Source organism: Streptococcus sp. HMSC034B03 (assembly GCF_001838575.1).
GTDB classification, from domain to species: domain Bacteria; phylum Bacillota; class Bacilli; order Lactobacillales; family Streptococcaceae; genus Streptococcus; species Streptococcus anginosus.
Genome location: NZ_KV837632.1, coordinates 114,566 through 229,908 on the forward strand (window position 1 = coordinate 114,566; position 115,343 = coordinate 229,908).

A 115,343-nucleotide genomic window follows, 5' to 3' on the forward strand; every position below is an offset into this window, starting at 1 on the left:
TCCTCACTCAACCACAATGATATCGGTTTAGAGTATGTAAAAGACACATCAGGTAAGTTCGTTCCTATCAATGGCTCAACCATTCAAGTGACTAACGAAGGTCTAGCTCGTTCACTTGGGTCAAACCGTGCCAGTGATTTGCAGCTTCCTGAAGAATGGGATACGTCATATAGTAAGTATGCCTATAAGGGAGCGATTGTCTCAACGGTTACATCAGGCAACACCTATACAGTGACCTTTGGTCAAGGGGATATGCCCCAAAATGTTGGTCTCTCTTATTGGTTTGCCTTAAATACCCTTCCAGTTGCACGGACGGTCAAACCTTATAGTCTAAAACCTCATGTGACACCAAAGTTAGAGCCAATTCCAGAACCGATTAAGGTTGTGCCAAAAACCTTTACCCCAAAGACCTTTACGCCAGAGCCACCTGTGAGCTTTAAGGAAAAACCACTAGAGAAAGTTACTCAGCCTAGTCTAACACTTACCAAGGTCACCTTGCCTAAATACCCTACGCCAGAGCCGTTACCAAAAGCACCACACGTGCCAACGGTTCATTACCACGACTATCGTCTGACAACGACTCCTGAAATTGTTAAGGAAGTTATCAATACCGACCAAGTGAACCTTCATGACAAAACGGTCGCAAAAGATTCAACGGTCATTTACCCTTTAACCGTAGACGCTTTTTCTCCAAATCGAGCCCAAATCACTAGCCTCACCTTTGAAGATTACCTTCCAGCAGGCTATGCTTTTGACAAGGAAAAAACGCAGGCAGAAAACGGAAATTATACCCTCAGCTTTGATGCTGCTAAGAACTTTGTGACCTTGACCGCCAAGGAAGCCTTGCTCCAAGAGGTCAACAAAGACCTCACCAAGTCTTACCAACTGGTGGCTCCGAAACTTTACGGTAGCCTTCAAAATGATGGAGCAACCTATTCCAACAGTTATAAGCTCCTCATCAATAAGGGAACCCCAAATGCCTATACAGTGACTTCTAATGTTGTGACAGTGCGTACGCCTGGTGATGGAACGACCACTAGCCGTATTAATCCGCAGAAGAAAAATGAAAATGAAGATGGTATGGTCATTAACGATACAGTAGTGGCTTTAGGAACAACTAATCATTACCGTTTGACCTGGGATTTAGATCAATATAAAGGCGATAGGTCTTCTAAAGAGACAATTGCTCGTGGTTTTTTCTTTGTAGATGACTACCCAGAAGAAGTGTTGGACTTAGTAGACCAGGGAACAAGTATCACCACTCCTGATGGCAAAGCCGTATCAGGGATTACTGTCAAGGATTATGCGTCGCTGTCAGAAGCTCCAAAAGACCTTCAAGATAAACTCGCTCATGCTAAGATTTCTCCTAAAGGGGCTTTCCAAGTCTTTATGCCTAATGACAATCAGGCTTTTTATGACCAGTATGTCAAAACAGGCACTTCCTTGAACCTTGTCACTAAAATGACAGTGAAAGATGACTTCTATGGGAAAACGGCAACCTATCGAAACAAGGCTTACCAAGTGGATTTTGGGAATGGCTATGAAACCGATGAGGTGACGAATACCCTTGTTAGCCCAACACCTAAAAAACAAAACCTTAATAAGGATAAGGTGGATATCAATGGCAAACCGATGGTAGTCGGTTCACAAAACCACTATACCCTGTCATGGGACTTGGACCAATACCGTGGCATTAAGGCTGATAAGGCTCAGATTACACAAGGGTTCTACTTTGTGGATGATTATCCCGAAGAAGCTCTATTACCAGATGACACAGCTATTCAACTTGTGACAACTGATGGCAAAGCTGTCACAGGCGTGACGGTAAAAACTTATACGAGCTTATCAGAAGCTCCTAAAAAACTACAAGTAGCTCTTTCAAAACGCAAGATTGCGCCTAAAGGAGCCTTCCAAGTCTTTATGGCAGAAAATCCACAAGCCTTCTATGATTCTTATGTAACGAAAGGTCAAAACATCACCATCATCACCCCTATGACTGTCCGTGAGGAGATGGCAAATACAGGCAAGTCTTATGCCAATGTGGCTTATCAAGTAGACTTTGGGCAAGCCTATGAAACCAATACGGTAACGAATCACGTGCCAAAAGTAACACCACATAAAACTAATACCAATAAAGAAGGCGTGTCTATTGATGGCAAGACCGTTCTTCCAAATACCGTCAATTATTATAAGATTGTTCTTGATTACAGTCAGTACAAGGACTTGGTCGTAACCGATGATGTTCTTGCCAAAGGTTTTTACATGGTGGATGATTACCCTGAAGAAGCGCTTATCCTAAACGCAGATGGTGTTCAAGTGATGGATAAGGCAGGAAATCTTGTCAAAGGGATTTCGGTGAAAGCCTATGCCTCATTGTCAGAAGCGCCTAAAGTGGTTCAAGATGCTATGGCCAAACGTCAGTTCACACCAAAAGGAGCCATTCAAGTTTTAAGTGCTGAAGATCCCAAAGCGTTCTACGAGGCTTATGTTAAAACTGGTCAAACCTTAGTGGTGACCCTTCCAATGACCATTAAGAATGAGCTGACAAAGACTGGTGGGAAGTATGAAAACACCGCTTATCAGATTGACTTTGGTTTGGCTTATGTGACAGAGACAGTGGTCAATAATGTGCCAAAACTAGACCCACAAAAAGATGTGGTGATTGATTTATCACAAAAGGAGAAAAGCCTTGATGGAAAAGAAGTTGCCTTGAATCAGGTCTTTAACTACCGTTTGGTGGGAGCACTCATTCCAGGCAATCGTGCGACACCACTCATCGAATACCGCTTTGACGATGATTACGATGAAATCCATGACGACTATAATGGTGTTTACAAGGCTTACACTGTGGTGGATGTCACTCTTAAAGATGGAACGGTTTTACCAAAAGGGACAGAAGTGACCAAGTACACGCTACAACAGGTCGACACGTCAAAAGGAACGGTTACCATCAGTTTTGATCAGGAATTCCTTGAAAAACTAGCAGAAGAATCCGAGTTTCAGGCAGATGTTTACGTGCAAATGAAACGAATCGCTTCAGGTGTAGTAGAAAATACCGTATTACATACTGTCAATGGCTACACCATCAGTTCAAACACGGTTAAAACAACTACTCCTGAACCAGGGCCACCAACTCCGAATCAACCAACACCACCTCAACCACCTATTCCAACACAAGAAGCACCAGTTCCAGCAAGTGTCTTACCAAATACAGGAGAGAGTCAATCACTCTTAGCGCTTGTCGGTGGAGGACTTCTTTTTGGCCTAGCTTACGGACTTTCTAAACGCAAAATGGAGGACAACTAGATGGAACCTAAAAGCATTTACACAATGGATTCAGACCAAGATGGCCTAACGGATGCTCAAGAGTTAGCTTTAGGGACTAATCCTTTTAGCAGTGATACGGATAGTGACGGACTGACAGACCTTGAAGAAGTCCAACAAGGCTTGAATCCAATTCAACAGCGTAAGGAGAGAAGCTATGGCTTGGAATTATGACACAATTTCTAGAACTCTTTCTGAGATGGCACGAGAAAACTATAAAGACATGGTTAAAGCCTTTTTAGCCATGGAATTGAGTATCAAAAACAAGTCACTTCTTGATACGCTCTATCAAGACTTTATGGGCATTGATGACTTGTCTTTAGTTAGTGATGACCTGCGCCTAAGAGCAGACGGTTATCAGGAACAGCTTCAAGAAGAAGTGACGGACCTCTTGGATAAACTCTATCGAACAGGTGAGGGAGCTAGTTTCATTATGGAAGTGATTGTGTCCAACAATATTTCTGAGTCCCTTGCTCAGTATGAGGTTTTGAATGAGGAGGATTATTCGCCTCTCACCTTAGAGACCTTGCAGGACATTATCCAAAAGGAGTTGTCTTTAACGAGTCAAGATTATTTTGGAGATGTGACCTATCTCGCCCTGCAGAAAGATTTGTTAGACCAGAAAAGCCATTTCTTACAACAGTATGTGACAACTTTAATGGATAAGTTACCACAAGAAAAAGACCAAAGCGCCTTGGTCCTAGACTAAAGCAATGGGCTGAGAATACCTCTCAGCCCCTTTTTAATTGGAGGAACATATGACTCAAGAACAATTACTTGAAATGTTGCGGGCAAGATTGCCACGTGACCAGATTCTTTTGGAATCCTTTTTACGCTATCAAGCAGTCCATTTTGATGAGGATTGGGATAGCCTTATCCAAAATTTTACAACCCAAAGAGGAGTAGTCACCTCACCTGTTCAAGTGGTTCGCTTTGAAACAGAAGTTTCTGCTTTTGTAGAGGCGAGCCCCTTTGACGAGGCAACAGACCTAAGCAGCTACACACAGACCTTTGGTCAGGCTGGCTTAAAGAAGTTACCTCAGTTAAACAGTGATGAGAAAGCCTTGGTGATTGAGGTAGCCCTCTTTAACCTAGCCACTCGCTTTCATCTCTTAGATCAAGAAGGCGCCTATCAGTCCATTTCGGTAGCTTCTCTTTTGGATAAAGGCAAAGCTGCTAATTTGGTCAATGTCTATCGAGTGGCCAATAATTTGTCTGACCGTATTAGCCGTGATATTGAACAGTTTCTTCTCACTTATGAACCTGAACTAATAAGCACCCAGGAAACGGTAAAGGAAAGAGAAGAGGTAGTTGAAGAAAAAGTAGTTCCAGAACCTTCTCAGGACATCACCTTTCGTGAAGAAGGACTTGTCATAATCGCAAGTCTTGATGAGGAAGAGTTATCACAACTAGATTTACGAACAGGGCAAACAGAACATTTACCAGCTTATGAACATCTAAACTTGTCTCAAAAATTTGAGATATTAAGTCACTTTGACCAAGTGCGAAATAGCCGTCCAAAGCTACCAAACCTGAGACGTGGGGAGTTTGACCATGAAATGGAAATGACGCCAATCTATGAGGACAATGAGCTATTAACCTATTTAGAAGCAGATGGGACAGCCTATGACTTACAACGTCCTCTAACACCTCAAGAAGAAGTAATCTTAGCTGAAATGGGTCAAACCATTTTGGCTGAAAATACCGAAAAACTGACTCGTTTAGGGATAGACTTAGCTGACGTTGATGAGCAGCAACGTGGGATACTGATAGATGCTGCAGGGCGTTTTCATTTGATTAATGCCGACCTAGCCATATTAGGGGGCTATCCTAAGGCAACCGTCACTCAATTAGCCCTTGTGACAGAATTGCTTCAGATGGGATTAACGCATGACAAGGCAGAATTTTTCTTGACCAGTCAGCTAGACTTAGAAGAAGCAAGACCCATTGCCTACGCCTTCTTGCATGAAGACCTTACTCTTGAAGAAGCTAGAACCTTTGAAAGGGACAAACTGTCCCAACCTGACCTATCCTTTAGGGAATGGCGAGAACACATCTCACAAACAAAACCTGAAATCATGACTCAATCACTCCCTCAAAATCCTATCGTAGAGGAAGCCCTTAAACGCTATCCGATTGCTTCGATTGTGACTTATAAGGGGCAAGAGTTTCAGGTAATGGCCATTGAGGACTCAGGCGTTAATAACCTGATTCGGATTGAATTACAAAATGATTTCACAGATATGATTGAACAAAATCCAGTTCTTTTCTTACGGACATTAGAAGACATCACTCAAGCTCTTCATGTTCCTTCTGTCGAAGAAAAAGAGGAAGTGGAAGAACCTAGCCTAGAATTAGACCTCTTTTCTTTTATGGATATGGAAGAATCTCAAGAGCCGGTTTCTCAAGTGACAACATCTCTATCATCAAATAAGAAAGAGGCTAAACAAGAAGAAGCATTGTCAGAAGATGAGTTGGAACCAGAAGTCACTGAGACGCTCCCAGTCACAGATTTTCACTTCCCAGAAGATCTGACAGACTTCTACCCTAAGACAACAAGGGATAAGGTTGAAATGAATGTGGCTGCTATTCGTTTGGTGAAAAGGCTTGAATCTGAATACCGTCAAGCCACACCAAGTGAACAAGAACTGCTTGCCAAATACGTGGGCTGGGGAGGCTTAGCTAACGAGTTCTTTGACGAGTATAATCCCAAATTTTCTAAGGAACGTGAGGCATTAAAAACGTTAGTCACCGATAAAGAGTATACAGACATGAAACAGTCCTCTCTGACCGCTTACTACACAGACCCTCACTTGATTCGTCAGATGTGGGAGAAGTTAGAACGTGATGGCTTTACTGGTGGTAAAATCCTAGACCCGTCTATGGGAACGGGAAATTTCTTTGCGGCAATGCCTAAACATCTGAGAGAAAATAGTGAGTTGTATGGTGTAGAGCTAGACACGATTACAGGGGTTATTGCCAAATACCTTCATCCGAATAGTCACATTGAAGTAAAGGGCTTTGAGACCATTGCCTTTAATGACAATAGCTTTGATTTGATTCTCTCAAATGTGCCGTTTGCTAATATCAGGATTGTGGATAGTCGCTATGACAAGCCCTATATGATTCATGATTACTTTGTTAAAAAATCTCTTGACTTGGTGCATGACGGTGGGCAAGTAGCCATTATTTCCTCCACAGGAACCATGGATAAACGGACAGAAAACATTCTCCAGGATATTCGTGAGACGACTGATTTTCTAGGTGGTGTGCGTTTACCAGATAGCGCCTTTAAGGCCATTGCAGGTACCAATGTCACAACAGATATGTTGTTCTTCCAAAAACATATGGATAAGGGATATGTGGCAGATGATTTAGCTTTTTCAGGTTCTATTCGCTATGACAAGGATGACCGTATTTGGCTCAATCCATATTTTGACGGGGATTACAACAGTCAGGTTCTTGGGACCTATGAGGTTAGAAACTTTAACGGTGGGACACTTTCTGTGAAAGGCACTTCTGATAACCTAATAGAAGCTGTACAGACAGCTATTAAACAGGTTAAAGCGCCTAGAAGTGTTGACCCTTCTGACATTCTTATCACTCCTGATGTGATGAGAAGACAAGTCATTGATACCTCGATTCCTTCTGACATCAGAGAAAGCTTAGACCAGTATAGCTTTGGCTATAAAGATTCTACGGTTTACTACCGTGATCATAAGGGCATTCGTGTAGGGACAAAAACTGAGGAGATTAGCTACTATGTGGACGAAGAGGGTAACTTTAAGGATTGGGATACCAAGCATTCTCAAAAACAGATTGACCGTTTTAATGCTTTAGAAGTGACCGATAGCACCGCTCTTGATGTGTATGTGACAGAAGAAGCCGCTAAACGTGGGCAATTTAAGGGCTATTTCAAAAAGACGGTTTTCTATGAAGCACCTTTGTCTGAGAAAGAAGTTGCACGGATTAAAGGGATGGTCGATATTCGTAATGCTTACCAAGAGGTGATTGCCATTCAACGCTACTATGATTACGACAGAGATGAGTTTAATCACTTGTTAGGACATCTCAATCGGACCTATGATAGTTTTGTGAAACGCTTTGGCTATGTCAATAGTGCTGTGAACCGTAACCTCTTTGATAGTGATGATAAGTATTCGCTCCTTGCGAGTTTGGAAGATGAAAGTCTTGACTCAAGTGGTAAGACTGTTAGTTATACCAAGTCGCTTGCCTTTGAAAAAGCCTTGGTTCGTCCTGAAAAGGAAGTGACGGCAGTTTCTTCTGCCCTTGACGCTCTCAATTCTAGTCTAGCAGATGGTCGTGGTGTAGATTTGGATTACATGATGTCTATTTATCAGACGGATTCTAAAGCGACTTTGATTGAGGAATTAGGAGACGCTATTATTCCAGACCCAGAACGCTATCTAAACGATAGGGAAGTGGTCTATGTGTCTCGGCAGGACTTCTTATCAGGAGATGTGGTGACTAAGTTAGAGGTTGTGGACTTACTCATTAAAGCAGACAACTCTGATTTTCCTTGGGTCTATTATCAAGGTCTCTTAGAAGACGTGAAACCACCACGTGTGACCTTAGCTGATATTGATTATCGGATTGGCTCACGTTGGATTCCTCTAGCCGTTTATGGGAAATTTGCCCAAGAAACCTTTATGGGACAAACCTTTGATCTCACAGACCAAGAAGTAGCAACTGTCCTTGAAGTCAGTCCGATTGATGGGACGATGTCCTACCAATCCAAGTTTGCCTTTAGGTATTCTACCGCAACGGATAGAAGTCTAGGTGTGTCTGGTTCACGCTATGATAGTGGCCGAAAAATCTTTGAAAACCTGCTTAATTCCAATCAACCAACCATTACCAAACAAGTGGAAGATGGGGATAAGAAAAAGCATGTGACAGACGTTGAGAAGACAACGGTTCTTCGTGCTAAGGAAACTGAGCTTCAAGAACTCTTCCAAGACTTTGTGGCAAGTTACCCTGAGGTGCAACAGATGATTGAAGAGACTTATAATAGTCTCTATAATCGTACGGTCTCCAAAGTCTATGATGGTAGCCATTTAACCATTGATGGGCTTGCCCAGAATATTTCCTTACGTCCTCATCAGAAGAATGCTATTCAACGGATTGTGGAAGAAAAACGAGCGCTTCTAGCTCATGAAGTCGGTTCAGGTAAGACCTTAACCATGCTTGGAGCAGGTTTCAAACTGAAAGAACTGGGAATGGTTCATAAACCTCTTTATGTGGTGCCATCAAGTCTGACCGCTCAGTTTGGACAAGAAATCATGAAGTTCTTCCCAACCAAGAATGTCTACGTGACGACCAAGAAAGATTTTGCGAAAGCCAAACGTAAACAGTTTGTGTCACGGATCATCACAGGGGACTACGATGCCATTGTCATTGGGGATTCCCAGTTTGAGAAAATTCCCATGAGTCAGGAAAAGCAAGTGACCTATATTCAAGATAAGTTACAACAACTTCGTGACATCAAGCAAGGCAGTGATAGTGATTATACCGTTAAAGAAGCAGAGCGTTCCATCAAAGGTTTGGAACACCAATTAGAAGAACTCCAAAAACTGGAACGTGATACCTTTATTGAATTTGAAAATCTTGGGATTGACTTTCTCTTTGTGGACGAGGCTCACCATTTTAAGAATATCAGACCCATTACAGGACTTGGTAATGTCGCAGGAATTACCAACACGACTTCTAAGAAGAACGTAGATATGGAGATGAAAGTGAGACAGGTTCAAGGAGAACATGACTATCGTAATGTGGTCTTTGCGACAGGAACACCAGTCTCTAACTCTATTAGTGAACTCTATACCATGATGAGTTATATCCAACCAGATGTCTTAGAACGATACCAGGTATCTAATTTTGATTCATGGGTAGGGGCTTTTGGGAATATCGAAAATTCTATGGAACTAGCACCGACAGGGGATAAATACCAACCCAAGAAACGCTTTAAGAAATTTGTGAACCTGCCTGAACTCATGCGGATTTATAAGGAAACAGCTGATATTCAGACCTCAGATATGCTTGATTTACCTGTTCCTGAAGCTAAAGTCATTGCGGTAGAGAGTGAACTCACAGAAGCTCAGAAATACTACCTTGAAGAGTTGGTTGACCGTTCAGACGCTATCAAGTCAGGCAGTGTTGACCCTAGTGATGATAACATGTTAAAAATCACTGGGGAAGCTAGAAAATTAGCCATTGACATGCGCCTCATTGACTCAGCCTATACCCTATCGGACAATCAGAAGATTATGCAAGTGGTGGATAATGTGGAACGTATTTACCGTGAGGGAGAAAATTTGAAAGCTACCCAGATGATTTTCTCTGATATTGGAACACCTAAAAGTAAGGAAGTGGGCTTTGATGTTTACAATGAACTTAAAGATCTACTTGTTGATCGAGGGATTCCCAAAGAAGAAATAGCCTTTGTCCATGACGCTAATACGGATGAGAAAAAGAACTCTCTGTCACGCAAGGTCAATAGTGGAGAAGTACGGATTCTCATGGCTTCTACGGAAAAAGGTGGAACAGGTCTAAACGTCCAGTCACGTATGAAAGCAGTCCACCATTTGGACGTTCCCTGGAGACCAAGTGATATTGTCCAACGTAATGGCAGGTTAATTCGTCAAGGCAATATGCACCAAGAGGTAGATATTTACCATTACATTACGAAAGGGAGCTTCGATAACTACCTCTGGCAAACACAGGAGAATAAACTCAAATACATCACGCAAATCATGACCTCTAAAGACCCAGTACGATCGGCAGAAGACATTGATGAACAAACCATGACTGCTTCAGACTTTAAGGCTTTAGCGACAGGTAATCCTTATCTCAAACTAAAAATGGAACTAGAGAATGAGTTGACGGTATTGGACAATCAAAAGCGTGCCTTTAATCGCTCCAAAGATGAGTATCGCCATACCATTTCTTACTGTGAGCAGAACCTCCCTGTCTTAGAGAAACGCCTTAGCCAATATGACCGTGATATTGCCCAATCTTTGGCAACTAAGTCACAAGATTTTATCATGCGGTTTGACAATCAAATGATGGATAACCGTGCAGAAGCTGGAGACTATCTACGAAAACTCATTACCTACAACCGTTCGGAAACCAAAGAAGTAAGAACGCTTGCGACCTTTAGAGGGTTTGAGCTTAAAATGGCAACCAGAAGTCTTAGTGAGCCCTTGCCAGATATGGTGTCTTTAACCATTTCAGGCAGCAACCAGTATTCTGTCTCTTTAGACTTGAAATCAGACGTGGGAACGATTCAACGCATTACCAATGCCATTGACCATATCTTAGAAGACCAAGAAAAGACAGAAGAAATGGCTAACAATTTGAAAGATAAGCTATCTGTCGCAAGGGTTGAAGTGGAAAAGGTCTTTCCTAAAGAAGAGGATTATCAGCTGTTTAAAGCTAAGTATGACCTTCTTGCCCCCTTGGTTGAACAAGAAGCAGAGGTTGAGGAAATTGATGCAGCCCTAGCTAAGTTCAATGAAACGATCCAACCACAACAGGACCAACAACTTTCGCTTGATTTTTAAGAAAAAGGCTGACAAAAAATAATGAACGCGGTAAAATGACATTAAGAAATCATCAAAGGAGAATTGATTATGACCCAGACAGTAGAAGATATACGTTACCAATTAGAAGAATGGTTAGCACAAGGTTTTACAAGCTCCGAAGATAGAGCTAACTATCAAGCCTTAAAGGAACAATATGAAGATGAAACCCTTGATTACAGCTTTTCAAAGCGAGAAATCATTGGTCAATTAGAGGTGATTATCACGACTCGTGAGAATGACTTTCCAGACTTAGATGAAGTGACTAAAGGAGAGTATCTAGACCTGGTTGAACAACTTGATAATCTGGACAAGGGACAGGCAGATTATTATCGTAAGCAATTAGCGTAGAAAGATGTACAGATATGATTGAACAAATTATTCAAAGTCTTTTCATTATCGCAGCAACAGGACTAATTTTACTTGTCCTTTACCAGATTGCGAAGATGCTTGGAAGCTTATTTATCATTGGATTAATCGGATTTTTAGCTTTCACAGAAGTCTATGGGATTTACCTCTTTTTTACAGAACGATACCTCTATTTGGAAGATTTAGCCACCAATGGTATTTTGAGCTTTACCACTTTCTATATTATTTTTAATCTTTTACTTGTCTTTGGACTTGTTAGAAAAGTTGTTAGAAGTCGGATGGCATGACGTAATGGGATTACCTAAGTTTGGTAGTCCTTTTCTTTATTGTGATAACTTTTTCAAGTTCATCTTGTTATCATAGTGCTATCTTATGGAAAAAGGAGATGGCACTAGTGATGTTAAATAAAATGAAGGCTAGATTTTTGATTGGTTTTGGTGGTCTAGCAGTCACCAGCTTTATGGTGATGATGGGTTATACCATTGGTTCTCAGTCTGTGACCAGTCACACGCAGAAACAAATCCAATCTGAAGCTCATAAATTATTGACAAAAGTGAAAGAAAAGGAAAAGGCGAGTGTTCTCTCTGATGAGTTGGTTAAAGAATTTCTCACGCAATACTACACCAAGGAAAAGCTGGGCGAGAACAACAACCGTATCAAGCCCTATATGACAGATTCTGCCTTTAAGGAAGAAGTAGCTCGTCAAGAAGATTCTATCAACCAAGTCTATAAAGACTATATGTTGGATTATCGCTTTGAGTCTGCCAATATCTATGTCAATTCAGAAGCAAATGAAGCCCTTGCGGAAGTGTCTTATCAAGTTATCTATGTGTCTGATGTCAGTGATAAGGCTCAGAAAAGTACACAGACAGAAACGACCTCTCTTAAACTATCTTATGCCAAATTGTCAGATAAACTCCTTGTCAATCAGGTAACCATTTGGAATGGGAAGCTAGGGGACTTGAAAGAGTCTTCTGATGGAGTAAATTCAAGCATTCCAAAGATTCAAGGCACTACTACAAGTGAGACCAACTAGCAGGAGTATATCTTCTGCTTTTTTTGATAAGGAGATGGCATGACAAGAATTGAAAAAGTGAAACAAAAGGCGATTTTAGAGGTGGCAGAAAGTCTAGGTTATTCTTTTAAACGACTATCAGGGCAAGTCTATGAACATCCAGAACACGATTCCTTTAGGATTTTTGCGGACACCAATACCTTTAAATGGTTTTCACGTGACGTACAGGGAGATGTGATTGATTTTGTTCAGTTAATGACGGGAGTGTCTTTTAAAAAAGCCCTGTCTTACCTTGAAACTGGAGACTTTGAACAAGCTAAAATCGTCGAAGAGACTTACCAACCCTTTCGTTATTATCTAAGAGAAGAACCATTTGACCAAGCACGGATATATCTGAATGACATTCGTGGTTTAAGTGATGACACTATCAATGCTTTTGGCAGACAAGGTCTATTAGCACAGGCTCATTACCAGACAAAGACCTTTCAGGAATCAGTTCTTGTCTTTAAGAGTTACAATCATCTTGGCCAACTAGAGGGAGCAAGTCTTCAAGGGCTTGTCAAAGATAATCAGAGACATGATCGAGGTTACCTCAAGAAAATCATGAAAGACTCTCATGGCTATATAGGGATGAGCTTTGATATTGGAAAACCGAAACGCCTTATCTTTTGTGAATCGGTGATTGATATGATGAGTTATTATCAACTCCATCAGAAGCAGTTATCAGATGTGCGTTTAGTTTCTATGGAAGGCTTAAAACTCTCTGTGATTGCGTATCAGACTTTACGATTAGCAGCTGAGGAACAAGGCAAACTTGAGTTTTTAGATACTGTCAAACCAAGTCGATTAACGCATTACCTTCATGCTATACAAGAGACGACTACCTTCTTTCAGACGCACCCAGGCTTATTAACCTTGGCTGTTGACAATGATGAAGCAGGGAGAGATTTTTGTCAGAAATTATCTGAGAAAGGACTTCCCACTGAAACAGACTGTCCACCATTACAGGAACTGGAAACTAAAGCAGATTGGAATGATATTGTAAAATATCAAAATAATTATTCTCTAAAAGATGTGATACAATCGGCCAAGTTACAAGTTATCCGAAGCAATCCTCCGCCTAGAAAAAATACCGCTTTAGAGTTGTGATAACAAAATCAAGTTTCTTAGTTTAATCTAGAAAGTGATAAGGAGGACACCCTATGAGTGTGATTGAACGCCTAGCTGAAAGAGTGGCTAGGCAAGAGGAAAAAGTTGCGAAAGAAACGGAAAAACTAGAAACTTATCGCAGTCAATTACAAACAGCGATGTATCAAGCCTTTATCAAACGCCAACAAAACAGTCCTTGGACATTTGATGAAGCATTGACGCAAGCCTTTGGCCAAGATGAACAAAAACCAATACCATCAGATAATTGAAATGAGGAATAACATATGACAAAAGATTGGACCTTTGACCAACCACTAGATGATAACACACAGACATCTTCCACAGAAGAACGTGCGAAGATTGCGGCACTATTTCATAAAGAAAACCAAGAGGGCGCTGAAGACGTTGATTATGTGGCAGCCTTTGAAATGGAACAACAAAAAGCTAAGGAGAAATCCGTTTCACAACCAAAAACTCAAGAGCAATCCACACCAAAAGTGGTGTCCTCCTCTAACATTACAAACGACTACAAGCAACATCTAGCTGATGTGATGGCTCAGAATAATGAAGACATTCTTCAAAGTCAGAAGAAAATCGAAGAGTTGCACCAGTTGATTGATGACAAAAATAAGCAAAATAAGAAATTACAAGCCATTTCAGCAGCTATTGATGACTTGTAAGTGAGGCAGTCCTTACAAGGGCTGCTTTTTATAAGGAGATAAGATGAGGTTATTCAAAAAACAAAGACACAACCAAGATAGTTTTAAACAACTCATTCATCGCTTATCAGGAATGACTGAAGCTGACTTACATAAGGTCAACCAATTATTAGATGTCGTTTTTGACGCTACACGTCAAACTATCGAAGATGAAAAAAAGTCTCCTGAAATATTGCTAAAGGAGCCTATATTAGATGAGACCATAACTGAAGCTAAGAATAAATTGAAGACTGAGCAACTTGAAAAGCGGATAGAGCAATTTAGGCAGGCAAAGAAACCTAAAAATGAGTAAAAAAGATTAGGCATTGTGATGAAGGCCTAATCTTTTTGTCTGATGCTTGTTGTTCGCTGATACACATATTTTTTTGTCAATTTACTATCATTTAGGTTTTCTATGTCAAAAATGAAATAATGATCGCGATTATCTTTAGCATTTTCTTTATTGAGCTTGAAATAGTTTTTAGCAGATTTCGCCATTGCCAACATGATATCATCTGTTAGAAAAGTCAGTGGTGTATCAAGTGCTGAGTAGCGATAGAAGTCACTTTCAAATTTACGGTAATTTTCACTGAAGTAGTCCATCTGTAATTCGTTTTTATAAAAGTCAAGCTGATTCATGGTAGACCTCCTCAACTAATGTGATAGTTATAATATCTTCTAAAGCGATCGCGATATGTCCGTCATTGGTTTTTAGAATGACCTCATTTGTTGATAGGGTCGGAATGGTTCCGATAATATTTTGTAAATCATTTTTCTGTTTTCTAGTCACCTGTATGGTCAATTGATTAGCGTAACTCTGACTGAGTAACATTAATTTTTGATTCAGCGATAGGTCAGAAAGGTAGCTGACTTGCTTAACATCATCTGATAAGGCGGAGGTGTGTTCCGATAAAAAGAACCCCATCCACTTTTGCATGTTAACGTCTTGATAGTCTCTTGCGGATTGAAATGGTAAGTATGATCGGTCAATCATTGTAATCCCTCCAAGCCACCTGCTGAGTGGCCTCCTATTAGTTTACTTCTTGCAATATTCCTGGAACTGTCTAGGAGGGCAGTTCCTTTTTGAACCGCTAAAAAACCGAATTGGTCTCTAATATGGTCAATAGTTTGTTGTAACTTTTCTTCTTTTTCGGTTGCTTCGATATCATCAAATAATGAGATTAAGGTATAGCTTTCATCGACAAATCCTGAGTAATTGACTGCAATACCCCGAACGGCTCCTGACGTGTATTTTTTACGAAAAAGCGTTAATACGGTATCGGTAAGCAGTCGTGTATGATTAGTGGGTTCTATCTTCATTTGAGCGTTAATTGGCTGTTTCATTTCTGTTTTAGAGTAGGTCACAAAGATGGAAACAATAGTAGCTTTCTGATGTTCTCTCCTCATTCGGATGGCAACTTGTTCAGCCATTTCACTAAGGACAATCTCAATATCACGCTGCTTGACATAGTCACGAGGTAGCACCTGAGAGTTGCCAAGCCCGTGTGACTTTGGTTTATAGGGTTGATGAACATTACTCTCGTCAACACCATTGGCATGAAACCACAACTGGACTCCAACCTTCCCAAATTCTTTTTTCAATAGGTCTGGATTGCTATTGGCTAGTTCCTTGATAGAGGCAATTCCTAGTTTGTGAAGGCGTTTTTCTGTTCTAGAACCAATACCCCAAAAATCAGTTAGATGAGGGATTGACCAGACTTTGGTTTCTACATCTTCGTAGGACCAATTGGCACGCATAGTAGGTGTTCGTTTGGCTTCATTGTCTAGAGCAAGTTTGGCCAATAATGGGTTAGCGTTACTCATACCAATGGTAGAATAGATACCAGTCTTTTGCCAGATGTCATGTTGTAGTTTGGCAGAGACTACATCTAATTTTGCCTTTCTATCCATCTGTTTATCACTTACAAAGTAATTGAGCGAGGAGGTTAAATCAATAAACCCTTCATCGATGGAGTAGGGGAGAATATCTTCAGGGGCAGCATAATCTTGGAAAATGTGCTGAATATCAATATTCTTTTCAATATATCTATCCATTCGAGGAGGGACAATAAGCGTTCGCTTAGCCCAATGTTCAATATAGGAAATATAGCGTGGTGATATGTCTAAGCATTGACGTTTGGCATTATAGTGGTCAAATTTTCTTGTGCTGATGTCAAAAGGTAAATCGTAGGCACGTCCAACATTATTTTTACCAAAGACCTTTTTGAACATGGGAGAAGAGGCTAAAATTAAGCCTCCAGCGTTATCAGCACGACTCATGACACAGAGAGAGGTATGGAGGGGATTCAATCCTCTATCCACACATTCAACCGAAGCATAGAATGATTTCATATCAACGAAAGCTATATCAGACTGAGGTTCTCTTGAGTAATCGATATAGCCCATCATCTTATCCTCTTTTAAGCATTTCTAATTCTTCCATCAGTTCCTGAATATGATCAGTAATGTCATACTCTTTGAGATAGGGTGTAAAATAGATACGGTTGTCTCTGAGATAAATCATTTCTTTAATATTGACTGACATATTTAAGCTCCTATAACAGGCATAAAGTGACTTACGACAAGTCCCACGATACGAGGATTGTCTTCATAAGGAATCCATTTATCAGGGTAGTTATCGTTGAGGGATACCATTCTAAAGCCATGTTCTTCTCGATAAAGTTTTTTGATATAGACAGAATCATTCCAAGATAGGGCGTAGACTGCACCATCGTAATCAAAACCACTAGCACGAATAAGGGCTACTTCACCATCAAGATAGATGGGTTCCATAGAGTCTCCTTTAATCCAAGCAGCAATATCATAACCATACTGTTCTTCCTCAGCATAGACGGTCTCTGTATCGTATTCGTCAAAGAGCGATTCTCCAAGACCAGCAGAAAGAGCGATATCAGATAACACTTCTACAGCAAATAGTGGAACAACCTTATCATGTGATTGTTGTGCCTGAAGTAGTCCTTCCGCATACTCATCAACCTTTCCTTGATTTTCCGTAGATAGTTGGAGATAGGTATTCACAATCTTGTATTCCGATTCAAAATAGGTTGTTGGAACATCAAGTATTCTTGCAAGGGCAGAAAGATTTTTTTGATTAGGAACAGATTTACCAGTCTCCCATTTGTTGTATGACGCCCTATTGATTTTTAATAGATTAGCTAGCTCAGATTGGGAATAGTGCTTTTCCATTCTACATTCTTTAAGACGGCTACCAGAAAACATAAGCTAAAACTCCTGTTGCTTTATTATGCAACAATTATATCAAAAATTTTTTAAGATGCAAGAAAAATAGTTAAGAATATTTTGGGTAATATCTGATACAGATTTTTGAAGTTATCAGTAATTCGTGCGAAGTTGATTTAGAATGATAACTAAAATAATAAATTGTTTATGTTATAATGAAAAATAAAGTGAGAAGGTGCAGGTTATCCAATAATGGTAAAGAAATTTAATAAAAAAATTGAAACTGTATATAGAGTATTCTCGGAAGAGAAAGTCTCTTTTGGAGTGTTTCATAAAACATTAATTCATTTACATACTCCAGCTTCGCATGACTATAAGCTTTTTTCTAATTGGACTGAGGATGAATATAAAGCTGCAACAAATGAGCAGTTATATGAACTTTTTTTTAATAACAAAATTGAATTAAAGAAAAGATTTCCTATGGATGAATTAGCTAGTTCTGTAGATGATTCTTTCTTTGTAGATTTTAAAGAATACATAAGTTATTTGTTTTTAGCTGAAAGCATTCTACAGAATGAGTTAGAAATAGTAGTTGTGACAGATCATAATACTACTAAAGGCGTAGAAAAACTGCAGAAAGCAGTATCAATACTTAAGGCAAATAATAGAAATTATAAATATCACCCCCATATTTTGTATGGTGTTGAGATTAGCGCTGCTGATAAGCTCCATATAGTTGGAATATTTGATGATAATAAAAAAGAGGTAGTTAATAAATGGTTGGATGAAAACTTACTCAGTACAGAGGAAGGAAGCTATCAACATTCTTTAATTATAATGAATTTTTTTAATGAAAATAAAATCTTAAATTATATCGCTCATTTTAATACTTCTAATATTTTTACTAAAAAGGCTCAATTGTCAGGTGCTTATAAAAAGTCTTTATTTTCTCCAACACAAATTAAATTTATGGGTGTAAATAAAGCTGAAGTAATTCCTGGCTTATTTAATAAACTATTACGAGACTTTTCTTGTAGACCAAATTTTATATTAGATAATGATTCACATGATATTGACGGATTAGATAAAAATATTATGTGGTTCAAAGGTGGGAAACTATCTTTTCAAATGTTTGAGGAAGCATTACTAGATTATGAAGTATCTGTTAGTTTAGAACAGCCAAAAATTGAGGGAAACTCTTATATTAAAGGAGTCTATGTAGAAAAAAGAAGAGGGAACAGAAGTTTCTTACTAGATAAATCAAAGGAAAAAGATTTTTATATTTCCTTTTCTCCGTCATTGAATTGTTTGATTGGAGGTAGAGGTACAGGTAAGAGCACATTAATTGATATACTTCAATTTGCTTTATCTCAATATTGTGATAAACAAAGTAAGTTGGAATTTATGTGTAACCATGCAAATATTTTTATCTTATACGTTTTGGATAATGTGGAATATATTATCGAGGTAAGTTTACCAGATGTACTTCAAGAGAATAAGGATAATATTTTACAATATTATGGTCAAAATCTCGAAGATAAATTTTCGTATCATTATATTTATAATTCTCTCTCAATCAGAGAGTGGACAAGATCGCAATATACTAATGTTTATAAAGTAGAAAGTGGGAAATTCAAATCAATCGATAAAAACAAAGTTTTAGATAAAATGTTTGATAGAAGGTATTCAGTTAATGAATTAGTTCGAACAGCGGATGGAGAGAAAATTACAGAATTTATTTCTGATTTGATGCTGAAAAATAAAAATTTACCAAATCCTAATTATGGGCTACGAACTCAGAAACTAGAATCATTTGTAGCCAAATTGAATGAACTTGATGAATATAGAAAACAACGAAAAGAATCGATACTTGAAATAATAGATGATTTTAATAAGACTCAAGTTGGAAAGCTAAGAATTTGTTATGAACAAGTTGATAGTTGGGAAGAGCTACGCTTGGAGAGTGTGTTATTTGATAGTGATTCTCTTCTAAGTTCTTCATTTGATATGACGTTAAGTCAAGTTTTTAGAGTAACTAACGTAGAATTTTAATCTATTTATTTTAAGCACTTACCTTTTCAAATTGATTAGGTGTAAGATACCCTAAACTTTGATGGATTCGTTTTGAATTATAAAAGGCTTCGATGTACCAGAAAATACTCTGATAGGCTTCTTCAAAGTTCTTATATTTAAATTGATACACCCACTCTCTTTTTAAATGTCCATGCCAAGATTCAAGACTGGCATTATGATAAGGGTATCCCCTTCGACTGAAAGAGTGAGTCATCCCATAATACTTAAGCAACTCTTCATACTCTAGACTCGTATACTGGGTTCCTTGGTCAGAATGAAGAATAACAGCTTCTGGATAGTCTTGTGATTTAATGGCCTTATTTAAAGTTCTTTGCACTAATTCTACAGTCATTCGCTTGCCCAAATCCCAAGCAATGACTTTTTTAGTATAACGATCCATAATGGTTGAGAGATAAGCCCATCCTTGTTGAGTAGGAATATAAGTAATGTCGGTTGACCAAACCTTATTTTTCTTTGTAGGTTCAGTCTGTATGAGATTTTTTCGATTGATGTGATCACTTAGTGAGTATCCAGGCTTAAATTTCTTAATGACTGCAGACTTGAGTTGAAGTTGCTTCATTAGCTTCTGTACCAGTTTTAACCCGACTTTTTCCCCTTGTTTAAGTAGAAGATGATGAATTTTAGGAGCACCATAGATTCCTCGGTTAGCATTGAAGAGTTGAGAAATTTTGAGTGACAGGTATTGTCTCCTTAATTGAGTTTTAGATGGATGTCGGTTAATCCGTTCATAATAACTTGATTCAGGAACATCAAGGAGTTGACAGCTTAGTCTGACATTGAGTGCTAAAGTTTGTATGGTTTGAGCCATATCCGCAGCACTCACTTCTTTTTCTCGGCGAATATGGTCAATACTTTTTTTAAGATGTCTCGTTCTTCCTTAACTTTAGCCAGTTGTCTTTTTAATTCTAGAAAATCAGCTTTAGAGACGGAGCTTTCATTAGATGTAGAGTAGAGGTCTATCCATTTATAAATTGTTGCAGGGGCCACGTCGTATTCTTTAGACAGCTGGGTGACGGATTGACCAGAATGATAGAAGGCGATAAGGGTTTCTTTAAATTCTTTTGAGTAGCGTTTTTGCATGTTTTTGTCCTTTGTCTAAATTATACAATAGTGACTCTAAGATTTAAGGATAACATCAATAATTTTAGAATAAGTAAACAAGATGTAGTTGATATTTTCTATCTTGCTTATAAAGAATTAGGAATAAAGAATTTTGTTGAATGTATAATAAAAGAAAGCCTTGGTCAAAAATATTTTAATCTTTTAAAAACGATATCAAACGATAATTTCTTGCAAAGAACTAATCAATGGGAAAATTTTAAAGAAATTAATGATAGCAATATCAAATATTTAAAATCAAGTATGTATTCTTTGATTAAGAATAATCGTTTATTATCTGAGTTAAAAAGAGTTTTACACGAACATGTAGCAAATGAAAAATTATTTTTAGAGTTTAACATTAATTCAAAGGAAAGCTCAAAACAACTTAATATTCTTTACAAAGAAGTCAGTGTACTAAGTTTAGGGCAAAAAGTAGTAGCGATGCTTGATTTTATATTAGCATATAGTGATTATTCTAAAGATTTCAGACCATTAATTATTGATCAGCCTGAGGATAACTTAGATAACCGTTATATATACAGTCACCTAGTTCAACAATTTAGAAAAGCTAAAATTCAAAGGCAAATTATTTTAGCAACGCATAATGCTACAATTGTGACAAATTCTATGACAGATCAAGTAGTAATTATGGAGTCAGATGGAACACATGCTTGGATTGAAGCGAGAGGATACGTAAGCGAAAGATTTATAAAGAATCACATCATCAATCAGCTAGAGGGAGGAAAAGAATCATTTAAACATAAGATGTCTATATACGAGACTGTACTTTCTGAATAGACATAACGGAGGAATTAGGAAATGGCTTAGAGTTACGTTGTTAAGAAATGTTGCTTCTAAGTCATTTTATATTATTCAATTTTGTTAGAGAAATTTTAACAATCGAGTTTTTACCATTCTTTTTGTAATGTGATAACTTTTCCAAATTATCCTTGTTATCCTTATATCAATCCTAAGAAAATCAAACTTTGATTTTCTACTGGGGGTTTGGGGGGCGAAGCCACCAAGTTATCTTATCGTTGGCTGTCAAAACAGAAAGGTTTTGGTCGGCTGGCGATATGATTTTTTGGGTATTGTGACCACAATGCCTGAGCTCGCAAAGACCGAACAAGAAGAGAGTGAGGTCTTTAGGAAGCGTACTGACAATGTGAGGCAGCCTGACACTGTCAGACAAGTATAATGTTGAAAGGATAGTAGGATGGGACAAGAAATTAAGTTAATCCGTAAGCAATTTAGGATCACGAGACAAGAAGAAAAACAGATAAAAGAAATGATGAGGGAACAAAAACTGGATAGTTTCTCAGAATTTCTTCGTCAAAATTTGTTGAAAAAGAATTATCAGGATAGAATTTTTGAAAGTTGGTTTTCCCTTTGGCAATCTCAAAAGTTTGAACAAATTAGTCGAGATGTGCATGAAGTTCTAGTTGTCGCAAGAGAAAATCACCAAGTGACTCAAGAACACGTTTCAATCTTACTGACATGCGTTCAAGAATTGATTGCGGAAGTCAATCAAGTACAGCCGCTCAGTCGTGGATTTCGTGAAAAATACATGAGATAGGAGGCTACTATGGTTTATCGTTATCGTACCAATCTCAAAAAAGTATTTCTAACAGATTCAGAGTTACATCAATTGAATGAGCGAATCGACAAGAGTCACTGTCAAAATTTTTCAGTCTATGCCAGAAAAGTGTTGTTGAATCCCAATATGTCATTTGTCACCATTAACACGGATACCTATGACCAGTTAGTATTTGAATTGAGACGGATTGGAAATAACATTAATCAAATTGCGCGTGCAATCAATCAAAGCCATTTGATTTCTCAGGAACAGTTACAAGAATTGAGTAAGGGAGTTAGTGAGTTAATTACTGGCGTAGAGAAAGAATTTCAAGTGGAAGTGAAAAGATTGAAGGAGCTCTATGGTAGTCACTAAACACTTTGCGACACACGGAAAAAAATATCGTAGGCGTTTAATTAAGTATATTCTCAATCCTGATAAAACGGACAATTTGAAATTGGTATCTGATTTTGGCATGAGCAATTATTTAGACTTCCCTAGCTATGAAGAAATGGTAGAAATGTACAATGTCAACTTTACCAATAACGACAAGTTGTACGAATCCAGAAATGACCGACAAGAAAAACATCAACAAAATATCCATGCCCATCACCTCATTCAATCATTTTCTCCTGAAGATAATCTGACACCTGAAGAAATTAACCGCATTGGTTATGAGACCATGATGGAATTAACAGGGGGCCGTTTTCGTTTCATCGTGGCAACTCATACAGACAATGATCATGTTCATAATCACATCCTAATCAACGCCATTGACCGTAATTCAGATAAAAAGTTGATATGGAATTATGCCTTGGAACGAAACCTTCGTATGATTTCAGATCGTATTTCTAAAGTGGCTGGAGCGAAAATTATTGAAAAACGTTTCTCCTACCGTGACTATCAAAAATATAGGCCGTCTAGTCATAAATTTGAATTGAAGCAACGCCTTTATTTTTTGATGCAGCACTCAAAGTCCTTTGATGATTTTTTAGAAAAAGCGGTGCAGTTACATGTTCATATTGATTTTAGTCAGAAGCATAGTCGATTCATGATGACGGATAGAGCAATGACAAAACCAATTCGAGGACGCCAACTCAGCAAACGAGATTTATATGATGAAGAATTTTTTCGTACACATTTTGCCAAGCAAGAGATTGAAAGTCGTTTAGAATTTTTGTTGAACCGTGTCAATTCTTTAGAAGAGTTACTAACAAAAGCAAAAGAATTGAATCTAACCATTGACTTAAAACAAAAAAATGTAATCTTTATACTTGAAGAAAATGGAAAGCAATTCAGTCTGAGTCATAAAAAAATAAGTGATAAGAAATTATATGATGTCAATTTTTTTCAAGATTATTTTAAAAATAAGGAAGTCGGTGATTCAGAAGGCTTAGAGAATTTACAGGAGCAGTACCATGCTTTTCAAGAAGAACGTGATAAGGAGAAGGTAGCCACTGAAGAAATTGAGGAAGCCTTTGAGGAATTTAAGAAGAAGCGAGATGCCGTTCACGAATTTGAAGTGGAACTTGCAGGACACCAAATAGAGAAGTTAGTTGATGAGGGCGTTTATATCAAGGTGTCTTTTGGTGTAAAGCAGAGCGGTTTTATTTTCATTCCTAACTATCAATTAGATATTCTTGAAGAAGAGAATCAGACAAAATATAAAGTCTATATCCGTGAGACAACCTCATACTTTATCTATAACAAAGAACATTCGGATAAGAATCAGTATATAAAAGGACGAACCTTGATTAGACAGCTAACCAACGATAGTCGAGCAATACCATACAGACGACCGACTGTTGAAAGACTTCAAGAAAAGATTTCTGAGATTAACCTCTTGATTGAGTTAACAGAGACAGACAAAAAATACCAGGTCATCAAAGACGAACTGGTCGCAGAAATAGCAGAGATAGACATCAAACTGACTCAAATAAATGAAAAAATCGCCACCTTAAACAAGATGGCGGAAGTGTTTATTAATCATAAAAGTATAGATAAGAGTAGTAGGAAGTTAGTAAGATATGAATTATCAAAACTAAATATTCCCGAGAATGTAACTTTAAAGAATATAGAATATGAGGTTGCAAAATTAAATAAACAACTAATTCAGCAAATTGATCTATATGAAAAATCAGTTAGAAAACTGGAAATTTATTTAAAACAATTTGATATAAATAAACATCGAATTTCTAGAGATAAAATTGAAATTGAATTTTAAAGGATTTGAGTACATATTACGACTAATAGAAAAACTTGATATATAAGGGATTTATTGATGCAAAGATACTAATTACTGATACAGTTATTAAAACGACTAAAGTAATTGGAGTGAAATCGGGTGAAGTTGTGTTAGAAACGAAAGAAGAAGTAGAAGAAATACCTCAACCATTTGACACAATACCGTTATTTTTTTAGATGAGATTAATTCTTTGTTTTCCAAAGACACATCATGTTGAGGCGGTAAGTTTGCTAGTCAAGGAGTAAAACGACGAAGATTAGCATTTACTTCCGCCCATGCGATAGCTGTCCGTGATTGACAAGTGCTAGCACGCAGACAGAACGGAGATAGCGAACCGCTGAGTGTGTCGCTCTGCTCGTAAAAGCTTAGAAACCTTTGAACGAAAGGGATAATGAAAGCCTTGATTGCAAGGCTTTTTGCTTTATGGTGGGTAAGTATCAGAGTGAGAAAATTTTTGGAATGAGTAGAAGTGATAGCTAGAAATTATCAGTTTCTATTTCCATTTACCCTGTGGGTACGTGTTTGTTTCCATTGACAAGGAGTTTGTGGGAATAGAAATGTACCCACCTTGTTTGAATCAAGTGAAGTGTAGTTGAAGGAAATCTGTTGAAAGCAATACTTCATTTTACCGAATAAGTAATAATTTAGGCAACTTCAAATCGATTAAAAAAAACTATTTTAAAGGTTAAGAGTAGACAAAAATTGTCCACTCTTTTTTGCAAACTCAATTTATCAATAAATGAAATGAGGGAATGTAAAATGAAATATTTTGAGGTTGAGTTAGAAAATCCTGATGAATTTTTAAAACTACAAACAGAAGATTTTGTGAAAGCTAATCGCTTGCTACTAAGGAAGATAATCCAGAGCGTTACAGTCTATGAAGAAAACTTCGTCATATCCTTTAAATCTGGCATCGAATTGGAAGTATGAGTCTCATTCCATAACTTTTATATTGAACATATCATCTTGTTGTGTTATACTATAAATTGATATAAACAAAGATGTAGGAGGAACCGAAACTATGACAGCCTCAATGCGTTTAAGATAAGCTGGCAATAAAAAAAGCAGAATCTATACCCGATGATAGGCTTTTTTGTTGTGCTTATTTATACGATATTGAGCATTCATTAGTTACGGTGAGGATATTGGTTATTTAACTATACCTTTATTTAACTATGTCTTTAATATGAATGTTTCCAAATTGTATGTATGCAGACCAAAAGCCACATTGTGGGGTTTGGCCTGCATTTTTTATTGCCTAGAATGCTATTCAAAATAGAAATTCAAGCAAAATAATATGCAGGAGATAATATAAATGGAAAAATACAACAATTGGAAACGAAAATTTTATGCAATATGGGCAGGGCAAGCAGTATCATTAATCACTAGTGCCATCCTGCAAATGGCGATTATTTTTTACCTTACAGAAAAAACAGGATCTGCGATGGTCTTGTCTATGGCTTCATTAGTAGGTTTTTTACCCTATGCGATTTTGGGACCTGCCATTGGTGTGCTAGTGGATCGTCATGATAGGAAGAAGATAATGATTGGTGCCGATTTAATTATCGCAGCAGCTGGTGCAGTGCTTGCTATTGTTGCATTCTGTATGGAGCTACCTGTCTGGATGATTATGATAGTATTGTTTATCCGTAGCATTGGAACAGCTTTTCATACCCCAGCACTCAATGCGGTTACACCACTTTTAGTACCAGAAGAACAGCTAACGAAATGCGCAGGCTATAGTCAGTCTTTGCAGTCTATAAGCTATATTGTTAGTCCGGCAGTTGCAGCACTCTTATACTCCGTTTGGGATTTAAATGCTATTATTGCCATCGACGTATTGGGTGCTGTGATTGCATCTATTACGGTAGCAATTGTACGTATACCTAAGCTGGGTAATCAAGTGCAAAGTTTAGAACCAAATTTCATAAGGGAGATGAAAGAAGGAGTTGTGGTTCTGAGACAAAACAAAGGATTGTTTGCCTTATTACTCTTAGGAACACTATATACTTTTGTTTATATGCCAATCAATGCACTATTTCCTTTAATAAGCATGGAACACTTTAATGGAACGCCTGTGCATATTTCTATTACGGAAATTTCCTTTGCATTTGGGATGCTAGCAGGAGGCTTATTATTAGGAAGATTAGGGGGCTTCGAAAAGCATGTATTACTAATAACAAGTTCATTTTTTATAATGGGGACCAGTTTAGCCGTTTCGGGAATACTTCCTCCAAATGGATTTGTAATATTCGTAGTTTGCTGTGCAATAATGGGGCTTTCGGTGCCATTTTATAGCGGTGTGCAAACAGCTCTTTTTCAGGAGAAAATTAAGCCTGAATATTTAGGACGTGTATTTTCTTTGATCGGAAGTATCATGTCACTTGCTATGCCAATTGGGTTAATTCTTTCTGGATTCTTTGCTGATAAAATCGGTGTAAATCATTGGTTTTTACTATCAGGTATTTTAATTATTGGCATTGCTATAGTTTGCCAAATGATAACTGAGGTTAGAAAATTAGATTTAAAATAAACAATATTGGAGGAATATTTATGTATCTTATTTTCATGTAACTCTTCCTGCTAAAATCGCAGGGTTTTCCCTGCATACAAGCAAATGAAAGCATGCGATTATAGACAGGAGGAAATGTTATGGAATTAATATTAAAAGCAAAAGACATTCGTGTGGAATTCAAAGGACGCGATGTTTTAGATATAAATGAATTAGAAGTATATGATTATGACCGTATTGGTTTAGTAGGAGCAAATGGTGCTGGAAAAAGCACTTTACTCAGGGTACTTTTAGGAGAATTAACTCCCCCAGGATGTAAAATGAATCGTCTGGGTGAACTTGCCTATATTCCCCAGTTGGACGAAGTAACTCTGCAGGAGGAAAAAGATTTTGCACTTGTAGGCAAGCTAGGTGTTGAGCAATTAAATATACAGACTATGAGCGGTGGTGAAGAAACAAGGCTTAAAATAGCACAGGCCTTATCGGCACAGGTTCATGGTATTTTAGCGGATGAACCTACGAGCCATTTAGACCGTGAAGGAATTGATTTTCTAATAGGACAGCTAAAATATTTTACAGGTGCACTGTTAGTTATTAGCCATGACCGCTATTTTCTTGATGAAATAGTAGATAAAATATGGGAACTGAAAGATGGCAAAATCACTGAGTATTGGGGAAACTATTCTGATTATCTTCGTCAGAAAGAGGAAGAACGTAAGAGCCAAGCTGCAGAATACGAACAATTTATTGCGGAACGTGCCCGATTGGAAAGGGCTGCGGAGGAAAAGCGAAAACAGGCTCGTAAAATAGAACAGAAGGCAAAAGGTTCTTCAAAGAAAAAAAGTACTGAAGACGGAGGGCGTTTAGCTCATCAAAAATCAATAGGAAGTAAGGAAAAAAAGATGTATAATGCTGCTAAAACCCTAGAGCACAGGATTGCGGCCTTAGGAAAAGTAGAAGCTCCGGAAGGCATTCGCAGAATTCGTTTCAGGCAAAGTAAAGCATTGGAGCTCCATAATCCATACCCTATAGTCGGTGCAGAAATTAATAAAGTATTTGGGGATAAGGCTCTGTTTGAAAATGCATCTTTTCAAATTCCGTTAGGAGCAAAAGTGGCGTTAACTGGTGGTAATGGAATCGGAAAAACAACTTTAATCCAAATGATCTTAAACCATGAAGAAGGAATTTCTATTTCGCCTAAGGCAAAAATAGGTTACTTTGCACAGAATGGTTACAAGTACAACAGTAATCAGAATGTTATGGAGTTTATGCAGAAGGATTGTGACTACAATATATCAGAAATTCGTTCAGTGCTAGCATCTATGGGGTTCAAACAGAACGATATTGGAAAAAGTTTATCTGTTTTAAGCGGTGGAGAAATTATAAAATTGTTGCTTGCTAAAATGCTCATGGGTAGATATAACATCCTAATAATGGATGAACCCAGTAACTTCCTTGACATACCAAGTTTAGAGGCTTTGGAAATACTAATGAAGGAGTACACCGGAACTATCGTGTTTATCACCCACGATAAACGATTACTCGAAAATGTAGCAGATGTAGTTTATGAAATTAGAGATAAGAAAATAAATCTGAAACATTAAATTTAAGGTAGTCGCTGGTCAGTATAGTCTGTTCTGGTTGGCGACTCCATTGTTAAAGAGTATAAAGACTTTAGATTTTATGAATATTAAAAATAGGAACAGTCAATTGAACTGCTCCTATTTTTCTGCTAAATATATTGTAGTTTTCTTATATGTATAATGATAGATTAGCGGATTCTCATCTACGGTACTTACTTCAAATATGAAGAAGTGATCGCGGTTATCTCTGGACTTTTCCTTATTGAGGACAAAGTAATTCTTACGTGAAGTCGCCATTGTTTTTAGGATATCATCAGTTAGGAAGGTCAATGGAATATTCATGTTAGAGTAGCGGTAGAAGTCACGTTCAAAATCTTGGTAGCTCTCGCTATAATAGTCCATTTGTAGGTGATTACGCTGAAACTCAAGCTGATTCATAGAGCACCTCCTCGACAAGTTCAATACTAATAATGTCTTTTAATTTCAAATTGATGTGACCTGTTGTAGTTTTTATCAAAATGAAATCTTTGGTCAGACTTGGTATTGTTCCAGTGTAGGAAACACGCTTGTTTTTTTCAATCACTTGAATGCGTGTGCGTAGCTGCCCGGCGTATACTTGACTGAGGAGTAATAATTTCTTCTCTAGTGATAAGTCAGACATGTACGTTACTTTGTTTGTATCATCAGAGAGTGCTGATGCATGTTCAGATAGGAAAAAGCCCATCCATTTTTGCATCTTTGTATCCTGGTACTCTCTTGCTGATTGAAATGGTAAATATGAACGGTCAATCATATCAAATCCTTTCTATGCAGAGGCAAGGGTATTTTTATCAAATTGAATCGTAAAACCTTGAATTCCCCCACCTGTGTAACATTCTTTAAAGCGATTGATTACCTCAGTATAGATTATCACAGATGAGCTTGTTGGCTTAATGCTAAATGTAAATTCCAATGGTAATCGGTTTTCAGATTTAGCATGTACTAGTCGTATCGATATTTCAGTTGTTTTGAGTTTTCTCTGACGAAGTTTTGAAGTTGCTGTTTCAACGATTCCATGTAAAAATCTTTCAAGCATTTCAATATCATTACATCCTTTGCTACGGATTTCTGAAAATTGTACTGTATTTTTTTCTTGTTTCATTTTAATCCCTCCAATCCACCCGCGGAATGACCACCGATAAGTTTACTGCGTTCAATATTTCTGGAACCTTCAGTTAGGACGGTTCCTTTTTGTATGGCTAAAAAACCAAACTGTTCTCTGACAACATCAATAGCTGTCTGAAGTCTATTATCTTTTTCAATTTGTTCTACATCATCAAAGAGTGATAGTAGAGTATAGCTTTCATCTACGAAGCCACTATAAGATACACCAATTTGTCTCACTGCACCAGAGGTGTATTTTTTCGGAATAATACAAGTACATGACTCACCATTGTTTTGGGGAGATTTGCGGGTTCAATTTTATTCTGAGCATTTATAGATTTTTTCATCTCAGTCCTAGAATAGCCAATATGAATAGAAACGACAGTAGTCAATACTAGGGCTACTGTTCCGTTCCACAGTATCATTTAAAAATCATTTTCACACCCTTTCGTCTATTAGTATAGAAGAAAGCTCTCAGCACATGTGGAGGTTGTAGGACTGCTGGTGAAAGAGGGATAAACCCAACCGTTTCAGGGTTTACAAAAGACTTGAAATCAAACCTTTCTTGCTTTTTGGGGAGAAGTATCAGTTTGATAGTCTGAAGTGAGCTAGTAGCACTGCTAGTGATTATCTTAGAAATCTAATCCCACATACGCAGTGGGGGTGCAAAATCTATTTACAGAAAAGTGTCTCTGGGAATAGATTTGCACCCCTTTTTTTGCGTGCGGATTATCCTGTGGGGACTCATGGGTGTTAACTAGCGTAGTAACAATGGACCATTAGAAGTCAGTCGAAGACATAGTAGTGATGACGTTTCTGTAATGGAAGTGTAGCTAAGGGCTGAATAATTAAGTTAGTATCTATCCATGCAGTTTTGTCTGCCCTAACACATGGTCTGAAACAGCAGTACTCGCCTAACGTATGATGAAAGAGGCTATTTACAAATATAGGACGACACAAACAGAACGAAATCGAAAAAGATAGATGTGGAGGAAATTTTTACATGCCAAAGTTTAATTGAACCACCGTATACCTAACAGCACGTACGGTGGTGAGAGAGGTTAGAAACTATCTTCTACTCGATTGTACTGATGTCTGATAAATAATTTGGATCGCTGTAAATCTTTTCTCTTGACTAAAATCCTAAATCGTACTATAATGCTTTTAATGTCCGAAATCGAATTTTGAAAAAGAGGTATCCAATATGACATTTAAAGAAGAAAGCTACCAATTAATCAATGCCTTAGTTGCTATAGGCGAAACTTATTTTAAGATTGCCAAGTTATCTGATGTGCCTGAAAATCTTTTCTGGTTACTGGCTGGTTTGAGTGATAAGGGGTTTCACACCCAGAAAGAAATTCATGAGACTTGGGGTCTGCCCAAGACAACTGTTAACAGCTTGGTGAAGAAATTAGAAGGTCAAGGCTACTTGGAACTGATAGCCATTTCAGGTCGTAAACGAGAATTGCAGATTAGTCTGACAGAGGCTGGTCAAACTTACACCGATGAAGTCCTCTCCTTGATGTCAGAGGTGGAGAGAGAGGTGTTGAAGCGAGTAAAGGCTGAATTGCCAGCTCATTTTATCCGAGACATGATGACCTACAGTCGTATTGTTCAAGAGACAGTAGCCAGCCATAAAGAAAGGAGAGGAGTTGCCCATGAAGACAGCCACTAAAAATAATTTTTCAGACCAGACCATCAGGTGTCTAGTCAAGTCTCACTTTCCCCAAGCCATATTGAGCAAGATTGAACGGATTGTTGGTGGGACCTTTAATACGGTTTACTTGCTAGAAGGTAGTGGTTTGCCTGATGCCAGTATCATGCTAAAGACCGGACCTCATCGTGATGTTGAAGTACCCAAGCATGAGGCGGATAATCTCAAGACAGAAATTTATACCTATCAACTACTAGAAAATCAGAATATACAAGTACCTAGAATTTATGCCCATGATTTTAGTCATAGCATTATCCCCCACGATTTTTTCTTCATGGAAAAAATATCAGGAAAGACCTGGTATGAGATTAGCCCTAAGAAGACGCCCCAGCTCATGTATGAACTAGGACGGCAAACGGCTGAGATGCACAAGACCAAAGGTAGCTGGTTTGGAACCATCAATGATGAGACAGATGAGCGGTTTGACACTTGGTCACAGGCCTTTCAGCATAAAATTGAAACCTTGTTGAAAGAGGTGGAGGCAAGAGGAAGTACGCTTCCTATTGCAGAAATCCGTCATCAGATTGCGCTTAGAAAAGACCTTCTTGATGAGGTCAAGACACCTCGACTGGTCAATTTTGACCTCTGGGCAGGTAATGTCTTTCTGGAAAAAGGCTCAGATTGGCAGATTTCAGGCTTGATTGATTTTGAACGCAGCTTTTTCGGTGACCCCATGGCTTCCTTTGTCTCAGCTCTCTTTCTATATGATAATGTTGAAAAGGAGCCCCACTTTATTCAGGGCTATAACCAAGTGAGTCAAGAACTCCTAGTTATTACCGAAGATGACAGAGAACGCATGTGGCTCTATACCTTACTTTTTTATCTAAGAGCCTATGTCGAAACAGAGCGTTATCAGGGGTTGATGAAGTGGGGGCAAAAGAGTTTTCTAAGTGCAACCCTCACATTCATGACTAGAGCTTTAAACCGTCGTTGGAAAAAACGCTTAAAAGCTAGAAAGGACGAAAAATGAACCAAATATTTTCAAGGGTTAAATTCAAGAAAAAATACTTTGTTTGGCTATTTACTTTTCTCATTATTGCTATCGCTGGTGAGACAGCCCTACCTACCCTTATGGCTGAGATGATTGAGCAGGGCGTTGTCAACCAAGCAACCAACAGTATTTGGCTCTTAGCAGGGGGAATGGTACTGGTCGTGCTCATGGCCTTTGTGGGCAATATGCTAGTCGCAAAGATTTCCTCACGGATTGCGACACTCTTTGCTCGTGATGTGCGCAAGGCACTCTTTGACAAGGTTCAGTCATTTTCTGGACAGGAGTTGGATAAGTTTGGGACAGCCAGTCTCATTACGCGGACCACTTCAGATGTGACCAATCTTCAGTCATTCTTATCGGCAGGCTTGCAGATTGGTATGCTGGCGCCACTTATGATGGCAGCAGGTGTAGTCCTAGTTGCTGTTACTGGTGGTGAGACCAGTAGTGTACTTGTTTTCACTCTGCCTATCCTCTTGATTGCGATGACTGTGGTTTTGGTTTTAGCTACTCGCTATTCCAAAGCCCTGCGTTTGACCTTGGACAAGATTAACCGTATTTTCCTAGAAATATTACAAGGTGTCCGTGTTATCCGTGCCTTTAATAAACAGGAAACAGAGAAAGCCCGTTTTGGTCAAACCAATAGCCAATATGCTGATATTTCTCTTAAAAACAACCGTCTCATGGGTGGGATGATGCCTTTTATCCAAGTGATTTTTGGTCTGACTACGATTGGTGTCATGGCTGTCGGCGCTGAGGCTGTGGCTAAGGGGAAAATCACGGTTAGTGCCCTTGTCGCTAATAGTCAGTATGTTGCTCTCATCCTTGGTGCCATCGTCATGGCAGCCTTTATCATCAGTTTCTTCCCGACGGCTTTTGCCAGTATGTCACGTATCGGTGAGGTTTTGGGGATCGAGGTCAAAATTACTGACGGTGATGATGAGCAAGCTATGACGGAAGCTCAGGGAACAGTGACCTTTAAGGATGTGACCTTCTCCTATGCTGACGCAGCAGAACCAGTCCTAAAAGACATCAGTTTCACCTCAAAACCTGGTCAAGTGACCGCCATTATCGGTGCTACTGGGGCAGGTAAAACCACCCTCATCAACCTCCTCATGCGTTTCTATGAAATCAATGACGGTCAAATTTTAGTGGACGGTGTAGACACACGTCAGATGAGTCGTGAACAGCTCCGTAGCCAGTTTGGCATGGTGCTCCAAGATACTTGGCTCTTTGAAGGCTCTATCATGGAAAATCTCCAGTATGGTCGAGAGAATATCTCCCATGACCAAGCTATCTCTGCTGCCAAAATGGCATCAGCACACAGCTTTATCAAAACCCAGCCAGGCAGTTACGATATGGTTTTGGAAAATAACGGAGAGAACATCTCTCAAGGTGAGCGTCAGCTTTTGACAATTGCCCGTGCCATTGCTGCCAATCCTAAAATGCTGATTTTGGACGAGGCGACATCTAACGTTGATACCTATACTGAGCAGCTCATTCAAAAAGCCATGGCCAAACTCATGGAAGGGCGCACCAGCTTTGTCATCGCCCACCGTTTGTCGACCATTAAGGATGCTCACGTCATTCTCTACATGGAAAAAGGTGATATCAAGGAGGTCGGCAACCATGATGAGCTCATGGCTCTAGATGGCAAATATGCTAGTCTCTATAATAGCCAGTTTGTCTAAACTAAAAAGCGATAATCTAAACTGCACTCCAAAAGTTAGACAAACGTAAGCGCCCAATAACGAGGTATATTGAAAAAATCCAAAGTCTTACGATGACTCTGGATTTTTTTATTACTTGCAATTCTTCTGTATCTGCTCTGCCCATGGCAAATAAGCCTCTAGAACCTCCTTATTTGTGAGGGTTTCCTCATTAGGAAGCTTTTCTAGTAGGTAGGTCATATATTTTTCGCTGTCTAAGTCATGTCTCCTAGCCGTTTCTAAAAGAGACATAATAATAGCTGTCGCCTTAGCACCCTCAAAACTTTGGAAGAACAGCCAATTTTTGCGTCCCATAACTAAGCTCTTGATCGCTCGCTCAGCCATGTTATTGGATAAGACAAACCGACTACTCCACCAATGTTCAACTTGCCAGAGATAGAGATAGAAACAAAAGTACCAGAAGACTATCCAACATTCGACCTACCGAAACTAGAAATACCAACACCGGTAACAGATATACCAAATAATCCGCCAATGCTTCCGCCAAAACCAGAACTGAACATAGGTGTACCGAACCTACCAGGAGAATTCCCTCCAACAGTTCCAGAAAAGCCAAGATTGGAGATTGGTATCGTACCAAACGAAGCACCGAAAAATGAGAAACCGGAATTAGAATTACCAATTCCACCGGCAAGTGAAGTGCCTAATACGCCAGAAGCACCAACACCAGAGACACCTGAAAATGAAACACCGGAAGAAACAATGCCACCGACTTACAGTCGAGTAGCGCGTAATTCAGAAGTATTACCTAATACAGGTGATTCTGAATCTGCATTTGCTGCGGTTACAGGAATAGCAACAATCTTAGGAGCGTTTGGTTTAGTATCAAAACGTCGTCGTAAAGAAGATTAATTAAACCCTATTGATTTTTAGGCATTATTTCCATACCTTAATACCTAAATTTAAAACTTATGTTAGAAAATGTTAATTTATTTTTACGATTGCATATTCCCTTTAAAATAAAAATATTTACGATTAGTTAATGTTTTCTAAAAAGTTTTACCCCGATTAATGCTGTTGTAATCGGGGGTTTTTATTGATTTACTACATTGATAGTCTTTTTCATTTGTCATTTAGGATATATAATTTCAAATTGATAAAACAGTACTATGATAAATATATTTTTTGATTTTCATTAATTGTTTCAATGGTGAAAAAAATATAATGAGCTTGTCCATCTTTGGCTTTTTCTCGATTAAGTTTGAAATAACATTTATGAGATGTTGCCACTGATAGGAGTATATCATCTGTGATAAATGTTAAAGGGATGGACATCTCGGAAAAGCGGTAGAAGTCAGATTCAAACTGCCGATAACTATCTGAAAAGTAGTCCTTTTGTAATTAATTCTTATTAACTTCCAATTGATTCATTAGTTACCTCCGATGTTATTTCTAGATGGATTGAGAGAATTGAAAAGATAGATATTTTAATATGTCCATTGTCGATTTTTAGTATGATGCTGTCATCTTGAAGAGACGTAATAAGTCCAGTTTCTTTCGTTGTAACTTTATTCTCTCTGTAAGTGATGATTATAGGAAGTTGCTGAGAATAGGATTAACTTAATAGGAGGTCGATTTGTTCCTGTGAAAATCCGTCATCAATAGATTGTGTATCTTTCGCTTCATTTATTAAAGAAGTGTGTTCTGAGAGATAGAAGCCCATCCATTTTTTCCATTCCCTTATCCTGATAATATTGCACAATGGGAAAGGGTAAGTATGATCTATCTATAATTGTAATCCGTCTAAACCTCCTGCTGAGTGTCCGCCTATGAGTTTGCTGCGGGCAATATTACGTGATCCCTCTAAGAGAACAGTTGCTTTTGAATGGCAATAAAATCAAATTTGTCACGTATCTGATCAAGCACTTCATGAATACTATCATCTTTAGTTTACATTTGGTCAAAGTCATCGAAGAGTGAAGACAGATCATAGCTCTCGTCAATCAAACCACCATATCGAACCCCAATTTGTCTCACAGATCCAGACTTGTAATGTTGTCGAATGAGTCCTAAGACATTAAATAGTGTGTATCTGAAGTTAGACCAGTGTTCATCACGCACTTTGATGAGCTTGAAAAAGGTGTTAAAGCTACTGTTCGTTGTCATAGTGTGGATACATTTATTCACGTATACAAAGAGAAATATCCAACATAAACTATTCCTTCAACAACGACATTCAATCGCTAAATTGGCGCTGGTTCTTATTGTCATTAAGCCAATCGATTTGCCAAAGATGGTGATCATCAGAAAGCGGTCTAAATCCACGGCATATAAAAAGTCCCTTGGAAATTCCATCGAGGAGCGTCCAGAAATGGTTAACAATCGCTTTGAATTTGGACACTGGGAAATTGATTTGGTTCTCGGTAAGAAGAATAAAGGGGATGCTGTTGTCTTGATTCTAGTTGAACATCAAACACGTTTGCCTTGGCGTGTAAGCTACCTAATAAACAAGCTGATACGATTAATGAATCTGTCAAATAACTATTGTTTCAGTACCCGATTACTTCTATGACATCAGATATCGAATCCGAGTTTAGTCTCTTGGTCGACTTAGTAAGTGTCGACATAAATTTTGCTCATCCATATTCTTCCCATGAAAGTGGAACAAATGAGAATTTCAATGGTCTACTCAGAGAATTTTTTCCAAAAAGACAGTCGCTTAAACCAATAACTGATGAAGAGTTTACTCGTTATGTTTCAGCTATCAATAACAGACCTAGACGACTTCATCATTACAATACAGCAACATTTCAGTTTGGGTTAGCCAAAAAACTTAAACAATGGAATACTAAGATATCTGCAAACTTGTTGCACATGACTTGACAATGTCTCAAAAATTTTAAATCTAGAATTTTTGTAAATAATTGTCCAATTAGGACAATTAAAGAAAGATCTCCTAAAAGTGAAATATACTATTTTTAGGAGTTAACTAGATGTATAAACGTTTAAGAGATTTAAGGGAAGATCGGGATCTCACACAAAAACAAGTGGCTGAATATCTTTCATTTACACATTCTGCCTATGCAAAAATAGAACGTGGTGAAAGAATTTTATCTGCTGAAATTCTTATTAAACTTTCAAATCTATATAGCGTTAGTATTGATTATTTGCTCGGGTTATCTGATTTTCCTGACCGTATCATAAAAAAATAGTTTCTCCTTATTATGTCCATTGACAATTGAATATACCAAGGTGGGACTTTCTTATTTGTGGAGCAAGCTGTTTATTACGCGATGAAATGAGCGATAAAATTTTAAACAGAAAATAGGATGGTAACCTATTTGCCATGAAATCAAATAATTATAATGATACTTCTGACCGTTCAGGCTGCCATCGTAAAAGGACAGCGGGTGAAATGCCCATGAATGATTTAACCAATCATACCCACGGAGGAAAAAATTTTTTTGATAGGAGTGGAGGTATGAAAACAGTAACATATAAAAACCTGATGAATATTGGTTTTCCTGAGCATACGGCAAGAAATATCATTAGAGAAGCAAAAAGAATAGCAGTAAAAAAGTTTGAAGAAGCTCGCAAAGTTGACCATAATGCGGTACAATTAAGTAAATCGCCCTTTGACAATAGAAGACTTGGTATTGCTCCTAAAGATATTGTAGAAGAGCTAATCGGAATTTCACTCTCTGAAGAAAGTTTAGAAAGTGAGAATTAAAGATGGCTACAAAAAATCAAAAAAAGTACAAAGGTGTTTATTGTGATAAGAATGGTAAAATATTTTATCAAGCTGATCTTGGTGTTGACCCTGTAACAGGTAAACGTGTTCAAAAGAAAGCTAGAAAGAATCAGTATGGTAAGCCATTTAGTACAATGAAAGAAGCTTATGATGAATTGGTCCGAATCAGATATGAGTTTAATAATAATCTTAGTATTGAAAATTACAATATAACATTTGAAAGTTACATGAATAGCATTTATCTAAGAGCCTATAAGCAAAAGGTTCAGTCTGTAACATATAAAACTGCTTTGCCACATCACAAGATATTTATTCAGTATTTTGGCTCCAAACCTTTAAAAGGGATAACAGCTAGAGATTGTGAATCTTTTAGATTACATATTATTGAACATTACTCTGAAAACTATGCGAAGAATTTATGGTCACGATTTAAGGCATGCATGGGTTATGCTGAGAGATTAGGATATATTTCATCAATGCCATGCAAGGCGTTAGATAATCCTAGAGGCAAGCACCCTGATACACAATTTTGGACTTATATTGAGTTTCAGAACTTTATTAAATCATTTGATTTACAAGATTACGAAGAGTTACAAAGATTCACGACTATTTGGTTATATTACATGACAGGTGTTCGTGTGAGTGAAGGTTTATCGTTATGGTGGGAAGATGTCGATTTTGAGCATAAATTCTTGAAGGTTCATACAACCTTGGAAAAGGATGAAAATGGAAATTGGTACCGTAAAGACCAAACCAAGACACCAGCTGGAGAACGCCTTATTGAATTAGATGATGTGACAATATCAGTATTGGAAAACTGGCGAAAAAATCAAATTTCCAATCAAGATACAGATTACATCATTTCACGATTTGGTGAACCATTTTGTAAATCAACAATTTGTCGAATTATCAAGAGAAAAGCCAAAGAAGTTGGAGTACCAGTGATAACAGGAAAAGGTTTGCGACACAGCCATGCTTCCTATCTTATAAATGTTTTGCAGAAAGATATATTATATGTTGCAAGACGAATGGGACATGCTGATAAGTCTACAACCTTAAATACATATAGTCACTGGTTTAATGCATTAGATAAAACAGTATCAGAAGAAATCACCCAAAATGTAATTAGTGCAGGACTAGATTCCATTTTATGCCAAAATTCCTGCCAAACTCTGAGTAAAGGCTAAAAAGCCAATTATACCGCCCACAGAGTAACGTATGTTATTGTTACTCTTAAATAATAGAGTACCGCAATTTGATTGCGAAAGCCTAGTAAATCAAGGTTTAATGATTGCTTAGAGCGATTAAAAATCGGTGGAATGATTTCATTCCCCACTAAAACCCCACCAAGGTTTAATCTTGGTGGGGTTTATTTTTTTACTCAAAATCATGATATAATAAGATTATCGAAATTTCTAAGCTAGCTTAGTCTTTTGCTTACACAAAAGACTAAGCTAGCTTAGTCTTTTGCTTACACAAAAGACTAATAACTATCAGCTAAAGAATATAATTATTAGTGGAGTTGTGTATGGCAATTAAAGGACTTAGTTTAAAGGAAAGCATGAATAAGTTTGTCCAAGCAATCATGCCGTTGGATGATGAAAAGTTACGTTTTGAAAAATACTTAACTGAGTATTTGAATCATCTTAAAAATAATAAAACCGAAAGCGAAGAGTATCAGAAAAACTTGCTTAAACATTTTTTGGAGCAAGTTTTACCTTATAATTTTATAAATACTTCTAGTCGTATTGATTTGGCTATTTACAATGGGAAGACATCAGATTCAACATTGGGTGTTATTTTTGAGTGTAAAAGTTTAACTAATAAATCAGAAATGATGACTAAGGAAAGATTAAATACTAAGGCTTTTCAAGAGATTGTAGCTTACTATTTGTCTGAACGTTTATTTTCAAAAAATCTTGAAATAAAAAAATGTATTATAACTAATGGCTTATCTTGGTTTGTGATAGAAGCTAAAGAGTTTGAAAAATATTTTTTTAAGAATAAGTGTTTGATTGAGCTTGTGACAAAATTTAGTAAAAATCAGCTTTCAAGTAATAGAACAGATTTTCTGTACTCTGAAGTAATTGCGCCTGAAATTGATAAAGCGATTGAAAAAGGTATTGTTGTTGCCCACTTTGATTTGAGTCAAGCTTTAGTTAAATCAAGTAAGTCTATTGAAATAAAGAAAAGTAACTTAACACAACTTTACCGATTTTTCACAGCAGAAAACTTATTAAATAAAGAAATCTTTACAGATTCCAATAAGCTTAATAAGAATTTTTATGATGAACTGTTGTATTTGATGGGGTTAGAAGAAACTAAACAGGGAACAAGTAAAATAATTTCTCGTCTTAAACCTGCCAAGCGACAACGTTATTCGTTTGTTGAAAATATTATTGATAAGCTTGAGATGAAAGATGTCCCTAGGGAGAAGCAAGAAGAAATTGCCATTCAGCTAACAGTAGTTTGGATGAATCGTATTTTATTCTTGAAACTCCTTGAATCCCAGTTGATTCAATTTAATCAAAGTGAGGATTTCAGATTTTTAACATTTGAAAAATTAGATAGTTTTGAAGAAATTTACAGTCTTTTCTTTGCGGTGCTTGCTAAAAAAGAAGAGGATAGGAATCAGCGTGTACAAGAAAAATTTGGCTATGTTCCTTATCTCAACTCATCACTATTTGAAGAGACTGAACTAGAAACCTCAAGAGATGGTATAGGGATTGACCGCTTGCCTGAAGGTAACATTGATATTTTTTCAAAAACGGCACTTAAAGGGGCTGATAAAAAACGTAAATCAGGTAAAATAAACTTCATTGCTTATCTTTTTGACTTTTTAGATTCTTATGATTTTTCTACTACTATTTCACATCATAAAAAATCTAAAAATGACCTTATTAATGCTTCTGTGCTAGGATTAATTTTTGAAAAAATCAATGGTTATAAAGATGGTTCGTTCTTTACTCCAGGTCACATTACAATGTATATGTCTAGGAAAGCAATTCGAACAGCAGTTGTAGATAAGGTAAATGAATTTCTGAATTGGCAATGTGAGACAATCGAAGAGGTTAAATTTCTTATTCAAAATATCAAAATTGCAAAAAAAGTAAATTCGGCTATTAATGACCTTAAAATTTGTGACCCTGCGGTTGGTTCAGGGCACTTCCTTGTTTCTATTTTAAATGAAATAATTGCTCTAAAGAGTGAACTAAATGTACTATTTGATGATGAAGGAAACCATATCGGCAACCTTATCCAATGTTATGTTATTAATGATGAGCTTGTAATTCAGGATATGGCAGGGAATAACTTCCTTTATCAAGTAAATAATCGCCAGTCTGAGAAAATTCAGAAAGCAATATTTAATCAGAAACGTTATATTCTTGAAAATTGCCTTTTCGCAGTAGATATAAATCCAAGCTCAGTAAATATTTGTCGTTTGCGTCTCTGGATAGAGTTATTAAAATCATCCTATTACTACCAAAATAAAATGGGGCCTAAGACCTTAACAACCTTGCCAAATATTGATATCAATATCAAAGTTGGTGATAGTCTTCTACATAAGTTTGATTTGGACTATGAGTTCGATATGAGACGGACAGATTTTAAAGAGTATTTGTCTTTAGTAAGGGAATATAAAGAAACAAATAATAAGCGAACTAAAGCTAAAATCTGGGATAAAATTTCTAATTTAAAGCGGTCATTTGATGATACAGCTTCAAGTCCTGAACTGAAACGGTTAAAGAAGTTGGAAGTAGAGTTAGGGAAAGCAGGTATTATTGACTTATTTGGAGATGAGACTGCTGAAACTAGAAGATACGAACAAGTTAAAAAACAAGTATCTGAAGCTAAAAAAGTTTTAGAAGCTCGTTTAAAGAATCCGTTATATGCTGGTGGTATGGAATGGCGAATGGAGTTTCCCGAAATTTTGGGAGAAGACGGTCGCTTTGTCGGCTTCGACCTTGTTATTGGTAATCCTCCTTATATTTTTGCTCAAAATAATACCTTTTCAGTTGAAATGAAAAGCTACTATTCAAGGAGTTACCCTTTGAATAACTATCAAGCAAATACATTTGGTTTATTTTTAGAATTGGCTTTTTCTCTAATTCGAGATGGTGGCGGAATTTCATATATTATTCCCAACTCTTTTTTAACAATTAATCAATATAAGACACTACGCCATCATATTCTTAAAAGCTATGATGAAGTAACTTTTATAAATTCTAAAGATAAAATTTTTGATGAAGCTTCAATCGATGTTTGTATAGTAGAGATGTTTACAAAACGCCCCTCAAAAGTTACTTTAGGTGTGATTTCAGGCGGTGAGATAAAAATAGTAGCTGACACCAAGGCTGAAAGTTTACTTAATCAGGATGTAATTACAATTTCGTCTATTAGTGGGAGAGTTTCATCATTGCTATTGAAAATTGAGAAGAATTCTAAAGTAATAGAAAAAAATTACGGTACAGTCAAAGATGGATTGAAAGCGTATGAACGAGGTAAAGGAAGTCCTAAACAACCTGAGGATAAGGATGAATTTAAAGAGTTCAAAGCCAGTAAACCGTTCTTTTCTAATCAAAAAAAAGATGATTCCTATCGGATGTTTCTATCGGGTAGTGATTTACAAAGATACCATTTAAAATGGTCAGGAAAGTTTTTATCTTATGGGAATCACCTAGCTGCACCTAGAGACAGTAAACTTTTTGAAGGAGAGAGACTTTTAATTGCTAGAATTCCAGTGAAATCTATCTATACTTTTAGAGCAACTTATACAAAAGAAAATTTTGTACATGAACAGAGTATTGAAAGTATTACCAATCTGAAAGTTTCCCCTTTATATTTAATTGGTGTATTGAATTCAAAAATACTTTCTTTTTATGCTATTGAAAAGTTTGACTTTTTACAAAGAAATACATTTCCACAGATGAGGCTGACACAAATCAAGCAGTTCCCTATTCCTAATTCAAATGATGACCAACAGAATGAAATTGCTGACTTAGTTGTGCAAATAATGGAAGAAATGACAAAAGAAAAAGTTAATCAAGACTTGGTTGATTCTTTAAATACTGAGATTGATGAACTCGTCATGGATTTGTTCGGATTGACTGAAGAAGAAAAGCAAATTATACGAGATTTTGAAGTCTAGAAAGTAGGGATATAAATGGCAAAAAGTTTACAAAGTCAAATTAAAGGTATTGAGAGAGATATGGTCAGAGAAATGAACAAAATGGTAAAGAGGGCAAACAAGAAAATCAATCCTGTAATACTTCCAACACAACTGGATTCCACTAGTTCAGCACTAAATTTTAACGAATATCATCAAGATAATAGCACACATGTTTCAGTCGGTGGGGATATGATGAACTCACAGATTGGTGGTCGAAATAATTCGATAACGGTTATCTATACTGATACCGATATTGAGAAAATATTAGAGAATATCAAAGAGTATTCACGAACATTGAAGGATGAAGAACAGACAGAGCTAGTGACAATGTTACATGAGATACAAATGAGCGGAAAGGTTGAAAATCATATGATTTTCTTTGATAAACATCCGATATTAGCAATGGCTTTTAGTGCTATTGTAACATGGGGAATTGACAATGGGATGGATAGTTTAGTTAACATTATTTCAAGAGTATTTGAGTAAGTGAAAAGGTTTCGTTGTGAATAAAACGAAACCTTTTTTATATTAATCAAAAAGTATACCTCTATCAGTTTCGTCAAACCAGAAAGTAAATTTCTGTTCCTCGGGGGCATCCTTTATCGCTTCTTGGTATGTTGTAATAAGCTCATCGATAGTGGTTACTCCAGTTTGGTATTTTTCTAGATTTTGAATTACCAAATCAACACTATCAATATAAGTTACTAAACAGTCAGGTATTTTTTCTAATGATGAGTCTTTATGATGTTGGATTTTGATTAGTGTCTTACAGTAACTTGTTGTAGCACTAAGAAGTTCCTCATCTATTTCTGATATGTCATCACCTAATAATTTAGAATGTAAATATTGTATATCATCCTTATAGATAGTGTATATCCGATAGCCAAGTGAATTTTCTTGTGCTTTATGTTCAACAAGAAAATCCAATAAATAGTTTTTTAAGAAGTCAACCAATCGAGTCTGCATATTATTGAAAGTAAGACTATGACCATTAACAGAAATAAAATCAAAAAATTTTTGACTTAGGCTAAGTTTATCTTTTACATGCAATACATAAAAACGATAAATAGCCTGAGATATAATTTTCTTTCTGTCATCCAAATTCGGACTTTCGGAGTAAATATCATAAATAGAAACTGTGTTTTCTCTAGTTATTTCTAGATTCTCATATGCTTGATAAAGCGCATACTCAGGAGAGTCAATCAAAATAGTATTTACTAAGTCACAATAACTGTCAGAATTTAACAAATCCTTCATTAATACATAAAAGAAAATCCCTTCGTTTAGAGCAAGTTCCTCAGGCGTTCCCCAGTAGACTTCATTAATATCCTCATATACCATTTCAGTTGTGTCTATATCCCTATGTTCTAGAAAATCAACGAATTCATCAGTTGGACGACAATAGTCAAGGATTTCTTTAGCAAGTGAATAAGGAAGATAACTTGGATTTCTTTTGGTAATGTTTTTCTTCCTAACTTGGGTAAGTTGTTTTCTATTATCAATTGCGATTTGATTATTTGAAATCATTCTCAGCTTTGTTGGATACTGGCTTTGAAATTCATCAATTGCACTATTGATTTTAGAAATTTTATTTTCAAGACGTTCTGAAGCTTGATAGTAAAAATAATTTGCGGTGTGTAAGAATTTAAGCATATAACTTCTTCTTTCTAAATACTCTTATAGTTATATTATACCGAACTTTTTCTATTAGTTATGGGTTAAAAATCAGAAATAAAAAGTTCAAAAGCACCCCGTACTAAAGTTCGAAGTTCGTAATAAAATAGTTATATGCTAAGGCACAGCTATAACAGATTTGTTCGGTATTATTAAATGACATGTTCTCAATTGGAGAATATTAAAGGTTGTAGGGGTTAAAAATAAAAGTTAGAGATATCTAAAAAGCCCCTTAGCAGGAATTTCTAGTCATTATATAATGAGATTGTGCTTGGGCATAGAGTGTTAACACGAGAGTATTGCCAGTTGTCGGCTAGGTTAAGACAACAAGAAAATTTAGGTGACTAAAATGGAAAAAATTAGTTTAAATAGTACAAAATTGGGAGAACTCCGCTTCTCAGTTAGTGAAGTTGATGCCCCTCAGGTTGCAATTATTACACAAGCAAGACAAGTTGCAAAACGAAACGACAATGGCGATGTTATTGAAAATTCGGTTGCAAAATTGAATTTATCAGGAATTGATATTAAATTATACCAATTAATGAAACAACAAGGTCTTGATATTTCAAGTGTTGTTCCAATTACAATTGAAGTCGTAACAGACGAAGCGACTTTAAAACGTTATAAAGTCGATGAGTTAATTGGAGAAATCGTTGATTTGCGTAGTGCAAAAGTCGCTCTAAAATGGGTGTCACGAGGAAATTCTGGTGGTTGGGGTGGCTTAAAGCTCATTCTTGAAAATATTCAGATTGTCCAACCCAAGGCAACAAACTAAATAATTAAGTGATATACGGGATAGGGGATGTAGCAATTGCTACGTGGGTATTAATAAAAAATAAAGGTGGTCAAATATGACTCCAATACGAACAATAAAAGAATGGGTTAGCCCCCTTAGTATAAATGAACGAAAGGTTACTTATATTAAAGTAACCAAGACTAAAACTCAACGCAGAAAACAGATGTTATTGATTTTAGCTATTTTGTTCATTAGTCAAATAACATTGGCTTTTGTAATATCAATGCTGAGATATTTTTCTCAAGAAAATGCTGATTTCGTACCAGTTTCAATAGCGGTATGTCTTATTAGCATAGAAGTTCTAACAATCCTGACGTGGATTATTTTGCACTCACTATATTCACCGATTGAAAAATGGAGAGTATCAACCTTACTAAAGGGATTTGCAGAAGAAAACGATATACTTCGTAAACATAAATCTGATATTGACAGTACTCAGTCCATTCGTTGGGAGTATTACCTAGATTCGGGAATGATATTTATAAAACTATTTCAAGGTGGTCACGTTTCAAAAGCTAGTTCTGAGGAAATTCCAAATGCACTCTTGTCATACTTTATTAAAGAAACAAGGGAATCGTGGTTTTTGGAGCAATATCTTATCGGAGATGGTTTCGTTAAAATGGTCTTCTCTCACAAGCCAGATAAGTCACTATATATAAAAGGTTATGAAGATTTTATTGAATCTAAAGATTTAAATATCAAATTGACTAAGCGATTAAGTTGGACACTGAAGCAACCGATGGGGCTAATAGTAGGCCCCACCTCATCAGGAAAAACGAGTTTACTAAAATATTTGATATTGGCTTATCTAATCAATAATCCGAAAAATACAGTATATACGATTGATGGTAAAGGAGCATACTTGAGTCAATCTATGCAAATTATTGGTGATGTTGCCACAAATGGTGAAGATTCATTCAAGATGATTTCCTATCTTGAGGATTTGATGGAAGCTAGGTATGCTGAATTAAATGCGGATATTTCTGCTGATGAGGATATTACACATAATGAAAAATTTAGACATGGACAAGTCCTACTTGTGATTGATGAATATCTCGCATTAGCTACCACAATGCAAGCTGAAGATAAACTTCGGAAACCAGCCGACCGACTATTTCCACAGTTTTATGCAAAGTTGATGAAATTGATTGTCAAAGGACGTCAAGCCTCAATCTTTGTTATTATTTCAGGACAGATGATTCCAACCTCTATTTTACCGAGTGAAGCTAGAGATTCTCTTGGATTGAGGATAGCTTTGGGGAGGATTAGTCAATCACAGGCAACTGAAATTTTTAATATGAGCAAGTTAGCTCTTCCAAGTGCAGATAGCTCACTCTATGAAGGAGTAATATATCTTGATGGAATCGGGCTTGAAAATCCTATAGTTTTTAGAACCCCTTATTATGATGATAAGAAACTGCCATTCAAAGGCGCACTACGTGTTTTAAAATCTGAGCGGAGCTTGCTCCGCTCAGACAACTAAAACATATAAAGAGGGGATGATTAGCTGTCTACTTGACAGACAGCTAAGATAAGCTGACGGAGTAAGAAATAGTAAGAAAGGCGGGTCAGAATGACTTGTCAGATGAATATAATGCAAAAATAGTCGGTTTTCCTGACCATATAGAGGTTATAAAGTATGGTAAGACGAGAAGGAAACCGGGACGACAAATAATACGGGCAACAGAGCCTAAAATACGTGATGAAGATGAGCAAGAGTTGTATGACTATCAACAGGCTCAGAAAATTAGACGAAAAATAAAATACTACTGTCAATCAAATGATTTTGATTTATTCTGGACGTTGACATTTGATGATAATAAAGTTGATGCTAGGGATTATCCTTATGCCAAAAAGAGGCTTAGAGCTTGGTTAAAATATCAACGAGAAAAATACGGAAAATTTCAATATATTTTTGTAGCAGAATTACATAAAAGCGGACGAATACATTTTCACGGTTTGACGGCTGGATTTTCCCCACCATTGACCGAAGCGAGAAGTCCAAAAACAAATCGACTCATTAAGAAAAAAGGGCTTCAAATCTATAATGCTGAAACATGGAAAAATGGATTTAGCACAGTATCAAAGATACAAGATAGAGAAAAAACCGCAAACTATATTTCTAAATATATTACTAAAGAGTTGATGGCTATACCATCTGGATACCATCAACCACGCTATTTCGTGAGCCGTGGGTTAAACCAACCAGATATTGAATATAAAACCATCGCGGACAAGGAATTAGCGAACTTTATTCCTACATTTGTTGCTGGTGAGCTAGATATGAACACACTCGAATTTGAAAAAACTGTATCAATATATAATTTAAAAGAGAATGACAAGAAAGAGTTGATACAGGATAGCACACCAGATACAGTTATAAAAAGTAGAATGAAAACTAAGAGAGATAAGAATGATAGCAATGAAAAAGAAACAGACAGTTAACCATAAAGATTTGATGGAACTAGGATTTCCAGAACATACAGCAAGGGATATTATTAAGCAAGCAAAAACTATTGCAGTACAGTTATTTGAAGAAAGTAGAGAATCTTCAGGTAATGTGATAAAATTAAGTCGTTCGCCCTTTGAAAATTCAAGATTAAACCTTGCTCCTACATACATTGTAGAGGAATTACTCGGCTTTGAGTTGCTTTCTGAACAGAAAGGGGCTTAAAGATGGCTACTAAAAAATATCGTGGTGTTTCAAGAGATAAAAATGGAAAAATTTTCTATCAAACTGAATTTGGAGTAGACCCTGAAACGGGTAAACGTCGTCGGAAAAAAAGTTATAAAGATAAGGACGGTAATCCGTTCAAATCTGAAAAACAAGCATTTGATGAGCTTTGTCGCATAAGAGTAGAATTTGCTCAGCAGAATAATTCAAAAGTTTGTACTCTAACATTTTCTGAATATATGGATGATATATTTTTACCATATTATGTAAAAACTGTTCAAAGTTCTACATATAGAACGGCTCAGCCACATTTCGATTTGTTCAAATCAGAATTTGGAAAAATGAAGCTAATTGATATCACCGTGAAAGATTGTGAGTTGTTCCGATTAAAATTAATGGATGGTGAAAATTATTCTGCTAATTATGCCAAAAATTTGTGGATTCGATTCAAAAAAACTTTCACTTATGCTGAACGTCTAGAATTAATTGAAGTGAATCCATGTGATAAACTAGACAATATTGCTGGTGAACGCACGACAACAAAGTTTTGGACGTTTGAAGACTTCCAGAAAGTTGTCTCATCATTTGATGTATCAAGCTATGATGGTCGTTATAAATACACCATGATTTGGCTCTATTTTATGACAGGGATTAGGGTGTCTGAAGGTCTTAGCTTAATTTGGTCTGATATTAATTTTAAGAAGAACTTACTTCATGTTCAATCTACACTAGAAGATTTAGGACACGGAGAATATGCCAGAAAAAATAGCACTAAGACCAACGCTGGTAATCGATATGTAGAATTGGATGAATTAACCGTTCAAGTATTAAAGGAGTGGAAATTGGTTCAAATTAACAATTCTGAAACTGATTATATTCTTGCTAGAGAAGATGTTCCACTGCATAAAACAACATTAACACGAATTTTACAAAGGCAAGCTCGGAAGGTTGGAGTCCCAGAAATCACTGGTAAAGGGCTAAGACATTCGCATGATTCATTTATGATAAATGAGCTTGGCAAAGATGTATTATTTGTATCTGCTCGCTCAGGACGAGTCGATAAGGCAACAACCTTGAATACTTACTCACATTTGTATGACAGTAAAAAAGCAGATGGTGGAGCAGAAATTACTAAACGCTTGATAAGTGCAGGGTTCACACCCCACCAAAACCCCACCAAGAAAGAAACAACTGCTTGAAAAGGTTGATAATAAAGGACTTATGATAAAGTGCAACTGTTACTCTTAAATAAGAAGCACATAGCAATTTGAGAGTGAAATCCCGATTTACCAGTCTTTGATTGCGATAATCAAATGAAAAAACAAGTGAAATCATTTGATTCCCTGCCAAAAATCCCTGTCAAACAAATTTTGCCAGGGATTTTTGTTTTTTAAAGAATTATTTATCTCAAGCGAGAACTGTTTTCATAATTCTCGCTTTTTTGCGTTTAAGGAGGAAGCATGCAGAAGGAAATACAATCGTCATGTTACATCGTGATTTCCTATCTAGTCCGACAAATGGGGATACCAAGTTTATAAGGAACTCAAAGAACATTACGAGGAAGTGACTGGGGGACTCTTCTCGAAGAGAGAAATCACTAGTCAACTAGAAATTGCCCTCCAAGAGCAACATGGAGTGGACTTTGAATACCCTGAAAAAGAAGATTATCTGGAATTGGTTCAAAAATTAGAAGAGTTTGATTCCAAGGACGCAGTCTTTTATCGTAGCATGGTAGAGTAGTAGGAGGGTTATGACAGATTTTCTGATTCTTCCTCTTATCCTCATGGTGGTGGGCATGATTGCCTTGATTCTCTGGAAGCTCTTAATCCTAGACAGTGGTGTGTTTTTTATAGGACTGGCTTGTGCTATTCTTTTTACAGAGGTTTATGGATTCTATCTTCTCTTTACAGAACCTGAACTTTATACAGCAGACCTGACACAAAATGGATTTCTGAGTTTTACTTGAATCATTATTTTAATAGATGTATAATGTATTTAGAGAAAAACAAAGAACTTCCTAAGAGATCGGAAACTATAACCAATCAATGCAATATTTGCAGTTAATAGATTAGAAATGATAATATGGAGAGGAGTGCTAGCCTCTCTATTTTTCCAGGAGGACATTATGAATAAAATTTTTCACTATCTGGATAAGAAAACGAAATTTTATACTGTCATCGGGGCACTGGCAAATGGAGGATTGGCTCTTGCTCAACCTTTAGTAGTATCTCGAGCTTTGTCCTTAAACCAAGGAGAACTAACCTATTTTAAGATAGTGCAATTTGCTCTTTTTGGTTTTACAGTCTACTTTGTCTTGTATAGCTTGATGCTCTTTTGCAATCACACGCATAACGTATTTCGACGTGAGATTCAGATGAATATGAGAGCAGATTTATTTGGTAAGTTAATGACAAATAAGGATTATAGTGAAGATGAAAAAATCACCATGCTCACACAGGATATGGAGTATTTGGGGGATAATTATTTAGAAAAGTACATTAACATAATTTGCTGGGGATTTGTTGCTTTACTAACAGCAATTTATATTATTACGCAAAATCTGTTACTGGGGAGTATTTTTGTCTTCTTTACTATCTTACGCCCTATTCCTCAATATTTAATGAACAAAAGGCTCAAACATACTGGTGACGATATGGCTCAAGGCAGAGTGGAGGTTCATAATCAGGTATCTGACAGCATCCGAGGGGCGCAGACTCTGCTCATGAATCAAGCGATTCTGGAAAATAGACAAAAATTATGGAATGTGAATTGGAAATATCAACGAGCTATCCAAAACTTTTGCTTCACCCATAATATCGTCTTCTTTTGTAATGGCTTTATGGTATTTCTGAGTCAGGTTTTACCGCTTGTGTTAGGTTTCTTCTTTGCCATGAATGGTCATAGGGTATCTGTCGCTAGTCTTGTCGCCATGTATATCGCAGCTGGTCAGTTGGTGAGTCCTATCCAGACAATCATGTATGATACAGTAGATATCCAAGGGGCAAAAACGACTGCGGACAAGATTTATGGAGTATTAGACAGTAAAGATGATAAACAACTGGCGAAAGATGATATGCAAGAACTTCGTGCCCTGCACATCCAAAATTTAAGTAAATCTTATGGTAGCAGACAGCTTTTTACCCATCTGAATTTGGACATCCAAACTGGTCAGAAAGTTTTAATCAAGGGACCGAGTGGCTGTGGGAAATCGACCTTGTTTCGGATAATTATTGGTGAGGAGCAGGCTGATGAAGGTCAGATTACTGGTGTGACAACAACTAATAACTATACATCTCATTTTGTATCTAGTGTTGGTATTATTAGCCAGCATCCATTCCTTTTTAATGACACAGTTCGATATAATTTGACTTTGGGACAAGTCTTTTCTGATGAAGATTTGTGGTTTGTTTTAAAACAAGTCAAGCTCGACAATGAATTAACAGAAGGGTTGGACTTTATTGTCAGTAACAATGGTGACAATATTTCGGGTGGTCAGAGGGTTCGGATAGAACTGGCAAGATTTCTCCTGCGTAAAAAGGATGTTTTACTAGTAGATGAGGTAACCGCTGCTTTGGACGAGGAAAACAGCCAGATGGTGCGTGAGCTACTGTTTTCTCTACCTGTTATGATGCTAGAAATTGCTCACCATATTGAGGATGAAAGTAGATATAATCAAATTTTAGACTTAGGAAAATATTGAGCTATTTTTGATAGCTCTTTTTCTTGTGATAGAAGCTCCAAGCTATATTTGATATGCTTGAACTAGTTTATAGAAAGTATAGGAAAACTCCCCTTATAGTTTTAGTGAATTTTTGTTTTTTCGTTGTCCGCTATAAGGGGAGTATATCACATCACGGCGTGGGTGGGGTTTTTGTTTTCTTGAGAATTCCTTTTATTCATGATAGAATAAATATGATAATGCTAGTATTTGGAGAGAAAATGAACTATTATAATGTTGGAAAAATTGTAAATACGCAAGGTTTGCAAGGCGAAATGCGTGTTATGTCCGTAACGGATTTTGCAGAGGAGCGTTTTAAAAAAGGAAGTATTTTAGCTCTTTTTGATAAAAAGGAACATTTTGTCATGAATGTGGAAATTGCCAGTCATCGTAAGATGAAAAATTTTGATATTGTCAAGTTCAAAGGAATGTACCATATCAATGACATTGAAAAATATCGTGATTTTACCTTGAAAGTGGCTGAGCAAGACTTATCGGATTTGGATGAGGGCGAATTTTATTATCATGAAATTATTGGCTTGAATGTTTATGAACAGGACATTTTGATTGGAACAATTAAAGAAATTTTGCAGCCCGGTGCCAATGATGTCTGGGTGGTAAAGCGCAAAGGCAAGCGTGATTTACTGTTGCCTTATATTCCACCTGTTGTATTGAATATTGATTTTGAAAATAGTCGAGTAGACGTGGAAATTCCGGAAGGACTGGACGATGAAGATTGATATTTTGACCCTATTTCCGGAGATGTTTGCCCCTTTAGAGCATTCAATAGTTGGCAAGGCGCGCGAAAAAGGATTACTAGAGATTCACTATCATAATTTTCGAGAAAATGCAGAGAAATCGAGACACGTTGATGACGAGCCTTATGGGGGCGGTCAGGGAATGCTGCTCAGAGCACAACCAATTTTTGATGCTTATGATGCGATTGAAAAAAATCAGCCACGAGTCGTTTTGTTGGATCCTGCTGGTCGAACATTTAATCAAGCTTATGCGGAAGAACTTTCTCAAGAAGAAGAATTAATCTTTATCTGCGGGCATTATGAAGGTTATGATGAGCGGATTAAGAGTTTGGTGACAGACGAGGTCTCTCTTGGAGATTATGTTTTGACCGGTGGAGAGTTGGCTGCTATGACAATGATTGATGCGACGGTACGACTGATTCCTGAAGTTCTTGGTAAGGAAGTTAGTCATACTGATGACAGTTTTTCATCAGGCCTTTTAGAATATCCTCAATATACGCGCCCGTATGATTTTCGTGGAATGGTTGTGCCAGATATTTTGATGAGCGGTCATCATGAAAATATTCGAAAATGGCGTCTGTATGAGAGTCTGAAAAAGACTTATGAACGTCGTCCAGATTTGCTAGAAAAATATGAGTTCACAGCAGAAGAAGCTGAAATGCTGGAAGAGATTCGTAAAGAAAAAAGCGATTGGTAAGAGTAAAAGTTTTCTAATGCTATTTAGAAAGCTTTTTTATTATTGTTAAAAAAACAGATAAAAAATTCTTGACAGCTAATTTCTATCATGGTATCATATTAACCAGTTAATAAACTGGTTAAACACTAGTTAAGGAGTGATATATGAAATTAAGGAAATATTTATTTTCTATTTTTGTGGCAGGACTGGTTTTGATTTTGACGGCGTGCGGTGCAGGTAGCAAAAAGCAGAGCAAGGGAATGAAAATTGTAACAAGTTTTTACCCGATTTATGCCATGGTTAAAGAAGTGTCTGGGGATTTGAATGATGTTCGGATGATTCAGTCAAGCACGGGAATTCATTCTTTTGAGCCATCGGCGAATGATGTAGCTGCTATCTATGATGCGGATGTCTTTGTTTACCATTCTCATACACTAGAGTCATGGGCAGGGAAATTGGATCCAAACCTGAAAAAATCCAAAGTAAAAGTTCTTGAAGCATCAGAAGGGATGAAGCTGGAGCGTGTACCGGGATTAGAAGATGTTGCTGCTGGTGAGGGAGTGGATGAAAAAACTCTATACGATCCGCATACTTGGTTAGATCCAGAAAAAGTGGCAGAAGAAGCGCAAATCATCGCGGATAAACTTTCGAAGATTGATAGTAAAAATAAAGAAACCTATCAAAAAAATGTGAAAGAGCTGGTAGCTAAGGCAAAAGAGTTGACTAAAAAATATCAACCGATTTTCAAAGCGGCGAAACAAAAAACATTTGTGACGCAGCATACGGCCTTTTCTTACTTAGCGAAACGATTTGGTTTAACTCAGTTGGGAATTGCTGGGATTTCACCAGAGCAAGAGCCTAGTCCACGTCAGCTGACGGAAATTGAAGAGTTTGTGAAACAATACAAGGTCAAGACAATTTTTGTGGAAAGCAATGCTTCTTCAAAAGTTGCTAAAACCTTGGTCAAATCTACAGGAGTGAAATTAAAAGAATTGAATCCTTTGGAGGCTGACCCACAAAATAATAAAACTTATCTTGAAAATCTAGACGCCAATCTAGCGGTATTGGCAAAAGAATTAAAAAAATGAGGAGAAATATGAAGAAAAAATATATCATTGGTTCTATTGCAGTTCTTGCATTGAGTATTTGTGCGTATGAGCTAGGGCGTTATCAGAGTGTTTCTAGCAAAGCAGACAATCGTGTGGCTTATGTTGATAGTAAGTCCAAAGAAAAAGGGAACAAGGCTGAGAATTTAACTCCAGATGAAATAAGTGCCAAAGAAGGAATCAATGCAGAGCAGATTGTCGTTAAGATTACAGACCAAGGCTATGTAACTTCTCACGGGGATCATTATCACTATTACAATGGGAAAGTTCCTTACGATGCCATTATCAGTGAAGAACTGATCATGCGCGATCCAAACTACACTTTGCAGCAGTCTGATATTGTCAACGAAGTAAAAGACGGCTACATTATCAAGGTGAATGGCAAGTATTATCTTTATCTGAAAGATCCAAATCATACCAGCAATGTTCGGACAAAAGAAGAAATTGCTCGTCAAAGGGAAGAATACAGTGGGAAAGGTCATAAGGGCGCAAAAGGAACTGTAACAACAGCTGTCAAAGAAGCTCGTGCGCAAGGTCGTTATACGACAGACGATGGCTATGTCTTCAATCCAACTGATGTCATTGAGGATACAGGTGATGCTTTTATCGTTCCGCATGGCAATCATTTCCACTACATTCCAAAGAGCGATTTGTCTCCTAGCGAGTTAGCAGCGGCTCAAAACTATTGGGACAATAAAACAGGCAAAAGTCGTCCACAATATCCGTCCAATTCAGGTCAAATTCCTCAGTCAAACAGAGGAATGAACCATCCATCGTTGGACTATCGTCCTGCTAATCCGGGAACGTCTAATCATACAGGAAATCAGCAAACTCAGCCTTCTCAACCAGCTCCAAAACAAACTGAACCGAAGCGCGGAAATAAAGCTGAAATCATTAAATTGCTGCGGCAATTATATGCGACTCCTTTGAGTCAACGGCATGTAGAATCAGACGGTCTGGTATTTGACCCAGCACAGATTACAAGTCAAACTCCTAATGGAGTTGCCGTTCCGCATGGCAATCATTATCATTTTATTTACTACAATAAAATGTCTGACTTGGAACGAAAGATTGCGCAGATGATAACGCCAGGTGAGGATTATTCTGAAGCTAAGCAGTCGAATCAAGCGCAACAAGATCATCAAGCAACACCAGATAAAAATCAGCAAGATACTGGCAAAACTTCTGATAAAAACGAGAAGAAAAAAGAATCTGCTGAAACGGAAATTAGCGATGAGCAAATCAAAACTTTCCTTGCTAAAGCAGAAGCTTTGTTAGAGAAGGTTTCAGATGCACGTCAAAAAGCAAACTTTGAAGAGCAAATAAATGGTCTCAACTCAAATCTGTTATTAGGTATAGAAGAGAAAGAGAGCCTGCTTGCGAAAGCAAAAGCTTTGTTAGCTGAAATGGTGAAAGCAACTGGTTCAGATAATGATTCTGCTGGTCAAAACACAGAATTTGCAAAGAAAGCGAAAGTTGTGTTGATGTCTATCCGAAAAGCACTGGAAGAAAAAGGAAATGCAAGTGATAAACTGGCTCAAGTGAATGATTTGCTCCAAAAAGTGGCAGACAAGAATGCGGATAAATTGGCTTTGCTAGACCAAGTCTTGAAACTCTCCGCCGAAGTGCACCATGACCGCGCAGGCAAAGCAAATTCGCAAATTGCTTATACGGCTGATGAAGTTGCGCTAGCTAAAGCTGCAGGTCGTTATGCGACATCAGACGGTTATATCTTTGATCCGCATGATGTGACAGAGGAGCAGGGAGATGGCTACACTGCGCCACACATGACACATAGCCATTATATTCCTAAGAAAGATTTGTCAGAATCTGAGCGTAAGGCGACAGAAGAATATCTGAAAACCAAAGCGCCGAATGAAAAGAAAGAAGACAAGCCTAAAACTGATCCAAAGCAACCTCAAAAAGAAAGTGCGCAATTAATCTATGAACGCGTGACACCAGCTAAAAAAGTGCCGGTTGAGGCAATGCCATATCATACAGCTTATGTTGTGGATTACAAGAATGGGCAATTGATTATTCCGCACCATGATCACTATCACAATATTTCTCTCTCTTGGTTTGACGAAGGCCTTTACAACGCGCCAGAGGGTTATAGCTTGGAAGATTTCCTTGCTACGGTGAAATATTATGTGCAAAATCCAAACGATCGTCCTCACTCTGATGATGGCTTTGGTAATGACAGCAATCATGGTAAGCAAAACCAATCAGATGATGGCAAGAATTATGCACCAAATGAAGAGCCAGAGGATAAGAAAGACGACTCTGCAAGTAAAGAGGTAGATGATGAAAAGGAAAATTCAGAAGGGACTGAAAAACCAACAGTTAATGCTGAAGAAAAAGCTGAAAAGGCACGCGCAGCAAGCTATGGATTGTCTCTGCAAGATTTCCGAGCAAAAATGATTAAAATTGCTTTTAAATATGGTTTGAGCTTAGAAAAGTTTACCTATCATCCTGCAAACAAGACGGTCAGCTATACTGATTCGACAGGAACTGTCAAGTCTATCAATGTACTCACAGGAGAATTGGTTTCTTAACAACGCCCCCCTCAAGAGTTGGAAATTTATTTTCCAGCTCTTTTATATTTTTGGACTTAAAGATAAAGTAGGTTGAAGCGTTCGAATGAATCGACAGTCTCAACTGAAACTGATTTACCTCGCTAGAATGATAGGCGTTTTTTACAAACGGGGAAACTCTATCATTTTTGAGGAATTACTTTGCTAGTGGTATAATAGGCTATAGCAAAAGAGAAAAGGAAAATAAGCAATGCAGGATAGACCAGATTTTACAATGATAAAGACCTATCAAGAGTTTTCACAATACTATTGGTATCGTGCAGAATTAGCAGAGATTTGTAAACAGTTGGGATTGGAGTATTCAGGTATCAAAAAAGAGCTAGAAGAGGAAATCAAACAGTATTTTGCAGGGAATGTTGTTCAGAAGAAAGTTCCTTTAAAAACCAAGAAAAAGCAAGGCATAGAGCTTACTTTAGACACGCCCTTGTTATTCTGTGGTTTTGCCTTTAATGCGCACTTTCGGAAGTTTTTTGCTCAGCAAACAGGCATTCAACCTTTTAAATTTACAGCGGACATGGCGGCAGCTTGGCGAAAGGTAAAAGCAGAAAAAGATGTCGAATTCACACTGCGAGATATGTTAGCGATTTATCAAGGACAATCAAGCTATGCTCAATATGATACTTCTAGCTGTCAGTGGAATCAATTTGTCAAAGATTTCTGCGCTGACACAAGCAATGCTTCTTTTCAGCCTAAACTAAAAGTTGCCGCTATTCTTTGGAAGAAAGTAAAAGAAAGCAAGGAGCCAAAAGTGTATTCATCGCAATTGGTTAAGCGATATGAGTCGGAAATTAGTGATTATCGAAGGGAGAAAGTATGAATGCTGTTATCATTAGCGTTGCTATTTTGTTCTTCTTGCTTTTTTTATATTTACTCAAACAATCCAAGCAACCGACAGGTCTAGTGGGCATTTGGATGATGAAAATCTGGAATCAGGTTTATTTCCCTATGGTTGAGTGGGCGATTAGCCAACTAGAGCAGCAAAATATCAAAAATATTTTAGATGTTGGAATAGGAAATGGTCAATCCACTCTCTATCTCAAACAGTATTTTCCAAATAGCAAGGTTATCGGAATTGATATTTCGAAAACAGCTATTACCCAAGCTAAAAAATGGAACATTGCAGATTTGAATTTTGAACTCAAAGATGTGGGTCAAACAACTTATTCAGCAGAGTCATTTGACTTGATAACTGCTTTTCAGACACATTTTCATTGGCCAGATTTATCCAGAGCTTTTTCTGAGTTGAGGCGAATTCTAAGGCGAGACGGGCTTATCTTGCTGGCTTGTGAATGGAGCAAATTAACCTACTTCCAGCCAGAGCTCAAGAAAGAGGAAGAATTTGCAGCTTTTTTAAATAACAAGGGTCTTAAGCTGGTTAGCAGTCAGAGAAAAAATCAATGGATTTTGTATAAAATTATTAAAAAGCCAGAAGGTGTTATATAAAATAAAGTGTGTTATTTATAACAATAGTTGGAGATACTATGTGTGGTTTATAGATTCTTTAATTTGCTTCCCCTTACAAAACTGGATAGAAGCAAAAATATAAAGTTTTTAGCACAGTCTGCTGTCTTTTTTGATATAATAGAAAGTATGAATCAATCAGAAAAAATTTCAAATTATCAATTACTTTTAGCGCAGCTTGAAGCATTACTAGAGGGCGAAAGCAATGCGTTGGCGAATCTCTCAAACAGCTCTGCTCTGCTAAACCAAGCCTTGCCTCATTCTGTCTTTACTGGCTTTTATCTTTATGACGGAAACGAGTTGATTTTAGGACCTTTTCAAGGTGGTGTCTCCTGTGTACATATTGCGCTAGGAAAAGGAGTCTGCGGTGAAGCAGCAGCCAAACGGCAGACGATGATTGTAGAAGATGTGACCCAACATGGCAATTACATTTCCTGTGATAGCAGAGCTCGCAGCGAGATTGTAGTACCAATGGTCAAAAACGACCGCTTAGTAGGGGTGTTGGATTTGGATTCTCATCTGGTGGCAGATTATGATGAGATTGACCGAGAATATCTGGAAATTTTTGTGGCTCTCTTACTAGAGAAAACAAGTTGGAATTTTGAAATGTTTGGAGACAAAGCCTAATGTATCAAGCTTTATATCGAAAATACAGAAGCCAAACCTTCGGTCAGCTAGTTGGGCAGGAGGTTGTGGCGACAACCTTGCGGCAGGCAGTTGAACAGGATAAAATTAGTCATGCCTATCTCTTTTCAGGTCCCAGAGGAACTGGGAAGACCAGCGTAGCCAAGATTTTTGCTAAGGCAATGAATTGCCCCAACCAAAAGGATGGAGAGCCTTGCAATGACTGTTATATTTGCCAAGCCATTACCGAAGGAAGCCTAGAAGATGTCATTGAGATTGACGCGGCTTCTAATAATGGTGTGGATGAAATCCGAGATATTCGTGACAAATCAACTTACGCTCCCAGTCTAGCGAAGCATAAGGTTTATATCATTGATGAGGTTCACATGCTCTCAACGGGCGCTTTTAATGCGCTTCTTAAGACTTTGGAAGAGCCGACAGAAAATGTCGTCTTTATTTTAGCAACGACAGAACTGCATAAAATACCAGCAACCATTCTTTCGCGTGTTCAGCGCTTTGAGTTCAAGTCGATTAAAACCAAAGATATTGTAGAGCACATTGAGTGGATTTTGCAGCAAGAAAATATTGACTTTGAAAATGAAGCGGTGCAGATTATTGCAAGACGAGCAGAAGGCGGTATGCGAGACTCCCTATCTATCTTGGACCAAGCCCTCAGCTTGACTCAAGACAATCAGCTGACAACGGCTATTTCTGAAGAAATCACGGGTTCTATCAGTTTAGGAGCATTAGACGCGTATGTAGCAGCTGTATTAGCGCATGATACGTCAGTGGCATTAAAAAATCTTGATGTCATATTCGACAGCGGCAAAAATATGGCTCGCTTTGTCACAGATTTGCTGCAATATCTTAGAGATTTGCTCATTGTTAAAACGGGTGGAGAAAATACGCATACGAGTGAAAGCTTTTTAGAAAACCTCAAGACTCCGCAGGAAAGATTGTTTGAGTTGATTGAGATTGCAACGAAGAGCCTTGTGGAAATCAAGAACAGCTTGCAACCCAAGATTTATACAGAAATGATGACCATTCGACTGGCTGAAGGGCAAGATAAAGCAGAATTACCCTCCAATATAGCAGGCCAGATAGAAACGCTCAAAGAAGAAATCAACCAGCTTAAGAATCAATTGGCAAGTTTGCAGTCAAGTTCTGCACCTAGTAAGCCAGTACAGCCAACACGCTCAGCCAAAACAAGCAAGGGTTATCGAGTAGACCGCCATAAAGTGAATGCCATTCTGCAAGAAGCAGTTGAAAATCCTAGCCTGGCTCGCAGTAATTTAACCAAGTTGCAGAATGCTTGGGGAGAAATTATTGAAAGTTTAGCCGGAGCAGATAAGGCACTTTTAGTCGGCTCACAACCCGTCGCAGCTAACGAAAACCACGCCATTCTGGCATTTGAGTCGAGCTTTAATGCAGAACAAACCATGAAACGGGAAAATCTCAACACCATGTTTGGGAATTTATTAAGCAATGCGGCTGGATTTTCACCAGACATCTTGGCGGTTTCTATGACGGATTGGACAGAGATTCGAGCTGAATTTTCGGCTAAAGCGCGTGGAGAAAACGCACCACAAGCTGAAGAAAAAGAGAATACAGTCATTCCAGAAGGATTTGATTTCTTAGCGGAAAAAATTACCGTTCAGGAGGACTGAATTTAGATTTTTCTGCTGTTTCATGCTATAATAGAATCATGACAAGACAACAATTTCTTACAACAGCTTTCTTCACAGCAATTGAAACGTATTTTTTTAACGAAGCAATGATGTCAGGACACTATTTATTCGCTGTTTTCTGGGCACTTTTAGTGATTCGCAATTTACAGGTGAGCTATGTCATGGGTAAAATAGTGGACGAAATTGACAAACATATCAAACGTAAAAAATAACAAGAAAGGTTGGGACAAAAATCCTCAACCTTTTCTTTTCAATTTGAAAAAATATTCTACTTGCGATAGAATAAAAGTGCAAAGATAAAAACACAGTTTCGGTTGGTAGTCCGAACATATTCGTGACAGGCTAGATTTGTTTTTCTAATGACAATTGAAGTAGGTCACGACTATCAGTAACCCTCCTCCTTGGTTGTCCCTTCTTTGTAATGTATTTAAGGAGGATGCTGTATGGAACATGTTTCATTAGAATTGACCATATACTTTGAAAATGGCTTTTATTATGGCCTATTTGAGCAAGAAAATGCTCAAGGTTTGTCCGTTTGTCGGGTGACATTTGGAGTTGAGCCCCAAATGAACGAGGTTTTAGAATTTGTCAATCGGAGGTTTTCGCAATTACAATTTAGCTCGGCTGTTGCAGTAAAGAAAAAAAGACATTGTGCAAATCCTAAACGGTTGCAGCGATTAGCAAAAAAAGAAATGAAGCGTGAAAAACGTTCAACGAAATCACAAGATGCACTAAAACTGCAACAAGAGTTAGATAAACAAGCTAAACGTTCCAGATTGAAAGCTCAAAAAGAATATATGCAAAATAGAAAATTCCAATTAAAACAGCAAAAACGCAAAGAAAAGCACAAAGGTCATTGATTTTGTGCCGAAAAAAGAAGGAGACAAGTTGATGTTTATTCAATTTATCTCCTTCTTTTATTTACCAACTTGTTAAAGAAACTTCACCGCTGTTTAGCCACATTTCTTGTCCGGTATCTAATTGGATCAATAGCTGCCCGGTATCTGATATTTCCTTGGCAACTCCTTTGTAGTCTTTGTCATTTTGGCAAAAAGTGACCGTCCGACCTAAGACAAGGGAGTGTTGTTTGTAAAGGTAAATCAGCTCGTCTGGCTCACATTCATAGAAATTTTTCCAAATTTCAGCAATAAGTTCATTGCGTGTGATAGGTTGCTTTTCGTGGAAGAGAGAGGCAGCCTTATTTTTTAACTCTTTCGGAAAATCAGAGATTGCGAAATTGATGCCCACTCCAATAATCACATCAGTGACTAAGCCCGTCTCGACAGAAGTAATAGCTTCGGTTAAAATGCCGGCTATTTTCTTGCCCTTGTAGTAAATGTCATTGACCCATTTAATGTCCATTTCCATTAAAGTGAGGTCTTTAATAGCCTTGTAAATGGCTCCAGCAGTCAAGATAGTATAGGCGGGAATTTGTGGGAAAGGCAGATTGGGCTTCAAGTGAAGCGTCATATAAATCCCGCCTTGATCTGGGGCAAAATAATTTCTGCTAAAGCGTCCACGACCAGCTGATTGAGAAGAAGCCAAATAGAGGGTGTTGGCAGGATTGCCAGCTTCAATACCAGCTTTGGCATCTAACTGAGTGGATTGGCAGTTTGGATTGAAGGAAACTTGAATAGGAGCAGTTTCTTCGATTTTTTTAGCAATCAATAAATCACCTGAAAGGAGCTTATAGCCTTTATTTTTTATCGATTCAACATGAACGCCTTCTTTTTCCAAATGTTGAATAGCTTTCCAGATAGAAGTGCGTGAAATTCCTAAGTCTTGTGCCAATTTTTCACCGCTGATATAGTCAGATTCTCGACTTAAAATGTCAAATAAAATTTCGTATGTTTTCATTTCTATAAGCTGCTCTTTCTAAGGGTCAGTTTGGTGGCAAGTGTTACCATACGTGGAATGGTCGAGCCAGGATGTTGAAATTCCTCGTGCAGCAGTTGCAAACCTTGTCTGCCCATTTCCTCTGTAAAGACAGTAACCGTGCTGAGTGGTGGATAGACGTACTTAGCAATAGATGTATCGTTAAAAGCAATCAAACTAACACGATCTGGTACAGGGATGTCCGCTTCTTGAAGTGCTCGAAGGGCGCCAACAGCTAAGGCGTCACTTGCCATGAAAAATGCAGTTGGAAGTTGGTCACCTAAATTTGCAATCAATTCTTTCATCATAGAATAACCTGATTCAGATGAAAAGTTTCCTATTTTGACGTATGTTTCTTGATAAAGTTGTTTTTCAGTTAGATAATTTTTAAAGGTTACCAAGCGTGGATCAGATAGGATAGTAGTTTTGTCAGAAGTTTGTTCTTGCCCAACTAGCAGCCCAATTTGTCGGTGTCCCCTTTCTAAAAAGTGGTTCAGAACAGTTGTAACGGAATTTTCAAAATCTGTCGTGACGCAGCTATGTCCATAGGCAAGCGTATTGCTATCAATAAAAACAAGTTGTTCTGTGTAGAGTTCCAGCTCCTTTATCTTTTGAGGGCTGAATTTTCCAATCGCAATAATACCGTCAATTTGCTCAAGCTGATTTAATGTTTCATTATTGAAAAAGCGCATAACATCATAGCCCAATTCTTGGGCTTTTTTCTCTACCCCAAGACGAATGGCATAGTAGTAGAGGTCGTCTAGTTCCTCCTCTTCTGTGTACCATTCTACGATCGCAATTCTGCGGTTTTGGGAATATCGTTTGTCTCTTCGCTTTGTCTTTTTATATTCTAATTCTTCTGCAATATCAAATATCTTTTGGCGTGTCTCATCACTCACAGACATGGATTGGTCGTGATTTAAAACGCGTGATACAGTTGCTGGAGAGACACCAGCACTTTTTGCAATATCTTTAATCGTTGCCATGATTGTTTCCTAATTTCTTTAAAGAATATGTCTATTATATCTTAAAAATTAGTAAAATACAAAAATATTTAGTAAATTTCCTAAAGTTTAGTATGAAAGATTGACGAGTATTATTTCTTACAACTTGGTTAATAAAATTTTGGTAAAAATTTACTAAAATACTTGAAAATTTACTAATGATGTTTTATAATAAAGATGATAAAACGGTTACAAGACCTAACAAAACAAAAGGAGACTTTTTATGTCAACAACTCTTTCTATTCAACAATTGCGTTCAAACTTTGCAACAATTTTTGGGGCAGAAGCAGATCACACATTTTTTTCACCGGGACGCATTAACCTGATTGGTGAGCATACAGACTACAATGGTGGTCACGTTTTTCCTGCGGCTATTTCGCTGGGAACTTACGGAGCGGCGCGCAAGCGTGACGATAATTTACTTCGTTTTTATTCAGCGAACTTTGAAGACAAAGAGATTATTGAGGTGCCTTTAGAAAATCTTCGTTTTGAAAAAGAGCATAATTGGACCAATTATCCAAAAGGGGTACTTCATTTCTTGCAAAAAGCGGGGTATGTCATTGACAAAGGAATGGACGTCTATATCTTTGGGAATATTCCAAATGGTTCAGGTCTCTCTTCATCTGCCTCTTTAGAGCTATTGACAGGAATTATTGCAGAGAAATTGTTTGATTTAAAATTGGGACGTTTAGATTTAGTAAAAATTGGTAAACAAACAGAGAATGAATTTATCGGTGTTAATTCTGGTATCATGGATCAGTTTGCCATTGGTATGGGAGCGGATCAACGGGCAATTTACTTAGATACGAACACGCTCGAATACGACTTGGTACCGCTTGATCTCAAAGACAATGTGGTTGTTATCATGAATACAAACAAGCGTCGTGAACTAGCAGACTCCAAATACAATGAACGTCGTGCAGAGTGTGAAAAAGCAGTCGAGGAATTAAAACAAAAACTCTCTATTGCAACCTTGGGTGAATTAAATGAGTGGGATTTTGATGAATACAGCTACTTAATTCAAGATGAAAATCGACTTAAACGTGCTCGTCACGCTGTGTTGGAAAATCAACGGACACTTCAAGCTCAAGCTACTTTGCAAGCTGGCAATCTGGAAAAATTCGGTCGCTTAATGAATGCATCTCATGTCTCACTTGAACATGATTATGAAGTCACAGGATTAGAATTGGATACATTGGTTCATACTGCATGGGAACAAGAAGGCGTACTTGGTGCTCGCATGACGGGAGCAGGATTTGGCGGTTGTGCTATTGCTTTGGTTCGCAAAGACGCAGTAGAAACTTTCCAAAAAAATGTTGGTCAAAAATATGAAGAAGTCGTAGGTTATGCACCGAGCTTTTATGTTGCTGAAATTGCTGGTGGCAGTCGCGTATTGGATTAAGCGAGCGTTTTAAATAATAGTAATAAGGGCTGACGAGGATTTCAGCCCTTTCTATAAAAGAAAGGAAAATCAATGGCACGAAATTTACTGAATGCCTTTGTAACGGAGGTCATAGCAAATAGCTCTTTTACAGAAATCGACCGAATTTATTTGACAAATCGCGTCATGAGTCTGGTTGGAGAAGAAGCTGCAAAGCAAGAGACAGCAGCAACCAGCTTAATTGATCTCAAAGATGATTTACTAGAAGTTGCTTTAGCAGTTGGAAAAATTGGCTCAACTCTTGCAGAACAGGATATTCTTGGGGCAAAGTTGATGAATTTAGTCACGCCAGCACCTAGTCAGCTCAATCAGCAATTTTGGCAGACTTATGAACAAGATCCTGAACGAGCTATTGCTGATTTTTATGAGCTTAGTAAGCGCAATGATTATATCAAGGTTAAAGCTATTACTAAGAATATTGCCTATCAAACACCGACTGAATATGGTGATTTGGAGATTACGATCAACCTTTCTAAACCAGAAAAAGATCCCAAGGAAATTGCAGCAGCTAAGAAAGCCAAGACGAGCTACTATCCAGCTTGTCAGCTTTGTTTTGAAAATGAAGGGTATCAAGGGCGACTAGATCATCCAGCGCGAGCGAATCATCGAATTATCCGCTTTGATTTAGCCGGACGAGAATGGGGCTTTCAGTATTCTCCCTATGCTTATTTTAATGAGCATTGTATCTTTTTAGATAGCAAACATACTCCTATGGCTATCAGCCGTGGTACTTTTGCGCGTCTTTTGGATATTGTAGAGACTTTTCCGAGCTATTTTGCAGGTTCTAATGCTGATCTTCCTATCGTGGGAGGCTCCATTCTCACTCACGACCATTATCAAGGTGGACGACATACTTTTCCTATGGAAAAGGCAGAGCTGGACAAAACTTTCATCTTTGCAGGTTTTGAAAATGTAGAAGCCGGTATTGTTAACTGGCCCATGTCTGTTTTGCGGTTACAATCAACTGATAAATCTGCATTGATAGATTTGGCTGATAAGATTTTAAAAAGTTGGCGTGGCTATTCAGATCCAAGCGTTCAGATTGTAGCTGAGTCAAATGGTGAACTACATCATACGGTTACTCCAATAGCACGTCAAAAAAATGGTAAGTTTGAATTAGATTTGGTTCTTCGGGACAATCAAACGTCAAAAGAATATCCAGATGGTATTTATCATCCGCATAAAGATGTTCAACACATTAAGAAAGAAAATATCGGCTTGATTGAGGTCATGGGCTTGGCAATTCTTCCACCTCGTTTGAAAAATGAGCTAAAAGAAGTTGAAGAATTTCTTTTGGGACAAAGAAAAGAAGTGGCTCCTTATCATCAAGCGTGGGCTGAGCAGTTAAAAACTAGCCATTCAGATATAACAGCAGAATCAGTCCAGACAATCGTGCGTGCTTCGGTTGGTCAGATTTTCAAACGTGTCTTGGAAGATGCAGGTGTTTACAAGCGAACAAAAGAAGGTCAAATCGCCTTCATGCGTTTTATTGAATCGATTGGTCTAGTGAAATAACCTATTAAAAAATTGCTATTTTCGGAGATGATTATCGAGACAGCTTGGAAATGGCATTCGACACATCCAAACGGTTACGCTGATTGACATTGAAATCCAGCAGGAAGCCTGTTGGATTTTTACTTTGTGGGGATTTTCAGTTGTAATCTTTTTATTTCAGCTATCATTTGAAAAACTATCTTCTTCATGTTACAATTAGAAGAGTAAATTAAATACATAGAGGTAATATCGTGGCTTTTGGTGATAATGGACAACGGAAAAAAACAGGATTTGAAAAATTGACTTTGATTGTAGTTGTTATCATGTTATTGGTAACGGTTGGAGCAATCTTTGCAAGTGCACTTGGTGCTTTGAGCAATTTCTAATCCTCAAACGCTTGAAAGAGCGTTTTTTTAGAGTGAAAAACGAGAGAAGAGAAAAATATGAGTATGTTTTTGGATACAGCTAAGATAAAAGTCAAGGCTGGCAATGGCGGTGATGGCATGGTAGCTTTCCGCCGTGAAAAGTATGTCCCAAATGGTGGACCTTGGGGCGGTGACGGTGGTCGTGGCGGCAATGTTGTTTTTGTCGTAGATGAAGGGCTTCGCACTTTGATGGATTTTCGTTACAATCGTCATTTTAAGGCTCAGTCTGGTGAAAAGGGAATGACCAAGGGAATGCACGGTCGTGGAGCAGAAGATTTGATTGTTCACGTACCGCAAGGGACAACGGTTCGTGATGCTGAAACTGGAAAAGTCCTAACAGATTTGATTGAAAATGGGCAAAAGTTCGTCGTAGCTCACGGCGGTCGTGGCGGTCGTGGCAATATTCGCTTTGCGACGCCTAAAAATCCAGCACCAGAAATTTCTGAAAATGGTGAACCAGGTCAAGAACGTGAACTCCAGTTGGAATTGAAAATTTTAGCAGATGTCGGTTTAGTCGGATTTCCGTCTGTTGGGAAATCAACTCTTTTGAGTGTGATTACTTCTGCTAAGCCGAAAATTGGCGCTTATCATTTCACAACTATTGTACCTAATCTTGGAATGGTTCGGACGCAGTCCGGTGAATCCTTTGCTGTGGCAGACCTGCCTGGCTTGATTGAAGGAGCCAGCCAAGGTGTAGGACTTGGAACACAATTCCTTCGCCATATTGAGCGAACTCGTGTCATCTTGCATGTCATTGATATGTCAGCTAGTGAAGGACGTGATCCTTACGAAGATTATCTTGCTATCAATAAGGAATTGGAATCCTACAATCTTCGCTTAATGGAGCGTCCACAGATTATTGTCGCTAATAAAATGGACATGCCTGAAAGTGCAGAGAATCTAAAAGTCTTTAAAGAAAAATTAGTAGCAAATTATGATGAATTTGATGAACTGCCACAGATTTTTCCAATTTCAAGTTTGACGAAACAAGGCTTGTCAACGCTTTTGGATGCAACTGCAGAATTGCTTGATAAAACACCTGAATTTCTGCTTTATGATGAGTCCGAAATGGAAGAAGAAGCCTACTATGGCTTTGATGAAGATACTCCAGCATTTGAAATCTCACGCGATGATGACGCTGTCTGGGTTTTATCTGGTGATAAGTTGGAAAAACTCTTTACCATGACAAACTTTGACCGTGAGGAGGCTGTCATGAAATTTGCACGGCAACTACGTGGTATGGGGGTAGACGAAGCATTACGGTCGCGTGGTGCTAAAGATGGTGACTTGGTTCGTATCGGCAAATTTGAATTTGAATTTGTAGACTAAAAAGGAGCGATTTTATGGGTGATAAACCAATATCCTTTCGTGATAAAAATGGCAATTTCGTTTCTGCAGCTGACGTTTGGAATGAAGAAAAACTCGAAAAACTTTTTAACAAACTCAATCCGAACCGAAAATTTCGCTTGGAACGTGAGAAATTAGCACAAAAGAAAAAAGAATAGGACTTGCTCATTTTTGAGCCAAGTCCTATTCTTTAATTTGTAGCAATTTCATTTAATAAGTCTTGTGCAGTCGTTGTTGGATTGACACGAACACGGTTGAGGGTTAAAAGTCCGTCATTAAGAGAAGCTAGTCCGTTGTTGGTTGTCAATCCCATTTTATAGCCGAGGCTTTCAGCAATTTGTGTCGTTGTTTCACTATAACGTCCTGAAGGATAAGCAACCGTCGTTGTATTTTGTGATAGGTTGCTGTCTAGATACTGCTTAGAGGCTTGCAATTCTGTCGTTTGTGTTTCTGCACTTGAAAGGGATAAATCCGGATGGTTAACGGTATGATCTTCAAAAGACATTCCCTTTTGCTTCATTTCCTTGATTTGCTCAAGCGTCAGCATATCCTCGCGCCCATTTTCGACAAAGCCAGTAATGACATTATTAGTTGCCCGCATTTGGTATTTTTGAAGAAGCGGGAAAGCATTGGTGTAGAAATCTCTCAAACTATCATCAAAGGTCAACCATACTACTTTTTTATTTTCTGGAAGAACATTTTCGGTTAAGACTTTATAGGCTTCTTCTGGTGTGAGAGTATAATATCCAGCGTCTTTCAGAGCTTTCAAATGACTTTCAAACGTTTCTGGCGAAACAATCAAACCAGCATTTGCTGCTTCAGAAGGATCCATATTATGAATCGCATGGTACATCAAAATAGGGAATTTAACTGGTTGATTTTGCTTTATCCATTTCACTTTGCTTACTTTTTCACTAGATCCAGATGTTTCTTTAGAAGTTGCTTGAGAAGTAGAAGATTTCTTTACTGTTGAAATGGCAGTTCTTGTATGGTTATTAGCCAGATTTATTCCAGAACGTCTCCACATGAATGTCCCTGCAATCACCAGAACAACCAATAAGATGAAGCTTATAATAGCACGCCGTTGTCTCCTCTTACGAATACGATTTCGTACAGAACGATTACCAGAATGTTTTCCCATTATGTGGAACTCCTTTTACTTTTAAATCACTATGTTTATTTTACCATATTTCTGACTAACCGTTCACAATTTTTTAAAATAGATTTCTATTATTTTTATAAAAATCCTGAAGTCTGCTTACTAGAAAAAAACAAGTTTATTTGCTATAATAAAAAGCATAAAAATCTCAAGGAGTGGTCATGTCTATTAAAATTGCTTTACTTGGTTTTGGGACAGTTGCTAGTGGTGTTCCATTTTTATTGAAAGAAAATAGTGAGAAGATTGTGCAAGCAGCTCATTCAGAAATTGAAATTGCGAAAGTATTGGTAAAAGATGATGCTGAAAAAGAGCGTTTGTTAGCAGCGGGAAATCATTTTAATTTTGTCACGACGATTGATGAAATTGTAAATGATAATGAAGTAACGATTGTTGTTGAATTGATGGGGCGTATTGAACCTGCAAAAACTTTCATCACTCAAGCGCTAGAGGCAGGTAAGCATGTTGTCACTGCAAATAAAGACTTGCTGGCAGTTCATGGCGCTGAGTTGCTCGAGATTGCTGCAAAACACAAGATGGCTCTTTACTATGAAGCGGCAGTAGCGGGAGGAATTCCGATTTTACGTACGCTTGTTAATTCCCTAGCTTCTGATAAAATTACGCGTATTCTCGGTGTGGTCAATGGAACGTCCAACTTCATGATGACCAAAATGGTAGAAGAAGGTTGGTCTTATGAGGCGGCACTTGCTGAAGCACAGCGACTTGGATTTGCAGAAAGTGACCCAACCAATGATGTGGACGGAATTGATGCTGCATATAAAATGGTTATTTTAAGTCAATTTGCCTTTGGAATGACGGTTAAATTTGAAGATGTCGCCCACCAAGGCATTCGCAATATTACACCAGAAGATGTAGCGGTTGCGCAGCAATTAGGTTATGTTGTCAAATTAGTTGGTTCTATTGAAGAAACAAAATCAGGTCTCGCTGCAGAAGTCACACCGACCTTTTTACCAAAATCTCATCCTCTTGCTAGTGTAAATGGCGTGATGAATGCAATCTTTGTAGACTCTATCGGTATTGGTGAGTCGATGTATTACGGTCCAGGTGCGGGACAAAAACCCACTGCAACAAGTGTTGTTGCAGATATTATTCGGATTGTTCGACGGATTAACGAAGGAACTGTTGGAAAAGCCTTTAATGAGTTTCAGCGTGAATTAGTTCTGGCTAAACCAGAAGATCGTAAGAGCCCGTATTACTTTTCGATATTAGCACCTGATGCGAAAGGACAAGTTTTACGCTTAGCAAAAATTTTTAATGCTGAAAATGTCTCCTTTAAGCAAATTCTGCAACAAGGAACAGACGGAAATACTGCACGTGTTGTGATTATTACCCATGCTGTCAACAAAACGCAGCTAGAAAATGTCACTCGAAAATTGCAGGCAACTTCTGATTTTAAATTATTGAACACCTTCAAAGTATTAGGAGAATAAAATGAAAATTATTGTACCTGCAACGAGCGCAAATATTGGTCCGGGATTTGACTCGGTTGGTGTAGCGGTCAGTAAATATCTAACCATTGAAGTTTTGGGAGAAAGCGACCGTTGGCTAATTGAGCATGATTTGGAGCGGCGTATTCCTTCAAATGAACGGAATTTATTGATTAAAGTGGCGCGCAGAATTGCTCCAGCTATTCAACCTCATCATTTAAAAATGACAAGTGATATTCCTTTAGCGCGTGGTTTGGGTTCTTCTAGTTCCGTTATTGTTGCAGGGATTGAACTTGCAAATCAATTGGCAAATTTGCAGTTGTCAAATGCTGAAAAATTGAATTTTGCGACGAAAATTGAGGGACATCCAGATAATGTAGCACCTGCTATTTATGGTAATTTGACGATTTCTAGTTATTTAAACGAGAAAGTTTCAACTGTAGTGACGGAATTTCCAGAAGTAAGCTTTATTGCCTATGTTCCAAATTATGAATTGCGTACTAAAGACAGCCGTGGCGTTCTTCCAAAAGGTTTATCTTATCGTGAAGCTGTCACTGCAAGCTCTGTAGCGAATGTGGCTATTGCCGCTTTAATGAAGGGCGATATGGCAACAGCGGGACGTGCTATTGAGTCCGACCGTTTTCATGAGCATTTTCGCCAAGGTTTGATTAAGGAATTTCCAAAAATCAAGATGCTAGCAAAGAAAAACGGTGCGTATGCGACTTATCTATCAGGAGCAGGACCTACTGTGATGGTTCTAGCACCAAAAGACCAGTCGAATATGATAAAAGAGAAAATAGAAGATCAACAATTTAAAGGACAAGTTTTTGAGCTTCAGGTTGATTGCCGAGGCGTTCGAGTAGAAAAATGAGAAGAGAGTGAAGAGGGTGGAACAGAACTAATGAAACGAAAATTTAGTTCGTAATCCTACCTTCGTAAGGTTGCTCAATAGTCTGAGCAACTATTGAGATGGCAGATAAGGAAAACGAAGTTTTCGCCAAAAGTGGCTCTTCCGAGCTTGAAAAGTGAACCCGCTTGGAAAGCTCTATCTGCCACCTCAAGGCAGTACTTTGAGCAATCAGTCGCTGCGTCGTTGATTTATTACATAGTGTACTTTTTAGGTTGGGAATTTTTGTCCTAACCTCTTTTAATATTTTTACAAAAAATCTCCTCTTGTCTATTTATTCAAATGTATGCTATAATAAATAAAGAATATATAAAGGAGCACGGTTATGAATAAACTTGATTTGCAGGCGCTTGCGGATGAGTTAGGGTTGCAATTTGATGAGACTTCATCTGTTATTTTTGGTCAAAAAGATGGTTATACTTTCTATATTGAACAAACGAATCAAAAAAATCAATACTGTATTTGTTGTTCGGTAAAAAATGGTGAAGCATTACCATCTTTGGAAGAATTCAAAGAATTGACGAAATCTTCTAAGGCTTTGAAAACTTATCAGGTTAATTTATATAAAGCAACTTTTTATATTAAAACTGGTATGACTAAAGGAAAAACACGTGAACATATTCGTCAGGGATTACAAGACATTATCGCGTTCTTGAAAGAAAGAAATCTGACGAATGTTTGCGAGCAGACCGGAAAAGCAGGGCAAGTGGATGTTTATCAGGTAGGAGGAAATTTGTTGCTTCTTTCACCAGAAGCCTTTCAGGAATTAAGTTCGGATTTGTCTATCGCCAATCAAGCTTATGATCATCAAAAAGAAAGTATCTTAGCAGGTACAGTAGGGGCATTTCTGGGAAGCTTGATAGGGGGAATTGTTACCTTAGTGATTGCTCAACTTGGTTATGTAGCTGTTGTCTCAGGAATTGTCATGGGAGTTTGTACAGTAAAAGGGTACGAATTGTTAGGTAAAAAGTTGTCTAAAGTTGGTATCGCGATTAGTGTTGTTTTTATGCTTATCATGATGTTGGTTGCGCACCAATTTGACTATGCAATTCAGCTTGCAAAAGCAGAAAGAGCAGATGTTTTTACCGCTTTTACTTATCTGACAAATTATATCTTAAATGGCAATGAAGTACATATTTCTTATTGGACAAATCTTGGTTTGCTATTATTGTTCACAGGTGCTGGGGCTGTGGGAACGATTATCAGTGCTCTTTCCGCACAATCACAGAAATATCTTACAAGAAAATTAGGGTAAGTTTAAATATTTTAAGGCTTGGATTTTCATCTGAGCTTTTTTAGATTTAACTTACAAACTATTGAATATTTGCTATGGTTATTCATCAAAATATTTAGCATGTTATTTTTACTTAGTCTAATTGAATTGTCGTCTCAACTATGCTACAATCAAGCTATGATGTTCAATAAATTAACCAGAAAAAGTCGTATAGATCAATACTTAATAAAAAAAATGATTGCCTTTCGGCAAATGAGTTTCATTAAAATTACACAAGAAACATTGGTATCGCTCTTTCCTTTTTTCTTGCTAACAACGACAACAATGGTTTTGTCAGAGTCGGTTTTTTCAGTAAATGGTTATATTAACAACCTATTCAGCGTTCGCTCTTGGTTTCCGTATTTTTCGACAATTGGATTGGTTTTGACAAACTGTACTGCTTTGATAGGTGGGATGGCGGGCCCTTTAGCGACTTATTTTAGCGCAAAATACACAGCTGGTTATTATGGTCGTAGTACGGGGACAGCTGGGATTACAGCCTTTATTTTTAGCTTATTAGTTAATTCGCGCGAATTATTTTCGGTGGTTTTAAATGACGGCGCTTTGACGAAAATCAATCTTCCTGTCAATATCAATCTAATTGTTGCGATATTGATTGGTTATGTGGTGGGACAAATTTTTCGATTTTCAAGTCCGAATGATGATCACATTGTAGATGAGCATTTTATTTATTACCCTAAAACGTTGTGTCCTATCTTTTGCTCGTTTGCTCTGGCTGCCTTGGTTAGTTTTCTCATTAATCTAGGCAATCGATACAATGTTTTTTCAACAATTATAACTTTTTTGTCAGGCTTAATTGTCAATCGAAATAATATCTTTGTCATTGAAATGAATACCGCCTTACGGACTTTTAGCGCTTGGATTGGAAATAGTAATCCATTTAATGACCTGCCATTTATCAATGACTCCTTTGCCTTGGATAATCTTAATTATGCTTTGAAACATCATACTACAACAGGGGTACCTTATCTCTTTTCAACGACCAATCTGTATGATGCTTATGGAACATTTGCGGGACTGGGCGGAGTTTTAGCTCTTCTCGTAGCTATTCTCTGGAAATCTCGGAGTGACAAAGACCGAGATGTGAGTTTGAAAAGTATTTTTCCTTCACTTTTTAACCATGGTGTAGCCTTTATGGTTGGGATTCCTATATTTTTCAACTTTCTATTTTTAATCCCTTTTATCCTCGTACCAATGCTGAATGTCTTTGTAGCTAGTATTTTTCTATATTTTAGAATAATGCCTCCGGCTGTTTATCCAGTTCCTAGCGGAGCGCCAAGTGTTTTATTGGGACAGGCGGAAGTTTGCGAGCATTAGCAGTAGGAATTTTCATTTTTATTATCGATGTTCTTATTTATATCCCCTTTGTGAGATTTAATGACCGGATTCATGAGGAACTCAGACAAATGGATCAGAAAGGAGGCGAACATGACTAAAAAGATAAAAATAGTGCTGCTGACTGTTCTAATTTTTTTGATAGGACTAGCAGTTCCCTCTTATAGTTGGACGAGAAAAAACATTGATCAAATTGCTAAATTTTATAATGCTCGGATGTCGCCAATCATTATGATACCAGGTAGTTCTGCTACGGAGAACCGATTTGACGGCTTGGTTCAAAAGCTCAATCAAAGACGTCGTGGCGTGAAGCATAGCTTGCTCAAAGTTAAAGTCTGGAATGACGGACGAATTACATATAGCGGATCTATCGCAGCGAATGATAATGAGCCAATTATTGTGATTGGTTTTGAAAATAATAAAGATGGCTATAGTAACATCAAAAAACAAGCCAAAATGGTTGACGCTGCCTTTGAAAATCTCCAAGGAAAATACAATTTCAATAATTTTAAGGGTTTGGGTCACTCAAACGGTGGTTTAATTTACACAGCTTTTATTGAAAATTACCTCGGCAGCTATGATGTGGAATTGAAGAAATTGATGACAATCGGAACGCCTTATAACTTTACTGAAACCAATATCAACAACAAAACTGAGATGTTAGCTGATTTCATTAAAAATCGCGAAAATATTCCGACTACTTTAGCTATGTATTCTGTTGCAGGAACCATTACTTATGATTCAGACGAATTGGTACCAGATACGAGCGTGAGTGCAGGGAAATATATTTATCAAGGACAAGCGGCGCACTATACTGAAACCACAGTCACAGGTGCGGATGCCCAGCACTCGGACTTGCCAACCAATGATGAGGTTGTCTCCTTAGTTCAAGAGCGCCTTGTAGATAGACAAAACCAGCGAAATCAAAGAAATTGAGAAAGAGTAGGACAGACGCCTAGGGCTGCTGACACAATCATGGTCATCTATCCTATCTCCTCTTTTTGTTGTTATAAATTATGAATCGGACGATAATTTGCTATTCATTTTTTGCATACTGCTCTGCAATTTTGCTATTGTACTTTTTCTGAAAAGAGCGTTATACTTATAATAAAAATTGTGAAAAGAGGAAATTACATGCAAAATATAACCTTAAACAACGGTGTAGAAATTCCAATTTTAGGTTTTGGAGTGTACCAAATTGCTCCCAAAGATACCAAAAGAGCTGTACTAAATGCTATCAAGGCAGGTTATCGTCATTTTGATACTGCTCAAGCCTATGCCAATGAACAGGAAGTAGGTGAGGCGATTCGAGAGTCTGGGATTGACCGCAAAGAGTTTTTCATCACTAGTAAAGTCTGGCTATCCAACTATGGATACGACAAGGCTTATGCCTCGGTTTTAGAATCTCTTGACAGAATGGAGTTAGATTATCTGGATCTTATGTTGCTCCACCAACCTTTTGGTGACTATTATGGTGCCTACCGTGCTTTGGAAAAACTTTACAAAGAAGGAAAACTTCGAGCGATTGGTGTGTCTAATTTCTATCCAGATCGTCTCAGCGACATTGTAGCTTTCAATGAGATTACACCACAAGTCAATCAAGTGGAAACTCACCCACTGAATCAACAGATATTCGCACAAGAAAATATGATAAAAAATAAGGTGCAAATTGAATCTTGGGCTACTTTTGCAGAAGGTCGTGGTGACATTTTCAACAATCCAATTCTCAAAAGTATTGCTGATAAACATGGTAAATCCACTGCACAAGTCATGGTTCGCTGGCAAGTTCAACGGGGAATTGTTTGCTTGACTAAGTCTTCACGTTTTGAGCGAATGAAGGAAAATATTGATGTTTTTGACTTTGAACTCAGTGCAGAAGATATGGCAAAGATTGCAAGTATGGATACCCAAACCAGCCTTTTCTTTAATCATCAAGAAGCCAGCACAGTAGATCTCTTTTTAGGATTTCTGGGGAGAAAATGAAAACAGGATTTTCGTTTGATTTCAGAAAATAACTATGCTGGTTTTCATTCAGATAACATTTTAATAACAATTGGGTATAATTGCTTGATTTTCGCTTGAGGAAGATTATTATATATGTAAGTAATCTGATGTAAAGAATGCTTTATTATAATTTTTGAAAGGTTATCTAATGTTAACTCCAAAATTTAGTCTATTTGTTCTTGCTAGCTATTTTATCTTACCAATTATTGCATTGTTATTTCCAAACAAATATGTTAAATTAATCATATTTGATATTTCTATTAGAAAATATTTTGGTGATAGGTCTGTATATAAAGGGCAAGTATTTTAACTGATAGCCTTATCTTACAATACAATAGTAACAATAGTACCAAGAAAAAAGCCTAACTTTTTATTTTGATTGAGTTGGGCTTTTTCATCTTATTCAGTTTTAATATTAGAACGATATTGAGTTGATTAATAATCTTATTTTATAGTGAATATATCTTGTTTTTTTCATGAGCATGGACTATTTAGTTTTCACCAACTCCTGTAAAATAGCTTTATTCTTCTTCAAAACGGAAATGTAGAAAGTCGCAGAAGCATTTACCAACTCAACAAAGGCTGCCCAATCTTTTTGAACAATAAACTTTGTTTGCGTCAGTTGATTGACTAATGGCTGCCAAATACCTAGATCCGAGCGCAGCAGCATAGTCAAATTAGCCAATTCTGCAAGCTTTATCTCTTTTCGTGTGGCATACGGGTGAGTCAAGGGAACGGATAAGTAAAGTTGCTCCATGAAAAGACCCGTGGAAAGAATATGCTCTTTTTTGATAGGATAGTCTGTTACAATGAAGTGAACGTTTTCGTCATCCAGAGATTTTTCTAATTCCTCATTCGTCTTTTGTTCAATTTGAATGTGTTGCTCCAAGCCTTTTTCTTTCATACGACTTTCCGGTTCAAAGATGGCTCCCGGTGCATTAACACCACCAAAAATAGTACTTTCTTTTAATGCAAAATGTTGTACATCATCGAGAAATTTTTGTTTTTGTTTCAGAAATTTTTTGGCTAGTTTAACAGTTTGATGACCGGTTTCCATGAAACTTAATTTATTTTTTTCTTCGCTCAAAAAGAGTAACTCCCAATTCATCTTCCAGCATTTGCATATTTCGAGTTAAGGATGGCTGAGAGATGAGTAGGACTTCAGCTGCCTTAGACAAGGTTCCCTCCTGTGAGAAAACAATGAGTTGCTCCAAGTGTTGTAAATTCAGCATGATGTCTCCTTTTTGATCAATGAGTTGGACAGTTTTAACTATAGGTAAAATGAATACTAGTATCATCCATCGTTATTGTACAATTTTTTATTTGTCTTGTAAAATGAGAGCATAGAGCAGCACAAGTCGTTCAAACCTATTCAAGTTCTATGCAAACCTTTTCAATTCGTAAAAAATCTGATATAATAAGAATGAAAAAAATTATTAGAGGAGAGTAGCATGTCTAAAAAAATTATTGGAATTGATTTAGGTGGTACATCTGTGAAGTTTGCGATTCTGACCCAAGAGGGAGAAGTTCAAGAAAAATGGTCTATTAAGACAAACATTTTAGATGAAGGTAGTCATATTGTTGATGATATGATTGAATCTATCAATCATCGCTTGCGACTATTGGGACTTGGGGCAGAAGATTTCATCGGAATCGGCATGGGCTCACCTGGTGTTGTGGATCGTGAAAAAGGAACGGTTGTCGGAGCTTACAATCTCAACTGGAAAACTCTGCAACCTGTAAAGGAAAAAATTGAGAAAGCGACTGGCATTCCTTTCTTTATTGATAATGACGCAAATGTAGCTGCTCTTGGTGAACGTTGGAAAGGTGCTGGTGAAAACCAACCAGATGTTGTCTTTATGACACTTGGAACAGGTGTCGGTGGTGGTATTGTTGCGGAAGGAAAATTACTGCATGGGGTAGCTGGAGCAGCCGGAGAATTGGGGCATATCACAGTTGATTTTGATCAGCCGATTCTCTGTACTTGTGGTAAAAAAGGTTGCTTAGAAACCGTAGCTTCTGCAACAGGTATTGTTAATTTAACGCGTCGCTACGCTGATGAATATGCTGGTGATGCAGAGCTGAAAAAACTGATTGATAATGGCGAAGACGTTAATGCAAAAATTGTCTTTGATTTGGCTAAAGCTGGTGATGAATTAGCTCTCATTGTTTATCGCAATTTTGCACGTTATCTTGGTATTGCTTGTGCCAACATTGGATCTATCTTAAATCCGTCAACGATTGTCATCGGTGGTGGCGTCTCTGCTGCAGGAGAATTTTTACTAGACGGTGTTCGTAAGGTTTATGAAGAAAATTCTTTCCCACAAGTGCGTACTTCGACAAAACTGGCACTTGCAACGCTTGGAAATGATGCAGGAGTCATTGGAGCAGCTTCATTGGTTCTTCAATAATTCTACTAAAATGGAAAAAATAATCCAAATAAGGCATTTACAATTATTACAAAATTTGTTATGATATTAGTTAGTGCGCAATGGAAGCACTAGAAAACGACTAATCCGCTGTGGTCTTGAATCGTAAGATTAGTAAGATAGGAGAAGAAAAATGAATCCATTAATCCAAAGTTTGACTGAAGGTCAACTTCGTACTGATATTCCTGCATTCCGTCCTGGTGACACTGTTCGTGTTCACGCGAAAGTTGTAGAAGGAAATCGCGAACGTATCCAAATCTTCGAAGGTGTGGTTATCGCTCGTAAAGGTGCTGGTATTTCAGAAAACTATACTGTTCGTAAAATTTCTAACGGTGTAGGTGTTGAACGTATCTTCCCACTTCACACACCACGTGTTGAAAAGATTGAAGTTGTTCGTTACGGTAAAGTACGTCGTGCGAAATTGTATTACCTTCGTGCATTGCAAGGTAAAGCAGCGCGTATCAAAGAAATTCGCCGTTAATGTGGAATTAACTCTGTCACTTGGCAGAGTTTTTCTCTAGTCCCCTTAGTTCAATGGATATAACAACTCCCTCCTAAGGAGTAGTTGCTGGTTCGATTCCGGCAGGGGACATAATGTGCCCTCAAAAGTCCTTATTGTTGAAGGGCTTTTGTGTTTTTTGAGTTCAATATTTGCTTGTTATTCTCAATAAAATATAAAAGTAAAGTTTGTTTTGGAAACATCTGACTGAAAGGATAAGAATATGAAGGCTTATTTTATTGGAGGACTAGGCTGCAATTGCTATTATCCCCAGGACTTTTTTAATGCACTGTCTTTTCCAGTTACTTATCTAGATATTTATGATTCTAGGTTGGAAGAGCAACTGATTTCATTACAGGCGTTGAAAGATTGGTTTATGGCACAAGTTGATATGGATGACGATATTCTGTTAATAGCCCATTCTTTGGGAGCAGATTTAGCAGTTTATCTAACAAGTGTCTATGATAAAATTACGCATCTCGTCTTATTAGATGGTGGATACATTAATATGGATAAAATTTGCCCTTTGAATGTAGAAATTGAAGATTCTCTGAATTATCTTCAAACGAATGTTTATGAGAGCCTAAAGAAAGCTGCTATAACTGAAAAACAAAGCTCTGCTGTATGGTCAGAAAATTTGGAGAGGGCGGCAAAAGAAAGTTTTGTTTTTGATAAAGTTCAAAAACATTGGTATTTAAGCTTATCTGAAAAGTTAATGACTCATTTATTGACAATAAGACGGCAAGCTTTTAGAAATTTGTCCTTTTTGAAAAATAAAAATGTAATTTTGTTCATTCCAGAAATAAACAAGGAAACACCAATTTGGAAAAAGAGGGCTATACAGACCATCCCGAACTTTCTAAACCTCATAGAAATGACTAGCTGTAGTCATTCATTGTATATGGAAAAACCGAAAGAAATAGCAGCATTGCTTGAAGACAAAATGAAAATTAGGTCACTCTTTTGAGAAAAGAAACTTTTTCTAGGACAAATTTTATGAGATAATCTTCTAAACTAAATTGGAACAATCTGATTTAGTTTTTTTATATTTTGTGTGTCATTTTACTATTTTCTGTCTTTATTTTTAGTTTCTTTTAAGAAAAAATTCAGTCACTTTTAAGAAAATGTAGATATGATAGTTCCATTCAAAAGAAAGGACGTGATGAGATGAGAAAGTCAAAGTTAAATTTGTTTGTCTGATAAATCTTGGCATCAAGGGAGGTATTGTGGCAATACTCTTTGGAATGCAATCTCTGATCGCTTAAAAATAGAAAGAAGGAATTTGACAAAAATGAAACAAGAGAACACAAGTAAGAAAGAGAAGATGATCATGGTTGAAAAAAGTACGAAATGGTGGATGACTGTTGTAGCAAGCGGGTCACTTGCTGTTGGTCTTCTCGGTGGGCTAGGTATTGCTTCTTTGGCGACAAATGCACTCAATCAGCAAGCAAAAGTACAGACAAGTACGACAACTCAGGCACAGAATAACCAGCAACAGGGAAACCAAAATCAAGGTGGTCCGGGAATGCCTCCAGGTGGACAAAACGGAAATAACCAAGGTGGTCCAAATGGCATGCCACCCCAACAAAATGGCGACCAAAGTGACAATAATAATAGTCAAAATGGCTCAGGAAACAGTAATAACTCAAAGAAAAAAGCTCCATCAAATGCTGACGGTTCAACCAAATCAGATAAGAATAGTAGCACGACAGAAAATAATGATTCAAATACAACAAATTCTTAATATTTCAGAGGAAGTCATGATATAATAGAATCAGAATAATAGAAAGTCAGTAGATTGATTTTTGGCAAGACAATGCGAAAGCATTACTTAGTTCACGATGAAGGGAGCGGGCAGAACTGAACATTCAAAATATTTTTGAGTTCGTGGCCTTATCCCCTTAAGCCTCAAAGTACTGTTTTGAGCAATCAGCTACTGCATCGTTAGTTTAGTGCATAACGAATTTTGAAACTGGAGACTTTTGTCCCAAACTCGTATTTTAGAAGGAAAAGCATATGATTAAGATTCTATTAGTGGAAGACGACCTCGGTCTATCTAATTCGGTATTTGATTTTTTGGATGATTTTGCAGATGTCATGCAAGTTTTTGACGGTGAGGAAGGATTGTACGAGGCTGAGAGTGGCGTGTACGACCTTATCTTGCTTGATTTGATGTTGCCAGAAAAAGACGGTTTCCAAGTATTGAAAGAATTGCGTGAAAAAGGCGTTACCACACCTGTTTTGATTATGACAGCCAAAGAAAGTTTGAATGATAAAGGACATGGTTTTGAACTGGGAGCTGACGATTATTTGACCAAACCATTTTATCTGGAAGAATTAAAAATGCGGATTCAAGCTCTCTTGAAGCGTTCTGGCAAGTTCAATGAAAACACCCTTTCTTATGGCGATGTCACTGTTAATTTATCAACAAACACTACACTTGTAGACGGAAATGAAGTAGAATTGCTCGGAAAAGAATTTGACTTGCTGGTGTATTTCTTGCAAAATCAAAATGTTATTTTGCCTAAGACACAGATTTTCGATCGCTTGTGGGGATTTGATAGTGATACAACGATTTCAGTTGTAGAAGTTTATGTCTCAAAAATCCGGAAAAAATTGAAAGGGACGACCTTTGCGAACAATCTTCAAACGCTTCGTAGTGTCGGATATATTTTAAAAGATGCTGAATAAACTTAAAAAAACATGGTATGCGGATGATTTTTCTTATTTCATTCGCAATTTTGGTATTTTTACTCTCATTTTCTCAGCCATGACTTTGATTATCATTCAGGTGATGCGCTCAAGCCTTTATACAACGGTCGATAATAACTTGAAAAGTCTCAGTCAGGATTCCGCTTCTGTCATCAATTTGGCGCTCGCTCGGAGAGTGGGGATGGAACAGAAGTCAGACAACGGAGAGCCTAAAACCGACACGGGTGACAAAGAGCTTACTGATAAACCAAATGTCAGTGCCAATACGGAAGTTATTTTATTTGATAAGAATTATAAGCCAATCATTACAAGCAATAATTTTCTGGGACTTAATAAACTTTCCTTTAATAGCAAGCAATTGGATCGCATTCGGCAAGTCCAGGTTAAAAGCAATTATGGTCGACAAGAAACCTATCGGATGATTTTATTTGAAGTGAAAATCCCAAATTTGGAAACCAATGTCAAATATGCAGCGGTCTTTATCAATATCAGTCAGTTGGAACAAACTAGTCAAAATCATGAGCAGCTGATTGTAGTTGTGATGATTAGTTTCTGGGGAATTTCCTTGATTGCCAGTGTCTATCTGGCTCGAGTTAGTGTTAAACCTTTGTTGGAAAGCATTCAAAAGCAAAAGAGTTTTGTCGAAAATGCCAGTCATGAGTTGCGCACGCCTCTAGCTGTTTTACAAAATCGTTTGGAGACTTTGTTTAGAAAACCAGAAGCCACCATTATGGAATCAAGCGAAAGCATTGCTTCTAGTTTGGATGAAGTGCGGAACATGAAAATGTTGACGACAAATCTGCTTAATCTAGCACGGCGTGACGACGGGATTAAACCAGAAATTGGCGATGTCGAGCCAAATTTCTTTAATACGACCTTTACCAACTATGAAATGGTTGCCGCAGAAAATGGGAAAACTTTCCGATTTGACAATAGGATTCACCGCATGATTAAAACAGACAAGACCTTGCTGAAGCAATTAATGACGATTCTGTTTGACAATGCTCTGAAATATACAGATGAAGACGGTGTGATTGAATTGACAATTTCTGCAAATGATCGAAATTTGTTTTTGAAGGTTTCGGATAATGGTCCGGGGATTAGTACGGCAGATAAGAAAAAGATTTTTGATCGTTTTTATCGTGTTGATAAAGCACGGACTCGGCAGACAGGTGGTTTTGGTTTAGGGTTGTCGCTTGCAAAGCAAATCACAGAAGCTCTTAAAGGAACCATTGCAGTGAAAGACAATAAGCCTAAAGGAACTATTTTTGAGGTGAAGATTGCCATTAGAACGGACAATAGAAAGAAAAAATAAGTCAGGAATAACCTGTATTCATAGGGAAGGTTGTTTCGGAAGATGAGAAAAAACACGAACAAAGTCAGGATTAGTTGTTGGATATCTTGATCTGTTCGTGTTTTTATCTTGTTTAAAAGCAGCGTTGAATGGTTGAGGCTGGGGAATGTCAACATCATTTTTTCTTACTTCCGTCCGCCGGGCGGATGAGTTGTCTGACTTTTGGTTTATGCTGTCAGCTGGGCGGACGAGTCGCCTGAGTTTTAATTTATTCTGTCAGCTGGGCGGACGAGCTGACTAAGTTTCAGTTTATTCCGTCAGCTGGGCGGACGAGTTGTCTAAGTTTCGGTTTATTTTGTCGACTGGGCGGACGAGCCGCCTAAGTTTTAGTTTATGCTGTCAGCCGGGCGGACAGGGGTCTCAACTTTCGGTTTGCTTCGTCGCCCCGATCGACAGAGAGAGAGAATTTGGGTTTAGCTCTCTCTGTGTTCCTTATTTTATTGCGCAGACCAGACGCTAACTGATTTTTCTGCAACTGGGAAATCTGCCCAGCCGTCTTCCTCGATTATCACGGCTGAAGAGTTGTTTCCTAAGTAATCTTTAAACTCCTTACCAGCCCAATTTTCACCAACATACATGCGTTTTGAATTAGCTTGATCGTTTGTCAAAATAACAGCAATTGGTTGTCCGTTGTCTTTTCCTGAACGAGTCCAAGCGATACAATGCTCGTCATCAAAATAATCAGTCTGCTCACCATAAGCTAAGTTGAGCCGAATGTCTAATAATTTATCAAGAACTGTTTGGAAGCTGTCTTGAGCGAATTCGCCTTTGATACCATAGTAATCTCCGTAGAACACACAAGGAAGCCCAGCTTCACGAAGCAAGATAAGCGCATAAGCAGCAGGTTTAAACCATTCTTCAACAGTTGATTCTAGTGCTTGTCCACGTTGTGTGTCGTGATTATCGACAAAAGTAACAGCTGATTTAGGGTGATTTTTGACAAGCGTTTGTTCAAAAATATTTCGCAAATCATAGTCCGCCCCAGCACGACTAGCATCAAATAAGTTGTGGTGCAGTTTGACATCTACGAGATCAAAACGATAGTCAATACTTCCTAAATAATCGTTATTTGCAGTTTCATCACCATTCCAAAACTCTCCAAAGACATAGAAATCTTCTCCATACTTCGCCATAATATCACGGATAAAATTTCTCATAAAGAAAGAGTCGATATGCTTAATAGCGTCTAACCTAAAGCCATGAATGCCAGTCGTTTCGATAAACCAATCTGCCCAATCATAAAGGTTTTGAATGACTTCTGGGTGCTTAAAATCAAGGTCAGCATACATGAGATAATCAAAATTGCCATTTTCGTTATCAACTAAGTCATCATCTGCCCACCCTTTGTTGTCTCCTTGAATGAGGTAAATCCCTGATTTATTTTGCTTAGCATCATAATCCGTCCCTGTAAAGTGGTACCAATGCCATTCAAAATCATTGTATTTTTTATGGCGACCGGGGAATGTGAACTTGGTCCAGCCTTTTATTTCAAAAGGCTCAGAGAGGGCGACTGTACGATCATTTGGGTCAACTTCAATAACAGTAAATCTCTCTTTGTAATCCGCTGCCGCCTTGTGATTTAAAACGATATCTGCAATGGGTTCAATTCCATTTTCTTTGAGTGCCTTGATTGCGTTCAAATAGTCTTCCTTAAAGCCATACTTTGTCCGAACCGTTCCTTTTTGGTCAAACTCGCCTAAGTCAAATAAATCATAAATGCCGTAGCCGACATCGTTGGAACTAGTGGCTTTAAAAGCAGGTGGCATCCAAACCTTGCGAATGCCTTTAGAAGCTAGATGTGGAGCGTCTGTTGCCAAACGATTCCAATGTTGTCCGTCATTTGGTAGATACCATTCAAAATATTGCATTAATGTTTGATTTTCCATACGAGATACCTCTTTCTGGTCTTGTTGGCTACTATTTTAGCAAAATAATCTTTACAGCGCAAACGTTTGCGTAAATTTTATAGAATCAGAGGATGAAAAATAGATTGAAACGATGATTGTTGAGGTATATAATAAGGCTAGCAAGCTATTTTTATAAAAAGTTGAAGGAGCCATTGATGAAAAATAGGATTCAAGATATTTTTGACAAGAGTATGGCAATTGAGAGTTTCACCCATACGAGTTCAGAAAGAAATATAGAAAATTTTCTCAATCACTATATTGGCAGTCTGCTGTATTTTCAGGAGCATTCAGATTATTTTGGCACCTATCAGATTCCGGATGATATTTACCAGCGTAGTGTTAATTGGGCTTTGGTAAAAGGTCATTGTGCAGATACAGTGATTTTGTTTCATCACCATGATACGGTGGATATTGAGGATTTTGGAAATTTAAAGGAATTTGCTTTTGATAATGTTGCTTTGAAAAAGGCTTTAGCGAGTGCTTCACTGGGTCAAGATGTGTTAGACGATATAGCTGCTAACGAATGGCAGTTTGGCCGTGGGTCATGTGATATGAAAGCTGCATTGGCTTTGCAATTGGGAGTGGTAGCAGAATATGCGAGCAAAGCAGAAGGAGAAGTGAATCTTCTTTATTTATCAGTTGGAGATGAGGAATCCTATTCTCAGGGAATGCGAGCTGCGGTAGGTTTGCTTGCTGATCTGAAAAAGAAATTTCATCTGAATTATATCTTGGCGATTGATTCAGAACCATTTGAAAGCAATTCTGTTCAAGAAAAAGTATTGCATGTTGGAACAGTTGGGAAAATGATGCCTGTCGTGGTTACGCAGGGTATTCTTTCCCACATGAAAGAACCTCTCAAGGGTATCAATGCTGTTTCACTCCTCGCAAAAGTAGTGGAAAAAATTGATCTCAATCCCCTTTTGTCGGATTCGATTTATGGAGAGCAGGCTCCTTTGCCTTCGTGGTCTTACATGCGTGATTTGAAGGAAAATTATGATGTGTCAACCGTTCTCAGAGCAGCAGGCTATTTTAGTGTTCTTTATTTAGATAAAAGTCCAAAAGAGCTGATGACGACGATTCAACAACTCTGCCAAGAAGCCATTGATGAGTTTTATGAGCGTTATCAGGCTTTGCAGGTAACTTATAAAGAGGATAAAAAAGTCACAAAACCTCATGTATTGACTTATGAAGAGTTAATCCAGTTATGTCAAAAGAAGGCTGGATTTGAAGAATTTATGCAAAAGGTAAACCAATCTTCTCATGAAGCATTTCAAGCGGGTTCAAGCTATCAAGAAATAACCATTGCAACTGTTCAAAAGGTGATAGATTTCTATGATAAAAAGGAAGCATTTGTTGTGCTGGCTATTGCGCCGCCTTATTATCCTTCTATGAATTGTCGACATCTGAAAAATAGCGTGGTTGATATAGAAAAACTCATTGCACTTTATAATGGATACTTATCTGACACAGAGACTGGTCGTCTCGCAGTAGAAGAGTTCTTTATGGGAATTTGTGATATTAGTTATTGTGCTTTAGAAAAATCTGTTGAAGAGTATCAAAAAATTATCGAGAGTATGGCTGTTCCTGAACATTTATATTCGATTGATTTTGAGAAAATTCAGGACATCAATGTTCCTGGCATCAATCTGGGACCTTGGGGAAAAGATTTACATCAGTTAACAGAACGCGTCTATGAAAAGGATATGTTGGAGACGATTCCTCAATTTCTGTTATATTTGCTAGAACATATTGACAGTATTAAAAAATAAAAAAACAAGAGCTATATTCATAACTGAGCTGAATATAGCTTTTGATGTTTATGAAAATTGCGCTAAAAAGTTATCTAGTTCTTTTTGGTTATGAAGAACTATAAATTTGTAGGGATACATTTTTTGAAGTTTCTCATATCGTTTCCGAATATTAGCAGTTCGTCCGTCAAGTAAGATCCAGCGGATAAATTCCCAGTCAAACTTTTCAGGACAGCCTTGTGCCATACTGCCTCTGACCTTACCTCTGTTCTTGGAATAACGCTTTGCAGCCCGTAAAAGACAATCCCAACGCGAGAAATTTAAAAAGATAATTTGGTCTGCTTGCTCCATTCTCTCTTCATAGCAGCAGGAGCTGTAGTTTCCGTCTATCACCCAAGACAGATTCTCGTTTAAGAAAGTCTTGACTTGCTCTTGCATCCAGCTGCGGTCACTCATTTCCCAATTGGGTAGAAATTGTAGCGTGTCCAAATGAAGCAGTGAGATGTCATAATGTTTTGCTAAATATTTAGCAAGTGTAGACTTTCCAGAGCCGGAGTAGCCGATAATTGCGATTTTCATATAGAGCCTTTCTTACCGATGCAACAAAAAAAGCTCCACTGAGCTCTTTTTTACGTTATGCAGATTATTTTGCAAGTTTGCTAGCAAGGCGTGCTTTATCGCGGCTCGCTTTGTTTTTGTGAATCAAACCTTTAGTTTCTGCTTTATCAATAGCTGAGCTTGCAGCACGGAAAAGTTCTTCAGAAGGATTTGCTTCAAATGCTTTAATTGCAGAACGCATAGCTGATTTTTGAGCTGAGTTTTTTTCGTTTTGTTTAACGTTTAATTCAGCTCGTTTGATAGCTGATTTAATATTTGCCAATGTTTTCACCTCCAATGATATACTAACTATCTAATTATATATGAAAAGTTGAGATTTGACAAGCCTTTTTATTTTTTTAAGTAAATTTCATCAATCTCATGATTTTCTGTTTTATGAAGAATAATTTCAGCTCGGTTGCGTGTGGGTTCGATATAATCCTGTAAATTGACAAGATTAATAGATTTCCAGACATTTTGAGCAAATTCCATAACTTTGTTTTCTGGCTGAGAAGTGAAAGGATGATAATAGTTATTTGGATCTTCTTTTGCTAAAGTGAGCAATTTTTTAAAGCGGTCCAGATACCAAGTTTCGATATTTTCAACTTCCGCATCCACGTAAATCGAAAAATCAAAGAAATCCGTCATATAAAGGCGTTCATTTTGTGGATTTTGGAAAACGTTGATACCTTCAACAATGACAAAATCTGCAGCTGTAACAGACTGTTTTTTATTAGGAACAATATCATAAATTTCATGTGAATAAACAGGGATTTGGTAGTTTTGTCCATTTTTGATATTGTCAAGAAAATCAAGCAGCAGCTCCATGTTATAACTTTCTGGAAAGCCTTTGCGCTTGAGGAGATTTTGCTCCTCCAAATGAGCATTAGGATAAAGAAATCCATCTGTTGTTACCAATTCAACAGTTGCATTAGAAAATGTCCGAGATAAAAGTATTTGCAAGAGCCGACTGGTAGTAGATTTTCCAACAGCGACACTTCCAGAAACACCAATGATGAACGGTTGCCGTTTGCTTGCTTTCTGTAAAAAAATCCCTTTTGAGAATGCCAAATCCTCTTTTGAACGCTTGTAAATCTGAATAAGATTGGTTAAAGGCAGATAAACATCTGTCACATCTTGAAGGCTGATCTTATCATTGAAACTTTTGATAGAATTCAATTCTTTTTGCGTCAAAGGCGGGGTTGTTTTACGATGCAGATTTTGCCAAGTTTTTCGACTAATCTTTTCAAAATGGATAAATTCGTTCGTCATATTCACTCCTATAGTTGAAAAATAGTATAACATAATTTTAAACAAATTGTAAACGGTTTACAAATAAAAGGTCTTTATGTTAAAATAGTTTTATGGCTAAAATGTATTTCGCAGAAAATCCAGATGCAGAACATGATATTCACAAATTGAAGGTTCAACTTCTGGGGCAAAATGTGACTTTCTTGACTGATGCAGGAGTCTTTAGTAAGAAAATGATTGATTATGGCAGTCAAGCTCTTTTAAAGTGTCTTGATTTTCATAAGCAAGAAAGCGTATTAGATGTCGGTTGTGGCTATGGAACATTAGGACTTACTTTGGTCAAAGCTAAAGAAGTCGAAGCAACGCTTGTTGATATAAATCAGCGCGCTCTTGATTTGGCGCGTCAAAATGCTGAGCGCAATCAAGTCCTAGCTACGATTTTTCAATCTAATCTTTATCAAAATGTAGAAGGGAGATTTCATCATATTATCAGTAATCCACCGATTCGAGCAGGGAAACAGGTCGTTCATGAGGTGATTACAGGAAGTTATACGCACTTACTAGACGGGGGCGACTTGACGATTGTGATTCAAAAAAAACAAGGGGCACCAAGCGCAAAAGCTAAGATGGAAGAGGTTTTTGGAAACTGCGAAATTCTAAAAAAAGATAAGGGATATTATATCCTTAGAAGTAGGAAGGAAATATGAGAGCAGTTGATGTTATTCAGAAAAAGCGAGACGGCTTAGAATTAACTAGTGATGAAATCAAGTGGTTAATTGAAGGCTATGTTGCCGGAACTGTGCCAGATTATCAAATGTCAGCTTTTGCAATGGCAGTGTATTTTAAAGGCATGACCACTCGTGAAATATCTGATTTGACCATGACCATGGTAGGGACAGGTCAGCAAATTGATTTGTCAGCTATATCTGGAGTTAAGGTTGATAAACATTCGACCGGAGGTGTAGGCGACAAAGTGACACTGGTGTTAGTACCATTGGTGGCTAGTTTTGGCGTGCCTGTTGCTAAAATGAGTGGTCGTGGACTCGGTCACACAGGGGGAACGCTTGATAAATTAGAATCCATTAAAGGATTTCAAATTGAGCGTAGCCAAGAAGAATTTATTAAGCAAGTACAGGATATTGGACTATCCGTCATTGGTCAGTCTGATCAGTTGGTGAAAGCGGATAAATTGCTGTATGCTTTGCGTGATGTGACAGCGACCGTTGATACTATTCCTTTAATTGCAAGTTCTGTTATGAGCAAGAAAATCGCAGCTGGTGCAGATAGTATTTTGCTAGATGTGACAGTTGGTGAAGGTGCATTTATGAAGAACTTGGATGATGCGCGTGCTCTAGCTCGTACTATGGTTGATTTAGGAAAGGCAGTTGGACGTAGGACGACAGCAGTTATTACTGATATGAGCCAACCTCTGGGAACTAGCATTGGTAATCGTTTGGAAATCCTTGAAGCTTTGGATATCCTGCAAGGAAAAGGACGAGAAGATGTAACAGAATTTATTTGTGAATTAGGCCAAATCATGCTTGGCTTAGCAAATGTTGAAAAAACTGTAAAAGAAGTGCGGGAACATCTATTTGATGGATCGGCACTGCAAAAATTTGAAGCCATGGTTGTTGCACAAGGTGGCGATTTAGAAGATTTGTACCGCCCTTCATCAGCAAAATACGTTGTAGAAGTTACTGTAGATGAAGCGGGTTATATTTCTGAATTGCCAGCTATGGAATTTGGTTTATTTGCCATGCGGCTAGGTGCAGGCCGAGCGGTGAAAACGGATTCCTTAGACTTTGAAACAGGAATTGTTTTTGAAAAGAAAGTCGGAGAATCAATCAAAATTGGTGAAATTGTCGCAAAAGTTTATGCAAATGAAAAAATTTCACAAGAACTAGTTACAGAATTCAAAAAAAATGTTAAAATAAGTAATGAGTCGAAAAAAGTTCAAGAGATTATTGAAGTAATCGCTTAACTTACAGGAGAACCGAAAATGAAGTTAAATAAATACATCGATCATACGCTTTTGAAACCAGATGCTCAACAAGAGCAAATTGAAAAATTGATTGAAGAAGCAAGAGAATACGATTTTGCAAGTGTCTGTGTCAACCCAACTTGGGTCAGCTTTGCAGCAGAAGGATTACGAGATACAGATATTAAAGTTTGTACCGTTATTGGATTCCCACTGGGAGCAAATACGCCTGCTGTGAAAGCATTTGAAGCAAGAGATGCTATCAAGAATGGTGCAGACGAAGTGGATATGGTGATCAACATTGGTGCTTTGAAATCACAAAATCTTGTTTTGGTAGAAGAAGATATTGCAGCAGTAGTAGAAGCTAGTGGTGACACGCTTGTAAAAGTAATTATTGAAGCTTGTTTGTTGACAGATGAAGAGAAAGTAATCGCTTGTCAATTAGCTAAGAAAGCTGGTGCAGACTTTGTGAAGACTTCAACTGGTTTTTCAACTGGAGGCGCTACTGTTTATGATGTGGCTTTGATGAGAAAAGCAGTTGGTTCGGATATGGGGGTCAAAGCTTCAGGAGGCGCTCGCTCATACGAAGATGCAGTCGCATTTATTGAAGCAGGCGCAACGCGTATTGGAGCTTCTTCTGGTGTAGCCATTATGAAAGGAGAAAAAGCTAGTGGCGACTACTGAGTTGATTGATCTAGCTATTGAGACAAGTAAAAAGGCCTACGTTCCTTATTCTCATTTTCCAATTGGTGCTGTACTAGTAGCAAAAAATGGTCAGATTTTTACAGGTGTGAACATTGAAAATGCTAGTTTTGGTTTGACAAATTGCGGGGAACGCACAGCTATTTTTAAAGCGGTTTCTGAAGGTGTCACAGACTTTGAGGAGTTAATCGTCTACGGTGAAACCGAACAGCCTGTTTCTCCATGCGGAGCTTGTCGACAAGTAATGGCAGAATTTTTTTCTAAGGATTTAAAGGTAACGCTTGTTGCCAAAGATAAATCGACGGTCGTGATGACGGTCAGGGAATTACTTCCATATTCTTTTACTAACTTAGACTAGTTGGTAAAAAGGTCATTTGACCATAGTTAATCTTGCAACGTTTGTTGCACATCTTATTTAGGAGGTTCAGAGATGAACAAGAAACAATGGCTAGGCCTTGGTCTAGTAGCTGTCGCAGCAATTGGACTTGCTGCATGTGGTAACCGTGCATCTAAATCAGATAATAAAGATGCAAAGACGGATTTGAAAGCTGCAATTGTTACAGATACAGGTGGTGTAGATGATAAATCATTTAACCAATCTGCTTGGGAAGGTTTGCAAGCTTGGGGTAAAGAAAATGGATTGACAAAAGACCATGGCTTTACTTACTTCCAATCTACAAACGAATCTGAATACGCTACAAACCTTGAGCAAGCTGCTTCTAGCAATTACAAATTAGTATTTGGTATTGGATTTGCTCTTCGTAATGCAGTAGAATCTGCTGCAAAGGATCACTCTGATATTAACTATGTTATTATTGATGATGAAATTAAAGGTCAAAAGAATGTAGCTTCTGCACTCTTTGCAGATAACGAAGCTGCTTACCTTGCTGGTGTGGCTGCAGCCAAAACAACTAAAACAAAAATGATTGGTTTTGTTGGTGGTATCAAAGGTGCTGTATTAACTCGTTTTGAAAAAGGTTTTGAAGCAGGTGTGAAATCTGTTGATCCTTCTATTAAGATTGATGTGAAATACGCTGAAAGCTTTGGAGATGCTTCTAAAGGGAAGACAATCGCAGCAGCTCAATATGCAGCTGGTGCAGACGTTGTTTATCAAGTAGCCGGTGGTACTGGTGCTGGTGTATTCAACGAAGCAAAATCTATCAACGAAACTAGAAATGAATCTGACAAAGTTTGGGTTATCGGTGTTGACCGCGACCAAAACGATGAAGGTAAATACAAATCTAAAGACGGCAAAGAATCTAACTTTGTTTTGGCATCTAGCTTGAAAAAAGTTGGTGGTACTGTAAAAGATATTGCTAACAAAACAGCAAAAGATAAATTCCCAGGAGGAAAAACTACAACTTACGGTCTGAAAGACGGTGGAGTAGATTTGACAACTAAGAACTTATCAGATGATGCTAAAAAAGCTGTTGAAGATGCAAAAGCAAAAATCCTTGACGGAAGTATTAAAGTTCCTACAGAATAAAGAATAACCTGACACTCAAGAAGCGACCTTCGTGGGTCGCTTTTTTGAGATTGAGACAGCTTTTGTCTCAGTAAAGCTGGCTAATCTTTTAGTGAGTTTTACTGAAATAAAATAATTTCTGAAAGGAATCAATCATATGGCACATGAGAATGTCATTGAAATGCATGAAATAACCAAGATTTTTGGTGAATTTGTCGCAAATGATAAAATCAACTTAAATCTAAGACGCGGTGAAATTCATGCACTTTTAGGAGAAAACGGAGCGGGCAAGTCTACTCTGATGAATATGTTGGCTGGCTTGCTTGAGCCAACAAGTGGTGAGATTACTGTGAACGGAAAATCAGTGACAATTGATTCTCCATCGAAATCAGCATCTTTAGGAATCGGAATGGTTCACCAGCATTTCATGTTGGTAGAGGCTTTCACGGTTGCTGAAAATATCATTTTGGGTAGTGAAACGACCAAAAATGGTGTTTTAGATATTCGAAAGGCAATCAAAGACATCAAGGAACTATCCGAAAAATATGGTTTAGCTGTGGATCCGACTGCAAAAGTTGAAGATATTTCAGTTGGTGCGCAACAACGTGTTGAAATCTTGAAAACATTATATCGTGGCGCAGATATCTTGATTTTTGACGAACCAACAGCAGTATTAACTCCTTCAGAAATTGAAGAACTAGAACATATCATGAAAAATCTAGTCAAAGAAGGAAAATCCATTATTTTGATTACACATAAATTGGATGAAATCCGTGCTGTTTCTGATCGTGTAACTGTCATCCGTCGCGGTAAGAGTATTCAAACCGTTGAAATTGGTGGCGCAACGAATAAAGATCTTGCTGAAATGATGGTGGGACGTTCGGTATCCTTTACAACGGAAAAAGAAGCTTCAAATCCCAAAGAAGCTGTTCTATCTATTAAGGATTTGGTTGTGAATGAGAATCGTGGTGTGCCTGCTGTTAAAAATTTATCTTTGGATGTACGAGCTGGTGAAATTGTTGGGATTGCCGGGATTGATGGCAACGGACAAAGCGAGCTAGTTCAAGCAATCACAGGTCTTCGGAAGGTGAAATCAGGTAGCATTACCATTAAGGGGAAAGAAGTCGTTGGCTTATCTCCGCGGAAAATTACCGAAATGCAAGTTAGTCATGTGCCGGAAGACCGTCATCGTGATGGCTTGGTTTTAGATATGATGTTGTCTGAGAATATGGCTCTGCAAACTTATTACAAGGAGCCATTAAGCAAAAATGGAATTTTGAATTACAATAATATCACTTCTTATGCACGAAAGTTAATGGATGAATTTGATGTTCGGGCTGCAAGTGAAAGTGTTCCAGCATCTGCTCTTTCAGGAGGAAATCAACAAAAAGCCATTATTGCTCGTGAAATAGACCGCAATCCTGACCTTCTAATCGTTAGTCAGCCAACTCGTGGATTAGATGTTGGAGCGATTGAATACATTCATAAACGTTTGATTGAAGAACGTGATAAGGGTAAAGCAGTGCTTGTGGTCAGCTTTGAATTAGATGAAATCCTGAATGTTTCAGACCGTATTGCTGTTATTCATGATGGTAAGATTCAAGGTATTGTAACTCCAGCAGAAACTAATAAACAAGAGTTGGGTATCTTGATGGCTGGTGGTGAAATTAAGAAGGGAGATTCAAATGACTAAGAAAACGCAGCAAATTGCGGTGCCTTTGATTTCCGTTGTTCTTGGAATTTTACTTGGTGCCATTATAATGTGGATTTTTGGCTATGATGCTATCTGGGGTTATGAAGAGCTGTTCAAAGCTGCTTTTGGTACTATCCGTAGTATTGGTGAAATTTTCCGTGCAATGGGTCCACTTATTTTAATTGCTCTTGGGTTTGCAGTAGCAAGTCGGGCTGGATTCTTTAATGTCGGTTTGCCAGGGCAAGCTTTAGCTGGTTGGATTTTGAGTGGCTGGTTTGCGCTTTCATTTCCTAATCTTCCTCGCCCAATTATGATTCTTGCTACGGTTGTCATTGCAGCAGTAGCTGGTGGGATTATCGGTGCTATTCCTGGTATTCTTCGTGCTTATTTGGGAACAAGTGAAGTTATCGTTACGATTATGATGAACTATATCGTTCTTTACGTTGGAAATGCAATGATTCATAGTTTCCCAAAAAGTGTTATGCAAAGTATTGACTCAAGTGTTAAAGTTGGGGCTAATGCAACCTATCAAACAGAATGGTTACGGGCATTGACCAATAATTCACGGATGAATATCGGAATCTTCTTTGCAGTTATTGCCGTTGTTCTTATTTGGTTTATGCTGAAAAAAACAACGCTTGGATTTGAAATCCGTTCTGTCGGGCTAAATCCAAATGCGAGTGAATATGCAGGGATGTCTGCTAAACGGACGATTATTCTTTCAATGATTATCTCAGGTGCCCTTGCCGGTGTCGGAGGTGTTGTTGAAGGACTTGGAACTTTCCAAAATGTCTATGTACAAGGAAGTTCCCTAGCTGTCGGCTTTAATGGTATGGCCGTTAGCTTGCTGGCAAATAATTCACCAATTGGTATTCTCTTTGCAGCATTCTTATTTGCCGTGCTTCAAGTCGGAGCTCCAGGTATGAACACCGCAACGATTCCAGCGGAGCTGGTAAATATTGTAACAGCATCAATTATTTTCTTTGTAAGTATTCATTACATCATTGAACACTTTATCAAACCAAGAAAACAAGCAAAAGTAAAGGGAGGAAAATAAGATGAATTTTGTAACAATGTTAAGTCTGTTAGTTTCCTCTATGCTGATTTATGCGGCACCTTTAATCTTTACTAGTATCGGTGGTGCCTTCTCAGAGCATGCTGGGATTGTCAATGTCGGACTTGAAGGTATTATGGTTATGGGAGCTTTCTCAGGAGTTGTCTTTAACCTTACTTTTGTGAATACCTTTGGAAGTTTAACACCTTGGTTAGCACTTTTAGTCGGTGGTATTGTGGGACTAATTTTCTCACTCATTCATGCTGTAGCAACTATCAATTTCCGTGCGGACCATGTTGTTAGTGGTACAGTGCTCAATTTGATGGCGCCTGCGTTAGCGATTTTCTTGGTAAAAGCTTTCTATAATAAAGGGCAAACAGATAATATTCAAGTATCATTTGGTAAATTTAATTTTCCACTATTATCAGATATTCCTGTCATTGGAGATATCTTCTTTAAACACACCAGTCTAATGGGGTATATTGCAGTTGCATTTGCTTTCCTAGCATGGTTCATTATGTTTAAGACGAAATTTGGGCTTCGTTTGCGCTCCGTAGGTGAACACCCACAAGCGGCAGACACCCTCGGTATCAATGTTTATCTCATGCGTTATTACGGTGTGATGATTTCAGGTTTTCTTGGCGGTGTCGGTGGAGCGATTTATGCACAATCTATTTCTGTAAACTTCGCTGCGACAACCATTATCGGACCAGGGTTCATCTCGCTGGCTGCTATGATTTTTGGTAAATGGAATCCAATTGGCGCTATGCTTTCAAGTCTATTCTTTGGACTATCTCAAAGTTTAGCCGTTATCGGAAGTCAATTACCATTCCTATCACATGTACCAGCTGTGTACCTACAAATTGCACCTTATGTATTGACTATTGTTGTGTTGGCAGCATTCTTCGGAAAAGCTGTTGCACCAAAAGCAGACGGTGTCAATTATATTAAATCAAAATAAACTATTGCAAAAAGCCAAGTTACTTTTCAAAGTAGCCTGGCTTTTTTGATAGAAAAACAATCATTCTGCTAAGAAGAGCGACTTAGAGAATGATTGTTTTTAAAATGTTTTACATAAAATAGACAATAGCAAGATATTGAAGTGCAGAAGCAGCTAGGATAAAGAGGTGCCAAATCATGTGGAAATATGGTTTTTTCTTAGCATAAAATCCTGCACCAACAGTATAACAGAGTCCTCCAGCTAACATCAATCCCCAGAAAATAGGTCCCGTTTGACCAATGATTTGCGGAATGATCAGAATCACTAACCAGCCCATAATAAGATAAAGTGCCAAGCTAAATTTTTCATTAACTTTTTTAGCAAATATTTTATACAAAATACCAAAAATGGTCGTTCCCCATTGAATTGTGATAATAAGATAACCCAACCAATTGTTCATAAGAGATAGTACGACTGGCGTATAACTTCCCGCAATAGCAATGTAAATCATTGAATGATCGATGATCCGTAGAATATACTTATGCGTAGAACCATAGCTCATTGAATGGTAAATCGTTGAAGAAAGAAACATCAGAAATAAACTGATGACAAAAATTGAAACTCCGACAGCGGCAAGCATACCATGTTCTTCATAGCTGTAAATGGCTGAGATAGGAAGCAGTACTAACATAACCACAGCCCCAACAGCGTGAGTGACAGCATTGGCAATTTCTTCCCCGAAGCTGAGTTGTTTGCTGAGTTTAAGCGTTTGATTCATTTGTTTTACCTCCTTCTAAGGCTAGAGCTAATTTTTTTGTTTGATGAAATAATTTTACCGTTTGGCAAGCTGCTTCAATAGCAGGTGCGACTGTGTCAGCTTTTTCTTCTTGCATGCAATTAACGAATTCATTATAAAGAGTGGCCGAATCTTTTCCGTCTACCAGAAGTTGAATCGTCTTGATAATATCTGGTATTGGAAAGACAGGTTTTAACGTCGTCAGTACAATCAGACGAGCAATCTGTACGCGATTGTATTTTTTCTTAATTGGCTTTGGAATGTGGGCGTGTTTCACATAATTATTGACCATAGCAGCCGTTAAAGGCTTATCTGTGCTATGAAATGCTTGTTCGTTGACACCATTCACATAGAGGAGAACCTGGTCAAGATAAAGATCTAACTCTGGTAGTTCTTCCCAAGTTGGGAATTTTGTGATTTCCAAAATATCCACCTCTTCCTTATCTAGTCTTGATAACTAGATTATATGATAATGATTGTCTGTTGTCAAGAGAAAAATCATTTGTTCTGCAAAATAACTTTTGATACAATAAGATTATGAAAATTTTAATTCCAACTGCAAAGGAAATGAATCTTAACCTTAAACCTCATAGCAAGTGTTTTCTTTCAGAGCAAACAAAAACAATTGTAGCTAGTCTGTCACAGTATTCTATTGAAGAATTAGCGCATTTCTATCATATTGGCCTGGAACGAGCAGAAGAGGAGTATGTTCATTTTCAACAATTAAAAAATGGGGAAGCCTTGACTTACCCAGCTTTGCATTTATTTGATGGTCTTATGTATCGAAACATCAGAAGAAGTCATTTAACGAAGCAAGAGTTGAGGTATGTAGACAAGCATTTGTTCATCACTTCTAGTCTATATGGTGTTATACCAGCTATGGCGTTGATTTCACCTCATCGATTGGATTTTTCAGTGAAATGTACTATTTCTGGCAAAAGCCTGAAAAATTATTGGCGCAATGATTATGATGCAGCTATTTCAGATGAGGAAATGATTTTGTCTCTGTTATCAAGTGAGTTTGAGACGGTGTTTTCCAAATCTGTGCGCGATAAGATGCTTCGGTTTAAATTTTTAGAAGATAGAGAAGGAAGTTTGAAAGTTCACTCAACTATTTCTAAGAAGGCGCGGGGGCAATTTTTAACTGATTTAATTGAAAATCAAATAACAACGAAAGAGGAAATCAAACAATTGCAATTTGCAGGCTTTGCTTTCCGAGAGGATTTGTCTACGATAAATACCTATGTCTTTGTTAAGGAGTAAAATAAAAATGGAATGATGTAAAAGTGTCATTCCATTTTTTGCTTATTTTAATAGATAGCTGCCAATAATGCTTCAGCTTGAGCTGCGAGTTCAGCTTGTTTTTCTTCGGAAACTGTCAGTTGACCTGTTCCCCAGGCTTCCGGGTTAACAGCAACACCAGTAAATGGTTCAACAACTTTCATACGAATAAATGGAAGAAGGCTGCGATAATGTTTGAAAACTTCATCTGGAGAAGTTCCATTGGCTACAGAGGAAACTGTTATAAGTTTTTCATTAAGAGCAGAAGGTCCTGATGGGTTTGAAAGGTCAAGCGCACGTGATAGCCAATCTAAGAGATTTTTAACAACTCCTGGAATTGCCCAGTTATAGGTTGGTGAGAAGAGCCAGATAGCATCAGCAGCGAGAATTTCTTCACGAGCTTTGGCAACAGCCGCAGGAGCTGGGCTTTCAATATCTTGATTGAAAAATGGAACATCTTTGAAATCAAGATAAGAAACTTCAGCTTTGTCAGCAAGAATGTTTTCAGCTTGAGAAGCTAACTGATGGTTGAATGAGCCTTGGCGAAGGGACCCGACGATAAATAGCACTTTTTTAGACATATAAGTCACTCTCCTTTTCTTTTGTACCTGTTTATATTACAACAAATATCACTAATTAGCAAGAAATTAGCTCAAACTTTTGAATTTTTTTAAAATCCGAATCAAATCTTCTTTATCTTGCTCTGTTAAAATGCTAAATACTTGTTGAATATTTTGAATATGATCTGGAAGTACCGCTTCAATTTTACTACGTCCTTCTGGAGTCAATCCGACTAAAAAAGAACGTCGATCAGATGGGTCACAGGTACGAAAAATCCAACCGTCTCGTATCATATTTTTAATGACAACGGTCATATTTCCAGATGTAGCAAGCATTTTATCAATTAAGTCTTGAATGCGTAAGTTCCCTTTGCTATAAAGGGTTTCTAAAACTGAAAATTGAGTTGGAGTCAGATTGTGTTGTTTTGCCGCCTGATTTTCAAAAGGTCGAATCGTGCGAATAGCTTTATTTAAAATAATCATGGTTTTTAAATCTAAATGATTTTCTTGAAAAAGTTTTGTTAGTTTGTCCATAACTGTATTTTATCAATAAGTAGTAATAAAATCAAATTTTAGAAAAAGATAGAAAAAAATCCTTATTTATAGTATAATGGACGAGTGAAAAATAGAAGAAAAAATGATAGAAATTTTATTATTTGGCAATATATTATCGGAAGTGTGATAGTTTTGGTCGTTCTCACTTTTTCTTTTCTTTACATTTTAAATCTATCTATGGATCCTTACCAATCAGCTAAGGTAACGGCTAGTAAAATTGCTCGTCAATATGCGGATTTGGATAAAGTGGATCGCTTTGCTATTTATAACGGTGAAAAAAGTTATTATAGTCTTTTGGGGAAAAATCGTAAAAAGACGCAGCTTGCTGTTCTAATAGAAGCAGATAGTGATAAAATCTATACTTATGAATTGTCCAAAGGGATTAGTCAAGAAAAAGCAAAACAAATCGCTAAAGAGAGTGGTGCCAAACAAATTGATAAAGTGACATTTGGCTATGTAAAAGAGCAACCAATCTGGGAAGTCAAGTCTGGAACAATTTATTATAATGTTGGATTTGAAACAGGAACATTGCTCAGCAAGGAGGGGCTATGATATTATCAAATCGTGTTTTAAATATGGAAGAAAGTGTAACTTTAGCAGCAGCAGCGCGCGCAAAAGCTTTAAAAGCACAAGGTCGTGATATCCTTTCGCTGACTTTGGGAGAGCCAGATTTTCCAACTCCGAAGAATATTCAAGATGCTGCTATCTCTGCAATAAAAGACGGTAGAGCTAGCTTTTATACGGTTACCAGTGGTCTGCCTGAATTAAAGGAAGCAATTGTAGCATATTTTGCAAAATACTATGGTTATACGATTAAACCAAATCAAGTGACCGTTGCGACGGGTGCAAAGTTTTCCCTTTATACCTTTTTTATGAGTGTCATCAATCCAGGTGATGAAGCGATTATTCCGGCACCGTGTTGGGTTAGTTATGGCGACCAGATTAAGATGGCAGAAGGAATACCAGTTTTTGTTCAAACGACAGAAGCAAATCATTTCAAAGTAACCGTTGAGCAATTAGAGGCTGCTCGGACAGAGAAAACGAAAGTTTTGGTGCTCAATTCTCCTTCCAATCCAACGGGAATGATTTATACTGCTGAGGAGTTATTAGCGATAGGTAATTGGGCTGTAGAGCATGATATTCTCATTTTGGCAGATGATATTTATGGCCGCTTGGTTTACAATGGAAATGAATTTACACCGATTTCGAGTCTTTCTGAAGCTATTCGCAAGCAAACAATTGTTATTAATGGTGTATCTAAGTCGTATTCGATGACTGGTTGGCGGCTGGGTTATGCTGTTGGAGAGCCTGAAATCATTGCAGCGATGAGTAAAGTGGCTGGACAAACGACTTCTAATCCAACCGCTGCTTCCCAATATGCGGCGATTGAAGCTTTAAAGGGTCCTCAAGATACTGTTGAAACCATGCGTCAGGCTTTTGAAGAACGTCTCAATACCATTTATCCTTTGCTTGCAGAGGTTCCTGGCTTTGAAGTGGTGAAACCGCAAGGAGCGTTTTACCTCTTTCCAAATGTTAAAAAAGCAATGGAAATGAAGGGCTATTCAGATGTGACAGAGTTTACAACAGCAATCCTAGAAGAAGTAGGTGTCGCTCTTGTAACGGGTGCTGGTTTCGGTGCGCCAGAGAATGTTCGCCTGAGTTATGCGACGGATATGGATACCTTGAAAGAGGCCGTTCATCGTATCAAGGCGTTTATGGAGAGTTAAAAAATGATCGATCATTTTAGCCTTAAGGTAAAGAATTTAGAAGTTTCTAAAGCTTTCTATCAAGCCACTTTAACTCCTTTAAATTATCACCTTCAATTTGATACGGGGCAGGTCGTTAGTTTCACAGAACCGCGAGATGTGGATCCGGGTGGTGATTTTTGGCTAAATGTTGGTCAACAAGAGCCGATGCATTTTGCCTTTAGTGCTCAAACTTGTCAAGAAGTAGATGCTTTCTATCAAGCAGCTTTGGCTGCTGGAGGAAAGGATAATGGTGCACCTGGCGAACGTAAAAATTACCATGTGGGATACTATGCGGCCTTTGTGATAGACCCATACGGGAACAACATTGAGGCTGTTTATCATAAAAAATAAAATAGAAAAGAGAAAAAACGTGTCAACAAAATATACTTCAATTATGGATGTTAAAAATCATGTCGGAGAAGAAGTGACGATTGGTGCTTGGGTTGCCAATAAATCAGGAAAAGGAAAGATTGCTTTTTTGCAATTACGCGATGGGACAGCTTTTTTTCAAGCTGTGGCTTTCAAGCCAAATTTCCTTGAAAAATTTGGTGAAGAAGAGGGTTTGAATAAATTTAATATCATCAAACACTTGAACCAAGAAACAGCTGTTTTGGTAAAAGGAATCGTCAAAGAAGATGAGCGCTCAAAATTTGGATATGAATTAGACGTGACGGATATTGAAATCGTTGGAGAGTCCAATGATTATCCTATCACACCAAAAGAGCACGGAACAGACTTTTTGATGGATCATCGTCACTTATGGCTACGTTCACGCAAGCAAATGGCAATTATGCAGATTCGCAACGCGATTATCTATGCTTCCTATGAATTTTTTGACCGCAATGGCTTTATCAAATTTGATAGTCCGATTTTATCGGGAAATGCAGCAGAAGATTCCACAGAGCTTTTTGAAACAGATTATTTTGGAACTCCTGCCTTTCTAAGTCAATCTGGGCAACTTTACTTAGAAGCAGGTGCTATGGCACTTGGTCGTGTATTTGACTTTGGTCCTGTTTTCCGTGCCGAAAAATCCAAAACACGCCGCCATTTGACAGAATTCTGGATGATGGATGCAGAATATCCATTTGTTACTCATGATGAGTCGCTTGATCTTCAGGAGGCTTATGTGAAGGCTTTGATTCAAGGAGTTTTGGATCGTGCACCACATGCGCTTGAAGTGTTGGAACGTGATACTGATCTTCTTAAAAAATACGTGGCAGAACCCTTCAAACGTATTTCTTACGATGAAGTAATTGACCTCTTACAAGAACACGAAAATGATGAAGAAGCTGAGTATGAGCATATCGAACGAGGTGATGATTTCGGGTCACCACACGAAACTTGGATTTCAAACTATTTTGGTGTGCCAACTTTCGTTGTGAACTACCCTGCTAGCTTTAAGGCTTTCTATATGAAACCTGTTCCTGGTAACGAAGAACGTGTGCTTTGTGCAGACCTTTTAGCACCAGAGGGCTATGGAGAAATCATAGGTGGTTCTGCTCGTGAAGAAAGCTATGAAAAATTATTAGCGAAGATTGAAGAAAATGGTCTGAACCCTGATGACTATGCTTTCTATCTAGATCTTCGTAAATATGGTTCAGTTCCTCATGCTGGATTTGGACTTGGTTTGGAACGTATGGTGACATTTGTTGCAGGAACGAAACACATCCGTGAAGCCATTCCATTCCCACGTATGCTCCACAGAATTGAACCTTAGGAAATGTGAGAGTGGGATAGAAATCAATCATTCGAAGAATTTGATTTTTCAGCAAGTTCTAGTTTCTAGTTGCTGACCTAAAACAGTCCACTGGACTGTTTTACTCCCGCCTCCGCACAAGTTGGTTAGGATAGCCGTTGTCACTTGTATAACAAGGGATAAGGATATCCAACCAACCACTGGGTTTTGCAAGCCAAACTATAAAATGCATGAGGTTGGGAGCTTATGTCCCAACCTCTTTAAAATTGAAATATTATGAAAAATGAATAAGTTAGAAAACTGAACGGGAAGTTCGGTTTCTTCTTAGTAAAGGAAAAAGTATGTTTAGGAGAAGTTACAAAAGAAATATTCCTCTTATGACAGGAGTGGAATTCTTAGGATTTCTAGGTATTACGAGTTTTTGGATTTTATTCCTCAGTCAAAATGGTATGTCTTTACTGCAAATTGGGCTGTTAGAGAGTATTTTTCATGCAACAGGCATTGTTTTTGAAATTCCGTCAGGCATGTTAGCCGACAGGTTTTCTTATAAGGCTAATCTGTATATCAGCCGTTTAACAAGTATTTTGTCATCTATTTTGATGTTGACAGGGCAAGGGAATTTTTGGATATATGCAATGGCAATGATAATCAATGCTTTGTCTTATAACTTTGATTCAGGAACGAGCTCTGCACTGCTATATGACTCTGCTGTAGAAGCTGGTTTAAAAGACCGTTATTTGAAAATATCAAGTTTGATGTCAGGTGTTTCTGAGGCAGCAATCTCTTTAGGAACGGTACTAGCGGGGTTATTTGTACATGGATATTTGTATATTACCTATTATATCATGATTGCAGTTTCTATTATTGTTTTAATTCTGATTTGGTTGATAAAAGAACCGACAATGAAAAAGAAAAATGACGAAGTGGTTACGATGAAGAAAATAATCCTGACGGTAAAAGAAGAAATGAAAAGTAGTCCGAGTCTTTTTGCGTGGATGATGATTTTCCAATTCGTTGGAACAATAATGTGCATGTTTTACTTTTACTATCAAAAGCAATTGCCAGACTTGGCAGGATGGCAGATTTCGACAGTTATGTTGATTGGTAGCGTCTTAAATATTTTGGCAGTTTCTCTTGCCAGTAAGATTGGGAAAACATGGCATTCTTTTCGGATTTTTCCAGTAGTTGTCAGCTTAACAGGAGCAGCTTATGTACTGTCATTTTTGGGAACACCATTCATGTATATTATGATTTATTTGGTAACAAATGCTCTGTATGCCATGTATCAACCAATATTTTACAATGATTTGCAACAGTATTTACCAAGTTCAGCCAGAGCGACCATGTTAAGTGTTGCTTCAATGATGTTCAGTTTAAGCATGATTATCATTTTTCCGATTGTTGGTTGGCTGATTGACAGTTTTGGTTTTGATCAGACTTTTATTGGATTAGGGCTAGTTTTAATCTTACTAACGCCGCTTTTAGTGATTGTATTTCAAATGATTCGTAAACAATTGAAATCAATCAAAAATTAGCTCATTATTTATTATCGCAGAAGTGATTTGTATCTAATTTTTAATGAATGCAACCAGTTGTTGCTGCTTATGATAAAAATAGCAAATATAAGGAAAATTATATACTTATTTTTTACACAACTACAAAATATAATTATCAAATTTAGGAAAGTCTTGTTTAAAAATACTATATATTGTAGTTAGTATAAACTACTATATAATTCCTTAGTGTTATAGAGATGATAGGAGGAAAAATATTATGCGTGACAATCATCTTCATACTTACTTTTCTTACGATTCAGATACTGATTTTAGAGATTACTTGGAACATTATGATGGAGAAATTGTGACGACTGAACATCTGGATTTATCTAATCCCTATCCGTATAATGCAGGCTCTCCTCGCGATGATATTCCTGATTATGAGTCTTATTCTAGAAAAATAGCTTTTCTCAATAAGAAATATGGAAATCGAATCAAAAAAGGAATTGAAATAGGCTATTATAGACCACGTAAGAAAGATACTTTGGCTTTTTTAGAAGATAAAGATTATGATTTGAAACTTTTATCTGTTCATCACAATGGGAAATTCGATTACTTAGAAACTCCTGTTTTGCAATTGGAAAAAATGCAATGGATTCCAGATTATTTAAAAGAATTAGAAGAAGCTATTGAAAGTATTCCAGCTGATGTTTTGGCTCATTTTGACTATGGTTTTCGCAAATTTAATGTGACGGTTGAAGAACTGAAAAACTTTGAACTCCAACTTCGTACCCTCTTTCAAAAAATGATAGAACATAACTTGGCTTTTGAACTGAATGGCAAGTCTATGTATCTCTACAATCATGAAGATATTTATATTTATGCCCTGTCTTTGGTGAAAGAACTAGGTGGAACGAAATACTCTGTTGGCTCTGATGCTCATACGTTAGAACATTTTCGCTTGAATTTTGACCGCATTAAGCAAATCCTAACAGAATTTGACATAGACGAAGGAATGTTGCTATAAAAAAGGGGTTAGAACAAAAAGTTCTTAACCTCCCATTATATTTGTTTTAGATTACAAGGTGTAGTAGTTGTCGGACATGGAAACATTATAATAAATATTCATATTCTCTGATAATTAAACCATTTTCAAACTCAAAAATATCACAGGATAGTTGACCAAAATCGTTTTTGAGAATAGTAACAATCCGATTTTCATTAGTTGAAAAAGTATGCAAGCAGGAAAATTGAACGTTGCTCTGATGATAGGTTTGCTGAATCTTCAGAAGATAGTCATCTATTCCATGAATGACTGAAACTTCTTGCCCGTGCAATTCCCAAGTAATATCAGAATGTAAAAAACTTTGGTACATTTCCAGTCTCTTTGATTTTCTGCTTGAAAGAATAAGGTTAGTTTATCTAAATTTGGCATCAATCGCCTCTTTAATGAAACAACTTTTCCCAAAAAGAAGTTTTCTTTTCTGTTTTTTGAGTTGAATCTGTTTGGAAAAACTCAGAAAATTGTTTAGCAATTTCTTTTTCAGCTATTTCTACTGGATGATCACTATGAATGACCAAGCCAAACGGAGAATTCTTGCAGTTACTAGACACGATTGTTGCTTTGCAGCCAAGGTCTTTTGCTATTTTTAAGTAAAAAATTTGATACTGATTGGTAACCTCGGGAGATATTTTCACAGTTACAGGCTGATAGTCCAAGATAATCTTTTGTAACATTTCTTTAAAGTGGTCGTGGATAGGAGCACTATTAGCCTCATCAATGCTACATTCTGCTACGACCCGTTCTTCAAATGTTCCTAAAAATTTTCTTTGCTCATCAGGATTTAATTTTAATCCCCCTTGAGATTTTTCCATTATTGTTTTATTTATATCTGTCATAAAGTTAGTATAGCATACTTTTTTTGAAATTTATCCAAGAAACATTCGGAAATATAAAACGCTTACATAGAAAATTATCGTAAATTTCATAGAAAGGCACGATTTTTCCTTGAAAAAAACTGATTTTTAAGGTATGATAGGAATGTAAATAAAATAACTCAAAGGAGAGTAAAAAATGTCAATTATTACTGATGTTTACGCTCGCGAAGTCCTAGACTCACGCGGTAACCCAACACTTGAAGTAGAAGTTTATACTGAATCAGGTGCTTTCGGACGTGGTATGGTTCCATCTGGAGCTTCTACTGGTGAACACGAAGCAGTTGAACTTCGTGATGGTGACAAATCTCGTTACGGCGGTCTTGGTACACAAAAAGCTGTTGACAACGTAAACAATATCATTGCTGAAGCAGTTATTGGTTATGACGTTCGCGATCAACAAGCTATTGACCGTGCAATGATTGCACTTGACGGTACTCCAAATAAAGGTAAATTGGGTGCAAACGCAATTCTTGGTGTATCTATTGCTGTAGCACGTGCTGCTGCTGATTATCTTGAAATCCCACTTTACAGCTACCTTGGTGGATTCAATACTAAAGTTCTTCCAACTCCAATGATGAACATCGTCAACGGTGGTTCTCACTCAGATGCTCCAATCGCTTTCCAAGAATTTATGATTGTGCCTGCTGGTGCACCTACATTCAAAGAAGCTCTTCGTTGGGGTGCTGAAATTTTCCACGCTCTTAAGAAAATCCTTAAATCTCGTGGTCTTGAAACAGCTGTTGGTGACGAAGGTGGATTTGCTCCTCGTTTTGATGGAACTGAAGATGGTGTAGAAACTATCCTTGCTGCTATCGAAGCTGCTGGTTATGTTCCTGGTAAAGATGTATTCCTTGGATTTGACTGTGCATCATCAGAATTCTACGACAAAGAACGTAAAGTTTATGATTACACTAAATTCGAAGGTGAAGGAGCTGCAGTTCGTACAGCTGACGAACAAATCGAATATCTGGAACAATTAGTTGACAAATACCCAATCATCACTATCGAAGATGGTATGGATGAAAATGACTGGGAAGGTTGGAAGAAACTTACTGAACGCCTTGGTAAGAAAGTACAACTTATTGGTGATGACTTCTTCGTAACAAACACTTCTTATCTTGAAAGAGGTATTAACGAAGGATGTGCTAACTCAATCCTTATTAAAGTTAACCAAATCGGTACTCTTACTGAAACATTTGATGCTATCGAAATGGCAAAAGAAGCTGGTTACACTGCCGTTGTATCACACCGTTCAGGTGAAACTGAAGATTCAACAATTGCTGATATCGCAGTTGCAACTAACGCTGGACAAATTAAGACTGGTTCATTGTCACGTACTGACCGTATTGCTAAATACAACCAATTACTTCGCATCGAAGACCAACTTGGTGAAGTTGCTGAATACCGTGGTTTGAAATCTTTCTATAACTTGTCAAAATAATTCAGCTATAATATGAATCGGCTAGTTCTGCTAGCCGATTTTTTCTTTAATAATATTGGTAACTTTTAGGAGGGCGATATGGACAAGATTGAAGAACTGGCTCAGATCATTCAAAGTAGCCAAAATATTGTATTCTTTGGTGGTGCAGGTGTTTCAACTGAATCTGGTATTCCGGATTTTCGCAGCTCAAATGGTATTTACAATATTGAGTTAAACCAGCATTTTTCAGCAGAGCAACTAGTTTCACATACGATGTTTGAACGTTATCCAGAACAGTTTTTTGACTTTTACAAGAAATATCTTATTTATCCTAACGCTAAGCCAAATGTAGCCCATGAATATTTAGCTTATCTAGAAAAGCTAGGGAAATTAAAAGCAATTGTTACCCAGAATATTGATAGTTTACACGAGATGGCAGGAAGCAGGAACGTATTAAAAATTCATGGTAGTGTTGACCGAAATTATTGCACCAACTGTCATCGTTTTTATGACTTAGAGGATTTTTTGAAATTGCCAGGAATCATTCCTTATTGCGAGACTTGTGGTTGTGTAGTTAAGCCAGATGTGACTCTTTATGAGGAACCGTTAAATATGGAAGTTTTTTCTCAAGCTATTCAGGTTATCAGTCAAGCTGACCTACTCATCATTGGCGGAACATCGCTAGTTGTTTATCCAGCTGCTAATTTAGTTCATTATTTTCAAGGACGGCACTTAGTTGTTATCAATAAAAACAATGTACTACAAGATAGTCAAGCTGACTTAGTCATCAAGGGCAAGATTGGAGAAGTGCTGAGTAAGGCATGGAAAGTAATGGGGTAGTCATTTTCAAATCAAATGATGGTTTCAATCATGTGCTTAGCTGTATTTTTTAGAGATAGTAGATTAAAAAATGTCCTCCATGACGGAAATTTTGGAAAATGTCCTTTATAATGGAAATTTTTTTAAATTTCCATTATAATAGACAAAAAGAGGTGAGAAGATGATGTACGTTGCTCTTATTGGAGACATTATTGAATCAAAAAAAATACAAGATCGAGCGCAGGCGCAACAGAAATTGTTGCAATTAATGAAAGAGTTGAATCAGCAATATCAGAAATATTTAGTTTCTCCCTTTACAGTCACAGCTGGCGATGAATTTCAAGCTTTGTTTTTACCAAATTCGGATATGTTTCAAATCATGGATCAGCTTTCTATGGCATTTGCTCCTTATGAAATTCGATTTGGGATTGGTGCTGGAGACATGATTACAGAAATTAACAAAGAACAAAGCATTGGTTCTGACGGTCCGGCGTATTGGCTCGCGAGAGAAGCGATTAACTATGTTCATGATAAGAATGACTATGGCATCAATCACATTTCGGTTTCTTTGGCAGACGAAGAAGTCGGTCAGACAATCAATGCTATTTTAGCTGCGTGCTCTTTTATTCAGTCCAAGTGGACAGATATCCAATATGATGTCCTCAAACAATTACTAGCTGAAAATATATACGATGAAACATTTTCTCATAAAGAAATGGCAAAACTACTTGGTATCACTCCGAGTGCTTTCAACAAACGTATCAAGGCGAGTGGGTTAAAAATTTATCTCAGAAATAAACGAGTTGCGATGAACTTGATGTTAAATGCGATAGAGAAGGAGGAGAAACATGTCTAATTTGTGGGGATTTTCAGACTATTTTATACAACATCCAATCTTGTTGTTAACCTTATTAGCGCATGTTTTAGCTGATTTTCAATGGCAAAGTCAAAAAATGGCAGATTTAAAATGTCGAAAATTGCCTTATTTATTGCTGCATTTAGCCATTGTTTTTCTTCCGTTGCTGATTTTGAGTATCTTTTTCCCGAAAAATATTATTTACTTTATCGCTGTTTGGCTTAGTCATGTAGTTATTGATTTCCTGAAATACAGGCTCAACACGTTTATAGAAATAAAGAAACTCACAAAGCAAGTTTTCATCATTGACCAACTCCTTCATTTGATTTGTATTTTTCTATTTTATGCTTTATTAGCTAATAAAATCAACCCACAATGGCTGAAAAATGGAGCGTCAGTTGCTCAAACTCTTCTTTTCTTAGCAATCGTTGGAAAGCCTGTTAATATTTTATTTAAGCTTTTCTTCAATAGGTATCAGTCAAAGGGAGATAACCAAGACACTATAGCAGGTGCAGGTGCGATGATTGGGATTTTAGAGCGTTTTATTATGGCTTTGTCTCTTATATTTGGGCAGTTCGCTTCCGTTGGCTTAGTCTTTACTGCTAAGTCAATCGCACGGTATAACAAAATTTCTGAAAGTCAGTCCTTTGCAGAATACTATCTCATTGGCTCACTTTTTAGCATGATTAGTGTGTTAATTGTTTTTGGTTTGCTTTATTTGTAATATAAAAACTGTAGTTTAGTGATTGACTACAGTTTCGTTATATTATTGAATTTCATAGCCCATGAGGAGACCATTTTCTTCAGCATAAAAGCTACAAAGTCCAGAAGTCGGGATGACTTCAATAACAGCTTGTGGGAATCTTTCACGAACCATTTCGGAAAATTGCTGGCAAAACTTGGGATTATTTCGATGAGCAATAATGATTTGTCCACCGGCATAGCCTGCTTTGATGAGTTCATCAAAAGCTGCTATTAGTGATTTTTTAGCACCACGCGCCTTTTGAAGCAACTCCAACTTGCCGTCTTGACTGGCTTCGCCGACCATACGAATATTCAATAATCCTACAACAGCTCCAAGCAATTTGCTTAGTCGTCCATTTTTAACTAGGTTATCAACCTTGGAGAGAACGAAAAGTAACTTCGTTTTTGCTTGATAGGCTGTAATTTCTTTTATGACTTCTTCATAACTTAAACCTTGACCGATAAGAAGATTAAGCTTTTTGATAATCAAATCATTTTCACCGCCAGCAGAAAGAGTATCAATAATGTGGATATTCACGTCAGGATGGTCTTCAAGATAGAGTCTTTTAGCCACTTGTGCGCTATTATAGCTTCCTGATAGGGTTCCTGTAATGGTGACCACAAAAATATTTGAAGCTCCAATAAAAGCTTTCATATAGTCATCTGGACTAGGGCAAGCAGACTTTGAAGCCGAAGAAGTGGTATACATTTTTTCCATCATATTATCAATATTGAGCTGAGCATTATCTATAAAGATTTCATTGCCCACTTGAATGGTCAGAGGAACACTTTCAAATAAGGTGTCAACAGCAAGGTTTTCGATAGTTCTATAATCACAGCCTGAATCAGCTACAATTTTCCAAGTCATTCAATTTCTCCTTTAGTGGGATGATCCCTTAATTAGACATTGACAAAAGGTTTGCCTTTTTTTACAATTATATCATGAAAACACCGCTTTAGAAAGCCTTTACAGTCGGTTGTTACATGTAGAAAGAAAATGTTATGTCGGAACGTAAAATATCGAAAAAATCTTTAGAAAATCTAAAAATATCAAATCAGGAATCTAACCGAATTACAAAAGAATCCTTAGAAATCTCGCTATTGCAATTGTTGGAAAAGAAGGAGTTGACAAAAATTACCATTTCTGAATTAGTAGAGAGAGCTGGTGTCTCGCGCGCAGCTTTTTATCGAAATTATGATTCAAAAGAAGAAATTTTACAAGAGATTTTCCAACGAACAGTACAAAAGATTACCGATAAATTGGCACAATTCAATATGAGAACCGAGCTTTATCAAGTGTGGCTGTTCTTGTTTAAAGAAGTCAAAAAAGAAGCACGAATCCTTAGCTTAGCAGTGGATTATAATTTAGAAAAACTGTTGACAAGTGCTGTGTTTGATTTCTTGGAAAAACAAAATAGTTCCAGAAAAGAAGCTTCAACTTACATGAATTCATTTTGGAGTTCGGCGGTGGTTTCTGTTTTAATCAAATGGACAAAAGACGGCATGAAAGTTCCAGCAGAAAAGATTGCATCGCTCGGACTGCCGCTTTTTCCACATCGAAAAAATGATAAACTGAGTGATAAGTAAGAGAAGAAGGTGACAATATGGCGACAAAAAGATTGGCTTGGGACGAATATTTTGCAGCACAAGCGCTCTTGATTGCAAATCGCTCAACCTGCAAACGAGCAAGCGTTGGTGCAGTTATTGTAAAGGATAATAAAGTTATTTCAACAGGATATAATGGATCTGTTTCAGGAACGGAACACTGCATCGATCATGAATGCCTGATAGTTGACGGGCATTGTGTGAGGACTTTACATGCAGAAGTAAATGCGATTTTGCAAGGTGCAGAGCGTGGAATCCCAAAAGGATTTACTGTTTATGTCACACATTTCCCTTGCCTTAATTGTACGAAACAGCTTTTACAAGTTGGTTGCAAGCGAGTGGTTTATATCAATCGATACCGTATGGATGATTATGCGCGATATTTATATAGCGAAAAGAAAGTTGAGCTAGTACATCTGCCAATCGAAAAAGTAAAAGAAGCGATCTCGGAGACTGATTTGATATAACTTTTAAAGTGTGACTTTTGTTTTCTATGAATAAAAGGAAAGAAATTATGACAGAAGAACAACTTCAAAAAGCCTGGCAAGCATTGTTTGACGGGCAATATCAGCTTGCCAAGCAATTCGTTTATCAAATAGACCAAGATAGTTATAGTACGCTGAATTTAAAAGCTTATATTGCTTTGGAAGAAAAGGATTTTCAGTTGGCTCGTCAGGTTTTAAAAGACTATTATGCTCAAGCTATGTCTGAAAAGAATCTGGAAGAACAGCATATAGGCTTACATCAATTAGCGATGGTCGAACGAGAAGAAGAGCATTTTCAAAAGGCTTATGACTTGATAATGGCAGAAGCTGCAATTATTACAGAGCATTTCCCCGATGATGTCCTAAAGGCATCGGTCAATTTGTACGAACAGGGGTATTTACAATTCAAACTTGGAAATATTCACCTTGCAGAAGAACTTTTGCAAGAAACACTAAATTTAGCGTTGCAGACAGATGACTTTGTCAATCATGCTTGTGCTTATCGGGGCTTGGCTGAGGTAATGTTAGCTAAGGGAGATATAAAAATGGCTAAATTTGATGCTCAAAAAGCACTGGCGTGTTTTGAAAAAGCAGGTGATACCGTTGGAGCAGCAGGGCTGAAGGACATAATGGCACAGATAAACTCACAAGGTAGAAGTTTGTAAATAATGTTTGTGAAATAAGATATTCTAATGTAAAAGTTAGAGTATTTTTCTTTTTAGAATAATTTTAGCGAACGATAAGATGAAGATTGCTCAATAAGGTTTTATTTTACCAGAAAATCTTGTATAATAGAATCAAAAAAGAATAAAAGAGGATTGATTATGAAAAAGGAAAAATTCATTATCCCCATTTTGTCAACATTGCTAATTGCTCCAGCAATTTTAGCACATCAGGTTTCTGCTGATGCTGTAGATCCAGCTGCTTCAACAGCACCTGTAGAGCAAGTAGAAGTTCCTAAAGAAAATCAGTCGGTAGCCCCTACGATCGCTCAAGGCGATTCAGCAGTTTCGCCTGCTACTGAAGCTTCCACGGAGAAAGTAACAGAAAAGAGCGAGAACAAACAAGTTGAAACTTCTGTAACTCCAGCAGATTCTATAACTCCAGCCGCTCAAGCGGTTGCTGCACCTACAACTCAATCTGAAAAAGATACGGTTATTCTTCATACAAATGATGTACACGGTCGTATTGTGGAAGAAAAAGGAGTCATTGGCGATGCTAAATTAGCAGCAGTCATTGAGCAAGAACGTGCAAAGACCAATCAAACAACACTTGTTGTGGATGCAGGCGATGCTTTTCAAGGACTTCCGATTTCCAATAGCTCAAAAGGAGAAGAACGCGCGAATATATTAAATAAGATTGGCTATGACGCAATGGCGGTCGGAAATCATGAATTTGACTTTGGTTTGGATGAGGTGAAAAAATACAAAGAAATTTTGAAATTCCCTCTTCTTAGTGCCAATACTTATGTCAATGGAGCACGTCTTTTTGAAGCTTCTACGATTGTTGATAAAGACAAGAATGTTGTGGGAGATGAATTTGTGGTTATTGGGGTGACAACGCCAGAAACTGCAACAAAAACACACCCACGCAATGTTCAAGGGGTTACGTTTACAGATCCAATTTCAGAAGTCAATAAAGTCATTGAAGAAGTGGAATCTCGTGCGAAAGCGGAAGGTAAAACTTACAAACATTATGTCGTTTTGGCGCATTTGGGTGTAGATACGACGACACCAGTTGAATGGCGCGGTTCTACCTTGGCAGAAGCATTATCAAAAAATCCTTTGCTAAAAGGAAAACGTGTGACAGTGATTGACGGGCATTCACATACTGTAGAATCAGTGACCTATGGCGACAATGTTACTTATAATCAAACAGGTAGTTACTTGCATAATATCGGAAAAGTAACGTATAAATCTGGTCAAATCTTAGGAAATCCTCAACAAATCTCAGCCAATTCAGTAAAAGGCGTTACTCCGGATCCAGCTATTCAGCAATTAGTAAACAAAATCAAAGAGAAATATGACCAAGAAAACGCAAAAGTGGTCGTTGCTAATAGCCCGGTTGAGTTAAATGGTAATCGAGAAAATGTCCGTGTGCGGGAAACCAATCTTGGAAATGTCGTAGCAGATGCGCTCTATGAGTACGGGCAAACAGGATTCAGTCATAAGACAGACCTTGCTGTAACTAACGGCGGCGGACTTCGTGAAACAATTGCGAAAGGAAAACCAATCACCAAAGGAGATATCATTGCTGTTCTACCATTTGGTAATACCATTACTCAAATAAAAGTAACTGGGCAAAACATCGCAGACATGTTTGCTAAGTCTTTAGGTTCTATTGTACAAGAAAAAGACGGCAAACCAGTCCTAGATGAAAATGGGCAACCGTTACTTGAACCAAGCGGCGGTTTCCTACAAGTTTCTGGAGCAAAAGTTTATTATGACACTACCTTGCCAGCCGATAAGCGTATTCTTGGCATTGAAATCAAAAATCCTGAAACAGGAAAATACGAAAAATTAAATCTCGCAAAAACTTACTATCTTACAACCAACGATTTCTTGGCTGCAGGTGGTGATGGTTATGGTATGTTGGGCGGGGCTCGCGAAGAAGGT

At 37.6% G+C, this 115,343-nt stretch carries 112 protein-coding genes, 1 tRNA gene and 7 pseudogenes (2 of these 120 running past the window's edge); 90 read left to right on the plus strand and 30 right to left on the minus strand.

From position 1 onward, the window contains the following. The 11 genes from HMPREF2634_RS05340 to HMPREF2634_RS05390 form a co-directional block, all read left to right on the plus strand. Positions 1-3,306, plus strand: partial view of an SspB-related isopeptide-forming adhesin gene (locus HMPREF2634_RS05340; RefSeq protein WP_032461792.1) — the 3' portion only. Its footprint begins 1,599 nt before the window's first position; only the last 3,306 of its 4,905 coding nucleotides appear in the window; its start codon lies beyond the left edge, outside the window; the stop codon is at positions 3,304-3,306. Next, complete coding sequence (locus HMPREF2634_RS05345; RefSeq protein ID WP_000433422.1) at positions 3,307-3,498, plus strand: thrombospondin type 3 repeat-containing protein; 192 nt, start codon at positions 3,307-3,309, stop codon at positions 3,496-3,498. Continuing rightward, on the plus strand, positions 3,482-4,033 hold the full coding sequence (locus HMPREF2634_RS05350; RefSeq protein ID WP_000312517.1) for a hypothetical protein: 552 nt from the start codon (positions 3,482-3,484) through the stop codon (positions 4,031-4,033). The genes HMPREF2634_RS05345 and HMPREF2634_RS05350 overlap by 17 nt, the downstream gene beginning before the upstream one ends. 49 nt (positions 4,034-4,082) lie before the next feature. Next, entirely contained in the window at positions 4,083-10,904 is a 6,822-nt protein-coding gene (locus tag HMPREF2634_RS05355) for a DEAD/DEAH box helicase family protein (protein ID WP_002921323.1), read from the plus strand. Between the two features lie 69 nt (positions 10,905-10,973). Beyond that, a complete protein-coding gene (locus HMPREF2634_RS05360) occupies positions 10,974-11,273 on the plus strand; it encodes a DUF5962 family protein (RefSeq protein WP_000195243.1) in 300 nt (99 codons plus the stop codon). A gap of 14 nt (positions 11,274-11,287) precedes the next feature. After that, complete coding sequence (locus HMPREF2634_RS05365) at positions 11,288-11,578, plus strand: DUF5966 family protein (RefSeq protein WP_000572502.1); 291 nt, start codon at positions 11,288-11,290, stop codon at positions 11,576-11,578. 110 nt (positions 11,579-11,688) lie between these two features. Continuing rightward, positions 11,689-12,327 carry a hypothetical protein gene (locus HMPREF2634_RS05370; protein WP_000932867.1) on the plus strand — a complete coding sequence of 213 codons (639 nt, stop codon included), beginning with the start codon at positions 11,689-11,691 and terminating at the stop codon, positions 12,325-12,327. Between the two features lie 39 nt (positions 12,328-12,366). Further along, positions 12,367-13,455 (plus strand): toprim domain-containing protein, encoded by a 1,089-nt coding sequence (locus HMPREF2634_RS05375; RefSeq protein WP_000196745.1) that lies wholly within the window; start codon positions 12,367-12,369, stop codon positions 13,453-13,455. A 53-nt stretch (positions 13,456-13,508) separates the two neighbouring features. Continuing rightward, complete coding sequence (locus tag HMPREF2634_RS05380; RefSeq protein WP_000110927.1) at positions 13,509-13,724, plus strand: DUF5965 family protein; 216 nt, start codon at positions 13,509-13,511, stop codon at positions 13,722-13,724. Between the two features lie 15 nt (positions 13,725-13,739). Beyond that, on the plus strand, positions 13,740-14,135 hold the full coding sequence (locus HMPREF2634_RS05385) for a DUF5945 family protein (protein WP_000159227.1): 396 nt from the start codon (positions 13,740-13,742) through the stop codon (positions 14,133-14,135). Positions 14,136-14,178: 43 nt separating this feature from the next. Beyond that, positions 14,179-14,466 (plus strand): hypothetical protein, encoded by a 288-nt coding sequence (locus tag HMPREF2634_RS05390; protein WP_070836375.1) that lies wholly within the window; start codon positions 14,179-14,181, stop codon positions 14,464-14,466. A 26-nt stretch (positions 14,467-14,492) separates the two neighbouring features. On the opposite strand, the gene HMPREF2634_RS05395 is transcribed toward HMPREF2634_RS05390, so the two are convergent. From HMPREF2634_RS05395 to HMPREF2634_RS05410, 5 genes are read right to left on the minus strand one after another with little or no spacing between them, the layout of a single operon-like run. Further along, positions 14,493-14,792: a DUF5960 family protein gene (locus tag HMPREF2634_RS05395; RefSeq protein ID WP_001072431.1), complete on the minus strand. Its 300-nt coding sequence runs from the start codon at positions 14,790-14,792 to the stop codon at positions 14,493-14,495. Beyond that, positions 14,779-15,147, minus strand: coding sequence for a hypothetical protein (locus HMPREF2634_RS05400; RefSeq protein ID WP_000567221.1), 369 nt, complete (start codon positions 15,145-15,147; stop codon positions 14,779-14,781). The genes HMPREF2634_RS05395 and HMPREF2634_RS05400 overlap by 14 nt, the downstream gene beginning before the upstream one ends. Next, entirely contained in the window at positions 15,144-16,559 is a 1,416-nt protein-coding gene (locus HMPREF2634_RS05405; RefSeq protein ID WP_001840572.1) for a Y-family DNA polymerase, read from the minus strand. The genes HMPREF2634_RS05400 and HMPREF2634_RS05405 overlap by 4 nt, the downstream gene beginning before the upstream one ends. Before the next feature lie 4 nt (positions 16,560-16,563). After that, positions 16,564-16,698 (minus strand): hypothetical protein, encoded by a 135-nt coding sequence (locus HMPREF2634_RS10205; protein ID WP_000115706.1) that lies wholly within the window; start codon positions 16,696-16,698, stop codon positions 16,564-16,566. A 2-nt stretch (positions 16,699-16,700) separates the two neighbouring features. Then, positions 16,701-17,393, minus strand: a complete 693-nt coding sequence (locus HMPREF2634_RS05410; RefSeq protein WP_000491222.1) for a helix-turn-helix domain-containing protein — start codon at positions 17,391-17,393, stop codon at positions 16,701-16,703. A 213-nt stretch (positions 17,394-17,606) separates the two neighbouring features. On the opposite strand from HMPREF2634_RS05410, the gene HMPREF2634_RS05415 reads away from it, so the two are divergent. Continuing rightward, entirely contained in the window at positions 17,607-19,406 is a 1,800-nt protein-coding gene (locus HMPREF2634_RS05415) for a Spaf_1101 family AAA-like ATPase (RefSeq protein WP_257362200.1), read from the plus strand. 10 nt (positions 19,407-19,416) lie between these two features. Here HMPREF2634_RS05415 and HMPREF2634_RS05420 read toward each other — a convergent pair. After that, a protein-coding gene (locus HMPREF2634_RS05420; protein WP_106083840.1) for an IS3-like element IS981 family transposase occupies positions 19,417-20,528 on the minus strand; the annotation gives its coding sequence in 2 pieces (ribosomal slippage) (positions 19,417-20,312 and positions 20,312-20,528; 1,113 coding nt in all). A 30-nt stretch (positions 20,529-20,558) separates the two neighbouring features. On the opposite strand from HMPREF2634_RS05420, the gene HMPREF2634_RS09735 reads away from it, so the two are divergent. The 7 genes from HMPREF2634_RS09735 (at position 20,559) to msr(D) (ending at position 28,486) form a co-directional block, all read left to right on the plus strand. Continuing rightward, positions 20,559-21,347, plus strand: a complete 789-nt coding sequence (locus HMPREF2634_RS09735; RefSeq protein WP_002921310.1) for an AAA family ATPase — start codon at positions 20,559-20,561, stop codon at positions 21,345-21,347. Positions 21,348-21,765: 418 nt separating this feature from the next. Then, positions 21,766-22,125 (plus strand): SAG1252 family conjugative relaxosome accessory protein, encoded by a 360-nt coding sequence (locus HMPREF2634_RS05435; RefSeq protein WP_000529539.1) that lies wholly within the window; start codon positions 21,766-21,768, stop codon positions 22,123-22,125. 9 nt (positions 22,126-22,134) lie between these two features. Beyond that, on the plus strand, positions 22,135-22,500 hold the full coding sequence (gene mobC / locus HMPREF2634_RS05440; protein WP_000263053.1) for a plasmid mobilization relaxosome protein MobC: 366 nt from the start codon (positions 22,135-22,137) through the stop codon (positions 22,498-22,500). Beyond that, positions 22,487-24,349, plus strand: coding sequence for an SAG1250 family conjugative relaxase (locus HMPREF2634_RS05445; RefSeq protein ID WP_070836377.1), 1,863 nt, complete (start codon positions 22,487-22,489; stop codon positions 24,347-24,349). The genes mobC and HMPREF2634_RS05445 overlap by 14 nt, the downstream gene beginning before the upstream one ends. 780 nt (positions 24,350-25,129) lie before the next feature. Continuing rightward, positions 25,130-25,300 carry a hypothetical protein gene (locus tag HMPREF2634_RS05450; protein WP_000873143.1) on the plus strand — a complete coding sequence of 57 codons (171 nt, stop codon included), beginning with the start codon at positions 25,130-25,132 and terminating at the stop codon, positions 25,298-25,300. 385 nt (positions 25,301-25,685) lie between these two features. Further along, the gene (gene mef(A) / locus HMPREF2634_RS05455) at positions 25,686-26,903 is read left to right on the plus strand and encodes a macrolide efflux MFS transporter Mef(A) (RefSeq protein ID WP_000417519.1); all 1,218 of its coding nucleotides are present in this window, start codon (positions 25,686-25,688) and stop codon (positions 26,901-26,903) included. A 119-nt stretch (positions 26,904-27,022) separates the two neighbouring features. After that, entirely contained in the window at positions 27,023-28,486 is a 1,464-nt protein-coding gene (gene msr(D) / locus HMPREF2634_RS05460; protein WP_000420313.1) for an ABC-F type ribosomal protection protein Msr(D), read from the plus strand. A gap of 117 nt (positions 28,487-28,603) precedes the next feature. On the opposite strand, the gene HMPREF2634_RS05465 is transcribed toward msr(D), so the two are convergent. The 4 genes from HMPREF2634_RS05465 to HMPREF2634_RS05480 are packed head-to-tail and all read right to left on the minus strand — an operon-like array spanning position 28,604 to position 29,848. Then, complete coding sequence (locus HMPREF2634_RS05465; RefSeq protein ID WP_001072467.1) at positions 28,604-28,903, minus strand: DUF5960 family protein; 300 nt, start codon at positions 28,901-28,903, stop codon at positions 28,604-28,606. Further along, positions 28,890-29,258, minus strand: coding sequence for a hypothetical protein (locus HMPREF2634_RS05470; RefSeq protein WP_000567222.1), 369 nt, complete (start codon positions 29,256-29,258; stop codon positions 28,890-28,892). Before HMPREF2634_RS05470 ends, HMPREF2634_RS05465 begins: the two co-directional genes overlap by 14 nt. 12 nt (positions 29,259-29,270) lie before the next feature. After that, positions 29,271-29,606, minus strand: coding sequence for a DinB/UmuC family translesion DNA polymerase (locus HMPREF2634_RS05475; protein WP_000806926.1), 336 nt, complete (start codon positions 29,604-29,606; stop codon positions 29,271-29,273). Further along, the gene (locus HMPREF2634_RS05480) at positions 29,603-29,848 is read right to left on the minus strand and encodes a hypothetical protein (protein WP_001813542.1); all 246 of its coding nucleotides are present in this window, start codon (positions 29,846-29,848) and stop codon (positions 29,603-29,605) included. The genes HMPREF2634_RS05475 and HMPREF2634_RS05480 overlap by 4 nt, the downstream gene beginning before the upstream one ends. A 964-nt stretch (positions 29,849-30,812) precedes the next feature. Between HMPREF2634_RS05480 and HMPREF2634_RS05490 the strand changes: the two genes are divergently transcribed. From HMPREF2634_RS05490 to HMPREF2634_RS05500, 3 genes are read left to right on the plus strand one after another with little or no spacing between them, the layout of a single operon-like run. Next, positions 30,813-31,283 (plus strand): MarR family winged helix-turn-helix transcriptional regulator, encoded by a 471-nt coding sequence (locus HMPREF2634_RS05490; RefSeq protein WP_000142891.1) that lies wholly within the window; start codon positions 30,813-30,815, stop codon positions 31,281-31,283. Further along, on the plus strand, positions 31,267-32,292 hold the full coding sequence (locus HMPREF2634_RS05495; protein ID WP_000845068.1) for a phosphotransferase family protein: 1,026 nt from the start codon (positions 31,267-31,269) through the stop codon (positions 32,290-32,292). Before HMPREF2634_RS05490 ends, HMPREF2634_RS05495 begins: the two co-directional genes overlap by 17 nt. Beyond that, a complete protein-coding gene (locus HMPREF2634_RS05500; RefSeq protein ID WP_070836379.1) occupies positions 32,289-34,001 on the plus strand; it encodes an ABC transporter ATP-binding protein in 1,713 nt (570 codons plus the stop codon). Before HMPREF2634_RS05495 ends, HMPREF2634_RS05500 begins: the two co-directional genes overlap by 4 nt. 111 nt (positions 34,002-34,112) lie before the next feature. Here the strand turns inward: HMPREF2634_RS05500 and HMPREF2634_RS05505 are convergent. Beyond that, positions 34,113-34,379, minus strand: a pseudogene (locus HMPREF2634_RS05505) (transposase); the annotation flags it as partial. A 135-nt stretch (positions 34,380-34,514) separates the two neighbouring features. Between HMPREF2634_RS05505 and HMPREF2634_RS05510 the strand changes: the two are divergent. Next, complete coding sequence (locus HMPREF2634_RS05510) at positions 34,515-34,892, plus strand: LPXTG cell wall anchor domain-containing protein (RefSeq protein ID WP_002921281.1); 378 nt, start codon at positions 34,515-34,517, stop codon at positions 34,890-34,892. A 255-nt stretch (positions 34,893-35,147) separates the two neighbouring features. Here the strand turns inward: HMPREF2634_RS05510 and HMPREF2634_RS10210 are convergent. Together HMPREF2634_RS10210 and HMPREF2634_RS09745 are read right to left on the minus strand one after the other, a co-directional pair. Then, a pseudogene (locus tag HMPREF2634_RS10210) lies at positions 35,148-35,411 on the minus strand (DUF5960 family protein). Between the two features lie 355 nt (positions 35,412-35,766). Then, a pseudogene (locus HMPREF2634_RS09745) lies at positions 35,767-36,017 on the minus strand (hypothetical protein). A gap of 46 nt (positions 36,018-36,063) precedes the next feature. Between HMPREF2634_RS09745 and HMPREF2634_RS10215 the strand changes: the two are divergent. The 6 genes and pseudogenes from HMPREF2634_RS10215 to HMPREF2634_RS05540 all read left to right on the plus strand — a co-directional run. Then, positions 36,064-36,863, plus strand: a pseudogene (locus tag HMPREF2634_RS10215) (IS30 family transposase); the annotation flags it as partial. 110 nt (positions 36,864-36,973) lie between these two features. Then, positions 36,974-37,192, plus strand: coding sequence for a helix-turn-helix domain-containing protein (locus HMPREF2634_RS05520; RefSeq protein WP_000278092.1), 219 nt, complete (start codon positions 36,974-36,976; stop codon positions 37,190-37,192). A gap of 269 nt (positions 37,193-37,461) precedes the next feature. After that, positions 37,462-37,710, plus strand: coding sequence for a DUF3173 family protein (locus tag HMPREF2634_RS05525; RefSeq protein WP_002921272.1), 249 nt, complete (start codon positions 37,462-37,464; stop codon positions 37,708-37,710). A gap of 2 nt (positions 37,711-37,712) precedes the next feature. Then, positions 37,713-38,918: a tyrosine-type recombinase/integrase gene (locus HMPREF2634_RS05530; RefSeq protein ID WP_000201883.1), complete on the plus strand. Its 1,206-nt coding sequence runs from the start codon at positions 37,713-37,715 to the stop codon at positions 38,916-38,918. A gap of 341 nt (positions 38,919-39,259) precedes the next feature. Next, positions 39,260-42,880 carry a type IIG restriction enzyme/methyltransferase gene (locus tag HMPREF2634_RS05535; protein ID WP_021001777.1) on the plus strand — a complete coding sequence of 1,207 codons (3,621 nt, stop codon included), beginning with the start codon at positions 39,260-39,262 and terminating at the stop codon, positions 42,878-42,880. Positions 42,881-42,895: 15 nt separating this feature from the next. Further along, the gene (locus HMPREF2634_RS05540; protein WP_021001776.1) at positions 42,896-43,387 is read left to right on the plus strand and encodes a hypothetical protein; all 492 of its coding nucleotides are present in this window, start codon (positions 42,896-42,898) and stop codon (positions 43,385-43,387) included. 42 nt (positions 43,388-43,429) lie between these two features. Here HMPREF2634_RS05540 and HMPREF2634_RS05545 read toward each other — a convergent pair whose 3' ends face one another. After that, complete coding sequence (locus tag HMPREF2634_RS05545; RefSeq protein ID WP_021001775.1) at positions 43,430-44,554, minus strand: hypothetical protein; 1,125 nt, start codon at positions 44,552-44,554, stop codon at positions 43,430-43,432. Between the two features lie 370 nt (positions 44,555-44,924). On the opposite strand from HMPREF2634_RS05545, the gene HMPREF2634_RS05550 reads away from it, so the two are divergent. The 18 genes and pseudogenes from HMPREF2634_RS05550 to HMPREF2634_RS05630 all read left to right on the plus strand — a co-directional run bounded on the left by HMPREF2634_RS05550 (position 44,925) and on the right by HMPREF2634_RS05630 (position 61,530). Next, positions 44,925-45,350 (plus strand): hypothetical protein, encoded by a 426-nt coding sequence (locus HMPREF2634_RS05550; protein ID WP_021001774.1) that lies wholly within the window; start codon positions 44,925-44,927, stop codon positions 45,348-45,350. 76 nt (positions 45,351-45,426) lie between these two features. Beyond that, positions 45,427-46,854, plus strand: a complete 1,428-nt coding sequence (locus tag HMPREF2634_RS05555) for an FtsK/SpoIIIE domain-containing protein (RefSeq protein ID WP_021001773.1) — start codon at positions 45,427-45,429, stop codon at positions 46,852-46,854. Positions 46,855-46,949: 95 nt separating this feature from the next. Beyond that, the gene (locus HMPREF2634_RS05560; RefSeq protein WP_021001772.1) at positions 46,950-47,816 is read left to right on the plus strand and encodes a rolling circle replication-associated protein; all 867 of its coding nucleotides are present in this window, start codon (positions 46,950-46,952) and stop codon (positions 47,814-47,816) included. Beyond that, a complete protein-coding gene (locus HMPREF2634_RS05565) occupies positions 47,794-48,045 on the plus strand; it encodes a DUF3173 family protein (RefSeq protein WP_041784117.1) in 252 nt (83 codons plus the stop codon). The genes HMPREF2634_RS05560 and HMPREF2634_RS05565 overlap by 23 nt, the downstream gene beginning before the upstream one ends. Before the next feature lie 2 nt (positions 48,046-48,047). Further along, positions 48,048-49,244, plus strand: coding sequence for a tyrosine-type recombinase/integrase (locus HMPREF2634_RS05570; protein ID WP_021001770.1), 1,197 nt, complete (start codon positions 48,048-48,050; stop codon positions 49,242-49,244). 325 nt (positions 49,245-49,569) lie between these two features. Beyond that, positions 49,570-49,785 (plus strand): annotated as a pseudogene (locus HMPREF2634_RS10005) (DUF5962 family protein); the annotation flags it as partial. 10 nt (positions 49,786-49,795) lie between these two features. Next, a complete protein-coding gene (locus HMPREF2634_RS05575) occupies positions 49,796-50,011 on the plus strand; it encodes a DUF5966 family protein (RefSeq protein ID WP_003024228.1) in 216 nt (71 codons plus the stop codon). 159 nt (positions 50,012-50,170) lie between these two features. Continuing rightward, positions 50,171-51,745, plus strand: coding sequence for an ATP-binding cassette domain-containing protein (locus tag HMPREF2634_RS05580; RefSeq protein ID WP_003076454.1), 1,575 nt, complete (start codon positions 50,171-50,173; stop codon positions 51,743-51,745). Between the two features lie 239 nt (positions 51,746-51,984). Continuing rightward, positions 51,985-52,503 (plus strand): ribosome maturation factor RimM, encoded by a 519-nt coding sequence (gene rimM, locus HMPREF2634_RS05585; RefSeq protein ID WP_021001769.1) that lies wholly within the window; start codon positions 51,985-51,987, stop codon positions 52,501-52,503. Continuing rightward, positions 52,493-53,218, plus strand: coding sequence for a tRNA (guanosine(37)-N1)-methyltransferase TrmD (trmD, locus tag HMPREF2634_RS05590; RefSeq protein WP_021001768.1), 726 nt, complete (start codon positions 52,493-52,495; stop codon positions 53,216-53,218). Before rimM ends, trmD begins: the two co-directional genes overlap by 11 nt. A gap of 143 nt (positions 53,219-53,361) precedes the next feature. After that, positions 53,362-54,285 (plus strand): metal ABC transporter solute-binding protein, Zn/Mn family, encoded by a 924-nt coding sequence (locus HMPREF2634_RS05595; protein ID WP_021001767.1) that lies wholly within the window; start codon positions 53,362-53,364, stop codon positions 54,283-54,285. A gap of 8 nt (positions 54,286-54,293) precedes the next feature. Beyond that, positions 54,294-56,858: a pneumococcal-type histidine triad protein gene (locus HMPREF2634_RS05600; RefSeq protein WP_070836381.1), complete on the plus strand. Its 2,565-nt coding sequence runs from the start codon at positions 54,294-54,296 to the stop codon at positions 56,856-56,858. Between the two features lie 229 nt (positions 56,859-57,087). Beyond that, a complete protein-coding gene (locus HMPREF2634_RS05605; protein WP_021001765.1) occupies positions 57,088-57,714 on the plus strand; it encodes an SAP domain-containing protein in 627 nt (208 codons plus the stop codon). Next, complete coding sequence (locus HMPREF2634_RS05610; RefSeq protein ID WP_021001764.1) at positions 57,711-58,340, plus strand: class I SAM-dependent methyltransferase; 630 nt, start codon at positions 57,711-57,713, stop codon at positions 58,338-58,340. Before HMPREF2634_RS05605 ends, HMPREF2634_RS05610 begins: the two co-directional genes overlap by 4 nt. Before the next feature lie 147 nt (positions 58,341-58,487). Next, the gene (locus HMPREF2634_RS05615; RefSeq protein ID WP_003024253.1) at positions 58,488-58,985 is read left to right on the plus strand and encodes a GAF domain-containing protein; all 498 of its coding nucleotides are present in this window, start codon (positions 58,488-58,490) and stop codon (positions 58,983-58,985) included. Beyond that, complete coding sequence (gene dnaX, locus HMPREF2634_RS05620; RefSeq protein ID WP_070836383.1) at positions 58,985-60,649, plus strand: DNA polymerase III subunit gamma/tau; 1,665 nt, start codon at positions 58,985-58,987, stop codon at positions 60,647-60,649. The genes HMPREF2634_RS05615 and dnaX overlap by 1 nt, the downstream gene beginning before the upstream one ends. Before the next feature lie 38 nt (positions 60,650-60,687). Next, on the plus strand, positions 60,688-60,882 hold the full coding sequence (locus HMPREF2634_RS05625; RefSeq protein WP_003024260.1) for a DUF3272 family protein: 195 nt from the start codon (positions 60,688-60,690) through the stop codon (positions 60,880-60,882). Between the two features lie 231 nt (positions 60,883-61,113). Then, positions 61,114-61,530: a YjdF family protein gene (locus HMPREF2634_RS05630; protein WP_021001762.1), complete on the plus strand. Its 417-nt coding sequence runs from the start codon at positions 61,114-61,116 to the stop codon at positions 61,528-61,530. A gap of 61 nt (positions 61,531-61,591) precedes the next feature. Here the strand turns inward: HMPREF2634_RS05630 and birA are convergent, their stop codons facing one another. Beyond that, a complete protein-coding gene (gene birA / locus HMPREF2634_RS05635) occupies positions 61,592-62,527 on the minus strand; it encodes a bifunctional biotin--[acetyl-CoA-carboxylase] ligase/biotin operon repressor BirA (protein WP_021001761.1) in 936 nt (311 codons plus the stop codon). A gap of 2 nt (positions 62,528-62,529) precedes the next feature. Further along, a complete protein-coding gene (locus HMPREF2634_RS05640; protein ID WP_021001760.1) occupies positions 62,530-63,531 on the minus strand; it encodes a LacI family DNA-binding transcriptional regulator in 1,002 nt (333 codons plus the stop codon). Positions 63,532-63,772: 241 nt separating this feature from the next. Here HMPREF2634_RS05640 and HMPREF2634_RS05645 point away from each other — a divergent pair, with 241 nt between their 5' ends. From HMPREF2634_RS05645 to HMPREF2634_RS09930, 5 genes are all read left to right on the plus strand, one after another. After that, entirely contained in the window at positions 63,773-64,951 is a 1,179-nt protein-coding gene (locus HMPREF2634_RS05645) for a galactokinase (protein ID WP_021001759.1), read from the plus strand. Positions 64,952-65,023: 72 nt separating this feature from the next. Beyond that, positions 65,024-66,505 (plus strand): UDP-glucose--hexose-1-phosphate uridylyltransferase, encoded by a 1,482-nt coding sequence (galT, locus tag HMPREF2634_RS05650; RefSeq protein ID WP_070836385.1) that lies wholly within the window; start codon positions 65,024-65,026, stop codon positions 66,503-66,505. Between the two features lie 230 nt (positions 66,506-66,735). Further along, positions 66,736-66,870, plus strand: coding sequence for a DUF4044 domain-containing protein (locus tag HMPREF2634_RS05655; RefSeq protein ID WP_003024272.1), 135 nt, complete (start codon positions 66,736-66,738; stop codon positions 66,868-66,870). 57 nt (positions 66,871-66,927) lie between these two features. Next, positions 66,928-68,238, plus strand: a complete 1,311-nt coding sequence (obgE, locus tag HMPREF2634_RS05660; RefSeq protein WP_021001757.1) for a GTPase ObgE — start codon at positions 66,928-66,930, stop codon at positions 68,236-68,238. A 14-nt stretch (positions 68,239-68,252) separates the two neighbouring features. Further along, positions 68,253-68,414, plus strand: a complete 162-nt coding sequence (locus HMPREF2634_RS09930) for a hypothetical protein (RefSeq protein WP_003033070.1) — start codon at positions 68,253-68,255, stop codon at positions 68,412-68,414. 32 nt (positions 68,415-68,446) lie between these two features. Here HMPREF2634_RS09930 and HMPREF2634_RS05665 read toward each other — a convergent pair whose 3' ends face one another. Beyond that, positions 68,447-69,397, minus strand: coding sequence for a polysaccharide deacetylase family protein (locus HMPREF2634_RS05665; protein WP_070836387.1), 951 nt, complete (start codon positions 69,395-69,397; stop codon positions 68,447-68,449). A 179-nt stretch (positions 69,398-69,576) separates the two neighbouring features. On the opposite strand from HMPREF2634_RS05665, the gene HMPREF2634_RS05670 reads away from it, so the two are divergent. The 6 genes and pseudogenes from HMPREF2634_RS05670 (at position 69,577) to HMPREF2634_RS05695 (ending at position 76,379) form a co-directional block, all read left to right on the plus strand. Next, positions 69,577-70,863: a homoserine dehydrogenase gene (locus HMPREF2634_RS05670; RefSeq protein ID WP_070836389.1), complete on the plus strand. Its 1,287-nt coding sequence runs from the start codon at positions 69,577-69,579 to the stop codon at positions 70,861-70,863. Between the two features lies 1 nt (position 70,864). After that, positions 70,865-71,731, plus strand: coding sequence for a homoserine kinase (gene thrB, locus HMPREF2634_RS05675; protein WP_021001754.1), 867 nt, complete (start codon positions 70,865-70,867; stop codon positions 71,729-71,731). Between the two features lie 361 nt (positions 71,732-72,092). Beyond that, the gene (locus tag HMPREF2634_RS05680; protein ID WP_021001753.1) at positions 72,093-73,022 is read left to right on the plus strand and encodes a hypothetical protein; all 930 of its coding nucleotides are present in this window, start codon (positions 72,093-72,095) and stop codon (positions 73,020-73,022) included. A 156-nt stretch (positions 73,023-73,178) separates the two neighbouring features. Further along, positions 73,179-74,497, plus strand: a pseudogene (locus tag HMPREF2634_RS05685) (PTS sugar transporter subunit IIC). Further along, positions 74,490-75,332 (plus strand): alpha/beta hydrolase, encoded by an 843-nt coding sequence (locus tag HMPREF2634_RS05690; protein WP_021001751.1) that lies wholly within the window; start codon positions 74,490-74,492, stop codon positions 75,330-75,332. Before HMPREF2634_RS05685 ends, HMPREF2634_RS05690 begins: the two are co-directional and overlap by 8 nt. Positions 75,333-75,530: 198 nt before the next feature. After that, positions 75,531-76,379, plus strand: a complete 849-nt coding sequence (locus HMPREF2634_RS05695; RefSeq protein WP_021001750.1) for an aldo/keto reductase — start codon at positions 75,531-75,533, stop codon at positions 76,377-76,379. Positions 76,380-76,887: 508 nt separating this feature from the next. Here the strand turns inward: HMPREF2634_RS05695 and HMPREF2634_RS10010 are convergent. Together HMPREF2634_RS10010 and HMPREF2634_RS10220 are read right to left on the minus strand one after the other, a co-directional pair. After that, the gene (locus tag HMPREF2634_RS10010; protein WP_235499506.1) at positions 76,888-77,457 is read right to left on the minus strand and encodes a LysR family transcriptional regulator substrate-binding protein; all 570 of its coding nucleotides are present in this window, start codon (positions 77,455-77,457) and stop codon (positions 76,888-76,890) included. Between the two features lie 10 nt (positions 77,458-77,467). Next, positions 77,468-77,632, minus strand: a complete 165-nt coding sequence (locus HMPREF2634_RS10220) for a helix-turn-helix domain-containing protein (protein WP_235044308.1) — start codon at positions 77,630-77,632, stop codon at positions 77,468-77,470. Between the two features lie 219 nt (positions 77,633-77,851). Between HMPREF2634_RS10220 and HMPREF2634_RS05715 the strand changes: the two genes are divergently transcribed. From HMPREF2634_RS05715 to HMPREF2634_RS10225, 8 genes are all read left to right on the plus strand, one after another. Continuing rightward, on the plus strand, positions 77,852-78,811 hold the full coding sequence (locus HMPREF2634_RS05715; protein WP_021001748.1) for an ROK family glucokinase: 960 nt from the start codon (positions 77,852-77,854) through the stop codon (positions 78,809-78,811). Between the two features lie 151 nt (positions 78,812-78,962). Further along, positions 78,963-79,310: a 50S ribosomal protein L19 gene (rplS, locus tag HMPREF2634_RS05720; RefSeq protein ID WP_003024326.1), complete on the plus strand. Its 348-nt coding sequence runs from the start codon at positions 78,963-78,965 to the stop codon at positions 79,308-79,310. Positions 79,311-79,349: 39 nt separating this feature from the next. Further along, positions 79,350-79,421 (plus strand) — tRNA-Arg (locus HMPREF2634_RS05725). Positions 79,422-79,551: 130 nt separating this feature from the next. Then, positions 79,552-80,295 carry an alpha/beta fold hydrolase gene (locus HMPREF2634_RS05730; protein WP_003024349.1) on the plus strand — a complete coding sequence of 248 codons (744 nt, stop codon included), beginning with the start codon at positions 79,552-79,554 and terminating at the stop codon, positions 80,293-80,295. Between the two features lie 324 nt (positions 80,296-80,619). Further along, positions 80,620-81,072, plus strand: coding sequence for a hypothetical protein (locus HMPREF2634_RS05735; RefSeq protein ID WP_021001738.1), 453 nt, complete (start codon positions 80,620-80,622; stop codon positions 81,070-81,072). Between the two features lie 272 nt (positions 81,073-81,344). Beyond that, the gene (locus tag HMPREF2634_RS05740; RefSeq protein ID WP_003024352.1) at positions 81,345-82,019 is read left to right on the plus strand and encodes a response regulator transcription factor; all 675 of its coding nucleotides are present in this window, start codon (positions 81,345-81,347) and stop codon (positions 82,017-82,019) included. Then, positions 82,009-83,355: a sensor histidine kinase gene (locus HMPREF2634_RS05745; RefSeq protein WP_021001737.1), complete on the plus strand. Its 1,347-nt coding sequence runs from the start codon at positions 82,009-82,011 to the stop codon at positions 83,353-83,355. The genes HMPREF2634_RS05740 and HMPREF2634_RS05745 overlap by 11 nt, the downstream gene beginning before the upstream one ends. Before the next feature lie 145 nt (positions 83,356-83,500). After that, positions 83,501-83,635: a hypothetical protein gene (locus tag HMPREF2634_RS10225; RefSeq protein WP_256381214.1), complete on the plus strand. Its 135-nt coding sequence runs from the start codon at positions 83,501-83,503 to the stop codon at positions 83,633-83,635. 196 nt (positions 83,636-83,831) lie between these two features. Here the strand turns inward: HMPREF2634_RS10225 and HMPREF2634_RS05750 are convergent, their stop codons facing one another. Beyond that, positions 83,832-85,280 (minus strand): alpha-amylase, encoded by a 1,449-nt coding sequence (locus HMPREF2634_RS05750; RefSeq protein ID WP_021001736.1) that lies wholly within the window; start codon positions 85,278-85,280, stop codon positions 83,832-83,834. Between the two features lie 176 nt (positions 85,281-85,456). On the opposite strand from HMPREF2634_RS05750, the gene HMPREF2634_RS05755 reads away from it, so the two are divergent. Beyond that, on the plus strand, positions 85,457-87,070 hold the full coding sequence (locus HMPREF2634_RS05755; protein ID WP_057489678.1) for a M20/M25/M40 family metallo-hydrolase: 1,614 nt from the start codon (positions 85,457-85,459) through the stop codon (positions 87,068-87,070). A 48-nt stretch (positions 87,071-87,118) separates the two neighbouring features. Here HMPREF2634_RS05755 and HMPREF2634_RS05760 read toward each other — a convergent pair whose 3' ends face one another. From HMPREF2634_RS05760 to coaA, 3 genes are all read right to left on the minus strand, one after another. Then, complete coding sequence (locus tag HMPREF2634_RS05760) at positions 87,119-87,628, minus strand: DNA topology modulation protein (RefSeq protein ID WP_003024360.1); 510 nt, start codon at positions 87,626-87,628, stop codon at positions 87,119-87,121. Positions 87,629-87,692: 64 nt separating this feature from the next. Continuing rightward, on the minus strand, positions 87,693-87,944 hold the full coding sequence (rpsT, locus tag HMPREF2634_RS05765) for a 30S ribosomal protein S20 (protein ID WP_020999623.1): 252 nt from the start codon (positions 87,942-87,944) through the stop codon (positions 87,693-87,695). 53 nt (positions 87,945-87,997) lie between these two features. After that, positions 87,998-88,918, minus strand: a complete 921-nt coding sequence (gene coaA, locus HMPREF2634_RS05770) for a type I pantothenate kinase (RefSeq protein WP_003024363.1) — start codon at positions 88,916-88,918, stop codon at positions 87,998-88,000. A 92-nt stretch (positions 88,919-89,010) separates the two neighbouring features. On the opposite strand from coaA, the gene HMPREF2634_RS05775 reads away from it, so the two are divergent. The 8 genes from HMPREF2634_RS05775 (at position 89,011) to HMPREF2634_RS05810 (ending at position 96,750) form a co-directional block, all read left to right on the plus strand. Next, positions 89,011-89,604 carry a class I SAM-dependent methyltransferase gene (locus tag HMPREF2634_RS05775; protein WP_003024365.1) on the plus strand — a complete coding sequence of 198 codons (594 nt, stop codon included), beginning with the start codon at positions 89,011-89,013 and terminating at the stop codon, positions 89,602-89,604. Then, entirely contained in the window at positions 89,601-90,878 is a 1,278-nt protein-coding gene (locus HMPREF2634_RS05780; RefSeq protein WP_021001734.1) for a pyrimidine-nucleoside phosphorylase, read from the plus strand. The genes HMPREF2634_RS05775 and HMPREF2634_RS05780 overlap by 4 nt, the downstream gene beginning before the upstream one ends. Before the next feature lie 18 nt (positions 90,879-90,896). Further along, on the plus strand, positions 90,897-91,559 hold the full coding sequence (deoC, locus tag HMPREF2634_RS05785) for a deoxyribose-phosphate aldolase (protein WP_021001733.1): 663 nt from the start codon (positions 90,897-90,899) through the stop codon (positions 91,557-91,559). Further along, complete coding sequence (locus HMPREF2634_RS05790; protein WP_003024368.1) at positions 91,546-91,935, plus strand: cytidine deaminase; 390 nt, start codon at positions 91,546-91,548, stop codon at positions 91,933-91,935. Before deoC ends, HMPREF2634_RS05790 begins: the two co-directional genes overlap by 14 nt. A gap of 72 nt (positions 91,936-92,007) precedes the next feature. Beyond that, on the plus strand, positions 92,008-93,063 hold the full coding sequence (locus HMPREF2634_RS05795; protein ID WP_003024369.1) for a BMP family lipoprotein: 1,056 nt from the start codon (positions 92,008-92,010) through the stop codon (positions 93,061-93,063). Between the two features lie 136 nt (positions 93,064-93,199). After that, positions 93,200-94,735, plus strand: coding sequence for an ABC transporter ATP-binding protein (locus tag HMPREF2634_RS05800; protein WP_021001732.1), 1,536 nt, complete (start codon positions 93,200-93,202; stop codon positions 94,733-94,735). Further along, positions 94,728-95,792 (plus strand): ABC transporter permease, encoded by a 1,065-nt coding sequence (locus tag HMPREF2634_RS05805; protein WP_003036657.1) that lies wholly within the window; start codon positions 94,728-94,730, stop codon positions 95,790-95,792. Before HMPREF2634_RS05800 ends, HMPREF2634_RS05805 begins: the two co-directional genes overlap by 8 nt. A 1-nt stretch (position 95,793) precedes the next feature. Continuing rightward, positions 95,794-96,750, plus strand: a complete 957-nt coding sequence (locus tag HMPREF2634_RS05810) for an ABC transporter permease (protein ID WP_003024372.1) — start codon at positions 95,794-95,796, stop codon at positions 96,748-96,750. 109 nt (positions 96,751-96,859) lie between these two features. Here HMPREF2634_RS05810 and HMPREF2634_RS05815 read toward each other — a convergent pair whose 3' ends face one another. Both HMPREF2634_RS05815 and HMPREF2634_RS05820 read right to left on the minus strand, forming a co-directional pair. Further along, positions 96,860-97,507, minus strand: coding sequence for a PAQR family membrane homeostasis protein TrhA (locus tag HMPREF2634_RS05815; protein ID WP_003024373.1), 648 nt, complete (start codon positions 97,505-97,507; stop codon positions 96,860-96,862). Further along, positions 97,491-97,949, minus strand: a complete 459-nt coding sequence (locus HMPREF2634_RS05820; RefSeq protein WP_021001731.1) for a DUF1836 domain-containing protein — start codon at positions 97,947-97,949, stop codon at positions 97,491-97,493. Before HMPREF2634_RS05820 ends, HMPREF2634_RS05815 begins: the two co-directional genes overlap by 17 nt. A gap of 113 nt (positions 97,950-98,062) precedes the next feature. Here HMPREF2634_RS05820 and yaaA point away from each other — a divergent pair, with 113 nt between their 5' ends. Then, on the plus strand, positions 98,063-98,788 hold the full coding sequence (gene yaaA, locus HMPREF2634_RS05825) for a peroxide stress protein YaaA (RefSeq protein ID WP_021001730.1): 726 nt from the start codon (positions 98,063-98,065) through the stop codon (positions 98,786-98,788). Between the two features lie 47 nt (positions 98,789-98,835). On the opposite strand, the gene HMPREF2634_RS05830 is transcribed toward yaaA, so the two are convergent. Further along, entirely contained in the window at positions 98,836-99,387 is a 552-nt protein-coding gene (locus HMPREF2634_RS05830; RefSeq protein ID WP_021001729.1) for an NADPH-dependent FMN reductase, read from the minus strand. A gap of 66 nt (positions 99,388-99,453) precedes the next feature. Beyond that, complete coding sequence (locus HMPREF2634_RS05835) at positions 99,454-99,900, minus strand: MarR family winged helix-turn-helix transcriptional regulator (protein ID WP_021001728.1); 447 nt, start codon at positions 99,898-99,900, stop codon at positions 99,454-99,456. Positions 99,901-99,984: 84 nt separating this feature from the next. Here HMPREF2634_RS05835 and HMPREF2634_RS05840 point away from each other — a divergent pair, with 84 nt between their 5' ends. The 6 genes from HMPREF2634_RS05840 to HMPREF2634_RS05865 all read left to right on the plus strand — a co-directional run bounded on the left by HMPREF2634_RS05840 (position 99,985) and on the right by HMPREF2634_RS05865 (position 105,888). After that, the gene (locus HMPREF2634_RS05840; RefSeq protein ID WP_037593712.1) at positions 99,985-100,473 is read left to right on the plus strand and encodes a cell wall elongation regulator TseB-like domain-containing protein; all 489 of its coding nucleotides are present in this window, start codon (positions 99,985-99,987) and stop codon (positions 100,471-100,473) included. Continuing rightward, positions 100,470-101,648 carry a pyridoxal phosphate-dependent aminotransferase gene (locus HMPREF2634_RS05845; RefSeq protein ID WP_021001726.1) on the plus strand — a complete coding sequence of 393 codons (1,179 nt, stop codon included), beginning with the start codon at positions 100,470-100,472 and terminating at the stop codon, positions 101,646-101,648. Before HMPREF2634_RS05840 ends, HMPREF2634_RS05845 begins: the two co-directional genes overlap by 4 nt. Before the next feature lie 3 nt (positions 101,649-101,651). Continuing rightward, entirely contained in the window at positions 101,652-102,020 is a 369-nt protein-coding gene (locus HMPREF2634_RS05850) for a VOC family protein (RefSeq protein WP_021001725.1), read from the plus strand. A gap of 19 nt (positions 102,021-102,039) precedes the next feature. Then, complete coding sequence (gene asnS, locus HMPREF2634_RS05855; protein ID WP_003024388.1) at positions 102,040-103,386, plus strand: asparagine--tRNA ligase; 1,347 nt, start codon at positions 102,040-102,042, stop codon at positions 103,384-103,386. A 320-nt stretch (positions 103,387-103,706) separates the two neighbouring features. After that, a complete protein-coding gene (locus HMPREF2634_RS05860) occupies positions 103,707-104,900 on the plus strand; it encodes an MFS transporter (protein WP_021001723.1) in 1,194 nt (397 codons plus the stop codon). A gap of 238 nt (positions 104,901-105,138) precedes the next feature. Continuing rightward, positions 105,139-105,888 carry a PHP domain-containing protein gene (locus tag HMPREF2634_RS05865; protein WP_021001722.1) on the plus strand — a complete coding sequence of 250 codons (750 nt, stop codon included), beginning with the start codon at positions 105,139-105,141 and terminating at the stop codon, positions 105,886-105,888. Between the two features lie 85 nt (positions 105,889-105,973). On the opposite strand, the pseudogene HMPREF2634_RS05870 reads toward HMPREF2634_RS05865, so the two are convergent. Both HMPREF2634_RS05870 and HMPREF2634_RS05875 read right to left on the minus strand, forming a co-directional pair. Next, positions 105,974-106,296 (minus strand): annotated as a pseudogene (locus HMPREF2634_RS05870) (nuclear transport factor 2 family protein). An 11-nt stretch (positions 106,297-106,307) separates the two neighbouring features. Continuing rightward, positions 106,308-106,760 carry a YueI family protein gene (locus tag HMPREF2634_RS05875; protein WP_021001720.1) on the minus strand — a complete coding sequence of 151 codons (453 nt, stop codon included), beginning with the start codon at positions 106,758-106,760 and terminating at the stop codon, positions 106,308-106,310. 175 nt (positions 106,761-106,935) lie between these two features. On the opposite strand from HMPREF2634_RS05875, the gene eno reads away from it, so the two are divergent. The 4 genes from eno to HMPREF2634_RS05895 all read left to right on the plus strand — a co-directional run bounded on the left by eno (position 106,936) and on the right by HMPREF2634_RS05895 (position 110,618). Further along, complete coding sequence (gene eno, locus HMPREF2634_RS05880; RefSeq protein WP_070836391.1) at positions 106,936-108,240, plus strand: surface-displayed alpha-enolase; 1,305 nt, start codon at positions 106,936-106,938, stop codon at positions 108,238-108,240. 78 nt (positions 108,241-108,318) lie between these two features. After that, positions 108,319-109,059 (plus strand): NAD-dependent protein deacylase, encoded by a 741-nt coding sequence (locus HMPREF2634_RS05885; RefSeq protein ID WP_003024399.1) that lies wholly within the window; start codon positions 108,319-108,321, stop codon positions 109,057-109,059. A gap of 160 nt (positions 109,060-109,219) precedes the next feature. Beyond that, positions 109,220-109,894: a SatD family protein gene (locus HMPREF2634_RS05890; RefSeq protein ID WP_021001719.1), complete on the plus strand. Its 675-nt coding sequence runs from the start codon at positions 109,220-109,222 to the stop codon at positions 109,892-109,894. Further along, positions 109,887-110,618 (plus strand): DUF3307 domain-containing protein, encoded by a 732-nt coding sequence (locus tag HMPREF2634_RS05895; protein ID WP_003024403.1) that lies wholly within the window; start codon positions 109,887-109,889, stop codon positions 110,616-110,618. The genes HMPREF2634_RS05890 and HMPREF2634_RS05895 overlap by 8 nt, the downstream gene beginning before the upstream one ends. Before the next feature lie 42 nt (positions 110,619-110,660). On the opposite strand, the gene HMPREF2634_RS05900 is transcribed toward HMPREF2634_RS05895, so the two are convergent. Further along, positions 110,661-111,506 carry a DegV family protein gene (locus HMPREF2634_RS05900; RefSeq protein WP_021001718.1) on the minus strand — a complete coding sequence of 282 codons (846 nt, stop codon included), beginning with the start codon at positions 111,504-111,506 and terminating at the stop codon, positions 110,661-110,663. Positions 111,507-111,640: 134 nt separating this feature from the next. Between HMPREF2634_RS05900 and HMPREF2634_RS05905 the strand changes: the two genes are divergently transcribed. The 4 genes from HMPREF2634_RS05905 to nt5e form a co-directional block, all read left to right on the plus strand. Beyond that, positions 111,641-112,225 (plus strand): TetR/AcrR family transcriptional regulator, encoded by a 585-nt coding sequence (locus HMPREF2634_RS05905; protein ID WP_021001717.1) that lies wholly within the window; start codon positions 111,641-111,643, stop codon positions 112,223-112,225. A 17-nt stretch (positions 112,226-112,242) separates the two neighbouring features. Continuing rightward, positions 112,243-112,710 (plus strand): deoxycytidylate deaminase, encoded by a 468-nt coding sequence (locus HMPREF2634_RS05910; RefSeq protein ID WP_021001716.1) that lies wholly within the window; start codon positions 112,243-112,245, stop codon positions 112,708-112,710. A gap of 47 nt (positions 112,711-112,757) precedes the next feature. Further along, positions 112,758-113,393 carry a hypothetical protein gene (locus HMPREF2634_RS05915; protein WP_021001715.1) on the plus strand — a complete coding sequence of 212 codons (636 nt, stop codon included), beginning with the start codon at positions 112,758-112,760 and terminating at the stop codon, positions 113,391-113,393. 159 nt (positions 113,394-113,552) lie between these two features. Next, positions 113,553-115,343, plus strand: partial view of a cell surface ecto-5'-nucleotidase Nt5e gene (gene nt5e, locus HMPREF2634_RS05920; protein ID WP_021001714.1) — the 5' portion only. 363 nt of this gene lie beyond the right edge of the window; 1,791 of the gene's 2,154 nt are visible here — the first part of the coding sequence; its start codon is at positions 113,553-113,555; the stop codon falls past the right edge of the window.

What these genes read in the sequence shown, in the direction of transcription:
- HMPREF2634_RS05345 (WP_000433422.1), top strand. Translation starts at nt 3,307, where the DNA reads ATGGAACCTAAAAGCATTTACACAATGGATTCAGACCAAGATGGCCTA.
- HMPREF2634_RS05350 (WP_000312517.1), top strand. Translation starts at nt 3,482, where the DNA reads ATGGCTTGGAATTATGACACAATTTCTAGAACTCTTTCTGAGATGGCA.
- HMPREF2634_RS05355 (WP_002921323.1), top strand. Translation starts at nt 4,083, where the DNA reads ATGACTCAAGAACAATTACTTGAAATGTTGCGGGCAAGATTGCCACGT.
- HMPREF2634_RS05360 (WP_000195243.1), top strand. Translation starts at nt 10,974, where the DNA reads ATGACCCAGACAGTAGAAGATATACGTTACCAATTAGAAGAATGGTTA.
- HMPREF2634_RS05365 (WP_000572502.1), top strand. Translation starts at nt 11,288, where the DNA reads ATGATTGAACAAATTATTCAAAGTCTTTTCATTATCGCAGCAACAGGA.
- HMPREF2634_RS05370 (WP_000932867.1), top strand. Translation starts at nt 11,689, where the DNA reads ATGTTAAATAAAATGAAGGCTAGATTTTTGATTGGTTTTGGTGGTCTA.
- HMPREF2634_RS05375 (WP_000196745.1), top strand. Translation starts at nt 12,367, where the DNA reads ATGACAAGAATTGAAAAAGTGAAACAAAAGGCGATTTTAGAGGTGGCA.
- HMPREF2634_RS05380 (WP_000110927.1), top strand. Translation starts at nt 13,509, where the DNA reads ATGAGTGTGATTGAACGCCTAGCTGAAAGAGTGGCTAGGCAAGAGGAA.
- HMPREF2634_RS05385 (WP_000159227.1), top strand. Translation starts at nt 13,740, where the DNA reads ATGACAAAAGATTGGACCTTTGACCAACCACTAGATGATAACACACAG.
- HMPREF2634_RS05390 (WP_070836375.1), top strand. Translation starts at nt 14,179, where the DNA reads ATGAGGTTATTCAAAAAACAAAGACACAACCAAGATAGTTTTAAACAA.
- HMPREF2634_RS05395 (WP_001072431.1), bottom strand. Translation starts at nt 14,792, where the DNA reads ATGAATCAGCTTGACTTTTATAAAAACGAATTACAGATGGACTACTTC.
- HMPREF2634_RS05400 (WP_000567221.1), bottom strand. Translation starts at nt 15,147, where the DNA reads ATGATTGACCGATCATACTTACCATTTCAATCCGCAAGAGACTATCAA.
- HMPREF2634_RS05405 (WP_001840572.1), bottom strand. Translation starts at nt 16,559, where the DNA reads ATGGGCTATATCGATTACTCAAGAGAACCTCAGTCTGATATAGCTTTC.
- HMPREF2634_RS10205 (WP_000115706.1), bottom strand. Translation starts at nt 16,698, where the DNA reads ATGTCAGTCAATATTAAAGAAATGATTTATCTCAGAGACAACCGTATC.
- HMPREF2634_RS05410 (WP_000491222.1), bottom strand. Translation starts at nt 17,393, where the DNA reads ATGTTTTCTGGTAGCCGTCTTAAAGAATGTAGAATGGAAAAGCACTAT.
- HMPREF2634_RS05415 (WP_257362200.1), top strand. Translation starts at nt 17,607, where the DNA reads ATGGTAAAGAAATTTAATAAAAAAATTGAAACTGTATATAGAGTATTC.
- HMPREF2634_RS05435 (WP_000529539.1), top strand. Translation starts at nt 21,766, where the DNA reads ATGGGACAAGAAATTAAGTTAATCCGTAAGCAATTTAGGATCACGAGA.
- mobC (WP_000263053.1), top strand. Translation starts at nt 22,135, where the DNA reads ATGGTTTATCGTTATCGTACCAATCTCAAAAAAGTATTTCTAACAGAT.
- HMPREF2634_RS05445 (WP_070836377.1), top strand. Translation starts at nt 22,487, where the DNA reads ATGGTAGTCACTAAACACTTTGCGACACACGGAAAAAAATATCGTAGG.
- HMPREF2634_RS05450 (WP_000873143.1), top strand. Translation starts at nt 25,130, where the DNA reads ATGAAATATTTTGAGGTTGAGTTAGAAAATCCTGATGAATTTTTAAAA.
- HMPREF2634_RS05465 (WP_001072467.1), bottom strand. Translation starts at nt 28,903, where the DNA reads ATGAATCAGCTTGAGTTTCAGCGTAATCACCTACAAATGGACTATTAT.
- HMPREF2634_RS05470 (WP_000567222.1), bottom strand. Translation starts at nt 29,258, where the DNA reads ATGATTGACCGTTCATATTTACCATTTCAATCAGCAAGAGAGTACCAG.
- HMPREF2634_RS05475 (WP_000806926.1), bottom strand. Translation starts at nt 29,606, where the DNA reads ATGAAACAAGAAAAAAATACAGTACAATTTTCAGAAATCCGTAGCAAA.
- HMPREF2634_RS05490 (WP_000142891.1), top strand. Translation starts at nt 30,813, where the DNA reads ATGACATTTAAAGAAGAAAGCTACCAATTAATCAATGCCTTAGTTGCT.
- HMPREF2634_RS05495 (WP_000845068.1), top strand. Translation starts at nt 31,267, where the DNA reads ATGAAGACAGCCACTAAAAATAATTTTTCAGACCAGACCATCAGGTGT.
- HMPREF2634_RS05500 (WP_070836379.1), top strand. Translation starts at nt 32,289, where the DNA reads ATGAACCAAATATTTTCAAGGGTTAAATTCAAGAAAAAATACTTTGTT.
- HMPREF2634_RS05510 (WP_002921281.1), top strand. Translation starts at nt 34,515, where the DNA reads ATGCTTCCGCCAAAACCAGAACTGAACATAGGTGTACCGAACCTACCA.
- HMPREF2634_RS05520 (WP_000278092.1), top strand. Translation starts at nt 36,974, where the DNA reads ATGTATAAACGTTTAAGAGATTTAAGGGAAGATCGGGATCTCACACAA.
- HMPREF2634_RS05525 (WP_002921272.1), top strand. Translation starts at nt 37,462, where the DNA reads ATGAAAACAGTAACATATAAAAACCTGATGAATATTGGTTTTCCTGAG.
- HMPREF2634_RS05530 (WP_000201883.1), top strand. Translation starts at nt 37,713, where the DNA reads ATGGCTACAAAAAATCAAAAAAAGTACAAAGGTGTTTATTGTGATAAG.
- HMPREF2634_RS05535 (WP_021001777.1), top strand. Translation starts at nt 39,260, where the DNA reads ATGGCAATTAAAGGACTTAGTTTAAAGGAAAGCATGAATAAGTTTGTC.
- HMPREF2634_RS05540 (WP_021001776.1), top strand. Translation starts at nt 42,896, where the DNA reads ATGGCAAAAAGTTTACAAAGTCAAATTAAAGGTATTGAGAGAGATATG.
- HMPREF2634_RS05545 (WP_021001775.1), bottom strand. Translation starts at nt 44,554, where the DNA reads ATGCTTAAATTCTTACACACCGCAAATTATTTTTACTATCAAGCTTCA.
- HMPREF2634_RS05550 (WP_021001774.1), top strand. Translation starts at nt 44,925, where the DNA reads ATGGAAAAAATTAGTTTAAATAGTACAAAATTGGGAGAACTCCGCTTC.
- HMPREF2634_RS05555 (WP_021001773.1), top strand. Translation starts at nt 45,427, where the DNA reads ATGACTCCAATACGAACAATAAAAGAATGGGTTAGCCCCCTTAGTATA.
- HMPREF2634_RS05565 (WP_041784117.1), top strand. Translation starts at nt 47,794, where the DNA reads ATGAAAAAGAAACAGACAGTTAACCATAAAGATTTGATGGAACTAGGA.
- HMPREF2634_RS05570 (WP_021001770.1), top strand. Translation starts at nt 48,048, where the DNA reads ATGGCTACTAAAAAATATCGTGGTGTTTCAAGAGATAAAAATGGAAAA.
- HMPREF2634_RS05575 (WP_003024228.1), top strand. Translation starts at nt 49,796, where the DNA reads ATGACAGATTTTCTGATTCTTCCTCTTATCCTCATGGTGGTGGGCATG.
- HMPREF2634_RS05580 (WP_003076454.1), top strand. Translation starts at nt 50,171, where the DNA reads ATGAATAAAATTTTTCACTATCTGGATAAGAAAACGAAATTTTATACT.
- rimM (WP_021001769.1), top strand. Translation starts at nt 51,985, where the DNA reads ATGAACTATTATAATGTTGGAAAAATTGTAAATACGCAAGGTTTGCAA.
- trmD (WP_021001768.1), top strand. Translation starts at nt 52,493, where the DNA reads ATGAAGATTGATATTTTGACCCTATTTCCGGAGATGTTTGCCCCTTTA.
- HMPREF2634_RS05595 (WP_021001767.1), top strand. Translation starts at nt 53,362, where the DNA reads ATGAAATTAAGGAAATATTTATTTTCTATTTTTGTGGCAGGACTGGTT.
- HMPREF2634_RS05600 (WP_070836381.1), top strand. Translation starts at nt 54,294, where the DNA reads ATGAAGAAAAAATATATCATTGGTTCTATTGCAGTTCTTGCATTGAGT.
- HMPREF2634_RS05605 (WP_021001765.1), top strand. Translation starts at nt 57,088, where the DNA reads ATGCAGGATAGACCAGATTTTACAATGATAAAGACCTATCAAGAGTTT.
- HMPREF2634_RS05610 (WP_021001764.1), top strand. Translation starts at nt 57,711, where the DNA reads ATGAATGCTGTTATCATTAGCGTTGCTATTTTGTTCTTCTTGCTTTTT.
- HMPREF2634_RS05615 (WP_003024253.1), top strand. Translation starts at nt 58,488, where the DNA reads ATGAATCAATCAGAAAAAATTTCAAATTATCAATTACTTTTAGCGCAG.
- dnaX (WP_070836383.1), top strand. Translation starts at nt 58,985, where the DNA reads ATGTATCAAGCTTTATATCGAAAATACAGAAGCCAAACCTTCGGTCAG.
- HMPREF2634_RS05625 (WP_003024260.1), top strand. Translation starts at nt 60,688, where the DNA reads ATGACAAGACAACAATTTCTTACAACAGCTTTCTTCACAGCAATTGAA.
- HMPREF2634_RS05630 (WP_021001762.1), top strand. Translation starts at nt 61,114, where the DNA reads ATGGAACATGTTTCATTAGAATTGACCATATACTTTGAAAATGGCTTT.
- birA (WP_021001761.1), bottom strand. Translation starts at nt 62,527, where the DNA reads ATGAAAACATACGAAATTTTATTTGACATTTTAAGTCGAGAATCTGAC.
- HMPREF2634_RS05640 (WP_021001760.1), bottom strand. Translation starts at nt 63,531, where the DNA reads ATGGCAACGATTAAAGATATTGCAAAAAGTGCTGGTGTCTCTCCAGCA.
- HMPREF2634_RS05645 (WP_021001759.1), top strand. Translation starts at nt 63,773, where the DNA reads ATGTCAACAACTCTTTCTATTCAACAATTGCGTTCAAACTTTGCAACA.
- galT (WP_070836385.1), top strand. Translation starts at nt 65,024, where the DNA reads ATGGCACGAAATTTACTGAATGCCTTTGTAACGGAGGTCATAGCAAAT.
- obgE (WP_021001757.1), top strand. Translation starts at nt 66,928, where the DNA reads ATGAGTATGTTTTTGGATACAGCTAAGATAAAAGTCAAGGCTGGCAAT.
- HMPREF2634_RS09930 (WP_003033070.1), top strand. Translation starts at nt 68,253, where the DNA reads ATGGGTGATAAACCAATATCCTTTCGTGATAAAAATGGCAATTTCGTT.
- HMPREF2634_RS05665 (WP_070836387.1), bottom strand. Translation starts at nt 69,397, where the DNA reads ATGGGAAAACATTCTGGTAATCGTTCTGTACGAAATCGTATTCGTAAG.
- HMPREF2634_RS05670 (WP_070836389.1), top strand. Translation starts at nt 69,577, where the DNA reads ATGTCTATTAAAATTGCTTTACTTGGTTTTGGGACAGTTGCTAGTGGT.
- thrB (WP_021001754.1), top strand. Translation starts at nt 70,865, where the DNA reads ATGAAAATTATTGTACCTGCAACGAGCGCAAATATTGGTCCGGGATTT.
- HMPREF2634_RS05680 (WP_021001753.1), top strand. Translation starts at nt 72,093, where the DNA reads ATGAATAAACTTGATTTGCAGGCGCTTGCGGATGAGTTAGGGTTGCAA.
- HMPREF2634_RS05690 (WP_021001751.1), top strand. Translation starts at nt 74,490, where the DNA reads ATGACTAAAAAGATAAAAATAGTGCTGCTGACTGTTCTAATTTTTTTG.
- HMPREF2634_RS05695 (WP_021001750.1), top strand. Translation starts at nt 75,531, where the DNA reads ATGCAAAATATAACCTTAAACAACGGTGTAGAAATTCCAATTTTAGGT.
- HMPREF2634_RS10010 (WP_235499506.1), bottom strand. Translation starts at nt 77,457, where the DNA reads ATGGAAACCGGTCATCAAACTGTTAAACTAGCCAAAAAATTTCTGAAA.
- HMPREF2634_RS10220 (WP_235044308.1), bottom strand. Translation starts at nt 77,632, where the DNA reads ATGCTGAATTTACAACACTTGGAGCAACTCATTGTTTTCTCACAGGAG.
- HMPREF2634_RS05715 (WP_021001748.1), top strand. Translation starts at nt 77,852, where the DNA reads ATGTCTAAAAAAATTATTGGAATTGATTTAGGTGGTACATCTGTGAAG.
- rplS (WP_003024326.1), top strand. Translation starts at nt 78,963, where the DNA reads ATGAATCCATTAATCCAAAGTTTGACTGAAGGTCAACTTCGTACTGAT.
- HMPREF2634_RS05730 (WP_003024349.1), top strand. Translation starts at nt 79,552, where the DNA reads ATGAAGGCTTATTTTATTGGAGGACTAGGCTGCAATTGCTATTATCCC.
- HMPREF2634_RS05735 (WP_021001738.1), top strand. Translation starts at nt 80,620, where the DNA reads ATGAAACAAGAGAACACAAGTAAGAAAGAGAAGATGATCATGGTTGAA.
- HMPREF2634_RS05740 (WP_003024352.1), top strand. Translation starts at nt 81,345, where the DNA reads ATGATTAAGATTCTATTAGTGGAAGACGACCTCGGTCTATCTAATTCG.
- HMPREF2634_RS05745 (WP_021001737.1), top strand. Translation starts at nt 82,009, where the DNA reads ATGCTGAATAAACTTAAAAAAACATGGTATGCGGATGATTTTTCTTAT.
- HMPREF2634_RS10225 (WP_256381214.1), top strand. Translation starts at nt 83,501, where the DNA reads ATGTCAACATCATTTTTTCTTACTTCCGTCCGCCGGGCGGATGAGTTG.
- HMPREF2634_RS05750 (WP_021001736.1), bottom strand. Translation starts at nt 85,280, where the DNA reads ATGGAAAATCAAACATTAATGCAATATTTTGAATGGTATCTACCAAAT.
- HMPREF2634_RS05755 (WP_057489678.1), top strand. Translation starts at nt 85,457, where the DNA reads ATGAAAAATAGGATTCAAGATATTTTTGACAAGAGTATGGCAATTGAG.
- HMPREF2634_RS05760 (WP_003024360.1), bottom strand. Translation starts at nt 87,628, where the DNA reads ATGAAAATCGCAATTATCGGCTACTCCGGCTCTGGAAAGTCTACACTT.
- coaA (WP_003024363.1), bottom strand. Translation starts at nt 88,918, where the DNA reads ATGACGAACGAATTTATCCATTTTGAAAAGATTAGTCGAAAAACTTGG.
- HMPREF2634_RS05775 (WP_003024365.1), top strand. Translation starts at nt 89,011, where the DNA reads ATGGCTAAAATGTATTTCGCAGAAAATCCAGATGCAGAACATGATATT.
- HMPREF2634_RS05780 (WP_021001734.1), top strand. Translation starts at nt 89,601, where the DNA reads ATGAGAGCAGTTGATGTTATTCAGAAAAAGCGAGACGGCTTAGAATTA.
- deoC (WP_021001733.1), top strand. Translation starts at nt 90,897, where the DNA reads ATGAAGTTAAATAAATACATCGATCATACGCTTTTGAAACCAGATGCT.
- HMPREF2634_RS05795 (WP_003024369.1), top strand. Translation starts at nt 92,008, where the DNA reads ATGAACAAGAAACAATGGCTAGGCCTTGGTCTAGTAGCTGTCGCAGCA.
- HMPREF2634_RS05800 (WP_021001732.1), top strand. Translation starts at nt 93,200, where the DNA reads ATGGCACATGAGAATGTCATTGAAATGCATGAAATAACCAAGATTTTT.
- HMPREF2634_RS05805 (WP_003036657.1), top strand. Translation starts at nt 94,728, where the DNA reads ATGACTAAGAAAACGCAGCAAATTGCGGTGCCTTTGATTTCCGTTGTT.
- HMPREF2634_RS05810 (WP_003024372.1), top strand. Translation starts at nt 95,794, where the DNA reads ATGAATTTTGTAACAATGTTAAGTCTGTTAGTTTCCTCTATGCTGATT.
- HMPREF2634_RS05815 (WP_003024373.1), bottom strand. Translation starts at nt 97,507, where the DNA reads ATGAATCAAACGCTTAAACTCAGCAAACAACTCAGCTTCGGGGAAGAA.
- yaaA (WP_021001730.1), top strand. Translation starts at nt 98,063, where the DNA reads ATGAAAATTTTAATTCCAACTGCAAAGGAAATGAATCTTAACCTTAAA.
- HMPREF2634_RS05830 (WP_021001729.1), bottom strand. Translation starts at nt 99,387, where the DNA reads ATGTCTAAAAAAGTGCTATTTATCGTCGGGTCCCTTCGCCAAGGCTCA.
- HMPREF2634_RS05835 (WP_021001728.1), bottom strand. Translation starts at nt 99,900, where the DNA reads ATGGACAAACTAACAAAACTTTTTCAAGAAAATCATTTAGATTTAAAA.
- HMPREF2634_RS05845 (WP_021001726.1), top strand. Translation starts at nt 100,470, where the DNA reads ATGATATTATCAAATCGTGTTTTAAATATGGAAGAAAGTGTAACTTTA.
- HMPREF2634_RS05850 (WP_021001725.1), top strand. Translation starts at nt 101,652, where the DNA reads ATGATCGATCATTTTAGCCTTAAGGTAAAGAATTTAGAAGTTTCTAAA.
- HMPREF2634_RS05860 (WP_021001723.1), top strand. Translation starts at nt 103,707, where the DNA reads ATGTTTAGGAGAAGTTACAAAAGAAATATTCCTCTTATGACAGGAGTG.
- HMPREF2634_RS05865 (WP_021001722.1), top strand. Translation starts at nt 105,139, where the DNA reads ATGCGTGACAATCATCTTCATACTTACTTTTCTTACGATTCAGATACT.
- HMPREF2634_RS05875 (WP_021001720.1), bottom strand. Translation starts at nt 106,760, where the DNA reads ATGACAGATATAAATAAAACAATAATGGAAAAATCTCAAGGGGGATTA.
- eno (WP_070836391.1), top strand. Translation starts at nt 106,936, where the DNA reads ATGTCAATTATTACTGATGTTTACGCTCGCGAAGTCCTAGACTCACGC.
- HMPREF2634_RS05885 (WP_003024399.1), top strand. Translation starts at nt 108,319, where the DNA reads ATGGACAAGATTGAAGAACTGGCTCAGATCATTCAAAGTAGCCAAAAT.
- HMPREF2634_RS05890 (WP_021001719.1), top strand. Translation starts at nt 109,220, where the DNA reads ATGATGTACGTTGCTCTTATTGGAGACATTATTGAATCAAAAAAAATA.
- HMPREF2634_RS05895 (WP_003024403.1), top strand. Translation starts at nt 109,887, where the DNA reads ATGTCTAATTTGTGGGGATTTTCAGACTATTTTATACAACATCCAATC.
- HMPREF2634_RS05900 (WP_021001718.1), bottom strand. Translation starts at nt 111,506, where the DNA reads ATGACTTGGAAAATTGTAGCTGATTCAGGCTGTGATTATAGAACTATC.
- HMPREF2634_RS05905 (WP_021001717.1), top strand. Translation starts at nt 111,641, where the DNA reads ATGTCGGAACGTAAAATATCGAAAAAATCTTTAGAAAATCTAAAAATA.
- HMPREF2634_RS05910 (WP_021001716.1), top strand. Translation starts at nt 112,243, where the DNA reads ATGGCGACAAAAAGATTGGCTTGGGACGAATATTTTGCAGCACAAGCG.
- HMPREF2634_RS05915 (WP_021001715.1), top strand. Translation starts at nt 112,758, where the DNA reads ATGACAGAAGAACAACTTCAAAAAGCCTGGCAAGCATTGTTTGACGGG.